The 115,343-nt window shown below is 71.3% G+C and carries 96 protein-coding genes and 2 pseudogenes (2 of these 98 running past the window's edge); 60 read left to right on the top strand and 38 right to left on the bottom strand.

Annotated elements, in window-relative coordinates; genetic code table 11:
• Together QEZ54_RS07335 and QEZ54_RS07340 are read right to left on the bottom strand one after the other, a co-directional pair.
• Positions 1-114, bottom strand: the beginning of a protein-coding gene (locus QEZ54_RS07335; RefSeq protein WP_281303714.1) for a serine hydrolase domain-containing protein. The gene continues 1,269 nt to the left of window position 1, outside the view; 114 of the gene's 1,383 nt are visible here — the first part of the coding sequence; the start codon lies at positions 112-114; the stop codon falls past the left edge of the window.
• Positions 115-198: 84 nt separating this feature from the next.
• A complete protein-coding gene (locus QEZ54_RS07340; protein ID WP_281303715.1) occupies positions 199-1,173 on the bottom strand; it encodes a membrane dipeptidase in 975 nt (324 codons plus the stop codon).
• A gap of 490 nt (positions 1,174-1,663) precedes the next feature.
• Between QEZ54_RS07340 and QEZ54_RS07345 the strand changes: the two genes are divergently transcribed.
• Positions 1,664-2,398 (top strand): spermidine synthase, encoded by a 735-nt coding sequence (locus QEZ54_RS07345; protein WP_281303716.1) that lies wholly within the window; start codon positions 1,664-1,666, stop codon positions 2,396-2,398.
• A 128-nt stretch (positions 2,399-2,526) separates the two neighbouring features.
• Here QEZ54_RS07345 and QEZ54_RS07350 read toward each other — a convergent pair whose 3' ends face one another.
• On the bottom strand, positions 2,527-2,652 hold the full coding sequence (locus QEZ54_RS07350) for a hypothetical protein (RefSeq protein ID WP_281303717.1): 126 nt from the start codon (positions 2,650-2,652) through the stop codon (positions 2,527-2,529).
• 197 nt (positions 2,653-2,849) lie between these two features.
• Here QEZ54_RS07350 and QEZ54_RS07355 point away from each other — a divergent pair, with 197 nt between their 5' ends.
• Together QEZ54_RS07355 and QEZ54_RS07360 are read left to right on the top strand one after the other, a co-directional pair.
• Entirely contained in the window at positions 2,850-3,968 is a 1,119-nt protein-coding gene (locus QEZ54_RS07355) for a DUF4185 domain-containing protein (protein ID WP_281303718.1), read from the top strand.
• A gap of 104 nt (positions 3,969-4,072) precedes the next feature.
• On the top strand, positions 4,073-5,341 hold the full coding sequence (locus QEZ54_RS07360) for a PKD domain containing protein (protein ID WP_281303719.1): 1,269 nt from the start codon (positions 4,073-4,075) through the stop codon (positions 5,339-5,341).
• 46 nt (positions 5,342-5,387) lie between these two features.
• On the opposite strand, the gene QEZ54_RS07365 is transcribed toward QEZ54_RS07360, so the two are convergent.
• Complete coding sequence (locus tag QEZ54_RS07365; protein WP_281303720.1) at positions 5,388-5,627, bottom strand: RICIN domain-containing protein; 240 nt, start codon at positions 5,625-5,627, stop codon at positions 5,388-5,390.
• 108 nt (positions 5,628-5,735) lie between these two features.
• Between QEZ54_RS07365 and QEZ54_RS07370 the strand changes: the two genes are divergently transcribed.
• Positions 5,736-6,419 carry a hypothetical protein gene (locus QEZ54_RS07370; protein ID WP_281303721.1) on the top strand — a complete coding sequence of 228 codons (684 nt, stop codon included), beginning with the start codon at positions 5,736-5,738 and terminating at the stop codon, positions 6,417-6,419.
• A 135-nt stretch (positions 6,420-6,554) separates the two neighbouring features.
• Here QEZ54_RS07370 and QEZ54_RS07375 read toward each other — a convergent pair.
• Positions 6,555-7,199, bottom strand: a pseudogene (locus QEZ54_RS07375) (MOSC domain-containing protein); the annotation flags it as partial.
• Positions 7,200-7,410: 211 nt separating this feature from the next.
• Here QEZ54_RS07375 and QEZ54_RS07380 point away from each other — a divergent pair.
• From QEZ54_RS07380 to QEZ54_RS07390, 3 genes and pseudogenes are all read left to right on the top strand, one after another.
• On the top strand, positions 7,411-8,190 hold the full coding sequence (locus QEZ54_RS07380; RefSeq protein ID WP_281303722.1) for a class I SAM-dependent methyltransferase: 780 nt from the start codon (positions 7,411-7,413) through the stop codon (positions 8,188-8,190).
• A 145-nt stretch (positions 8,191-8,335) separates the two neighbouring features.
• Entirely contained in the window at positions 8,336-10,756 is a 2,421-nt protein-coding gene (locus QEZ54_RS07385; RefSeq protein ID WP_281303723.1) for a tetratricopeptide repeat protein, read from the top strand.
• Between the two features lie 57 nt (positions 10,757-10,813).
• Positions 10,814-10,987 (top strand): annotated as a pseudogene (locus QEZ54_RS07390) (transcriptional regulator); the annotation flags it as partial.
• A 177-nt stretch (positions 10,988-11,164) separates the two neighbouring features.
• Here the strand turns inward: QEZ54_RS07390 and QEZ54_RS07395 are convergent.
• Positions 11,165-11,965, bottom strand: a complete 801-nt coding sequence (locus QEZ54_RS07395) for a methyltransferase domain-containing protein (protein WP_281303725.1) — start codon at positions 11,963-11,965, stop codon at positions 11,165-11,167.
• A gap of 428 nt (positions 11,966-12,393) precedes the next feature.
• On the opposite strand from QEZ54_RS07395, the gene QEZ54_RS07400 reads away from it, so the two are divergent.
• Positions 12,394-13,029 (top strand): GNAT family N-acetyltransferase, encoded by a 636-nt coding sequence (locus tag QEZ54_RS07400; protein ID WP_281303726.1) that lies wholly within the window; start codon positions 12,394-12,396, stop codon positions 13,027-13,029.
• A gap of 163 nt (positions 13,030-13,192) precedes the next feature.
• On the opposite strand, the gene QEZ54_RS07405 is transcribed toward QEZ54_RS07400, so the two are convergent.
• The 5 genes from QEZ54_RS07405 to QEZ54_RS07425 are packed head-to-tail and all read right to left on the bottom strand — an operon-like array spanning position 13,193 to position 18,011.
• Positions 13,193-13,648, bottom strand: a complete 456-nt coding sequence (locus QEZ54_RS07405; protein ID WP_281303727.1) for a DUF4178 domain-containing protein — start codon at positions 13,646-13,648, stop codon at positions 13,193-13,195.
• On the bottom strand, positions 13,645-14,790 hold the full coding sequence (locus tag QEZ54_RS07410; RefSeq protein ID WP_281303925.1) for an FAD-dependent oxidoreductase: 1,146 nt from the start codon (positions 14,788-14,790) through the stop codon (positions 13,645-13,647). The genes QEZ54_RS07405 and QEZ54_RS07410 overlap by 4 nt, the downstream gene beginning before the upstream one ends.
• Positions 14,685-16,340, bottom strand: a complete 1,656-nt coding sequence (locus tag QEZ54_RS07415; protein ID WP_281303728.1) for a class I tRNA ligase family protein — start codon at positions 16,338-16,340, stop codon at positions 14,685-14,687. The genes QEZ54_RS07410 and QEZ54_RS07415 overlap by 106 nt, the downstream gene beginning before the upstream one ends.
• 11 nt (positions 16,341-16,351) lie before the next feature.
• Complete coding sequence (locus QEZ54_RS07420; protein WP_281303729.1) at positions 16,352-16,687, bottom strand: cupin domain-containing protein; 336 nt, start codon at positions 16,685-16,687, stop codon at positions 16,352-16,354.
• Entirely contained in the window at positions 16,665-18,011 is a 1,347-nt protein-coding gene (locus QEZ54_RS07425) for a SidA/IucD/PvdA family monooxygenase (protein ID WP_281303730.1), read from the bottom strand. The genes QEZ54_RS07420 and QEZ54_RS07425 overlap by 23 nt, the downstream gene beginning before the upstream one ends.
• Positions 18,012-18,146: 135 nt before the next feature.
• Between QEZ54_RS07425 and QEZ54_RS07430 the strand changes: the two genes are divergently transcribed.
• On the top strand, positions 18,147-18,806 hold the full coding sequence (locus tag QEZ54_RS07430) for a pyridoxamine 5'-phosphate oxidase family protein (RefSeq protein ID WP_281303731.1): 660 nt from the start codon (positions 18,147-18,149) through the stop codon (positions 18,804-18,806).
• 30 nt (positions 18,807-18,836) lie between these two features.
• Here QEZ54_RS07430 and QEZ54_RS07435 read toward each other — a convergent pair whose 3' ends face one another.
• Positions 18,837-19,544 carry a hypothetical protein gene (locus QEZ54_RS07435; protein ID WP_281303732.1) on the bottom strand — a complete coding sequence of 236 codons (708 nt, stop codon included), beginning with the start codon at positions 19,542-19,544 and terminating at the stop codon, positions 18,837-18,839.
• A gap of 161 nt (positions 19,545-19,705) precedes the next feature.
• On the opposite strand from QEZ54_RS07435, the gene QEZ54_RS07440 reads away from it, so the two are divergent.
• Positions 19,706-20,665, top strand: coding sequence for an NAD(P)-dependent alcohol dehydrogenase (locus QEZ54_RS07440; protein ID WP_281303733.1), 960 nt, complete (start codon positions 19,706-19,708; stop codon positions 20,663-20,665).
• 167 nt (positions 20,666-20,832) lie between these two features.
• On the opposite strand, the gene QEZ54_RS07445 is transcribed toward QEZ54_RS07440, so the two are convergent.
• The gene (locus QEZ54_RS07445; protein ID WP_281303734.1) at positions 20,833-21,228 is read right to left on the bottom strand and encodes a hypothetical protein; all 396 of its coding nucleotides are present in this window, start codon (positions 21,226-21,228) and stop codon (positions 20,833-20,835) included.
• A 29-nt stretch (positions 21,229-21,257) separates the two neighbouring features.
• Positions 21,258-23,267 carry a hypothetical protein gene (locus QEZ54_RS07450; protein ID WP_281303735.1) on the bottom strand — a complete coding sequence of 670 codons (2,010 nt, stop codon included), beginning with the start codon at positions 23,265-23,267 and terminating at the stop codon, positions 21,258-21,260.
• A 241-nt stretch (positions 23,268-23,508) separates the two neighbouring features.
• Here QEZ54_RS07450 and QEZ54_RS07455 point away from each other — a divergent pair, with 241 nt between their 5' ends.
• The 3 genes from QEZ54_RS07455 to QEZ54_RS07465 are packed head-to-tail and all read left to right on the top strand — an operon-like array spanning position 23,509 to position 26,818.
• Positions 23,509-24,333: a fumarylacetoacetate hydrolase family protein gene (locus QEZ54_RS07455; protein WP_281303736.1), complete on the top strand. Its 825-nt coding sequence runs from the start codon at positions 23,509-23,511 to the stop codon at positions 24,331-24,333.
• Positions 24,334-24,363: 30 nt separating this feature from the next.
• A complete protein-coding gene (locus QEZ54_RS07460; RefSeq protein WP_281303737.1) occupies positions 24,364-25,251 on the top strand; it encodes an alpha/beta hydrolase family protein in 888 nt (295 codons plus the stop codon).
• 4 nt (positions 25,252-25,255) lie between these two features.
• A complete protein-coding gene (locus QEZ54_RS07465; RefSeq protein WP_281303738.1) occupies positions 25,256-26,818 on the top strand; it encodes an FAD-dependent monooxygenase in 1,563 nt (520 codons plus the stop codon).
• 2 nt (positions 26,819-26,820) lie between these two features.
• Here QEZ54_RS07465 and QEZ54_RS07470 read toward each other — a convergent pair whose 3' ends face one another.
• Positions 26,821-27,519 carry a GntR family transcriptional regulator gene (locus QEZ54_RS07470; protein ID WP_281303739.1) on the bottom strand — a complete coding sequence of 233 codons (699 nt, stop codon included), beginning with the start codon at positions 27,517-27,519 and terminating at the stop codon, positions 26,821-26,823.
• Between the two features lie 129 nt (positions 27,520-27,648).
• On the opposite strand from QEZ54_RS07470, the gene QEZ54_RS07475 reads away from it, so the two are divergent.
• From QEZ54_RS07475 to QEZ54_RS07510, 8 genes are all read left to right on the top strand, one after another.
• The gene (locus tag QEZ54_RS07475; RefSeq protein WP_281303740.1) at positions 27,649-29,967 is read left to right on the top strand and encodes a pyruvate dehydrogenase; all 2,319 of its coding nucleotides are present in this window, start codon (positions 27,649-27,651) and stop codon (positions 29,965-29,967) included.
• Between the two features lie 200 nt (positions 29,968-30,167).
• Positions 30,168-30,653 (top strand): nuclear transport factor 2 family protein, encoded by a 486-nt coding sequence (locus QEZ54_RS07480; protein WP_281303741.1) that lies wholly within the window; start codon positions 30,168-30,170, stop codon positions 30,651-30,653.
• Positions 30,654-30,782: 129 nt separating this feature from the next.
• On the top strand, positions 30,783-31,226 hold the full coding sequence (locus tag QEZ54_RS07485; protein ID WP_281303742.1) for a hypothetical protein: 444 nt from the start codon (positions 30,783-30,785) through the stop codon (positions 31,224-31,226).
• A gap of 32 nt (positions 31,227-31,258) precedes the next feature.
• Positions 31,259-32,395 carry an amidohydrolase family protein gene (locus QEZ54_RS07490; protein WP_281303743.1) on the top strand — a complete coding sequence of 379 codons (1,137 nt, stop codon included), beginning with the start codon at positions 31,259-31,261 and terminating at the stop codon, positions 32,393-32,395.
• A complete protein-coding gene (locus QEZ54_RS07495) occupies positions 32,392-33,279 on the top strand; it encodes an NmrA family NAD(P)-binding protein (protein ID WP_281303744.1) in 888 nt (295 codons plus the stop codon). The genes QEZ54_RS07490 and QEZ54_RS07495 overlap by 4 nt, the downstream gene beginning before the upstream one ends.
• Positions 33,270-34,022 (top strand): SDR family NAD(P)-dependent oxidoreductase, encoded by a 753-nt coding sequence (locus tag QEZ54_RS07500; RefSeq protein ID WP_281303745.1) that lies wholly within the window; start codon positions 33,270-33,272, stop codon positions 34,020-34,022. Before QEZ54_RS07495 ends, QEZ54_RS07500 begins: the two co-directional genes overlap by 10 nt.
• A 290-nt stretch (positions 34,023-34,312) precedes the next feature.
• A complete protein-coding gene (locus tag QEZ54_RS07505; RefSeq protein ID WP_281303746.1) occupies positions 34,313-35,242 on the top strand; it encodes a hypothetical protein in 930 nt (309 codons plus the stop codon).
• A gap of 181 nt (positions 35,243-35,423) precedes the next feature.
• The gene (locus QEZ54_RS07510) at positions 35,424-36,500 is read left to right on the top strand and encodes an acyl-CoA dehydrogenase family protein (protein WP_281303747.1); all 1,077 of its coding nucleotides are present in this window, start codon (positions 35,424-35,426) and stop codon (positions 36,498-36,500) included.
• Positions 36,501-36,651: 151 nt separating this feature from the next.
• Here QEZ54_RS07510 and QEZ54_RS07515 read toward each other — a convergent pair whose 3' ends face one another.
• Positions 36,652-37,437 carry a DUF3050 domain-containing protein gene (locus QEZ54_RS07515; RefSeq protein ID WP_281303748.1) on the bottom strand — a complete coding sequence of 262 codons (786 nt, stop codon included), beginning with the start codon at positions 37,435-37,437 and terminating at the stop codon, positions 36,652-36,654.
• Between the two features lie 185 nt (positions 37,438-37,622).
• On the opposite strand from QEZ54_RS07515, the gene QEZ54_RS07520 reads away from it, so the two are divergent.
• Complete coding sequence (locus tag QEZ54_RS07520) at positions 37,623-38,279, top strand: TetR family transcriptional regulator (protein WP_281303749.1); 657 nt, start codon at positions 37,623-37,625, stop codon at positions 38,277-38,279.
• Positions 38,280-38,396: 117 nt separating this feature from the next.
• On the top strand, positions 38,397-41,489 hold the full coding sequence (locus QEZ54_RS07525; RefSeq protein ID WP_281303750.1) for a VWD domain-containing protein: 3,093 nt from the start codon (positions 38,397-38,399) through the stop codon (positions 41,487-41,489).
• A gap of 62 nt (positions 41,490-41,551) precedes the next feature.
• On the opposite strand, the gene QEZ54_RS07530 is transcribed toward QEZ54_RS07525, so the two are convergent.
• Positions 41,552-42,232, bottom strand: coding sequence for an SDR family oxidoreductase (locus QEZ54_RS07530; RefSeq protein WP_281303751.1), 681 nt, complete (start codon positions 42,230-42,232; stop codon positions 41,552-41,554).
• A gap of 56 nt (positions 42,233-42,288) precedes the next feature.
• On the opposite strand from QEZ54_RS07530, the gene QEZ54_RS07535 reads away from it, so the two are divergent.
• The gene (locus tag QEZ54_RS07535) at positions 42,289-42,654 is read left to right on the top strand and encodes a helix-turn-helix domain-containing protein (RefSeq protein ID WP_281303752.1); all 366 of its coding nucleotides are present in this window, start codon (positions 42,289-42,291) and stop codon (positions 42,652-42,654) included.
• Positions 42,655-42,694: 40 nt separating this feature from the next.
• Here the strand turns inward: QEZ54_RS07535 and QEZ54_RS07540 are convergent, their stop codons facing one another.
• On the bottom strand, positions 42,695-43,897 hold the full coding sequence (locus QEZ54_RS07540; protein ID WP_281303753.1) for an FAD-dependent monooxygenase: 1,203 nt from the start codon (positions 43,895-43,897) through the stop codon (positions 42,695-42,697).
• Positions 43,898-44,071: 174 nt separating this feature from the next.
• Here QEZ54_RS07540 and QEZ54_RS07545 point away from each other — a divergent pair, with 174 nt between their 5' ends.
• Together QEZ54_RS07545 and QEZ54_RS07550 are read left to right on the top strand one after the other, a co-directional pair.
• Positions 44,072-44,908: a HEAT repeat domain-containing protein gene (locus QEZ54_RS07545; RefSeq protein ID WP_281303754.1), complete on the top strand. Its 837-nt coding sequence runs from the start codon at positions 44,072-44,074 to the stop codon at positions 44,906-44,908.
• Positions 44,909-45,267: 359 nt separating this feature from the next.
• Entirely contained in the window at positions 45,268-46,506 is a 1,239-nt protein-coding gene (locus tag QEZ54_RS07550; protein ID WP_281303755.1) for a cell wall anchor protein, read from the top strand.
• Between the two features lie 111 nt (positions 46,507-46,617).
• On the opposite strand, the gene QEZ54_RS07555 is transcribed toward QEZ54_RS07550, so the two are convergent.
• Positions 46,618-47,166, bottom strand: coding sequence for a hypothetical protein (locus tag QEZ54_RS07555; protein WP_281303756.1), 549 nt, complete (start codon positions 47,164-47,166; stop codon positions 46,618-46,620).
• A gap of 202 nt (positions 47,167-47,368) precedes the next feature.
• Between QEZ54_RS07555 and QEZ54_RS07560 the strand changes: the two genes are divergently transcribed.
• From QEZ54_RS07560 to QEZ54_RS07570, 3 genes are all read left to right on the top strand, one after another.
• Positions 47,369-48,118 carry an alpha/beta hydrolase gene (locus tag QEZ54_RS07560; RefSeq protein ID WP_281303757.1) on the top strand — a complete coding sequence of 250 codons (750 nt, stop codon included), beginning with the start codon at positions 47,369-47,371 and terminating at the stop codon, positions 48,116-48,118.
• Positions 48,119-48,276: 158 nt separating this feature from the next.
• Positions 48,277-48,867, top strand: a complete 591-nt coding sequence (locus tag QEZ54_RS07565; protein ID WP_281303758.1) for a SigE family RNA polymerase sigma factor — start codon at positions 48,277-48,279, stop codon at positions 48,865-48,867.
• Positions 48,864-50,372 (top strand): hypothetical protein, encoded by a 1,509-nt coding sequence (locus tag QEZ54_RS07570; protein WP_281303759.1) that lies wholly within the window; start codon positions 48,864-48,866, stop codon positions 50,370-50,372. Before QEZ54_RS07565 ends, QEZ54_RS07570 begins: the two co-directional genes overlap by 4 nt.
• Before the next feature lie 47 nt (positions 50,373-50,419).
• Here the strand turns inward: QEZ54_RS07570 and QEZ54_RS07575 are convergent, their stop codons facing one another.
• Positions 50,420-50,977, bottom strand: a complete 558-nt coding sequence (locus QEZ54_RS07575; protein WP_281303760.1) for a DM13 domain-containing protein — start codon at positions 50,975-50,977, stop codon at positions 50,420-50,422.
• Between the two features lie 274 nt (positions 50,978-51,251).
• A complete protein-coding gene (locus QEZ54_RS07580; RefSeq protein WP_281303761.1) occupies positions 51,252-53,393 on the bottom strand; it encodes a diguanylate cyclase in 2,142 nt (713 codons plus the stop codon).
• Positions 53,394-53,730: 337 nt separating this feature from the next.
• Here QEZ54_RS07580 and QEZ54_RS07585 point away from each other — a divergent pair, with 337 nt between their 5' ends.
• Positions 53,731-54,633: a PaaX family transcriptional regulator C-terminal domain-containing protein gene (locus QEZ54_RS07585; RefSeq protein ID WP_281303762.1), complete on the top strand. Its 903-nt coding sequence runs from the start codon at positions 53,731-53,733 to the stop codon at positions 54,631-54,633.
• Between the two features lie 359 nt (positions 54,634-54,992).
• Positions 54,993-56,738 carry a cellulose binding domain-containing protein gene (locus tag QEZ54_RS07590; RefSeq protein WP_281303763.1) on the top strand — a complete coding sequence of 582 codons (1,746 nt, stop codon included), beginning with the start codon at positions 54,993-54,995 and terminating at the stop codon, positions 56,736-56,738.
• 385 nt (positions 56,739-57,123) lie between these two features.
• Here QEZ54_RS07590 and QEZ54_RS07595 read toward each other — a convergent pair whose 3' ends face one another.
• Both QEZ54_RS07595 and QEZ54_RS07600 read right to left on the bottom strand, forming a co-directional pair.
• Positions 57,124-59,085, bottom strand: a complete 1,962-nt coding sequence (locus tag QEZ54_RS07595) for a cellulose binding domain-containing protein (RefSeq protein ID WP_281303764.1) — start codon at positions 59,083-59,085, stop codon at positions 57,124-57,126.
• A 489-nt stretch (positions 59,086-59,574) separates the two neighbouring features.
• Positions 59,575-60,636, bottom strand: coding sequence for a LacI family DNA-binding transcriptional regulator (locus tag QEZ54_RS07600; RefSeq protein ID WP_281303765.1), 1,062 nt, complete (start codon positions 60,634-60,636; stop codon positions 59,575-59,577).
• Between the two features lie 234 nt (positions 60,637-60,870).
• Here QEZ54_RS07600 and QEZ54_RS07605 point away from each other — a divergent pair, with 234 nt between their 5' ends.
• The 8 genes from QEZ54_RS07605 (at position 60,871) to QEZ54_RS07640 (ending at position 70,991) form a co-directional block, all read left to right on the top strand.
• Positions 60,871-61,938, top strand: a complete 1,068-nt coding sequence (locus QEZ54_RS07605; RefSeq protein WP_281303766.1) for a LacI family DNA-binding transcriptional regulator — start codon at positions 60,871-60,873, stop codon at positions 61,936-61,938.
• A 253-nt stretch (positions 61,939-62,191) separates the two neighbouring features.
• Complete coding sequence (locus QEZ54_RS07610; protein WP_281303767.1) at positions 62,192-63,118, top strand: sugar ABC transporter permease; 927 nt, start codon at positions 62,192-62,194, stop codon at positions 63,116-63,118.
• Positions 63,111-64,004 carry a carbohydrate ABC transporter permease gene (locus tag QEZ54_RS07615; RefSeq protein ID WP_281303768.1) on the top strand — a complete coding sequence of 298 codons (894 nt, stop codon included), beginning with the start codon at positions 63,111-63,113 and terminating at the stop codon, positions 64,002-64,004. The genes QEZ54_RS07610 and QEZ54_RS07615 overlap by 8 nt, the downstream gene beginning before the upstream one ends.
• 77 nt (positions 64,005-64,081) lie before the next feature.
• On the top strand, positions 64,082-65,386 hold the full coding sequence (locus tag QEZ54_RS07620) for a sugar ABC transporter substrate-binding protein (protein ID WP_281303769.1): 1,305 nt from the start codon (positions 64,082-64,084) through the stop codon (positions 65,384-65,386).
• Between the two features lie 91 nt (positions 65,387-65,477).
• Complete coding sequence (locus tag QEZ54_RS07625; RefSeq protein ID WP_281303770.1) at positions 65,478-66,578, top strand: Gfo/Idh/MocA family oxidoreductase; 1,101 nt, start codon at positions 65,478-65,480, stop codon at positions 66,576-66,578.
• Positions 66,575-67,519 (top strand): PmoA family protein, encoded by a 945-nt coding sequence (locus QEZ54_RS07630; protein ID WP_281303771.1) that lies wholly within the window; start codon positions 66,575-66,577, stop codon positions 67,517-67,519. The genes QEZ54_RS07625 and QEZ54_RS07630 overlap by 4 nt, the downstream gene beginning before the upstream one ends.
• Positions 67,516-68,280, top strand: coding sequence for a cupin domain-containing protein (locus QEZ54_RS07635; protein WP_281303772.1), 765 nt, complete (start codon positions 67,516-67,518; stop codon positions 68,278-68,280). Before QEZ54_RS07630 ends, QEZ54_RS07635 begins: the two co-directional genes overlap by 4 nt.
• A gap of 497 nt (positions 68,281-68,777) precedes the next feature.
• The gene (locus tag QEZ54_RS07640) at positions 68,778-70,991 is read left to right on the top strand and encodes a right-handed parallel beta-helix repeat-containing protein (RefSeq protein ID WP_281303773.1); all 2,214 of its coding nucleotides are present in this window, start codon (positions 68,778-68,780) and stop codon (positions 70,989-70,991) included.
• An 87-nt stretch (positions 70,992-71,078) separates the two neighbouring features.
• Here QEZ54_RS07640 and QEZ54_RS07645 read toward each other — a convergent pair whose 3' ends face one another.
• Both QEZ54_RS07645 and QEZ54_RS07650 read right to left on the bottom strand, forming a co-directional pair.
• Positions 71,079-73,445 carry a beta-galactosidase gene (locus QEZ54_RS07645; RefSeq protein ID WP_281303774.1) on the bottom strand — a complete coding sequence of 789 codons (2,367 nt, stop codon included), beginning with the start codon at positions 73,443-73,445 and terminating at the stop codon, positions 71,079-71,081.
• Positions 73,442-76,834 carry a DUF5107 domain-containing protein gene (locus QEZ54_RS07650; RefSeq protein WP_281303775.1) on the bottom strand — a complete coding sequence of 1,131 codons (3,393 nt, stop codon included), beginning with the start codon at positions 76,832-76,834 and terminating at the stop codon, positions 73,442-73,444. Before QEZ54_RS07650 ends, QEZ54_RS07645 begins: the two co-directional genes overlap by 4 nt.
• Positions 76,835-76,924: 90 nt before the next feature.
• Between QEZ54_RS07650 and QEZ54_RS07655 the strand changes: the two genes are divergently transcribed.
• On the top strand, positions 76,925-77,815 hold the full coding sequence (locus QEZ54_RS07655; protein WP_281303776.1) for an AraC family transcriptional regulator: 891 nt from the start codon (positions 76,925-76,927) through the stop codon (positions 77,813-77,815).
• Between the two features lie 668 nt (positions 77,816-78,483).
• A complete protein-coding gene (locus tag QEZ54_RS07660) occupies positions 78,484-79,941 on the top strand; it encodes a family 43 glycosylhydrolase (RefSeq protein ID WP_281303777.1) in 1,458 nt (485 codons plus the stop codon).
• A 191-nt stretch (positions 79,942-80,132) separates the two neighbouring features.
• On the opposite strand, the gene QEZ54_RS07665 is transcribed toward QEZ54_RS07660, so the two are convergent.
• The 3 genes from QEZ54_RS07665 to QEZ54_RS07675 are packed head-to-tail and all read right to left on the bottom strand — an operon-like array spanning position 80,133 to position 83,334.
• Complete coding sequence (locus QEZ54_RS07665) at positions 80,133-81,029, bottom strand: carbohydrate ABC transporter permease (RefSeq protein ID WP_281303778.1); 897 nt, start codon at positions 81,027-81,029, stop codon at positions 80,133-80,135.
• Positions 81,026-81,970, bottom strand: a complete 945-nt coding sequence (locus QEZ54_RS07670; RefSeq protein ID WP_281303779.1) for a sugar ABC transporter permease — start codon at positions 81,968-81,970, stop codon at positions 81,026-81,028. Before QEZ54_RS07670 ends, QEZ54_RS07665 begins: the two co-directional genes overlap by 4 nt.
• 8 nt (positions 81,971-81,978) lie before the next feature.
• Positions 81,979-83,334 carry a sugar ABC transporter substrate-binding protein gene (locus QEZ54_RS07675; protein WP_281303780.1) on the bottom strand — a complete coding sequence of 452 codons (1,356 nt, stop codon included), beginning with the start codon at positions 83,332-83,334 and terminating at the stop codon, positions 81,979-81,981.
• Between the two features lie 523 nt (positions 83,335-83,857).
• On the opposite strand from QEZ54_RS07675, the gene QEZ54_RS07680 reads away from it, so the two are divergent.
• The 7 genes from QEZ54_RS07680 to QEZ54_RS07710 all read left to right on the top strand — a co-directional run bounded on the left by QEZ54_RS07680 (position 83,858) and on the right by QEZ54_RS07710 (position 94,663).
• Entirely contained in the window at positions 83,858-84,835 is a 978-nt protein-coding gene (locus tag QEZ54_RS07680) for a PaaX family transcriptional regulator C-terminal domain-containing protein (RefSeq protein WP_348650524.1), read from the top strand.
• A gap of 666 nt (positions 84,836-85,501) precedes the next feature.
• A complete protein-coding gene (locus QEZ54_RS07685; protein WP_281303782.1) occupies positions 85,502-87,739 on the top strand; it encodes a carbohydrate-binding protein in 2,238 nt (745 codons plus the stop codon).
• Positions 87,740-87,819: 80 nt separating this feature from the next.
• Positions 87,820-89,304, top strand: coding sequence for a GDSL-type esterase/lipase family protein (locus QEZ54_RS07690; RefSeq protein WP_281303783.1), 1,485 nt, complete (start codon positions 87,820-87,822; stop codon positions 89,302-89,304).
• A gap of 166 nt (positions 89,305-89,470) precedes the next feature.
• Complete coding sequence (locus QEZ54_RS07695) at positions 89,471-90,874, top strand: GDSL-type esterase/lipase family protein (RefSeq protein ID WP_281303784.1); 1,404 nt, start codon at positions 89,471-89,473, stop codon at positions 90,872-90,874.
• 13 nt (positions 90,875-90,887) lie between these two features.
• Positions 90,888-92,144 (top strand): carbohydrate-binding domain-containing protein, encoded by a 1,257-nt coding sequence (locus tag QEZ54_RS07700; protein ID WP_281303785.1) that lies wholly within the window; start codon positions 90,888-90,890, stop codon positions 92,142-92,144.
• A 108-nt stretch (positions 92,145-92,252) separates the two neighbouring features.
• Positions 92,253-94,271, top strand: a complete 2,019-nt coding sequence (locus tag QEZ54_RS07705; RefSeq protein ID WP_281303786.1) for a beta-galactosidase — start codon at positions 92,253-92,255, stop codon at positions 94,269-94,271.
• Positions 94,268-94,663, top strand: coding sequence for a hypothetical protein (locus QEZ54_RS07710; protein ID WP_281303787.1), 396 nt, complete (start codon positions 94,268-94,270; stop codon positions 94,661-94,663). Before QEZ54_RS07705 ends, QEZ54_RS07710 begins: the two co-directional genes overlap by 4 nt.
• On the opposite strand, the gene QEZ54_RS07715 is transcribed toward QEZ54_RS07710, so the two are convergent.
• On the bottom strand, positions 94,650-95,852 hold the full coding sequence (locus QEZ54_RS07715) for a cyanophycinase (protein ID WP_281303788.1): 1,203 nt from the start codon (positions 95,850-95,852) through the stop codon (positions 94,650-94,652). The two genes, QEZ54_RS07710 and QEZ54_RS07715, sit on opposite strands and share 14 nt — an antisense overlap.
• Before the next feature lie 255 nt (positions 95,853-96,107).
• Here QEZ54_RS07715 and QEZ54_RS07720 point away from each other — a divergent pair, with 255 nt between their 5' ends.
• The 6 genes from QEZ54_RS07720 to QEZ54_RS07745 all read left to right on the top strand — a co-directional run bounded on the left by QEZ54_RS07720 (position 96,108) and on the right by QEZ54_RS07745 (position 102,328).
• Complete coding sequence (locus QEZ54_RS07720; RefSeq protein ID WP_281303789.1) at positions 96,108-97,526, top strand: pre-peptidase C-terminal domain-containing protein; 1,419 nt, start codon at positions 96,108-96,110, stop codon at positions 97,524-97,526.
• 81 nt (positions 97,527-97,607) lie between these two features.
• Positions 97,608-98,468 carry a MurR/RpiR family transcriptional regulator gene (locus tag QEZ54_RS07725; protein WP_281303790.1) on the top strand — a complete coding sequence of 287 codons (861 nt, stop codon included), beginning with the start codon at positions 97,608-97,610 and terminating at the stop codon, positions 98,466-98,468.
• A 90-nt stretch (positions 98,469-98,558) separates the two neighbouring features.
• Positions 98,559-99,506, top strand: coding sequence for an ABC transporter substrate-binding protein (locus QEZ54_RS07730; protein WP_281303791.1), 948 nt, complete (start codon positions 98,559-98,561; stop codon positions 99,504-99,506).
• 61 nt (positions 99,507-99,567) lie between these two features.
• Complete coding sequence (locus QEZ54_RS07735; protein ID WP_281303792.1) at positions 99,568-100,425, top strand: amino acid ABC transporter permease; 858 nt, start codon at positions 99,568-99,570, stop codon at positions 100,423-100,425.
• Positions 100,422-101,183, top strand: coding sequence for an amino acid ABC transporter ATP-binding protein (locus QEZ54_RS07740; protein ID WP_281303793.1), 762 nt, complete (start codon positions 100,422-100,424; stop codon positions 101,181-101,183). The genes QEZ54_RS07735 and QEZ54_RS07740 overlap by 4 nt, the downstream gene beginning before the upstream one ends.
• Entirely contained in the window at positions 101,180-102,328 is a 1,149-nt protein-coding gene (locus tag QEZ54_RS07745; RefSeq protein WP_281303794.1) for a M20/M25/M40 family metallo-hydrolase, read from the top strand. The genes QEZ54_RS07740 and QEZ54_RS07745 overlap by 4 nt, the downstream gene beginning before the upstream one ends.
• A 153-nt stretch (positions 102,329-102,481) precedes the next feature.
• Here QEZ54_RS07745 and QEZ54_RS07750 read toward each other — a convergent pair whose 3' ends face one another.
• Positions 102,482-103,408, bottom strand: a complete 927-nt coding sequence (locus tag QEZ54_RS07750) for a phosphatase PAP2 family protein (RefSeq protein ID WP_281303926.1) — start codon at positions 103,406-103,408, stop codon at positions 102,482-102,484.
• On the opposite strand from QEZ54_RS07750, the gene QEZ54_RS07755 reads away from it, so the two are divergent.
• A complete protein-coding gene (locus tag QEZ54_RS07755) occupies positions 103,310-103,936 on the top strand; it encodes a hypothetical protein (RefSeq protein WP_281303931.1) in 627 nt (208 codons plus the stop codon). The two genes, QEZ54_RS07750 and QEZ54_RS07755, sit on opposite strands and share 99 nt — an antisense overlap.
• A 48-nt stretch (positions 103,937-103,984) precedes the next feature.
• Here QEZ54_RS07755 and QEZ54_RS07760 read toward each other — a convergent pair whose 3' ends face one another.
• Positions 103,985-104,365, bottom strand: coding sequence for a WHG domain-containing protein (locus tag QEZ54_RS07760; RefSeq protein ID WP_281303795.1), 381 nt, complete (start codon positions 104,363-104,365; stop codon positions 103,985-103,987).
• 71 nt (positions 104,366-104,436) lie between these two features.
• Between QEZ54_RS07760 and QEZ54_RS07765 the strand changes: the two genes are divergently transcribed.
• The gene (locus tag QEZ54_RS07765; RefSeq protein WP_281303796.1) at positions 104,437-106,305 is read left to right on the top strand and encodes a serine/threonine-protein kinase; all 1,869 of its coding nucleotides are present in this window, start codon (positions 104,437-104,439) and stop codon (positions 106,303-106,305) included.
• 55 nt (positions 106,306-106,360) lie between these two features.
• Here QEZ54_RS07765 and QEZ54_RS07770 read toward each other — a convergent pair whose 3' ends face one another.
• Positions 106,361-106,942, bottom strand: coding sequence for an RDD family protein (locus QEZ54_RS07770; protein WP_281303797.1), 582 nt, complete (start codon positions 106,940-106,942; stop codon positions 106,361-106,363).
• Positions 106,943-107,108: 166 nt separating this feature from the next.
• Between QEZ54_RS07770 and QEZ54_RS07775 the strand changes: the two genes are divergently transcribed.
• The 3 genes from QEZ54_RS07775 to QEZ54_RS07785 all read left to right on the top strand — a co-directional run bounded on the left by QEZ54_RS07775 (position 107,109) and on the right by QEZ54_RS07785 (position 108,867).
• Entirely contained in the window at positions 107,109-107,495 is a 387-nt protein-coding gene (locus QEZ54_RS07775; protein WP_281303798.1) for a VOC family protein, read from the top strand.
• A 224-nt stretch (positions 107,496-107,719) separates the two neighbouring features.
• Positions 107,720-108,403, top strand: a complete 684-nt coding sequence (locus QEZ54_RS07780; protein ID WP_281303799.1) for a hypothetical protein — start codon at positions 107,720-107,722, stop codon at positions 108,401-108,403.
• A 131-nt stretch (positions 108,404-108,534) separates the two neighbouring features.
• Positions 108,535-108,867, top strand: a complete 333-nt coding sequence (locus QEZ54_RS07785; protein ID WP_281303800.1) for a YciI family protein — start codon at positions 108,535-108,537, stop codon at positions 108,865-108,867.
• 12 nt (positions 108,868-108,879) lie between these two features.
• On the opposite strand, the gene QEZ54_RS07790 is transcribed toward QEZ54_RS07785, so the two are convergent.
• The 6 genes from QEZ54_RS07790 to QEZ54_RS07815 form a co-directional block, all read right to left on the bottom strand.
• The gene (locus tag QEZ54_RS07790) at positions 108,880-110,106 is read right to left on the bottom strand and encodes an adenylosuccinate synthetase (RefSeq protein ID WP_281303801.1); all 1,227 of its coding nucleotides are present in this window, start codon (positions 110,104-110,106) and stop codon (positions 108,880-108,882) included.
• The gene (locus QEZ54_RS07795; RefSeq protein WP_281303802.1) at positions 110,103-111,068 is read right to left on the bottom strand and encodes a hypothetical protein; all 966 of its coding nucleotides are present in this window, start codon (positions 111,066-111,068) and stop codon (positions 110,103-110,105) included. The genes QEZ54_RS07790 and QEZ54_RS07795 overlap by 4 nt, the downstream gene beginning before the upstream one ends.
• 10 nt (positions 111,069-111,078) lie before the next feature.
• The gene (locus tag QEZ54_RS07800) at positions 111,079-112,059 is read right to left on the bottom strand and encodes a molecular chaperone DnaJ (RefSeq protein WP_281303803.1); all 981 of its coding nucleotides are present in this window, start codon (positions 112,057-112,059) and stop codon (positions 111,079-111,081) included.
• The gene (locus QEZ54_RS07805) at positions 112,056-112,784 is read right to left on the bottom strand and encodes an NUDIX domain-containing protein (protein ID WP_281303804.1); all 729 of its coding nucleotides are present in this window, start codon (positions 112,782-112,784) and stop codon (positions 112,056-112,058) included. Before QEZ54_RS07805 ends, QEZ54_RS07800 begins: the two co-directional genes overlap by 4 nt.
• A gap of 169 nt (positions 112,785-112,953) precedes the next feature.
• Complete coding sequence (locus tag QEZ54_RS07810; RefSeq protein ID WP_281303805.1) at positions 112,954-114,129, bottom strand: SpoIIE family protein phosphatase; 1,176 nt, start codon at positions 114,127-114,129, stop codon at positions 112,954-112,956.
• Positions 114,130-114,173: 44 nt separating this feature from the next.
• The gene (locus QEZ54_RS07815) at positions 114,174-114,923 is read right to left on the bottom strand and encodes an alpha/beta hydrolase (RefSeq protein ID WP_281303806.1); all 750 of its coding nucleotides are present in this window, start codon (positions 114,921-114,923) and stop codon (positions 114,174-114,176) included.
• A 181-nt stretch (positions 114,924-115,104) separates the two neighbouring features.
• Here QEZ54_RS07815 and QEZ54_RS07820 point away from each other — a divergent pair, with 181 nt between their 5' ends.
• Positions 115,105-115,343 carry the start of a cytochrome P450 gene (locus QEZ54_RS07820; RefSeq protein WP_281303807.1) on the top strand. It continues 952 nt past the right edge of the window, so the window shows 239 of its 1,191 coding nt (coding positions 1-239); it begins with the start codon at positions 115,105-115,107; its stop codon lies off the right edge, out of view.

Consider the following 115,343-nt stretch of genomic DNA (forward strand, 5'->3'; position numbering starts at 1 on the left):
GAACCGGCGGCCGCCGGCCAGCACCGCCACGGAGGCACCCGGCACGCCGCGCTCGGCGGCCAGGCGGCCGAGGTTGGAGTCAAGCCAGCTCTGAACGTCCTTCGGGTCGGTCATGCGGACCGACAGTAGGGATCCCGGCCCCGCACCGCTTTGGCCTGGTCGACAAACCAGGACCCCGTGCCTTGTCGGATCGGCCAGCTACCGCCAGACCTGGCCCGCGACTCGACGGAAGTTCCCGCCGAGGATGCCCTCGACGGCGTCGAGCGGATACCCACGCTTGATCAATTCGGCCTCGACACCGACGGTGGTCTCCGGTTCGACGAACCGGATCGTGCCCCACCGGGTGTACTCCTCGGGGAACAGATCCGGGTTGGCCTCCAGGTCGACCTGCAGATCCTCGGCGTCGAAGCTGTAGTCGCTGCCGATCCCCACATGCTCCCAGCCCACCAGGTCGACGGCGTAGTCGATGTGCGCGACGAACGCGTCCATGGTCGCGGTGTTCTCACCCAGGAAGATGCCCACCCCCGGGATGCCGATCACCCCGCCGGTCGCCGCGCAGTCCCTGGCCTGCTCGTCGGTGATGTTGCGGACGTGGTCCCAGACGCCCTTCATCGCCGAATGCGAGTAGATCATCGGCCGCTCGCTGACCGCGGACAGGTCCAGGCCGGTCCGGATGCTGCAGTGCGAGCCGTCGACCAGCATGCCGACCTCGTTCATCCGGCGGACCAGGTCCCGGCCGTAAGCCGTCAGGCCGGTGTCCTCGGAGTCCAGGCAGCCGCAGCCGGCGGCGTTGGCAGTGTTGTACGTCGGCAGCAGCGCGCGCACGCCCAGCGCGTAGAAGGTCTCCACCATGTCCAGGTCGCCGTCCAGCGGACGCGAGTCCTCGAGATCGAAGGCCACGACGGTCCGGCCGGCGGCGCGCGCCGCATCGACATCGGCGACACCATCGGCCAGCGCCAGGTCGGGATGCTCGCCGATCTGTCGGCGGAAGTCGTCGAGGAAGCCCAGCGACATCTGCTTGGTGTGCGGGGCGTAGCCGACGTTGACGCAGATGTACGAGCCGCCCGGCCGGCGGTAGCGCAGGATGTCGCCCACGTCCGCGCCGGCCGCCAGGGGCAGGCAGGTGTGCTGCTCCCAGAACAGCCTCGGTGTCGTGCTCGCAGTGGCAGTCACGTCGAACCTCCTCGAATGGGTCGAACCGTCGCATGGAATCGGAACCCGGCCCGCCACCATCGACTGGCCGGGGTGCGGCAGAGCGCCGCCGCGCCGCGCCGATCAGGGGCGTCGGTTTCCGCCGAGGCACGGTAGCCGGGAGGACCCGGCTTGTCCCTGTGCCGGCCACCAGGCGATCCGAATGAGGTTTGTCCGTTCGGCCAAACGCCGCCCACCCGACTTCCCGGCCAGGGCGGCCTGCCGTGCTGTCCGCCCTGCCGTCCGGCGGCCGCCGGTCATGACACGGCGGCCAGGCCACTCACCACCGGCCTGGCCGCCGGGACTGTCACAACGAGCCGTGCGATGCGGGTTCTTCCACCCGGCTCCCGCGATCAAGTCGGCCCGACTCCGGACGACGCGCCGTGCCGGTCGGCTGCTCGTGCCCCGTCTGCGGGTACCCTCAGCGCCAGCGCCCCCGTCCCGGGCGGCCCTGCGGATCGAGGATGTTCGGATGGGCCTGCGGTTTCAGGAACTGGGCTGGCGGCAGACCCCGATGGGCCAGATCAGCCTGCGCCGCCGCTGGGATCCACAGTTCGAGACCGAGGTGTACGAGGTCAAGCTCGACGACGACTTCCTGATGTCCAGCCTGTTCACCGTCGCCGAGGTCGAGGTGGCCCGCCTGGCGCTGGCCGAGCTGAGCCCGGCCGACTTCGGCGCCGAGGCTCTCGACGTGGCCGTCGGCGGACTCGGCCTGGGCTTCACCGCCCTGACCGTGCTCGAGGACGACCGGGTCGGCTCGCTGCTGGTCGTCGACGCGCTCGCCGACGTGATCGAATGGCACGAGCAGGGCCTGATCCCGGCAGGCGCGACGCTGACCGCCGATCCGCGCTGCCGGCTCGTAACCGGTGACTTCTTCGCCCTGACCGCCGGCGCGGACGGCCTCGACCCGCAGTCGCCCGGCCGCCTCTTCCACGCGATCGTCGTCGACATCGACCATTCGCCCAGCCACCTGCTCCACCCCAGCCACGCGGACTTCTACCAGCCGGCCGGCCTGCGCCGGCTCGCCGAGAGGCTGCACCCCGGCGGCGTGTTCACCCTGTGGTCCAACGACCCGCCGGAGGACGACTTCACCGCCCGGCTCGCCGAGGTCTTCACCGAGGTCCGCGCCGACGTCATCGCCTTCGCCAACCCGTTGCAGGACCGGGACTCGACCAACACGGTGTACCTCGCGAAACGCGCCGGGTAGGCGTCACGACGCCCGGCCCGCATCCGCAGGGCGGGTGGAGTCAGGCGTACGCCTCGACCGACCGCAGCGAGTAGCCGTATCCCGTGCCCCGTGCCGTGCCGTTTACGCGTGGTAGCGGCCGGTGCCGGTCAGCCCGGTGGGGTCGTCGGTGCCGTGCCGCCCGCCATGGTGGCCATCACGCCGCACTCCCGGCAGATGGCGCACGCCGCGGCGCCGAACACGGGGCGGTGTTCGTCGAGCGCGGACCAACTCATTTACCGACGTCACTTTGAGCTGACGTTATATCGCGCGCCCGCAGGACGCAGTCGGCACGCCTCTGCCTGCTCGACCACCGGGTCGGGCAGCGCCGATCCTCGCTCTGCGGCAGCCCGACGCGCAGGGTGTCGATTGACAAGTGTCAAATGAGGCGGTTCACTGCTCCGGGCAGTAGCGATCCGAAGAAAGGCCGGTCATGACACTCCGACGTCGATCGTTCCTCGGCAGGGTCGCGGCCACGGGGGTCGCCGCGGCGGTCCTGCCCGCGGTGGCCCTGCCCCGCCCCGCCCAGGCAGCCACGTGGAAGAAGCGCCTCACCGGCGCAGACCTGGACACCAACAGCCGCTGGCGCGTGGCCGGCACCGACCTGGGCATCCCGTACGTGCTGGAGAACGGCTCCATCGGCTACCTCTTCGGCGACACTTTCGACACCCCGTGGCCAGAGGGCCCGCCGCTGCCCAACGACTGGCGCTCGCCGGTGATGCTGCGCTCCAACATCCATCCCGGCGCGGCCGGCGGGATCGTCTTCGACAGCGCGGCCCGGGTCGGCGGGAACGGCCGCGCCCCGGAACTGATGCGCAACGGCCACAACGGCATCGGCATCGACGGCCTCTGGGAGGTCACCGTCATTCCGAACGACGGGATCAGCTTCCCGGAGACCGGACGCCAGCTGATCTCGTACATGAGCATCGAGAACTGGAACTCCGCCGGCCCGGCCGGACCGCAGTGGAGGTCCCGCTACGCCGGGCTGGCCTACTCCGACAACGGCAACGACTTCCTCCGCACCTCCCTGAAGTGGTGGAACAACGGCGGCAACACCGACCCCTTCCAGATGTGGACGATGCAGCGCGACGGGGACTGGGTCTACGTCTTCTCGGTGCGTTCGGGCAGGCAGGACGGTCCCATGATGCTTCGGCGGGTTCGGTGGGACCGGCTGTTCTACCCCGAGTCCTACGAGGGCTGGGGCTGGAACGGCAGCGACTGGGGCTGGGGCCGCCCGTGCACGCCGATCCTGAACGGCCGGTTCGGCGAGCCGTCGGTGCGCCGACTCGCCGACGGCACGTGGGTGATGGCCTACCTCAACTGCGTCACCGGCTGCATCGTGACACGCACCGCCGCCGGCCCGGACCGGGCCTGGACGGCCGAGAAGATCCAGGTCACCCCCTGGCAGGAGCCCGCGCTGTACGGCGGCTTCATCCACCCCTGGTCCAGCCGTGCCGCCAACGGCCTGCACCTGATGGTCTCCAAGTGGACCAGGACACCTGACGGCCGCAGTACCGCCTACCACGTCAGCCAGTTCACCGGCTCCGTATGACGCCGCGACGCCACGTCGCATCCTGAGACCCGGGAGAGCCGGCACCGTACGGGGGAAGGCGCCAGACGCCGACACCGGCGATCACGTCCGATCGTTGGCAGAGCATGCGCAGAAACATCCCAGGTCGGCTCGCCGTACTCGCCGCCGTCGGCGCGCTGCTGGCGGCGACCGGGCCGGCGTACGCCGTACCGGTGCCGACGGGGGTGGTCGGTGCCGACCCGGCCGACTGGACCCCGCACATCACCGACGGTGAGGTCTGGGCCCTGGCCCAGGTCGGTGACACCGTCGTGGTCGGCGGACACTTCGACACCGTCACCAGTGCCGACGGCAGGACCACCTACCGGCGCAAGAACCTGATGGCCTTCCGGCTCGCCGACGGCGCCGTGTCCGACTTCGCCCCCGATGTCGACGGTCCGGTCTACGCGCTGGCCACCGGCCCCGCCGGCACCGTGATCGCCGGCGGCGACTTCGGCAAGATCAACGACACGGCCCAGCGTACGGTCACCCGGCTCGACCTGGCCACAGGCGACGTCGTCCCCGGATTCGCCGCACCGGTCAAGGGCGAGGTCTTCACGCTGGCCCGCAGCGGCAGCCGGCTGTACCTCGGCGGTCGGGTCTACGTCGACGGCCGGACCGGCAGCCGCGGCCTGCTCCGGCTGGACGTGGCCACCGGCGCGGTCGACAAGACCTTCGACGTCGAGCTCACCGCCCCAGCCGGCCGGCCCGTCAAGGTCCAGGACCTGACCATCTCAGCCGACGGCACCCACATGCTGGCCCTGGGCACCTTCACCCGAGTCGGCGGCCAACCACGCTCGCAGGCGGCCATGTTCGACCTCGCCGGCCCTGCCCCGGCCCTGAACGGCTGGCGCACCGACTTCTACGGCGCCGACGCGTGCAGCGACGACTTCAACACCTACCTGCGGGCCGCTGACTTCGACCCCACCGGCGCCTACGTCGTCGTCGTCACCAGCGGCCACTCGTCCCGAATCGGGCTGCCCTGCGACACCGCCGCCCGGTTCGAGACCGCCCCCGCCACCCGCCGCCCGACCTGGATCAACTACACCGGCGGCAACTCCCTGTACGCCGTCGAGGTCACCGACGCCGCGGTCTACGTCGGCGGTCACCTGCAGTGGCTGGACAACCCGTACGGCAACAAGACCAAGGGCGCCGGAGCCGTCGACCGAAAGGGCATCGGCGCGATCGACCCGGCCACGGGGCGGGCACTGCCCTGGAACCCGGGCCGTACCCGCGGCGAAGGACTGCGGGCGTTCCTGGTCAGCGGCAGCGGCCTGGTCGTCGGGTCCGACACCGACCAACTCGGCCATGAGTACCACGGCCGGATCGGGCTGTTCCCCCTCGCCGCGCGTGGTTGACTCGGGGCCGTCGACGCGACAGCCCTGAGAATCACGTTCGCCGGAGTCAGACTGCCACGATGGTCCGCTGGTTGTCGGTGTGGGTGTTGGGGGCCCACAGCGCGCAGACCGACCCGGCCGTGGTGCTGCCCGTACCATCGAGTGCGGTGCTCGTGCCGCGGTTGACGATCCGGTAGCGGCCGCTGCCCATCGGGTTGAGCCGCCAGTGCTGGTTGACCCCGCCGTTCCACGCCGACTGCCGGCACGGCGCCCCGTTGGCGGTGTTGCCCCAGCTGTCGGCGACCATCCCGTTGGTGCGGTGTGGGGGCGGCGGTGGGTGTCGGATGGGCGGCGGTTGGCCGGCGGAGACGGTTAGGCGACTGAAGGCGCGGGCCGTCGCGCCTAGGCTGCCCGCATGCGCCGTACCCCTCGCCTGATCCTGATCGCGGTCTGTGTGCTCGCCGCCGGCACCGGCTGCGGCTCCGACAAGGGCGATCCGGTCGCCGCGCCCACCTTCGGCACGGTGGTCAGTCCGAGCGCCGCGCCCGAGTCGGCGGTCCCGTCGCCGGCGCGCTCGTCGGCCCGGCCGTCGCCGGCGGCGCCGTCCTGGCCGTCGCCCGCCGACTGCGTCTCCTACGACCCGAACAACCTGACCGTGCAGTACGAGGCAGGCATCCACCAGGTCATGGACGGTTCGAAGGTGGTGGCGCGGGTGCACGGCGGTCCCGGTGAGGTCATGGGGGACCAGGCTCTCGCCCTCGCGCAGCGGTATAAGCGCCACTGCTTCACCGGCCGCGGCAACGGGCGCGAGGATGCCAATGCCTACGTCTTCGACTACTGGCGCGACCCGTCCGGCAAACGCACCACCATCGCCGGTGAGGACGACGCCTGCTCCTCCTACGATCGGGGCAACCTGCAGGTCAACGACATGGGTGGTGGCCAGGGCTGGCGGGTCAAGGACGACGACAACGTGCTGCACCTGTTCGACGACGAGTCCGACGCCCGCGCCGGCCGCCTCGTCCTGGCCAAGTACGGCCGGATCTGCCGCATCGGCAACCCGCCCGACGACGACCAGGACTACCTCACCTACGGCAAGTGAGAAGCGCGCCTACAGCGGCGGCGAGCCCGGTGGCCGCATGTCGACGCCGAGTTCCCGTTCGGCGGTAGGGACGGTGTCGGCACCAGGTGTTAGGCCGCTCACCCGGCGCCCGCGGCTGGCACGCCACCGGACGAGCCGCTGTGCGAGCAGCTCACGCAGGTCGTCGGGCAGCCCGCCGACCTCGACCAGGCCGGGCAGCAGCTGCGGCTCGGTGGCGAACGCGCGGAAGGCTCGGGCGATCGTCACCCCGTGCGCCGGCCGGCCCTCCACCGTCACCGGATCGCCCGCCCACACCTCTCCCGGTTCCAGCACCCGCAGGTAGGCACCCGGGCGCACGGCCCGGGAGAAGGTCTTCATCCAGCGGGGCTCACCCATCCTGCGCTGGAACGTGATGCCCGGGACACGGCCGAACACCGGCTGCAGCACCAGCCGCGGACCGACCCGCCACCGCTCGCCGATGACCGCGCCGTTGACGTCGACGCCTTCGGTCGTCAGGTTCTCACCGAACAGCCCGTTGGCCAGCCGTCGGCACAGCCGCGCCTGCCACCAGTCGTAGTCCTCCCGCGCGTAGGCGTACACGGCGCGGTCGTCGCCGCCGTGGTGCTCGATGTCGAAGATCTGGTCGCCGACCAGGCCGCTGTGCGAGCCTGCCGTCATCGGCCCCGGCGCCCGCACGGTGACGAGGTGGTCGACCGGACGCTTGACGATGCCCGTCAGGCCCACGCCCGTGACCGGGTTGCGCTCCGGCACCGCCAGGTTGACCGACCCGATCCTGCTCATACCAGGCAACATACCGATGCCGGGGCAGGCTCGCCTGTCCATTTCGCTCCGCTCCGCGCCGCTGCCGGGCCCGCCCTCGCCGGCGATCTGGGATTTGCGTGAGCGATCGCTTACAGCCCCGGCGGCGGGAGCTGCCGTCGAGCGGCCTCCGAAGATCGCGGCGTCGTGAATGATCTCGTCTTCGTGACCGGCCGGGACCTATCGTCGAACAGTGAAGTATGCCGATGGAGTCCTCGGTAAGGGCACCCCGACCGAACTGGCTCGCCTACGGGCACTGGAAGAACTGTGCGACCCGATCTCCAAGGAACTGATCACACGCCTCGGCCTGGCACCCGGATGGCTCTGCGCGGACGTCGGCGCCGGGGCGGGCTCGGTGGCCGGATGGCTGGCCGAGACGGCCACCGTCGTGGCGACCGACCTGGACACCCGCTTCCTGACCCCCGGCGAACGGCTGACCGTGCTGAACCACGACGTGACAGCTGACCCGGTCCCCGGCGGTCCGTTCGACCTCGTCCACGCGCGCTTCCTGCTCGAGACGCTGCCTGAGCCCGAGGCGGCCGTCGGGCGGCTGGTGCAGTGGCTGCGCCCCGGCGGCCACCTGGCGGTGATCGGAGTGGACCTGACGGTGTCGGCGCTGACCCCGCACCCGGAACTGCGAGCGGTGACCAGCGCCCTGCTGGAGGTGTTCCGCGAGCAGATGGGAACCGAGCCGACGTTCGGCCGGCGCCTGCCGCCGCTGCTCGCGGCCCGCGGCCTGACCGACATCCGGATGGAGGTGCATCCGCTGCTGGTCGGTGACGGTGGAGCGGGGGAGAGGGTGATGCGGGCGACGTTCGAGCAGGCCTTCGGCACGATGGTGGCAACCGGGCGGCTGACCGCCGAGCAGGTCGAGGAGAGCAGGGCCTGGTTCGGGCGGCCCGGGCATCTCGACATCATCGCGCTGATGCCCGTCGTCTGGGCACGCCGCCCGGGACCGTCACCCCACCACTGACGCGACGCCCGACCGGCGGGCGGCCGCGATCGAGCAACTGTCGCACCGGTCAATACTCTGGAGGTCAGGCGGCTGACCGGCGCTTTGTCGGTGGATGGTCGGCGTCTCGCTCCCGTATGGTCCTCGCAGAGGGACGGGGAGGTTCATGTTCGGTTCGATCCTGCGAGAGCATCGGGCCCGAGCCCTCCTCACTCAGGAGGAACTCGCCGCCCGCGCCGGTGTGAGCGTGCGGCACCTGCGTGAGATCGAGTCCGGCCGGGTGCACTCGCCCCGAGTCAGCACGGTGCGTGCGCTGGCGGACGCGCTGGGGTTGAGCGAGCCGGACCGGGACCGCTGGCAGCGAGCCGCCCGCGAGATGGTCGGCGAACTGCCGGATCCTGCCCACCCGGGACCGCACCAGGCGGTCGGTGACGGGCAGGAGGCGCCGCGGCCAGCGGACACCGAGGATCCCGTCGTCCGGCAAGGCGCCGACGGTACGCCCCATCCGCACCGAGAGGACCGCCTCTCGGCGACGCCGGCGCCCTGGCGACCCGTCCCGGCGCTGCTTCCACCGGACGCGTACGGGTTCACCGGGCGCACCGAACCGCTCGCCCGCCTGGACGCCCTACTCGCCACGGTGGCGGCCGAGCAACCGACCGCGGTGCCCATCTGCCTGGTCAGCGGTGCCCCCGGCGTGGGCAAGACGACCCTGGCGGTGCACTGGGCACACCGCAACAGGCAGCGCTTCCCCGACGGTCAGCTCTACATCGACCTGCTGGGGTTCACGGCGGGACAGTCGGCGGTCGAGCCCACCTATGCGATCCGCCGCCTCCTGGATGCCCTCGGCGTACCGCCCGGGCGGATACCGGCGGACACCGGCGCGCAGCTGGACCTCTACCGGATGACGCTCGCCGGGCGGCGGCTTCTCGTCCTGTTGGACAACGCCCGCGACGTCGCCCAGGTACGTCCGCTGCTGCCGGGCAGTCCCACGACCATGGTGATCGTGACCAGCCGTGACCAGCTCACCGGCCTCATCGCGGGCAACGGGGCGCATCCGGTCGGTCTGGGCACCTTCAGCGAGGAGGAGAGCCACGAGTTCCTCCGCCGGCGGCTGAACGACGGGCGGGCCGACGCGCAGCCACAAGCCATCGAGAACATCGCGCAGCGGTGTGCCCGGCTGCCGCTGGCGCTGGCGATCGTGGCAGCGCGCGCTGTCCAACAGCCCTCCTTTCCGCTGTCCGCCTTCGCCAGTCAGCTCGCGGACGACCGCAGGCGGTTGGACCTCCTCACCGCCGACGAGGCCGACACCGACCTTCGCGCTGTCCTCGCCGACTCGTATGGCGGCCTGGACACCGCGTCGGCACGCTTGTTCTGCCTGCTCGGAGCCTGGCGGGCACCGGAGGTCACGGTTGCCGCCGCGGCCAGCCTGGCCGGGCTGCCACCCGACGGCGTGGAGGCGCTGCTGGCCCGGCTTGTCCGGGCACATCTGGTGGTGGAGCGCGCGGAAGGCCGATATCTCCTGCACGACCTGCTGGCCGCCTACGCCGCGGAGCTGTCCCACGAGCGACTCGACGAGGCTGAACGCGTCGAGGCGGCGCATCGGGCCCTCGACCACTTCCTCCACACCGCGGCGGCGGCAGCGGCCGTCCTGCGACCGCAGCGGCAGCTGCCGCCGCTGCCTGTCGCGCGGCCGGGCGCGGTGGTCGAATCCATCACGACGATCGGAGCGGCGTTCGCCTGGTTCGCCGGCGAACTGCCCACGCTGATGACGGCGGTCGGCATCGCCGGTGTGCTCGGATTCGACCAACACGCCATGCTGCTGGCCCAAGCGGTGCAGACCTACCTCTTTCGACAGGGGCTCCACGACGAGCAGGTCCACGTCCAGCAGACGGCGCTGGCCGCCGCGCAGCGCCTCGGCGACCGCCCGGCAGAGGCCCGGGCCTACCTGTCCGTCGCGCACGCCTTAACGTGCGGCGGACGCCCCGACGAGGCGTTACGACACTTCAATCAAGCTCTCGCGCTCTACCGTGAGGTCGATGACAGCCAGGGACAGGCGCAGGCACATCGGCACATCGCCTGGCTGCACGAGACCCGCGATCACCACCGAGAGTCGCTGCACCATGCCGAGCAGGCGCTCGTCCTCTCCGCCGCCGCGCGCGACGAACTCGGTGTCGCCGAGGCACTGAACCTGGTCGGCTGGTATCACGCGATGCTCGATGACACCGTCGCCGCACAGATCTACTGCCGACGCGCGCTGGCGCTGCACCGCCGTCTGGACAACCCCGCGGGTGAGGCGAACACCTGGGACAGCCTGGGCTACGCGCTCGTCCGCGCCAACCTTCACCGTCGCGGGATCTCGCACTACCAGCGTGCCCTCCGGTTGTTCCGCGCCGTCGGCGCCCGCCTCGACCAGGCCGAGGTTCTGGATCACCTGGGCGACGCCCACGCCGCCGTCGGCGAGACCGCGAACGCCCGCCGCTCGTGGCGCGAGGCGCTCGCGATCCTGGAGACCGTCGACCCAGCCAGGATGCCCGACGTACGGGCAAAACTCAGCCTCCTCACCCGCTCGGCCTCGCCGCCCTGGTGACCGGGCTGCTCGCCCACCGCAGAGCCGTGCAGACCAGCCACCGGCCATGGTCGCCGTCAGGAAGTCGGCCTGGTGGTGACGGAGAAGGTCGGGCGGACGCGGCAGTGCCGCCTGGGCGCCGAAAGACTCGACGAAGCGATGACCTGGATCGGCTTCTACCAGCGGCTCTGGGAGCGTCGCCTCGACGGCCTCGACGCCTTCCTCACCCTCCAGAAAGGAACCCGACCGTGACCGGGCAAACCTCCGACCTCACACACGCCAGGTGGCCCGTGTCCGGTCCCCGGCTGGACACGGGCCGCTGGCGTCAGGCGGAGGTGGGCTTCCAGCTCGCGTGGAGAAGTCGGCCGTGGCAGGCCGGTCGGTGGCATTTGCCTGCGTAGGGACCTGCCGTGGCGGACGGTCGCGGTGTCATGCCCTTCCTGCTGCGGCCGTCGCGACGCAGATGATGTGGGGGGAGTGGATGCTGAACGGCGACAGGTCGTAGTCGCCCCAGACGGCCGTGGGCGCGAATCCGCACTCGGCCAGCATCGCCATGAGCTCGTGGGCGCTGTAGACCCGGTAGTCCGCGGCCACTGTTCGCGGCTGGTCGCCGACCGAGCGGATCTCCCACCGGATGCGGCTCGTCGCCGGGTCGAAGCGCTCCTCGTGCAGGTAGAGCCGGCCGGTGGAGGAGTCGAAGTTGCGGATCACGAAATCGGTCTGGTCCACGCCGAAGGCCACACCGGTCTGACGGAGGAACCAGTCGCGGTTCATCACGTCGATGAGCACCTTTCCGCCGGGGGCCAGCACGCGGTGTATCTCGCGGAGCACGCCCGCGTTCTCCTCGTGCGACGGGAAGAAGCCGAAGCTGGTGTGCAAGCTGACGACCGCGTCGAACGAACCCGGCTCGAGCGCCCGCAGGTCGCGCATGTCGGCTTGGACGAACCTGGCGGGCTGATGCGCCGCCTGCGCCCGCAGCCGGGCGCGATCGAGGTACTCCTCGACGAGGTCGACTCCGGTGACGGTAAACCCGGCCGCGCTGAGCCGTACGGCATGGCGGCCGGTGCCGCAGGCGAGATCGAGGAGGCGGGCACCCGGTTCGAGCCGCAGCGCGGCTGTCACGCAGCGGCTCATGTCGTCGGCGACCGCGTCATCGCGCAGTTCGATGTCGGAATCGACGTAGATCTCAGTGAAGAATGTCGTCCACCAGGTCGCCGGGGCTGCCGTCATGAGGTGACCGCCCCGGTCGCCGGACCGGTGTCCCGGCTGGGCTGTCCGTCCGGTGGCAGGCACCGGACCCTTCGCGCCCCGCCGGGCGCCGCGCGAGGCGCGAGGCGCGGGTAGACCGCGCCCCCGTCGTTGTCATCGATAGTCACCGGTTGATATTAGCTACGTCGTGAGTGCGCACCAGAGCCGCAGCCATCTGCCCAGCGCCGTCGTCCCTCGCCCCGCCGCAGGTCGGGCTGAGCACCTCAACCTGCCCGCCGGCCGAGGCCGACCCGGTCCAGTGCCACGAGCGCTGCAGTGTGCCGCCGGGCAGCCGCGAGAGGCTGCGGCGATCTGGTGCCAGCTGCCCCGGAGCTTTCGAAGCGTTGCCAGGCGCCGGACTCCGTAAATCGGACTGACCGGCCATCCGACCCACGAGTACCCTCGTGCAGATGATCTCGCATGAAGTCACTGATGTACTCCGCGGCTGGGCAAAGGGTCTGGCTGCGGTCAGGCGCAACTCGGTACCCGTCGAGACCCCCTGGGGCCTGCGGATCGACGAGGTCCGGCCGAAGACCCGCGCCCGCTGCCTGGTGTTCCGCGACGACCTCGACGCGGTGCGCGGCGCGGCGAACGACGCGACCGCTCCGCACGGTGTGGTCATCGTCGCCGCCGCCGAGGACGCGGCAGCGGCCGTGCTCGGGCCGGCCTGGCACAGCACGCCGCCAGAGCCGATCATGACGACCACGCTGCGGTTGGCCCCGTCGAGCGTGCCCGCCGGCTACGACCTCAGCACGACGATCGACGCGGGCGTCATCCACGTGCGCGTACATTCCGACGGGGAGGTCGTCGCGGCGGGTTACACCGCCGTGGTCGACGGTGTCGCGGTCGTGGACCGCGTCGGCACCGATACCGCCCATCAGCGCCGCGGCTTGGGCACAGCGGTGATGAACGCACTGACCGTCGCAGCCATGGACCAGGGCGCTGCGAGCGCCGTACTCCATGGGACAGAGGAAGGACGTGCGCTCTACGAGGGCCTCGGCTGGCGACTGCACTCGAACATCACGAGCTTCACCCACGCGGTATGACTCCGCCGACTGCGGCGGCGGGCGAGCACGGCCGACCCGGCTCGCGGCGCGCGAACCAGTTCGGACGGCGCGGACCTGGCGGCGGCTGCTCGCGTGATGAACCGGGACAGTGCTGACGGCCCAGCCGAGGTGAGCACACGCGCTCCTGCGGCCGCAGGTCCGTTCACAACGGGGTGATCGCCGCCGGATCGTGGTGTTCGCGGCGGTACCCCAGCCACACCGGGCCGTCCTCGCTGAACCATTCGGTGGCCGCCCGGATGCCGTCGCCGACGTAGTCCACGAAGTGGAGCACGCCCTCCCGGTCGGCGCCGAGCTGTCCGGCGAGATCGCCGACCACGGTGTATCGGGCGCTGTCGCGCTCGACCTCCCGCAGCGGCACACCCCCGATCCCGGGGGCGGCCGGGTCGAAGCCCAGTTCGCGGGCGTCGCAGCGCTGCCACTGCGCCGTCTGCGCCCCCGTCGGGAGCAGTTCGACGGCCAGCCAGGTGTACTGGCCGTCTCCGGCCATCAGGTACTCCGACCAGCGCTGCGTCGTCGACACCGCGTCGAGGCGGGCCTGCACTGTCCACCTGCGTCCGTCGATGAGGAACGCGCTGCCGAGGGCGTGGGCGGCTGTCACGGGTCACTCCTGCCGGATAGGGCGAATCGGGGCGGTGGCGGCGTGGCGCCGGCCAGGGCGTCGGCGGCGTGCCGGGCGAGGCTGGGGCCGTGTTTGAACCCGTGCCCGCTGTCGCCGCCGAGGAACCATACGTGGGGGTGGTCGGGGTGGCGGTCGAGCAGGAAGTCACCGCCGGGGCGGTCGGCGTACCCGCACGGCTCGCGCCGGACACGGCGGCCGCCGAGCACCGGCAGATGCCGGTGCAGGTACTCCGTGACCTGGTCCGGCGACTGGTCGGCGGCGTCCAGGTCGGGCACCACCTTGACGGATCGCCCGTCGGTGCCGGGTACGCCGTAGAAGCCGCGCACGTGGTCGAGCCACGCGGGCTGCCCGGGCGCGGTGAACGGTCCGGCCGCCGGGACCCGGAACACGTCGTGCGCGACCGGCGTGACGTCGGTGCGGCCGGGGAACAGCTCCGGCAGCGCACGGCCGACGGCCCACACGATCCGGTCGGCCGACAGCTCCCGGCCCCGCCACCGGACGGCGGCACCGGCCGGGGCGGCGGTGCCGCGCAGGAAGCGCACGCCCCGGGCGGCGGCGCGGGCGCGCAGGGCCGCCATCGCCCGCGCGGCCAGCAGGACTCCCGCATCGGGTTCGGCCAGCGCGGGGCCGCCGAGCCCGGCGAGGGCGGGGTAGCGGGTCCGCAGCTCGGCTCCGTCCAGCGGCCGCGCGGCGACATCGAGCTCGCGCAGGGTGCGAACGGTGTCGGCGAGCCACGCCTCGGTGCCGAACGACACGACGCCGACCGGCTGGAAGAGGCGGCTTCGTGTCTCCGCCTCCAGCTGCCGCCAGTGCGCGCGGGCCTCGTCGGCGGAGGCGGCGTACCAGGTGTCGGTGCCGTGCGCGCAGCGCAGGATGCGGGTGTCGGCGTAGGACGGCGACCGGGTGCCGGTGCGGTCGCGTTCGACTACGCGGACCGTCCAGCCCCGGCCCGCGAGTTCGGCGGCGAGGCTGAGTCCGAAGACACCGGCGCCGATGATCAGAGCGCGGTCACCGGTCAGGACTTCATCACCGTCTGTTCGAGGTCGCCGGGCAGGCGGGTGAAGAACACGGCCGTCGTGTCGACTTCCTGCCCGGCGGGCGGCGGGTCGGTGCCGATCCAGCGGGGTGCTCCGGCTTCGCCGAGCGCCGTCCACAGCCGCTGCGCGAACTCCGGCATCAGCGGGTACGCGACCTGCGCGAGCGTCCGTGCCGCCGCGAGCTCCGCCGCGACGGCCGCCGCCGCGACGGCCAGTCCGGCCGATCCGGTCGCCTCGGCGCTGAGCCCGAGCTGGGTCGTGCGGCGGCTCTGTGCGGCGGCGAAGTCGACAGCCTCGGCGACCAGGCGCACCAGCCCCCGGGCGGCACGTCGGGTGGAGAACCCCGCCGCGTCGTACGCCGAGAGGATGTCCTGCGCCACGGTGTCCAGACGCAGCAGGAACTCGTGCTGGCTCCGGGTCGCGGCGGCGAAGGACGGCACCCGGCCGCCCGCGGCGGTGACCCGTTCGAACAGCGCCGACAGCCACCCCTGCCAGTTCTCGGCCAGTTCGCCGTCGGCGAGGGCGTGGAACCTGTCCCAGCCGAACGAGGTGCGGGCGACCTCGGGCCGGTCGTGGGAGAGCACGAACCGCACGACGCTGCCGGGCACCTGCGCCAGCAGGTCGGTCGCCCAGATGGCGTGGCGGCGGCTGGTGGAGAACTTGGTGTCGCCGAGCAGGTAGAACTCGTTGGTCAGCAGCGCGGACGGCAGCTTCAGCCCCGGGTCGTAGGCCATCATCAGGGCCGGGAAGAGCACGGCGTGGAAGTATCCGTTGTCGAAGCCGAAGAACTGCACCACCTCGGCCCGGTCCCAGGCCGAGCGCCAGTCCGCCGTGGTCGTGGCCTGTGCCAGCTCGGCGAAGTAGCCCGGGACCATCTCGCCCCAGACGTAGATGCGCTGGCCGGGGTGGCCGGGCATGGGCAGGCCCCAGTCGGTGGGGTGGGTGACCGGGATGTCGGGCAGCCCGGCGGCGAGCATGTCGGCGCAGAGCGCCTCCAGCTGCGGGCTCATGACGGTGCTCGCGTGGTAGGCGCGCAGCCGGTCGGCGTACTCCGCCAGGGGCAGGACCAGGCGGGTGCCGAGCCGGGTCGTCGGAACGGACTTGCACACGTTGCAGACGGCGTCGACCAGGTCGCTCACGTTGTTGGGCAGCGCGCAGTTCTCGCAGGAGTTGCCGTCGCAGGCGACGCCGCAGTGCGGGCACCGGCCGGTGAGGTGCGCCTCGAAGAGGTAGCGGTCGCAGGTCGCGCAGTGCGGCAGCGGTTCGGTCACCTCGCGCAGGGCACCGCGTTCGTCGAGGCGGGCGAAGAACTCCGTCACGATCCGGGTGTGCTCGGGGGTGTGCTGCGGGCGGACCACCGCGGCGGTGGCGAACGCGGCACTGGTAAAGATCTCGGCGATCTCGTCGGCGTACCCTTCGGCCATGACCAGCGGGTCGACGCCCTCGCGGCGTGCTTTCGCCGGCACGTAGCTCTGGTGCAGGTCCGATCCGGTCACGTAGTACGCCTCGCCGCCGCGCAGCCGGGCCGCGCGGGCGTACACGTCGGCACCCAGGTAGGGGCCGCTGACGTGGCCCAGGTGCAGGTCGCCGTTGGGGGTGGGCGGGGCGGCCGTCACGGCCGTCAGCGATCGCATGCTCAGCTCTCTCAGAGGTCGATCGGGCCGTGTTCGGCGGGCCAGTAGACGGACAGGAAGACCAGCCGCTCGGTGGCGGAGGTGTTGGCGACGTGGTGCCGGCTCCCAGCCGGGATCAGCACCGACGTGCTCGCGTCGACGGGGCAGGACTCGTCGCCGATGGTCATCGTGCCGGTGCCGGACAGGAAGACGAAGACCTCGTTCTCGGTGTGCTCGTGCGGCTCGGTGCTGCCGCCCGGCTCCACCACCGCCCGGCCGACGCCCCACGGGGCCAGCTCCTCGCCGCCGTGCGGGTAGAGCTGCTGGTACCGGATGCCGTACGCGTCAGACAGCTGCGTGTCGTCCATGCGCCGGATCAACATGACGCCTGCCTCCCCTGCCGAACGTGGTGAACGCGGACCGCTCCGACAGGTCGAAGACGTTCTTGCCGGTGACGCTGTTGAGGATGGTGGCCGACCGCCACGCGCCTAGTCCCAGGTCGGGGGCGCTGGCGCCGTGGGTGTGCCGCTCGGCGTTCTGGACGTAGACGGCGCCGCCCAGGTCGTCGTCGAGCACGAGGCGGAACTGCTCGTCGACGCGGGCACGGCCGGCGCGGTCGCGGACGAGCCGGTCGGCGAGCCCGCGCAGCAGCGCGTCGGCGGGGCGCTCGGTGTACCCGGTGGCCAGGACGACCGCGTCGGTGGTGAGCGTGTCCGGTTCCCCGGTGAGGACGTCGCGCAGCCGCAGGAGCACGCCGTCGGCGCCGATGTCGGCGCCGGTCACCTCCGTGCCCGGGCGGAGCAGCACGTCGGGCCAGCCGCGGCCGATGCCGTGCTGGTACAGCTCGTCGTAGACCAGTGCGATCGTCTCGCTGCTGATGCCCTTGTACAGCCGCCATTGCCGGGCCAGGAGCGCGTCGCGGGTGGTCTCGGGCAGCCGCTGGAAGTAGCGGGAGTACTCGGGGGCGAACTGCTCCAGGCCCAGCTGCGAGTACTCCATCGGCGTGAACGCCTCGGTGCGGGCGAGCCAGTGCAGCCCCTCGCTGCCGGTGGGCCGGGCGCGCAGCAGGTCGAGGAAGACCTCGGCGCCGGACTGGCCGGAGCCGATGACGCTGACCCGGCCGGCGGCGGTGAGCTCGTCCCGGTGGGGCAGGTAGTCGGCCGAGTGCACGGCGGTGATCCGGTCGTCGGCGAGCAGGTGCGCCAGGGCCGGCGGCACGACGGGTTCGGTGCCGATGCCGAGGACGACGTTACGTGCCGCGACCGTCTCGACGGTGCCGCCGTGCTCGACGGTGAGCTGGAAGAGTTCACCGTCGTGTACGACGGCGGTGACGGTGCTGCCGAAGCGGCACGCGTCCAGCTCCGAGGCGGCCCAGCGGCAGTACGCGTCGAACTCCGCCCGGTAGGGGTGCCACTGCTCGGCGAAGTAGAACGGGAACAGCCGCCCGATCGTGCGCAGGTAGTTGAGGAACGACCACGGGTTCGTCGGGTCGACCAGGCTCACCAGGTCGGCGAGGAACGGCACCTGCAGGGTGGTGCCGCCGAGCAGCAGTCCGGGATGCCAGCGGAACTCGGGCTGCCGCTCGAAGAAGACGGTGCGCAGTCCGGGAACGCTGTCGGCGAGCGCCGCCAACGAGAGGTTGAAGGGGCCTAGCCCCACTCCGGCGAGGTCGAACGGCTCGCGCGCGGACATGCCTGTCCTTCCTCCCGTGTTCAAGGACCTTGGCAGTCTCCCGCACGATCATCGATCAATGCAAGTGGTTCGTTACCTCGGACACGCCGGGTGGTCATGGCAGGCGGTCACCCGGATTCGATACCGTACCCGCTCATGGACATCGTCGAGACCGAGCGCACCCGGCATCGGCGGCTGCGCGAGCAGGGCAGCCACGACCGGGAGGACCTGCTCGCCATCCTGCGGCAGGGCTTCGTCGCCCACCTCGGCGTCACCGTCGACGGCGTACCCATGGTCCTGCCGACCGTGTTCGGCCTGGACCCGGCCGGCGACGTCGTCTACTTCCACGGCTCCGTCGCCAGCCGCAGCATGCTCGCGGGGCCGGAAACCACGGTCTGCCTGACCGTGACCCACGTCGACGGCCTGGTCCTGGCCCGATCCGTCTTCGAGCACGGCGTCAACTACCGCAGCGCCATGCTCTACGGCGTGCCGCGCCCGGTCACCGACGACGCGGAGAAGCTCGCCGGGCTGCGCGTGCTCACCGAGCACATCACCCCCGGCCAGTGGGACTACGTGCGCCAGCCCAGCCGCAAGGAGCTGGCGGCGACCGCACTGCTGGCGCTGTCCACCGTGGAGGCCTCGGTGAAGATCCGCACCGGGCCGCCGACCGACGCCGACGGCCCCGACGGCGACCTGCGGGTGTGGGCCGGGGTGCGACCCGTGGCTCCGGCCTGGGGCCCGCTCGTGGCCGACCCCGAGCTGGGCGCCGGCATCGCGGTCCCCGACCACCTGCGGGCCGAACCTCACATCCGCTGACGCGCGGTCGGCAGACCGGTCGCGCCCGCCTCAGGCAGCCGGGCGGTAGTGCTCGAGGTAGGCGCGCTCCTGGCCGTCGAACTCCTCCAGGTCGTCGCCGGAGCGGTTCCAGATCTGGTTCTCGATCCAGAACCGGAACGCGAACTCCTCGAACGAGGCCGCGCACCAGACGAGGGCCGCGCGCTGACGGTCCGCATCCTCCAGGAAGGCGATCAGGCGCTCGTCAGGTTCACCGGAGTCGCGGTCGGCATACAGCTCCTCGTACTCGTAGTAGGAGAAGACGACGAACGCCTCACCCGTCGGCCGCAGGTAGAGGTACCAGATCACGCAGTCCTGCTGGTCGCGCAGGAAACGCACCAGCCACGCCCCGTCACGCAGCGGGCTGGGCAGCGGCCGGGAGATGTCGGTCCAGCAGGCCGTCACCGACACCTCGTCCAGCGCCTGGTGACCGCCGCCGCGGGTCTGGAACGCGACGAAGTCGGCGGGTAGCGCCAGGCCCAGCCCGGCGAGCTCGGCGGACACCTCGTCAAGCAGCTTGACCTGCTCGTCGACCGGATCGCCCAGCTCGCCGAACCAGTCGAACGCGCCGGTGAACCGGCCGGGCTCCAACGGCGGGACGCTGTCGATCGGATACCGCTCGTACGTGCTGGCGCATGGGCGGAAGTCGCCGAGGTCGGTGGCGCACCAGGCGGCGTCGAAGCCGCCGTACGCCGCTGCGCTGGGGGAGGTCTGGGACACGCGTTCCTCGCTACGTCGGATGCGGGCGGACGGGCGTCACCTTCCCACCCACCCCCGACAGGACGGCGGCAGGCGTCATCGCAGCGGTGACCGTGAGGTCGAGTGCTTGTATCGGGGTGCTAATGATGACGGGAGTTCGCCGGGTACTGAAAGGATTGGGCATGTCGATGCGAGCGGTTGTCTACGACCGTTACGGCCCGCCGGACGTGCTGCGGATCGAGAACACTCCGAAGCCGACTCCGGGCACGGGCCAGGTGCTCGTCAAGGTCGCGGCGACCTCGGTCAACCTCAGCGACTGGGAGACCCTGCGAGGCTCACCGCTGTATTCGCGCATCGGTGGACTGCGCGTCCCCGCACGCCGGATACTCGGTTCGGACATCGCCGGCCGGGTCGACGCGGTCGGCCCGAATGTCACCCGGTTCCGGCCCGGTGACGAGGTGTACGGCGACAACCTCATGCTCAAGGGCGGCTTCGCCGAGTACGCGATCGCCCCCGAGGCGGCGCTGGCCCACAAGCCCTCGGCGTTGAGCTTCGCCGAGGCGTCGGCGATTCCGCAGGCAGGCGTCATCGCACTGCAGGGCACCGCCGGGGCCGTGGCCGGGCAGCGGGTCCTGATCAACGGTGCCGGCGGGGGCTCGGGCTCGTTCGCTATCCAGCTGGCCAAGCGGCTCGGCGCTGAGGTGACCGGCGTCGACAACGCGGACAAGCTCGACTTCATGCGGTCGGTCGGCGCGGACAGGGTGGTCGACTACCGCAGCGAAGACTTCACCCGCAGCGGACCTTACGATCTCATCCTCGACCTGGTCGCGCACCGGTCGGTGTTCGCGTACCGCCGGGCGCTGGCCCCCGGTGGCCGCTACCGGTGCGTCGGCGGATCGGTGCGAGCGCTGCTGCGGGTACTGACGGTCGGCGCGGCGATCGGTCGGCTCACGCACCGGCGGCTGGGCGTGCTCGCCGTCAAGGAAGGGCCGACGCATTTCGAGCCGGTCGCCGAGTTCTGCACAGCGGGCGACCTCAGCATCCGCATCGACCGCACCTTCACCCTCGACGAGGTGCCCCAGGCACTGGCCTGGGTGGGCGAGGGACACGCCCTCGGCAAGGTCATCGTGAGCGTGAACTGACCAGGACGGCGCGGCCGGCGGCCGGAGTACCGACGGCCCTCCTGCCGGAGGGGCCGTGGAACGACGATTTCGCCGAGAAGTAGCCGTGCCTTGGTCAGGCAAGACCTGCCGGACGGCGTACTTCTCGGCGAAGCGCTGCCCGCCGGTAGACGTTGGTCGTCGGCGGGCTACAGGTTGTTGATTCGGGCGACCAGCTCCGCCTCGGTCAGGTTCTCCAGCACCGCGTCCTGCTTGCGCCCGAGGACTGCGATCAGCTTCTCCTTCTCCAGCTTCTTGGCTGCCGCCGCCTTCGCCGCCTGGTCCTCCGCGAGGCGGTAGGCGATGACGTGCTTGACGACCTCCAGCTTGGTCTCCAGGGCCGCCTTGGCCGGATTTGCCTCGGTGGCCACGAAAGACTCGGTGTCGACGGCTTTGAGCTCGGCGTTGACGGCCTTGGCCACATCGTCGAGGCTGAAGCCGGACTTGGCGGTCAGCGGAAGCTCCCACAGCTGCTCCGTGGTCAGCAGGCCCTTGGCCGACGGGTAGCGGAACTTCTCCCGCGTGGCTTTCTCGAAAATGGTCATGGTGGCCTCCCGGAGGTCTGGACAGGAAATCAGAACTGGATGCTGATGAGGTGGCGCCGACCGCCGGACATGGTCACCTTCGCGATCACAGAGTTGCGCAGCGTGGAGCTGAAACCGAGACCGGACAGCTGATCCGGGGACGGCTCGCACTTGGTGCGGTCGCCGAGGACCTCGAACACCTTGCGGTGCGGTTGCAGGTCGCCGCGGAGGAACTCGTTGTAGATCCCCCGGGCCGGCTGGTCGTTCACGCACCCTTTCAGGATGAAGAAGTAGTGGCGGTTGCCGACCTCGCTCTCGTCGAAGTGGTTCGGCGAGTACATGACCGTGGACACCGGCACGAACTGTTCGGTGGTGATGCCCCAGACGTCCTTGCCGGTGCTGCCCTGCTTGATGTCCTTACCCGGCCGGAAAGCCGCGATCACTTCGTCGACGACCGTCATCCGGCCCACCTCGACGGTCTCCTTGTGGCCGACCGCCCGCTCGTGGCTGTAGTGCTCGATCTTCCCGTTGCTCTCGGTCTCGATCACGAAGCCGACGTGGGTGCTCTCCCGCTTGTGGTACTGGTTCACCTCGATCCGGTACTCGCCGTCGGGGATGTGGCCGGTCCAGGTGACGTTCTCCACCGGCTCGCGTGAGAAGGCCCCGCCCGCGTTCATGTCGACGTCCAGCTTGTTGCGCTTCTCCCGGTACCAGATGTGGTCCCCGTTGGGTTCGAAGACGTGCAGGTCGAGGTCGTCGTGGTTGGACCACGACAGGCTCACCCGCAGCTTGCCGGTGACGTTGCCACCCGCCCGCTTGACCTTCTCCTTGATCGAGTCGGTGACGTTGCCGCGGTAGGACCAGGCGAAGTCGTTGTCCCAGGTGAACAGCCGCGGGGCGGCCGGGTTCCGGCCGGTGGTGAGGCTGACGAAGTGCGGTTCGTGGCTGTTGGCGACCCACAGGTCGATGGCCGCGGCGCCGGGCAGGATGTCTTTCATGAAGGTGACCACGGGCATCTCCTCGGGCTTCGCGTCGCGAAGGCGCGCACCTGCGGAGCTGGTCGTGGCCGCCTGCATGAGCAGCCCTTCGATGCCGTCCTTCATCCGCGCCTGCGTGTCGTTGTCGACCCACAGCACATTGGTGACCGACACGTCGGACAGCCGGGCGAACCGCCGCTGCAGGGACTCCTCGATGCCCAGCTCGTCGATGGTCTTCATGGCGGCCTTGACCATGGCCGGGGTGATCAACGCGGTGGGGCGCTGGTAATTCTGCGGTGCGACCTTCACCTCGAACGACCGGACCGCCTGCTCCAGGTCGACGCCCGCGGAGAGATCCTGGACGAGGGTGCCGATGACCGTGTTGCGGAACCGGGCCGCCGGGTTCATGGCGTTGGCGAAGACGAAGGCCCGCCCATCGGCCGCCTGCGTCCACCGGTTCTGCAGCGACCGGAACTCGGTCACCGCCCGGCGGTGCTCCGTGCCGCGGTAGAGAGCGTTGTCGTCGATGAGGTCGACGACGGTGTCCAGCGCATGCTGGCTCAGCTCGGCCAGGCCGCGCTGGAACACCTGCACCGCGGCGTCGAAGGCCCCCCGGGCCGCGCCGACGTCCTTGGTGCGGTGCCGCTTCTCCACCCGGCCGTGCAGGTGGTGCCACACCTCGACCTGGCCGTCGCGCAGCGCCCGGGTGGTCTTCGTCCCGTACTGCGCCTCAGCGGACCGGAAGACGCTGGACAGCGGCAGCGAGCGGACGAACTCGTCCATCGCGGCGGCGACGACGGAGAAGACCGGATCGGATGCCGACACACCGGACCAGACGGTGCGCACCCGCCCGTCGTGGATCTCGACGACGTTGCCGAAGTTCTTGATGAACCCGCGGCAGGTCGAGCAGTCGTACTCGGACCGCTCACGGAACCGGAGATTGGTGCCGGCGGGGAAGGAATCGAGAAAGGTGAGCCAGAGTGAGTCCCGGTCAAGGCCGTCGCCGACGACGTACAGCTCGCCCTTGGACATCGCGGACAGGCGGGTAGTCACGTCCGTCACGAACTGCTGGAAATCATCCACCGTGTCATCTCCCTAGATCAGCGGAGATCCTATGGGGCGCATGCAATCGATGAAACGGATTTCCGGCCGTCCGCAAGGTCGCCGACGGGTGGCGACCGATGCGGTCGACTCGGGGAAGGAGTTGACGGAGGGTTGCTGTTATCACATATAGCGTCTAGCGTGAACGCGCAGGGCTCGACGGAACGGCGCTGCTCGGAGCAGTGGAGGCGGTAGCGTGCGCGTTTACAATCTTGCCGGTCGGTTGACGCTCGGTGTCGGAGCCGAGGCTGCGGTCGACGTCGAGACGGCCAGTGAAGGGCGGTTCACCGCCGACCCGCAGGCGGTCTACGCTCGGTGGGACGACTTCCTCGCATGGGCCCGCGCCTACCGGGGCCCGGCCACGCACGTCGTCGACGAGGCCCTGCTACTGGCGCCCGTGCCCCAGCCGGCGCAGGTCTTCGCGATCGGGCTCAACTACCGCGAGCACGCAGCCGAGGCGGGCCTGGCGCTGCCCGACCGCCCCGTGGTGTTCACCAAGTTCCCGGCGTCGGTCACCGGCCCGCACGGCCACATCGAGCGGCCGCCCGGTTCGGTGGACTTCGAGGCCGAGCTGGTCGCGGTGATCGGACGGCGGGCCGACCGGGTCGCGGCCGCCGACGCCTGGGACCACATCGCCGGTTTCACGGCCGGGCAGGACCTGTCCGAGCGGGAGCTGCAGTTCGCCGGGTCGGCCCCGCAGCAGTTCAACCTGGGCAAGTCCTACCGGGGATTCGCGCCCATCGGTCCGGCGCTGGTGACGCTGGACGAGTTCGCCGACCCCGGCGACCTGGAACTGGGCTGCGAGGTCAACGGCAGGCGGATGCAGCAGGCCCGCACCGCCGACATGATCTTCTCGATCCCGCAGCTGGTGGAGTACCTGTCCGCGGTGCTGCCGCTGCTGCCGGGCGACCTGATCTTCACCGGCACGCCGAGCGGCATCGGCTGGGCCCGCCAGCCCCGGCAGCTGCTCGAAGTCGGCGACGAGCTGGTCACCTGGATCGAGACGATCGGCCGGATGCGGCACCGGTTCGTGGCCGCACAGCGATAGCGACAGACCCCTACATCCCAAGGAGCAACGATGGCGCAGACGTTCAACGACATACGCTTCGACGTGGACGGTGTGACGATCACGGCCCTGACCAAGGGCCGGTCCGGCGACGACAAGCCGGTCATCGCGGCACTGCACGGCGGCACCTACACGGCCAGGTACTTCGACGTCGACGGCTCCGGCCACGGCTCATTCATGGATGTCGCCGCCGACGCGGGCTACCAGGTGATCAGCTTCGACCGTCCCGGCTACGGCGGCAGTACGCCCCTGGACCCGCCGGTCAACACCTTCGAACGGCACGCGCAGCTGCTCAACGACGCGATCGGCCAGGCGGCCGGCGACCGGCCGGTGCTGCTGGTCGGGCACTCGATCGGCGGCATGATCGCCCTGATGGTCGCCGGCCGGCCGAACGGCTTCCGGCTCATCGGCGCCTCCGTCACCGGCATGGGCGCGGTCATCCGCGCCGGCGGCGCGGCGCACGCGCTGGCCTCACTGCCCGCCGACGCGACCGTCGACCTGCCCTACGACCAGCGTGACCTGGTCATGTTCGGGCCCGAGGGTACTTTCAGCGCCGAGGGCGTCGCCCAGGCCCACGGCGCGTACGCGCCGGTGCCCGTCCGCGAGCTCATCGCCGCCCCGCAGTGGGCCGACGACATCCTGCCCGGCCTGGCCCCTCGCATCCAGGTGCCGGTGCACAACGCGCTGGCCGAGTACGACGCGCTGTGGGACAGCACGCCCGCCAACGTCGCCACGTTCGCCGGTCTGCTCACCGCCGCGCCGTTCGTCGAAGCGAGCATCGCCCGCAGTGTCGGGCACAGCATCGACCACCACATCCTCGGCCACGCCCTTCACCTGCGCCAGCTGGCGTTCGCCCAGGAGTGCCAGCTGTGGGCGCGGCGGCAGGACCAGGGAAACTAGCCTGATGCCGGACACACAGGTCATCGTCGCCGGCGGCGGTCCGGTCGGGCTCGCCGCCGCGGTCGAACTGGGCCGCAGAGGCGTGCGGGTGCTGGTCGTCGAACCGCGCCGGACCGTGTCGCGGGCCCGGCCGCGGTGCAAGACGATCAGCGTACGGTCGATGGAGCACCTGCGGCGGTGGGGCGTCGCCGACGAGCTGCGCAGCCGCGCGCCGCTGTCCACCGGCTGGTCGCAGGACGTCGTGTTCTGCACGTCGCTGACCGGGTTCGAGCTGTCGCGCTTCACCGGTGTCCTGGGGCTGGCCCCCGAGGGCGACCGCTTCCCGGAGCTGGGCCAGCAGGTGCCGCAGTACCTGCTGGAGGAGCTGCTGCGCGACGTGGTCGCCGAGCTGCCGAGCTGCACGCTGCTCACCGGACGGTCGGTCACCGACGTGGCACAGGACGAGCACGAGGTGCGGGTGACGGTCCGCGACGAGCACGGTCACGAGACCACCGTGACGGCCGAGTACGTGATCGGCGCCGACGGCCCGCGCAGCACCGTACGCGACCGGATCGGCGCCGCCTACGAGGGCGAGCACGCGCTGCGGCCGAACTTCGGCATGGTCTTCACCGCGCCCGACCTTTGGCCCCGGGTACGCCACGGCACCGCCGTGCACTACTGGATCGTCAACCCGCAGGCCCCGGCGCTGATGGGACCGATCGACCGCGACGGCACCTGGTGGATGATCGCGTTCGGCGTCGACCGCGAGACCGGCGAACGCGACGCCCGCCGGCTCATCGCCGCCGCCGCCGGGACGAGCGTCGACGCGACGGTGCTGTCCACCGACCCGTGGACGGCGCGGATGCAGCTCGTCGACCGGATGCGCCAGGGCCGGGTGTTCCTGGCCGGCGACGCCGCGCACCTCAACCCGCCGTTCGGCGGCCACGGCCTCAACACCGGGCTCGGCGACGCCGTGGATCTGGGCTGGAAGCTGGCCGCGGTCCTCGCCGGCTGGGGCGGGCCGGCGCTGCTGGACAGCTACGAGGGGGAGCGGCGCCCGATCCAGCAGCGGGTGATCCGCGAGGCCACCGCGAACATGGCGGTCACCTCGACCGAGCTGCTCGCCGACAACCTCGCCGCCGACGACGACGCGGGCCGGCTGGCCCGGCAGGCCGCCGACGGCCGGATCCAGGCGACCAAGCACGCCGAGTTCCACTCCCTGGAGCTCGTCCTCGACATCCGGATCGACGGATCGCCGGTGCTCGCCCCCGGGGACCGGGCCGCTGTCGGCGCCCGCCTGGCCCACGCCTGGCTCGACGGGCGGTCGCTGTTCGACGAGCTCGGCCCCGGGCTGACCCTGCTGGTGCTGACCCGCGAGGCCGCGCCGCAGGCGGATCTGATCGAGCGGGCCGCGGCCCGCCGGGCGGTGCCGCTGGCGCGCCTGGATCTGGCCGACCGCGGGCTGCGCTCCCGGTACGGGGCCGACCTGCTGCTGGTACGCCCGGACCAGTACGTCGCCTGGGCCGGTGACCACGCCGCGGCCGCCGACGGTGTGATCGACCTGGTCCGTGGGGCAGGGCGCGGCTGAGCTCAGCCGCCCGCGGCGCCGTTGGGCCGGTCCTTGCGCAGCGCCAGCAGCGCGATCTGCTCGTTGTGCGCCAGGTGCTGGTGCATCGCGCTCGCGGCGATCTCCGGGTCCCGCTGCCGGAAGGCCGCCACCAGGTCCAGGTGGGCGTGCTCGCGGCGGTCGTGCTCGTGGGGGTCGGGATCGAGGCTGCCGAAGCCGATCCGGATGTAGCGTTCGGCGGCCCGGCTCAGGGTCAGCAGGATCCGCAGGTCCCAGCTGGTCGCGGCGGGGGCCAGCAGCGCCAGGTGCCACGCGTGGTGGGCCTCGTAGATCTCGTTCATGGTGCGCCGCTCGTCGCCGAACTCGGAGGCTTCGCGCTGCAGGCGGTCGAGTTCGGCGTCGGACAGCAGCCGGCAGGAGCGCTGGGCGATCTCGGGCTCCAGCCGCCGTCGCAGCCGGTAGATGCTCTGCAGCTCGTCGAGGTCGAGGGGGGCCACGGCGGCACTGCGGCCGGGCCGCATGTGCACCAGTCCCTGGCTTTCGAGACTGCGCAGGGCCTCGCGGACGGGGATGATGCTGACCTTGAGCATCTCGGCGAGCTCTCGCAGCGAGAACTCCTGGCCCGGGGGCAGCGCGCCGGACAGGATGGAGCGGCGCAGTTCCGTCATCACCTGGTCGGCCACGGACCGGGACTCGATCGGGCGCACGGCCGCTGTCTCCACGTGCGTCTCCCTCGCTGCCGCTGGACGGCATCAACTATAACGGCGCGCGGCCGCCGCCGAGCTGAGGGCTGGCGGCTCGTCGGCCTGTCAGTGTTATATATGATAACAACGCTCACTTGGAGGTACGCGATGACCATGACGGCAGCGACCGCCGGCCAGCTTCGACAGCAGGTGCTGGCCGAGATCGAGCAACGAGTGCTGTGGCTCTCGACCACGATGATCGACCACGCGAACCGGGTCAGGCCCAATCCGAGCGGCCTGAAGGTCGGCGGGCACCAGGCGTCGAGCGCCTCCCTGGCGACGATCATGACGGCGCTGTGGTTCGACCGGCTGACCTCGGCCGACCGGGTGTCGGTCAAGCCGCATGCCTCGCCGGTCCTGCACGCGATCAACTACCTGCTCGGCGACCTCGACGAGCGGTATCTGGGCACGCTGCGCGCGTTCGGGGGACTGCAGAGCTACCCCAGCCGGGCCAAGGACCCCGACCCCGTCGACTACTCGACCGGGTCGGTCGGCATCGGGGCGACCGCGCCGATCTGGGGCGCGCTGGCCCGCCGATACGTCAACGCCACCGGTGCGGCAACGGGTGTCGGCAGGCAGTACTCGCTGGTCGGTGACGCCGAACTCGACGAGGGCGCGGTCTGGGAGGCCGTCGGCGACCCGATGGTCGCGGGCCTGGGCGAGGTCTGCTGGATCGTCGACCTCAACCGGCAGTCGCTGGACCGGGTGGTGCCGCACCTGGCGGTGAACCGGCTGCAGGCGATGTTCGCCGCGTCCGGCTGGCAGGTGCTGACGGCCAAGTACGGCACCGTGCTGACCGGCCTGTTCGAGCGGCCGGGCGGCCCGGCGCTGCGCCGCCGCCTGGACGAGATGCCCAACGCCGAGTACCAGCGGCTGCTGCGGTGCACCGCGACGGAGCTGCGCGACCGGCTGCCCGGCGCGGGCGCCGACGACGACGCGCTGCGCGGGCTGCTGGCGGGCCTGGACGACGCGACGCTCACCGCGGCGGTCCGCAACCTGGGCGGCCACGACCTGCGCACGCTGGGGGAGATGTTCGACGCGATCGACGACACCCGGCCGACGGTGATCTTCGCGTACACGATCAAGGGTTACGGCCTGTCGACGCAGGGCCATCCGCAGAACCACTCGTCGATGCTGTCGCTGGCGCAGCTCACAGAACTGGCCGAGCGGGTCGGCATGTCCGTCGCCGCGCCCTGGCGACGCTTCGACGCGGCGTCGCCCGCAGGCCGGCTGTGCGACGAGGTCGCGGCCCGGCTGCACCGCGACCCGGTGCCCCCGCCGACCGCGGCGCCGGTCCCGGCCGACCTGGGCCGCACCCCGACCGGCACCGGCAGCACCCAGGCGGCCCTGGGCCGGACCCTGCTGGACCTGACCCGGCAGGCCCCGCAGGCGGCTTCGCGGATCGTCACGGTCGCACCCGACGTGGCCTCCTCGACCAACCTCGGCGGCTGGATCAACAAGGTCGGCGTCTGGTCGGCCGACGACCGGCACGACTGGTTCGCCGACGACCCCGAGACGATCCTGCACTGGCGCGAGCGCTCCACCGGCCAGCACATCGAACTGGGCATCGCCGAGGGCAACCTGGTGGGCCTGCTCGGCGAACTCGGCGCGACGTGGAGCCGGTGGGGCGAGCCGCTGCTGCCGGTCGGGGTGCTCTACGACCCGTTCCTGGAGCGGGCGTTGGAGCCCTGGTCGTTCGGCATCTACGCCGGCGGCCAGTCGATCCTGGTCGGCACTCCGGCCGGGGTGACGCTCGCCGCCGAGGGCGGCGCCCACCAGTCCATCAAGACGCCGTCGATCGGGCTGGAGCAGCCCGGCTGCGTCAGCTACGAACCGGCCTTCGCGCTGGATCTGGAGTGGACGCTGCTGGCCTGCCTGGCGCAGCTCGGCCGGCCGGACGGGCGCAGCGCCTACCTGCGGCTGTCGTCGCGCCCGGTCGAGCAGGCCCTGGCGGGCGTGCCGGGCGACCCGGCGGCGCGTGAGCACCGCCGCCGCCAGGTCGTCGCCGGCGCCTACCTGTGGCGCCGCTGCCAGGCCAAGCCCGACGTCACCATCGCGGCGATGGGTGCGCTGATGCCCGAGGCGCTGACGGCGGCCGACCGGTTGGCCGCCGCGGGCGTCGCCGCCGACGTGGTCTGCGTGACCAGTGCCGGACTGCTGTTCGAGGCGGTGCAGGCCCGCTCCGGCCGCCTCGACGCCCCGAGCTGGATCCTGGACGCCGCGCTGCCCGCCGAGCGGGCGGCGCCGCTGGTCACCGTGCTGGACGGGCACCCGCACACGCTGGCGTTCCTGGCCGGCGTCCACCGGGTCCGGGCGCACCACCTGGGCGTGACGCGCTTCGGCCAGTCCGGTGACCTGGAGCAGGTGTACCGCTACCACCGCATCGACGCCGACAGCATCATCGCCGCCGCGCTCGACGTCCGCTGACGCCCAGCCGGAGGCGGGCACCGTCCGGCTATTGCTGTTATCACATATAGCACGTAGCCTCGCTGTAACGAACCAGCCGCTCGGCGCCGGGCGCACTTCGCCGCCGACGGCGCGAAAGGTGCGCTAAGCAGGACCTGTACGCCGGCCGACCGTGGGCCCGAGCCACGGCATACCGCACACCGTCCATTAGGAGACCCCGCATGAGCTCCCCAGCAGATCTGACCCGCGACGAGATCATCGCCGCCAACCTCGCGGCCGTCGACGTGCACTTCCACAACGAGAACGTCGAGAGCATCGACAAGGCCATCTCCGTCTACACCGACGACATCGTGTGGGAGGTCCCGGCCCGCGGCCTGGTGCTGCGGGACGTGGAGGAGGTCAAGCAGGAGTACCTGAAGATCTTCAGCTCGATGAACATCCACAAGATCACGAACCTGCACCGGTTCGCGACCGAGGAGTGGGTGTTCGACGACAGCATCTTCGAATGGACCATCACCGGCGACGGATTCCGCAACGCCCCGTTCCCGGTGGGCACCACCGTCAGCATCCGGCTGCTGCACGCGTTCAAGATGCGCGACGGCAAGATCTGCCGCGAGCACGGCTACGAGATCTGGCGCGACATCAACGACCGCGACCGCGTCAACGACGACATCCCCGCCGACGCCACCGTCGAAGTGTTCCACTGACCCACCCGGTGCCCGCACCCGTCGCGCCGGAGCCACCGCCGACGACGTCGAGGCGCTGCCCAGCCACCTGCCGCAGGCTCGACAGCGCCTCGACGACCCCGCTCACCACCAGCAACCGAAGGAACGTCCATGGCTGACTGCCTCATGTGCACCCAGGAGACCGCCGACGAGAACTCGGTCGTGTTCCGCGACCAGCTGTGGGCGGCCGAGGTCGTGGCCGGATACGACGTACCGGGCTGGCTCATCCTTCGGGTACGCCGCCACGCCGAACGCATCACCGGCCTCGACCAGGCAGAACTGGCCACCTTCGCCCAGCGCACCCAGGACGTCGTCGCGGCGGTCACCGAGGTCACCGGCGCCCCGGCGACCTACCTGATGGTCTTCGGGGAGGCCTACCCGCACTTCCACGCCCTCATCGCACCCCGCGGCGAGGACGTCCCCGCCGAGATGCGAGCCGGCAACATCCTCAACCTGCGCCGCGACCACGCCGCACCGGCCGCTGCCGCGGCGCTCGTACCGGACCTGCGGGCGGCGTACCAGCGCCGTGCCCACGCCGCGTCCGCAGCCGCGTGACCCCGCCCGGAGCAGAAAGCGAGCGCCAGGACATGCCAGCCACGGTCATCAGCAACGTCCGGGTCTTCGACGGAGCACAGCTCGGCGCCCCGACCACCGTGCTGCTGCACGACGGGCTCATCGGCGCCGGCCCCGCGCCGCGGGCAGCCGAACACGTCGACGGCCGCGGCGGAGCCCTGCTGCCCGGCTTCATCGACACCCACGCCCACATCGACGACGCCGCCCAGCTGCGCGCCATGGCCCAATGGGGCGTGACGACCGTACTGGACATGGGCGCGGCGCACCTCGACGCGACGATGAGTCTCAAAGACCGCCCCGGCCTGCCGACCCTCAAGACCGCCGGCCGGGTCGCCAGCGGCCCAGGCTCCATGTTCATCACGAAGATGGGCTTCCCCGCCTCCACCGGCGTCACCGGACCCGGCGACGCCGCCCGCTTCGTCGCCGACCGGGTCGCCGAACGCTCCGACTACCTGAAAATCATCGTCGAGGACCCGAAGATCCCCGGGTCCAAGCCGCTGCCCGCCGACACCGTCGCGGCGCTGGTCACCGCCGCCCACGCCGCGGGCCTATGCACCGTGGCCCACGTGGTCAGCATCGACACCCTGCGCACCGCGCTGACCGCAGGCGTCGACATCGTCACCCACACCCCGGTGGCCGGCACCCTGGACGACAGCCTGCGGCACCGGATCGCCGAAAGCGACGTCGCCGTCATCCCGACCCTGGCGATGATGGACGGCGTCGTGCACACCATCGGCGGCCGGCTGCCCATGCGGCTGCTCTCCCTGGTCGTGCCCGGCCTGCGCATGAGATACCACCACGCGGAATCGGTCGTGGCGGCGTTCGCGGCAGCCGGGAGGGCGATCCTGGTGGGCACCGACGCGAACAGCAACCACGACTCGCCCTTCCAGCCGCCGTACGGGCAGTCGCTGCACGACGAACTCGCCCGCCTCGTCGCCGCCGGACTGACCCCCGCGCAGGCGCTGCGCGGCGCGACCTCGCTCGCCGCGGACACCTTCGCGCTGACCGACCGCGGCACGATCTCCCCCGGCAGCAGGGCCGACGTCGTCCTCATCGACGGCGACCCGACCCGCGACATCGCCGCCACCCGCGCCATCCGCGGGGTGTGGATCGCCGGCGACCGCGTCAGACCGGAAGGGACGAACCGTTGATCCTCGTCACCGCGGCGAACGGCAACCAGGGGCGGCTGCTCGTACCGAAACTGCTCGCGTCGGGCCTGTCCGTCCGCGCCTGCGTCCAGACCGAACGCTCCGCCGGGCGGCTGCGCGCACTGGGCGTCACCGACGTGGTCGTCGGCGACATCACCGAACCGGAGATCCTGGCCGGAGCCGTCAAAGGCGTCGAGAAGATCTACCACATCGGACCGACGCTGCACCCCCGTGAACGGGACATGGGCATGGCCCTGGTCGACGCGGCCCGCGCCGAAGGCGTACCCCACTTCGTGTTCAGCTCGGTGCTGCACGCGATCACCACCGACCTGGTCCAGCACGAGATCAAACGCGACGTCGAGGAGCACCTGCTGTCCTCCGGGCTGGAGTTCACCATCCTCCAGCCGTCCAACTACATGCTCCCGCTCAAGCTCCGACCGGTCTTCGAGCGCGGCGTCTTCGAACTGTCCTGGTCACTGGAGCGCCGCCAGTCACTGGTCGACCTCGGCGACGTCACCGACGTGGCGCACGCCGTGCTGACCGACGGCGCGCGGCACGCCGGCGCCACCTACGAACTGGTGGGGCCGGGCCGCTACACCGCCCACGAACTAGCCGAGATCATGAGCCGGGTGCTCGGCCGGCCCATCGAGGTCCGCGAGATCGACGCCGACACCTACCTCAGGGCATGGGTCGGCGACACCGACCCGCGGCAGGTCGCCCACCAGGTCCGAGTGCTCCGCGCGATCACCGCCCGCTACAGCAGCCACGACTTCGTGGGCAACCCCAACGTGCTGACCTGGCTGCTGCGGCGGCCACCCACCACCTTCGAGGACTACGTGCGCGCCCAGTACACGGCATTCACCCGGCAGGACAGCCCATGGAACTGACCGGCAACACCATCCTGATCACCGGCGGCGGCTCCGGCATCGGCCGCGGCCTGGCCGAGGAGCTGCACCGCCGAGGCAACCAGGTCATCATCGCCGGCCGCCGGGCCGCGCTGCTCGACGAGGTCGCCGCAGGCTGCCCCGGCATGAGCACCGTGACCATGGACGTGTCCGACGCGGCAAGCATCCAACGCGTGACCGCGCAGGTGCTCGCCGACCATCCCGCGCTCAACGTCGTCATCAGCAACGCCGGCATCATGTCCGGCGACGACCCCGGCCGGCCCGTCGACGACGGCCTGCTGACCGCCACCGTCGCCACCAACCTGCTCGGGCCGATCCGCCTGGTCTCAGCACTGATCGACCACCTGCACCGGCAACCGGCGGCGACCATCGTCATCGTCTCCTCGATGCTCGGCTACGCGCCGCTGGCGTCGTCGTCCATCTACTCCGCGACCAAGGCGGCGCTGCACTCCTACACCCTTTCGCTGCGCTACCGGCTCCAGGGCAGCTCGATCGAGGTCCTGGAGATCGCACCGCCGTACACCCAGACCGCGCTGATGGATGTCAACCTCACCGACGCTCGCGCCATGCCGCTGGCCGAGTACCTCGCCGAGACCATGCGAGTACTGGAGACCGACGAGGTGGAGATCCTCGTCGAACGGGCGCGGCAGCGCCGCGACGCGCAACGTCCGGACGAAGTCGGCGTGACGACCCGGTTCAACGACCTCATGAACACCCGGCAGTAGCCGATCGCGGCGTTGGCGGCCGCTTGGCTGAGCGAGGTCTTCGAAGCCTCCCGGCGGACCTGCGCCGGTTTCTGCGACGCGATCATCCGCGCGGCGGCACCTGACCTGTTCACGTCGCGCACCGGCGTGAAACCGGGCAGCAGGACATCGGCGACGCACGATACGGTGTGCGACGGCGGGGGCCTCGGTAGCGCGATGAGGTATTGCTTCGGCTCCCGTCGACGATCGCCGCAGCATGGCTCGTGCCCCTCCTGCGGCAGTCCGCCGCCTCGCGCCGAAGGAGTCCGTCTTTGCCCACCCGTGCACCCCACCTCGCCGTCCGGGTCGTCGCGCTGGTATCAGCCGCCTGCACGCTGATCGCCTGCGGGACCGGGTCCGATTCGGACCTGCCGACCATTCCCATCGCCGTCGCGGCGTCGACGTCGCCGGCCGCGCCACTGACCGCGCCTGAGTACCAGCAGCTGCTCGCCGCCGCCGACGCCGAACTGCGCACCGCCGTGGCGGGCTTCGCGCCCGCACGTACCAGCGGGGCCGTCCGAGCGGCCAGCGACGCCCTGTCCAAGACCGCGGCAGCCGTCCGCACCCGGCTCATGGCAGCGGTGGTGCCGCCGTCGGCGACATCCGGCCACGCGTCGCTGCTGCGTGCGCTGGACACCTTGGCGTTCCAGGCGAAGGGCGGCGGCTCGCTGTGCGCGGGGTCGGCCGCGCTCGCCGCGCTGAGCCAGTCTCCGGCGGTCGCCGACCTGCGTGCGGCGGCTGACACGCTCGCCAAGGCCGACCCGACGTTCCAGTTCGGCAAGTCACTGCCGGGCAGGACGCAACTGGCCAACCGCAGGCTCACCAACGGGACGATGGTCAAGAAGCTGTCCTCGCGCGGACCGGGTGAACTGAAGGTCACGAACGCGTCCAGTGACGCCGTGATCAGCCTGGTGAGGTCCGGCAGCAAGAGCCCCAGCGTGAGCGTGTACGTGCGCGGGTCGGGAAGTTACACGGTCAGGGGCGTGCCCAACGGCACCTACTCGGTGTTCTACACCAGCGGCAAGGACTGGGACGCGAAGGCCAAGGCCTTCACGCAGCAGTGCGCCTTCGCCAGGTTCGACGATCCGCTGAAGTACAGCACCAGCGGAGGCCAGTACACCATCTGGACGATCAGCCTGAAGAAGGTCGTCGGCGGCAACGCGTCGTCGAGTGCCGTCGATCCGGACGCCTTCCCCGGCTGACACCGACATGCCGGTGGGGCGCGGACATCATGCCGCGTCCCACCGGCTCCGCGATGCCGAGCAGCCCCGCCCGACGGAATCCCGTCACTGCCGCATGAAGCTGTCGGAGCGATACGCGGCATGCTTGGATGTCTATATGCAGACCGCGCCAGTTTCACCGTTGGATCCGCCGGCTCATGAGGTGTCCTGGGTCGAGCAAGCCGCCGAACTGGCCGGGGAGTTCGCGCAGCGGGCGGCCGAGTTCGACGAGACGGCGCAGCTGCCGACGGTGAACCTCCGTCGGCTGCACGAAGCGGGCTTCGACATGGCGTGGCTGCCGCACAACCACGGCGGCCAGGGCCTGTCCTGGGTGACGTTCGGCAGGGTGCTGGCGACGATCGCGAGCGCGTGCCCGTCGACGGCGACGATCTGGCTGATGCACCTGGGCGCGGCCTACGGCCTGGTGCACATGAGCGGCGAGGACAACGCCGGGTTCTTCGCGCGGGAACTGGCGGGCGGCAAGCGCTTCGCGAACGCACTGTCCGAGCCGACGAGCGGGAACCTGTTCCTCATGCCGCTGCAGACCGCCCGGCCCACCGACGGCGGGTTCGTGCTCGACGGGGCGAAGCGGTTCGTGTCAGGGTGCGAGATCGCGGACTATCTGCTCGTCAACGCGCTGGTCGACGACGCGCCCGCGTTCTTCGGCATCACCCCCGACGACACGCTCAAGCTGGTCCCCATCTGGGACAGCGTCGGGCTGCGCGCCACCCGCAGCCAGCTCATCACCTTCGAGGGCACCGTGCTTCCCGAGGACCGCAGGTGCACGAGGTTCACCGAGGAGCCGAACCCGATCCCCATCGGGCTGCCGTTCCTGTCTATCGGTGTCGCGGAGGCGGCGCTGGCCGCGCTGCGGCAGCACGCCGCCGGTCGGGTCATCCCGACCACGGGACAGCCCCTGGCTGACATGCAGTGGGTGCAGTTCGCCGCCGCGACCGAGCACGTACGCCTGCGAGCCGCGACGTTGCTGGCCGCGCACACGGCTTGGCTGGCTGATCAGCGTTCACCGCTGGCCAACCCGAGCTCGCTCGAGGCCAAGCTGCTGGCCAACGAGGTGGCCAAGGACGTGGCGGCGCTGGGCGTGAAGGTCGGCGGCGGGTCGGGGTACCTCAAGAACTCCCCGATCCAGAGGCACTTCCGCGATGCGCAGGCCGGGGCGCTCATGGCGTACTCGGCGGAAGTGTGCCAGGCGGAGATCGGCAAAGCGATCATGACCCCGTAACAGCGATCTGCGAGCGCACCTGCGGTCAGTTCAGCTCCCGGCCGCTTTGGCGTACCGGGAGCTGACCGGATCCGATTCGGGTCCGCGGGTTGCCGGGACCTCAGCGGGGCCGGGCACGGTGGTGCCCGTATCGACGGACGAGGGCCGGCGTCTACGCCTTGATCGCCGCGGTGATCCCGTCCCACAGCCGCACGCGAGCGTTGAGCGTCGAGGTGACGGCCGTCGCGCACTCCTGCCACTTCTGCTGGTCGTCACCGCACAGGTCGGCCAGCATCTGCATCGCCATCGGGGTGTGCTCCTCGTCGTCGACCTGGATGTGGCGGCGCAGGTAGTCGACGAAGAGGCCGAGGTTGCCGACGTTCTCGTTGACGTCGACGACCTGCTGGAACATCTCGGGGATGAGGTCCTCGCGGCCGAACGCGAACGCGGCGGCCTGGCAGTGCAGCGGCAGGGTCTGGATGAACGCGAACGTGCTGTTCACGAACTCGGCAGACGGGGCCGGGACCGCGACCGCCGCCAACGCCTCGGACACCGGCGTGCCGGAGCGGATCAGGTCGATGAACCGCTCGATGACCGAGGTGTCGGCACCGGCCTGCGCCATGCCCTGGAGGTACAGCTCGAAGTGGCTGATGAACCCGCCACCCAGCTCGTCACTCTCCTCCACCAGCACGATGTCGTTGATCAGGCGGCGGCTCGACGTCGGCCCAGCCGGGACCCACGGCACGTCCACGCAGGTCAGGCTGCGCTGCAACGACTTCAGCAGCGACATGAAGTCCCACACCGCGTAGACGTGGTGCTCCATGAAGGTCACGATGGCGGCGTGCGAGTCCAGCCGGGTGTACATCTCGTGCTTGACGACTTCCAGGCGGGTTGCCGCCACCGCCGCTTTGAGCTCGCTGATCCCCGCGTGGGTCTGATCCCATTCGTACCGTGACATAGCGCTGCCCTCCGCCAGAACTCAAGTGAGATTCGAGAAACCGATGGTTAACGAATTGCCAGAAGGCTAAGCCGGTTCGGTGGTGCCACACAACCCACCGGGGCAGCACTTTTCGCCTTTAAGTCGAGGCAGCCCTCAAGTTATCGCAAGAATATGAGGACCCCCTCCGGTTGTATGCTTGGCGGGTGACGCCACGCAAGCCGCCGCCGCTTCGCAAAGACGCGCGCCGAAACCGGACGGCATTACTGACCGCGGCCAAGGCCGCATTCGCGGAGGAGGGCCTCAACGCCACCCTGGAGGGCATCGCCCGCCGTGCCGAGGTGTCCATCGGCACGCTCTACCGCCACTTCCCGACCCGGATGGACCTGGTAGCCGTCGTCATCGCCGACAAGAAGCGGGCCTGGATCAAAGCCGCCGAAGCGGCCGTGGCGATGGAATCAGCCTGGGACGGGCTGGCCTTCTTCCTGGAGCGCACCTGCGAGCTGCAGGCCGGCGACCTCGCCTTCAACGACATCGCCTCGATGCGCTTCCCGCACGCACCCGGCATCGAAGCCGCCCGCAAACGCGCCTACGACCTCGGCGGCCGCATCATCGAGCGAGCCCAGGCGGAGGGAACCCTGCGGCCCGACCTCACCGCCGCGGACCTCGCCTTCATCGTCTGGGCCCAGTCCCGCATCAGCGAGGCCACCCACGCCGTCGACCCGGACGCATGGCGCCGCTACCTCGCCATCACCCTCGACGGCCTACGCGCGGGCGCGGCTCACCCGCTGGCCGTCACCCCCCTCCGCCCGCGCCAGGTCATGCGCGCCCAGCTGGAGCTCGGCCGTCGCCGCCTGCGCTGAGCCGGGCACCGGCCCGCCCAGCCGCCTTCCGGGGACCGGCCCGGTCGATCGGACGGTTGCCGACGGGTGCGCGACAGTGCGGAGAAATCGGGACCGGGTGCTCCATACAGTGCCGCCATGAGAGCGATCGTGAGATGGGCGACCGGTGCGGCTGTACTGGCGCTGGCTGCCGGGGTGTGGCCCGCCGCGTCCGCGGCGGCCGCTGACGGCGGTATCGGACTCGCCGTCCACACCGCCGCGGCGAGCTACGCGCAGGGTGAGCCGATTCTGCTGTCCCTGACCGTGACCAACGCGTCCGGCTCGGCTTGCGGGCTGGCCGCCGAGCCCGACGGCACGGTCCAGATCACCTCGGTACGCCGCGACGGCCAGGAACTCTCCCCGGCCCTCGGCCGGGTGTTCTACCCCGACGGACTCGGCTCGGCCGTCATCCGCGGTACCAGACTGGTCGAGCCGGGCGCGTCGGCGCAGGTCAGCCTGGTGAGCCTGCGGGTGCACGAGGGTACGGCCGGCGGCGGCGTCGTCCTGCCCGCCGTGGCGGCCACCGCCGGCGGCGGCGGCGTGAGCGCGCTGTGGCCGGTCGGCGCGCCGGGCCGGTACGAGGTCACGATGGGGTACGCGGTGCCGGTGCTGGGCGGCGCGGTCGAACCGTGTGCGGGCGCGGCGGAGGCCGCCGCCGTCGCGTTCACCGTGGGCGAGCCGGTCGGCACGTTCCCGTGGCTGTGGGTCCTGGCCGCGGTCGCGGCCCTGGCGGTGGCGGGCGTGCTCGTCTTCGTCCTCGTCAGGCGGCGGCGCGCGCCGGCGGCTCTGCTGCTGCTCGTCGCGCTGGTGGCGACCGTCGGGCTGGACGACCGGGCGGCGCAGGCCGCGATGACCCCGACGGGCAGCCGCCCGCTGGTCCGCTACACCGTCGACCCGTCGCGCGGCGTCCCGATCAAGAAGGTGGACTTCCCGGCGAAGGTCGCCGAGTGCATGGCCGAGTTCGAGAAGCCGGGCGGCGACCCGTCCGGGCTGCTGCCCCGGTTGAAGGACCCGGACACGCCGCTGGTGCGGATCTACCCGGTCACGGGGGAGTCGAAGACCTTCGAGACCCCGGCCAGCCCCGAGGGCGCGGGCACCTCCACCATCATCTGGGATCCGCTGTCGACCGAGCCGTACGGCGACGGGGTCGAGCGCGACCCCTGCGCGGCGCTGTACCACGAGCTCAACCACGCCGACGACGTCTCCCGTGACCGGGTGCCGCAGGGCGACTGCGGCGACACCGGCCTGTCCAAGGCCGAGGCCAGCGCGACGCTGCGCGAGAACGTCTACCGCAAGAACAAGAACCTCACCCAGCGCAGCGAGTACCTCGGCAAGAAGCTGCCCAAGAGCATGGCCGACTGCGACAAGAAGCCGCCGAAGAAGACTCCGCCGCCCAAGGGGCCCAAGACGATGTGCGAGGGCCTGAGCAGCAGCGGCTGCGGCAGCACCAACGGCGATCCGCACCTGGTCACGTTCGACCACGCCTACTACGACCTGCAGGCCGTGGGCGAGTTCACGCTGGTCCGCTCGGTGTCGGGGGACCGGCTGGAGGTGCAGGCCCGGCAGTCGCCGCTGGGGGACTGGCGCACCGCGTCGGTCAACACCGCCGTCGCGTTCGGTCTCGGCGACCACCGGGTCGCGCTCACCCTCACCGGCGGCCGGACCCGCGTCCACGTCGACGGTGAGCTCGTCGACGTGGCGCGGGGCGAGCGGGCGCTGCCGGGCGGGGGCACCCTGACCAGGCGGGAGTCCGACACCGGCCCCGCCGACGGCTACGACCTGAGCTGGCCCGACTCCTCCCGGGCGGCCGTGGACCAGATCGGCTCCTACGGGTACCGGCTCATCGTGAAGCTCGCCCCGTCCCGGGCCGGCAAGGTGCGGGGGCTGCTCGGCGACTTCGACGGCGACCCCGCCGACGACATCGCCCCGCCGACCGGCGCCGCGCTGACCCAGCCGGTGCCGTTCGAGCAGCTCTACCCCGCGTACGCGGACAGCTGGCGGATCACCCAGGACGGGTCCCTGTTCACCTACGACACCGGCCAGAGCACGCAGACGTTCACCGACCGCACCTTCCCGGACAGGCCGGTCGACCTCAGCGCCGAGCGTCGCGCCCAGGCGGAGGCGGTCTGCCGCTGGGCGGGCATCGTTAGCGCGCAGCAGTTCGCCGAATGCGTGTTCGACGTCGCGGTCACCGGACGGCCGGAGTTCGCCGTCAGCGGCGCCACCACGGAACTGGTCGCGCCGCCGCCACCGCCGCCGATCGCGGCCAAGCCGGTCGCGTCCGGGACGGTCGCCGCGGGCGGCGCAGGACTGACCTTCACCGGCCGCGCCGGAGACGCCGTCTACGTCGACATCGCCGCCCCGGCCCTGCCCGACTGGTGCGCGCCGTACCGGCTGCTCGACCCCACGGGCAGCGAGATCAGCAGCGGCTGCAACATCGGCGGCGCCGGCCGGATCGAACGGACCGCGCTCACCAAGGACGGCACGTACACCCTGAAGGTCGAGGGGAGGGCGGACGTCACCGGGACCGCGACCATGCGGGTGTACGCCGCCGCCGACGTCACCGGCACGATCACCCCCAACGGCGACCCGGTGTCCGTCACGATCGACGTGCCGGGCTCGATCGCCCGGTACACGTTCGCGGGCCGGGCGGGCCAGCGCGTCTACCTGGACGTGCCCAGCAGCGACCTGGCGGACCAGTGCGCGCCGCTGGAGCTGGTCGGCCCGTCCGGCGCCACGCTGAACTCCGGCTGCGTGATCAGCGGGTCGGGGTACGTCGACGGCTTCGTCCTGCCCGCCGACGGCACGTACACGATCCGGGTCGATCCGATCGAGCGCACCCTGGGCAGCGCCCGGCTGCGGCTGTACGCCGCGGCCGACGAGGTCGCGACGCTGACGCCCGGCGGGCCGCCGACGACGGCGACGGTCCGGCAGCCGGGAGCGGTGCTGGTATTCCGGTTCTCGGGCACCGCCGGCACTTCGGTGCGGCTGACCGTCACCGACTCCACGCTGGCCGACCAGTGCTCGCCGCTGGAGCTGCGTGCTCCGGGCGGCGACCTGGTCGCCACGGGCTGCGTGATCGGCGGGCAGGGCGGGATCGAGCCGGAGCCGCTGCCCTCGACCGGGACGTACACGATCGTCGTCGACGCGGTGCGCGGCACCAGCGGCGTGCTCACGCTCTCGCTGAGCTGACGGTCGACCGCGGGCCGGCGCCTGGACGGCGCCGGCCCGCGCCGGCCTGGCCGGGCGCTGGATCAGCGGTGCCGGGCGCCGCCGTCGACATGGACGGTCTCGCCGGTCACCCATCCCGCGCCCAGCAGCCACAGGGCGGTGTCGGTGACGTCGTCGAGCGTCCCGACCCGGCCCGCGAGGGAGGCCGCGGCGGCACTGTCGTACAAGGCTCGGCGGCGTTCGTCGGGAAGGCGGTCCCAGGTGCCGGAGTCGGTGATACCGGGCGCGATGGCGTTGACCCGCAGCGGCGCGAGCTCGACGGCCAGATGCGTGACCAGCGCGGCCAGGGCGGCGTTCGCGGTGCCCTTGACGACGGTGCCGGGCTTGGGCTGCCAGCCCACGACCCCGGAGAAGAACAGGAACGATCCACCGGCGGGCATCCGGGGGGCGAAGTGCTTGCACAGCAGCAGCGGGCCGACGACCTTGGTGGAGAACGCGGCCTGGATCCGGTCGTGCTCCAGGTCGGGCACCGGTACGTCATGGTGCGCCGACGCGGTGGAGATCACGTGGTCGAAGGCGCCGGACGACTGCGCGGCGTGCGCGATCGTGCTCTCGTCGGTGACGTCGATCCGGACTCCGGGGCCGGACCGGGCGGCGACGACGACGTCGGCGCCGGCCGACCCGGCGCGCCGGACGATCTCGGCGCCGATACCGCGTGCCCCGCCGACGACCAGGATCCGCTTGCCGTTGATGTTCTCGCTCATGACCACGACGGTATACATTTGCTACCGGTATCTTCAACGCTACCGGAAGGATCTCCATGGGCAAGGCGTACAACGTCATGGCGGCGACGTGCCCCAGCCGCACCGTGCTGCACCGCATCGGCGCGCGCTGGACGGTGTTCGTCGTCAACGCGCTGGAGGCCGGACCGATGCGGTTCACCGAGCTCAAAGCACACATCCGCGGCATCACCCCCAAGGCCCTCACCGAGACGCTGCGCGCCATGGAGACCGACGGCCTGCTCGTCCGTACCGACCTCGGCGGCAATCCGCCGCACGTCGAGTACGCCCTGACCCGGCTCGGCCGCTCCCTGCTGGTGCCACTGCGTGCCGTACGGCAGTGGGCCGAGACGCACGTCCCGGACATCCTCGCCGCGCGCGGACGAGCCGACGCCGAGCAGCTCTGAAGGGTCGCGGCGTCGCCGCCAGTCGCCGGGCCGGGACAGGTCAGGCCGCCGCCGAGCCGTGGTAGTCCGGCAGGATGATCCGGTCGGCCGGTGCCGGCAGCACGCGCTTGGCGAGGCGCTGCACGGTCGGCTTCGCGGCCGTGGCCAGCAGCGCGTTGAGCACCCCGATGCCCAGGCGGCTGCGGGGGTGGGCGAGCCGCGGCGTGAACGGCGGCAGGTGCTGGGCCTGGGCCACGTACGGGCGCATGACCCGCTCGTACGCCCGCAGCGCGTCGCGGTGCCCGGTGCGCGTGGCGAGCTCGCCGGCCAGCACGTACGCCCCGACCAGCGCCAGGCTGGTGCCCATGCCGCTGATGGGTGAGGCGCAGTAGCCCGCGTCGCCGAGCAGGGCGACCCGGCCCCTGCTCCAGCGCGGCGCGTGCACCTGCCCGACCAGTTCGCAGTAGAACTCCTCGGCACCGCCGAGTGCGTCCAGCACCCGCGGGGCCTCCCAGCCGACGCCCGCGAAGACCCGGCGCAGCAGCGCCTTCTGCTCATCGGCGGGCAGCCGCTCGTAGCCGCGGGGCGGGCACAGGAACGACATCAGGGCCCGGGTCGTGCCGAGGTTGTCCGGGCGCAGCACGACGACCCGGCCGCCCGGCGCGTTGTGCCAGCGCGCCCACGAGCCGTCGGAGGCGGCGCGCGGGATGGTCAGGTACGAGGTGTACAGACCGAGCGGCACCACCCGCGCCTCGGCGCCGAACACCAGCCCGCGAGTGCTGGAGCCGATGCCGTCGGCCGCGACGACCAGATCGAAGGAGCGTGCGGGGCCGTGCGCGAACGAGACCCGGACCTCGTCCTCCCGGTCGTCGACGGCGGTGATGCGGTCGCCGAAGAGGTACTCGGTGTGCCGGCGGGTGCGGTCGTACAGCAGCCGGGCCAGCTCGCCGCGCAGGATCTCCAGCTCGGCGACGAAGCCCTCCCCGCCGAACGCCGCCGCCGCGAACGCCGCCTTGACGCGGTCGCGCGCGTCGACGAAAGCGACCCCGTCCTCACCGGTGGAGGCGGACCGCACCGCCTCCTCGATGCCCATCCGCCAGGCGACGGTGCGTCCCGCCCCGCGCAGGTCGACGGTCTGACCGCCGGGGCGGATACCGCCGTGGCGCTCCACGACGACCGGGCTCATCCCGTACTCGTGCAGCCAGTAGGCCAGCGCGGGACCGGCGATGCCCGCACCCGAGATCAGGACCCGGCGCCCGGCCATCGGTGCCCTCCTCCGTCGCCCCAGCTCCTGAAGTGTCGCGGACCGGGTGCCGCCGATCCAGCGACGCGGCCGTCCCACCTGGTCATCCGGCCTGGCGAACGGCGCCGGCAAGATCTGCCGGGAAAGGTCGTACGTGATCGCGGGCGGCCCCGACGCGGGGACTACCGTTGCCGGGTGAACCCCGATCAGCGCGCTCTCAAGGACGGCGACCTCGACACGCGCGAGCAGCACCTGTACCGGCTCCTCGACCGCGCGCGGGAGGGCGACGAATCCGCGCTGGCCGCGCTGCGCCTGCTCACCCGCGACTACCCGGACTTCCACCGCTCGCTCTACAGCCGGGCGATGAACCAGGCCGAGGTGTTCGTCGACGCGTCGCTTGCCGAACCGCTGCTCGCCGCGCTGGTCGACACCCGCTACAACTGCCAGGCCTGGGCGGCGATGGGCTGCGCCGCGCTGAAGCTGCCCGCCGCCGTGCCCGGCCTGCTGACGCTGCTGGAACGCGGCGACTGGATGGGCCAGGAGCAGGCCGTACGCGCGCTGGGCCGTATCGGCGACGAGTCGGCGGTGCCCGCGCTGGTGCCGCTGCTGTGGTCGGAGCCCGAGTGGCTGCGCGAGCGCGCCGCCGACGCGCTGGCCTCGATCGGCGGCGAGCAGGCGCTGACGGCGCTGTGGGAGGCGTTCGAGTTCCGGGGGTTCACCCGGATCGGCTACGTAGCCAGCGCGCTGGCGAAGTTCACCCCTGAGATCATCCCGAGGCTGGTCGCGATGGCCGACGACGAGGACGCGGATCTGCGGTACTGGGCGGCCATCGCGCTCGGTTCGACCGGTGACGAGAGCGTGGTGCCGACGCTGCAGCGGCTGATGGCGCAGGACCAGGGCCGCACCGAGTTCGACGGCTGGGTCAGCGTCGCGGCGAAGAAGGCCCTGCGTACGCAGCGCCGCATCCAGGCCGCGATCGCCGGCCGGGCCGAACCGGGCGGCTCGTCAGAAACGGCCGACGACCACCCGTGACGGCGACACCAGGTCAGGGCGTGGCGTTGATCGCCGTGTACGCGGTGTCGGCGAAGGCGACGTCGCGCTGCTGAGCGCTGGCGACGAACCGCCACGTGCCGCCAGGGGACTGGCCCGGGTCAGCGCCGACAACCCCGTCCAGCGGATCGGCAGCTACCGCGACAAGCGGATCTTCCTCGCCGCGGGACCTCGGCTGCGAGAGCCCTGCCCGCGAGCGGGCGTTCGAAGAGGCTGACGCGTCGGTCAGCGGCCCGGCCACATCCCTGCGGTATAACGGGTCCACAGCCGTGAGCTGGGAAAACGCCCGTGTCGCAAACGGCGATGGGCCGAGCTGCGACCGTCCACACTTCGGGGGAATCATGCAACCACTGTCGATAGTGCTGCGCCGACGCGCGGCCACCGTGTCAATGGCGCTGCTGGCGCTGCCGGTCGCCCTGACCCTACCGGCCATGCCCGCGTCGGCGGGCGCCGACGACGCCGACCACGGCGTGGGAGGGGCTCACTCGGCCGCAGCCTGGGGGCGCAACCTCGAAGGCCAGCTCGGTGACGCCACCACGACCTCGCGGCTGACCGCGGTCACGGTGGCGGGGACCGACACCGTGCGCGCTGTGTCCGCGGGTGAGCAATTCGGCCTGGCGCTGCTGGCCGACGGATCTGTCCGGTCGTGGGGCCACAACAGCCATGGCGAGCTCGGCGACGGCACGAAGGTCGAGCATCTCACCGCGGGCAATGTCGCGGGTCTGGCCGGGGTGAAGACCATCGCCGCAGGCGGGCAGTTCGGGCTGGCGCTGCTGGCTGACGGCTCGGTCAGATCCTGGGGCAGCAACTCCCACGGCCAGCTCGGCGACGGCACCACGACGGAGCGCCTCACCCCTGTCACCGTCACCGGCCTGGCCGGCCTCAAGGTGAAGGCGATCGCCGCCGGCTTCGACTTCAGCCTCGCCGTGCTCGCCGACGGGTCCGTGAGATCCTGGGGCAACAACGACAGCGGCCAGTTGGGCGACGGCACCACGACCGAGCGCCTCACCCCTGTCACCGTCACCGGCCTGACCGGTCGCAAGGTGAAGTCCGTCGCCGCCGGCATCGACTTCAGCGCCGCCGTCCTGGGTGACGGCTCCGTGAAGTCGTGGGGCGGCAACGGCCTGGGCCAGCTCGGCAACGGCACCACGGCCGGCCCGCAGCTGACGCCCGGCGACGTCATCGGTCTGACCGGCGTACGCGTGAAGCACGTCGCCGCAGGCGGGCTCTTCAGCCTCGCACTGCTGACCGACGGCCGGCTCAAGGGGTGGGGGACCAATGCCTCCGGCCAGCTCGGTACCGGCGCAGAGAGCGGCTTCGAGCCCACTCCGGTCGACGCCGTCAGCCCGACCGGCGTGACGGCGATCGACTGCGCGACCAGCAGCGGCAGCGCTCTCGTCACCCTCGGGCACTGCGTGGCCGTGTCCGGCCATGTGATCAAGGCATGGGGGGAGAACTCCGAGGGCCAGCTCGGCGACGGCACCACCACCGACCGTCTCACCCCGGTCATCGTACGGACGGGCATCGCCGGTCCTCGATCGGTTGCCGCCGGCGGCACCAACTTCAGCCTGGCGTCCTGACACCAGCTGTTCGGCACGGCCCCGCCTTCCAGGGCGGGACCGTGCCACCATCGCAGTGCTCGGCCGCGCCGACTTGTCCGGCCGCCAGGGACGTGCCCTGATCCGGTCGGCTCAGTGCTGGGAGCCGGGGCCGTAGTGCCAGAGGTACAGGTACACCCGGCGCGAGGTCACCCGGTCGACCCGGCCGCACAGCCGCCACCGCCGGGCGCCGCTGCCGGTCTTGCCCTTGGGGTCGGTGACCAGCAACGCGAACTCGTTGCGGGCGTCACTCGACTCGATCAGGTCCGGTGCGTCCCGCAGGAACTGCTTGACGAACAGCGTCCGGTCCTCCGGGGTCAGGTCCGTGGTGTGGTCGTGGAAGTCGCCGGCCCATACGATGCCGTAGGTGTCTGCCGCGGCCAGGTCCTCGGCGAGCTGCCGCGTCCGGGCCTGCTCGACCTCCTTGCGCTCCCGCACGGCCTGGCGGTGGTAGTCGATGAGGATGTCGGTGATCACTCCGTCGGTGACCTCGACCAGGTAGCGGCGGCCGTCGGCGATCGCGTTGCCGGTACGCCCGGAGCTGTGCTCGATCGCCTTGTCCACATAGCCGCCGCTCAGCCCGATGGTCCGGCCGTCCTCTCCGACGACCTCGACTTCCTCGATGACTTCGGTGCCCGGCATGTCCAGTTCCCTTCTGTCGGCGGCCGCCCGTCCGGCGGTCAACCGAGCAGAGGCCCCGCCGTGTCCGGCTGATACCCGCTGTCGTACATCCAGCAGCGGCAGGCAGCAACGCCGCCGCGGAACCGGCGATGGACGGCTCGCGACCGGGGGAGTCGGGACGGAGCGAAATAATGCGATGCCCCGATGCGCCAGAATGGGCGACATGACCGAGATTCCAGGCTATCTACGGCCCTTCGTCCTGTCACCGACCGAACTGGAACCTGAGCGCAGCGGCCCGATCGACCTGTACGTGCCCGAAGGCGACGGCCCCTTCCCCGCGGTGGTGATCCTGCACGGCGGCCCGCTCCCGCCCGACCTGCGCCCGACCCCTCGCGACTGGCCCGCGTACCGCGGCTACGGCGGCCTGCTGGCCTCCCTCGGGCTCGTCGCGGCCACCGTCGATCACCGCCTGTACGTGCTGAACGGCCCCGACGGCGTCGTGCTGGACTATCCCACCGCGGCCGAGGACGTCGCCGCCGCCGTCGAGACGGTGCGGGACGACCCGCGCGTGGACGGCGAGCGGATCGTGGTGTGGTTCTTCTCGGGCGGCAGCCTGCTCAGCGCCGACTGGCTGCGCAAGCAGCCGGCCTGGCTGCGCGGGCTCGCGTTGACCTACCCCATGCTGGCGCCGAAGGCCGGATGGCCGGTCGACGCGCGGTTCCGGCCGGTCGAGGCTGTCGGCGAGGCCGGCCCGGACCCCGCGCCGATCCTGCTCACCCGGGTGGGGCTGGAGGCGGACGACATCGCGGAGTCGGTCGCGCGGTTCCTCGCAGCCGCGGCGGGCGCCGGTGTGCCGGTGGAGGTCATCGACGTGCCCAACGGGCACCACGGGTTCGACAACCTCGACCACACCGACGAGTCCCGTGAGGCCGTACACCGCATGGTCACACGGATCCAGCAGCTGCTCGCCTGACACCGGTCGGCACCTGCCGCGGTGGCATTCCATCAGCGTGCGCGCCGGGGCCCTGTTCCCGGCGCGCACCTGGTGTTCTCCGACCCCGTGACGAGTCTGCCGGCGGGTTCCCTCCGCGGGCCGTGCCGGTGGCGTCGTGAGGGGCATGGAGGGGCGACGTGACAGATGATGAAGCCTGGGTGCCGGCCGGCCCGGGTGCGCCACCCGAGCGGCAGGCGCGGTTCGACGACTTCGTGCGGGCCCGTACACGCGCGCTGTGGCGTACGGCGTACCTGCTCACCGGGGATCGGCATCTCGCCGAGGACCTGCTGCAGACCGCGCTGGAGCGCGCCGCGGTGCGCTGGCGCCGACTGGACCAGCCCGAGGCGTACGTCCGGCGGGTGCTCTACACCCAGTCGGTGTCCTGGTGGCGCAGCCGGCAGCGGCGGGTGCGCGAGGTGCTGCTCGACGCCGCGCCCGAACCGGCCGGGCCGCCGGGCGATCCGGAGCTGCGGGTGATGCTGGCCCAGGCGCTGCGCCGGCTCACGCCGCGCCAGCGCGCCGTGCTGGTGCTGCGCTTCTACGAGGACTGCTCCGAGACGGAGACGGCCCACACGCTCGGTATCGCCGTCGGGACCGTGAAGAGCCAGACCAGGCACGCCCTGCGCCGCCTGCGCGAACTCGCCCCGGAACTCGGCGACCTCATCCCCGCCCCGGCCGCCGCGGCCGGCCGCATCCAGCACGACGAGAACTCGGTGGTGACGCGATGAGCCTCGGACAGCACCTGCACGCCATCGCCGACGAGCAGCCTCCGCCGCGCGTACCCGCGGATCTGTTCCAGCGGGCGCGGCGCCGCAACCGCACCCGGCGGCTGACCACCGCGGGCCTCGCGCTGGTGGCCGTGGCGGGTCTCACCGCCGCGCTCGGCGCCGGCGGAATGGCGCCGAGCCAGCCCGCGGCAGGCCCGGACCTGCCGCGCGACCTTATCGGACCCGGCCTCGGCGGGCCGCTGGGCTGGCTGCTGCTGGCGGCGCTGCTCGGCCTGCTGGCCTGGCGCTGGCGCACCGCGCCCCGCGCGAGGCTGCTCCGGCGGCTCGCGCTCACCGCGGTCGCCGGCGCGCTGCTGGTGCTCGCCGCGCCTCCCGGCACCGCGCTGTGGGGCGAGCCGCACGGGCAGCGGCCCGGCCTGCCCGACCGCTTCGCGGCGCCGTCGACGTGGACCTGGGTCGCCGAGATACGCCAGTCCCCGCCCGGCCGGGTCGCGATGGTCTTCAGCGGCCCGGGCACACACGGCGGGTGGGAGGAGGGCCGGGCCGGGTTCGTCGCGGCGGACGGCGACCGCTACCGGGTGCTCGACATGTACAACGACCCGCTGGACCAGCCCTGGGCGTACGAGGTCGGCTACGGCCGCACCCAGCTGCTGTCCCCGGACGGGCGCTACCTCACGGTCAACCAGGACGTCGTGGACCTCACCACCGGCGCGGCCCCGCCCGTCGGCCCGCCGCTGCCGCCGGTCGCGTGGTCGGCCGACGGCAGCCGCATCGTGGTCGGCGTCCCCGACGTCGTCGACGGCGGTCAGCGTGCGTGGGAGGTGTGGGACACGCGCTCGCACACCCTGGCGCGCACCATCACGCTTCCCGACGGGGCCACCGCCGACGGTGTGGCGCTCTCACCCGACGGCGCCCGCGTCGCGGTCCAGCAGGGCGACCGCCTCGCGGTGTACCCGGTCGCCGGCGGCGGGCCCGTGGAGTGGCCGCTGGCGGGCTGGCGGCTCGGCGACGGCGCGGCCTGGAGCACCGACGGTCGCCTGCTGGCGCTGGTCCGGCGCGACGGCTGTCCCACCTGCTACCACGAACCCGGGCAGGGGCGCGGTGTCCGGATGGTCGATCCGGACACCGGGCGGGCCGTCGCGGGCGGCGAGTTCGCTCCGCTGCCGGCCGACGTCGAGCTGGCGGTGCAGGGCTGGCGCGGGCCAGATCAGCTCGTCGCCCAGGTCGGCGGGGCGGTCGAGGTGTTCACCCGGGGCAGCGCGGCCCCGACCCGGCTGTTCGACCTGCCCCCGGGCGTCACCCATGTGGAGATCGCCACCGACGTGCTGCGCCTGCCGCCGCGACCGGCCGGACCGGCGACCTACGGACCGCCGAACCTGTTCTTCTGGTACCTGTTCGGCGCGGTCGCCGCACCGCTGGCGGCACTGCTGTGCATGGTCGTGGCCATCCGGCGGGTCGTCCGGCGGCAGTGGGAGCATCGGAGCCGGACCGGAGTGACCACCTGACACCGGACAGGTCCTTCCCGCCGCGCCGCTGGAGGCTGCCGCGGTGGCTACGCCTGCAGAGGCGCGGCGGCGAAGGACACCTTGAACCGCTTGCACCAGATGGTGACGCTGCGCATCCGGACCGGGTCGACGTTGGCCGGCACGTCATAGAGCTGGGTTCCGTGTGTGCCCTTGAGCTTGCCGAGGTCGGCGTACTTCCCGTCGTCGAAGACGTGCCAGCCGTCCCGGCCGGGCAGTACCTGCTGATCGGTGAGCCACACGTGCAGATCCGGGCCGTCCGAGGTGGCCAGGTCACGGAGGATGACCTGGTACCGGCCATCGGGCAGCCGCACCAACTGGACCGTGCCGGAGGTGTCGTGCTCGTGCGTGACCAGCGCGCCCTCGGCCACGAGCACGGCGACCGGTGACGGCTGCGGCTCGCCCGGCGTCAGGGCCGGGGTCGCGGCCGGGGTCGCGGTCGGAGCGACGACCGCCGGGACGGCATCGTTGACCGTCTGCGAGGTGAGCAGCTTCCACGGCTGGAACCAGTACAGACCGAACGCCATGCCCACAACGACGACCGCGGCCACCGCCCAGAAGGCGGGCTTGCGGAATATCCGGCTCATACCTGCGAAGCTAGACCACATCCGGTCGATGCGCCGGGCGCGTTCGCGGATCGTAAGGAACAGCGTCGCGCCAGGCCGTCGGTTTTGGAGGGCAGACCTCTGACATAGACCGCACCCGTGTCAGCGCGGTGTCGGCACCAGCTGCGTGGCGGTGCGGACCAGGCCCGCGAGGGCGAGTGAGCGGCTGTGCGGCGGCCCGACCGGCTCGTTCTTCGAGGACGACGGGGCCATCCCCTGGTGACCCCGCACCACGCTCCGCCCGCCCGGACTGCGGTCAGTCGGGGCCGGAGCGGGCGGGGACGGGCGGGCGGCAGGCGGGACCGGGGTCGGCGATCTCGCCCTCGGTGAGCAGGGCGAGGAAGGCGTCCAGGACCACAGGGTCGAACCGGGTGCCCCGGCCCGCTTCGAGCACGAGGCGGGGCGAGCTCCGGGCCGACGGGTACGGCGACGGCGTGCTGCGGGCATCGGCCCACGCGGCGCAGACGGCGATGACCCGCGCGGCGATCGGGATGTCCGGTCCGGCCAGGCCGTGCGGGTGGCCGGTGCCGTCGTGGCGCGCGTGATGGGCGGCCAGGACCGGCACCAGGTCGGGGCGGTTGGCCAGCTCGCCGAGCCGGCGCGCCGTCTCCTCCGGCCTGGTCCGGCCGTCGCCGAGGTCCGGAGCCGCTCGGGTGCCGGGGTCGTCGGTCAGGTCGTGGTGGCGGCGGCAGCCGTCGAGATCGGCGCAGGCGAGGCCGCCCAGGCGCGCGGCGGCGGCGGTACGCTGCTGGGTCGCCTCGTCCAGGCCGAGCCGGGCCGCCGTGGTCCACGCCCAGCCGCTGATCGCGGCGCTGCGGAACCCGTCGCCGCGGATCCGGTCCGTCTCGTCGGCCAGCCAGATCAGCGCCGGCGGGAGGTCGAGCGCCGGGGCGGCGTCCACCTGCCCGAACGGTCCGCAGCCGAGCACCCGGTCGCGGCCCAGCGACTTGGCGCCGTACAGGGCGCGGTCGGCGGCTTCGACGACGTCGTCGACGGCGAGCTGCCCGCCGTGGTCGGCCGGGTCGGCGCAGGCGACGCCGAACGAGGCCGTCAGCGGCAGCGGTTCGGCCACCCCGGGCACCACCACCGGGGCCGCGCGCAGGTCGGCGCGCAGCCGTTCGGCCAGGTCCAGCGCCGCCCGGCCGTCGGTGTGCGGCAGCAGGCAGACGAACTCCTCACCGCCGTACCGGCAGAGCAGGTCGTCGCCGCGCAGCGGACGCCGCAGCCGGTCGGCGACCTCGGACAGCACGGCGTCCCCGACCGAGTGGCCGTAGGTGTCGTTGACGCTCTTGAAGTGGTCCAGGTCGACCAGGATGATGCTCAGCGGGCCGTGGTCCGCCGTCGTCTCGGCGGCGAGCTTCTCCTCGAAGTAGCGCCGGTTGTAGAGGCCGGTGAGCGAGTCGGTGATGGCGGCGGTGCGCAGCTGCTCGGTGAGCCGGGCGCGTTCGCGGGCGGCCACGATCTGGCGCACGAACAGGCCCATGAGCAGCAGCAGCGCGACGGACAGGGTCACCCGGCTGACATGCCCGACCAGGATCATGTCCGCGAGGGCGAGGCTGCCGACGATCAGTACCGCGACCAGGGCGGGCAGGAAGGCCACCTCGCGGGCGGCCAGCGGCTCGTGTTCGGCGGCCGGGTGGCGGCCCGCCATCAGCGCGGCCAGGCACATCAGCACCGCCTCGACCTGCCAGCCCACGTTGAGCCAGGTCGAGCTGGTGTACGGGTGCAGCACGCTGAGGTACGCGTAGATCGCGTCCATCACCACCGCGAACCCGAACGCCACCCCCACGATGATCATCGCCGCGGGTACCCGGCGTGGTACGACCAGCAGCAGCGCCCCCAGGATGGCGACGATGATCACCGAGAACAGCGGGTAGAGGAAGTTGACGAACTCGGCGGCGTGCCAGGTCTCCGGCACCAGCGGGGCGATGACCACCTGCCAGCCGATCGCCGCCCCGGCCGCGGCCACCAGCAGCGCGTCGAGCAGCCCGCGCAGCCGCAGGCCCAGGCCGACCACGATGCCGAGGATCGTGAACACGTAGCGCAGCAGGTAGAAGAGGTCGGCGAGGGTCGGCACCGGTGGGGCGCCGGGCGAGGTGTACACGTAATAGGCCCAGGTCAGATCACCGGCCAGCCACAGCAGGCTCGCGATGAACAGCAGCCGCCAGGCGGTGCGGCTGCGGCCCGTGGCGCGCCGCGCCGCATATCGGCTCAGGCCCACGAAGGCGGCGATGGGGACGAGGTAGAGGATCTCGCCGGTGAAGCGGGCCAGGCTCGGCGTGTCGCGGCCCAGGTAGGTCAGGGTGGCGTACAGCAGCAGCCAGCCGAAGCACCCCAGCGCGAAGCCGAGCAGGACCCGATCGCGCCCGCCCGGCGGCACCCGGTCTTCGTGCACCATTCCCCGCGCCCCCGTGCTGACCGCCGGCATGGTGTCTGCCCAACCACCTTGTCCGTACTGATCGCCATGCGTCCCGTTTAATACTAGTTCCGCGGCGATCTACGGGGGGCGGGGTGGCCGATCCTGCCGACCGCCCCGGCCTTCGAGCCGGCTGCCTGGGCCCACCGGCAGCCCGGCGGCGCTCAAGGTGCTCCGCGTGCCGTCCGGGTCCGCATGCGTACAGTCTCGACCTGTGATGGTTGGCGTCGGCTCAGGTCGACCGGGGTCGGAGCAGGCGATGGTGAACCCGTTCGATCTGAAAGAGATCTATCCCGGTGACCACGCCGGGTCCTCGCGAATGCCGCGGCAGCATGCGGGCAACTCGTCGCAGGGCCTGGCCGTCACCTTGATGGCGGACTACACCCTGGCGGCCCGCAGCTGGTTGCCGTCGGCGGCGCTCGTGGCGCTGCTGGGCGAGTTCGACGTGTCCGTCGGCGGGGCCCGCACCACGATCAGCCGCCTGGCCCGCCGGGGAGTGCTGGAGGGCAGCCGCGACGGCCGGCACAGCTCGTACCGCCTGACCGAGCCGGCCGCACGCGATCTGTCCGGCGGCGGGCACGCGGTCGCGGAGTTCACCCTCGATTCGGACTCCTGGGGCGGAATGTGGACGACCGTCGCCTTCTCCATCCCGGAAGAGGTGCATCCGCAGCGCCGCCTGCTGCGGGAGCGGCTGCGCTGGTGGGGGTACGCGCCGCTGTACGACGCGGTCTGGTTGTCACCGCACCCCCCGCACCCGGACCTGATGGCCGAACTGGCGGCCGTGGCGCCCGGCGCGCTGAGCGTCTTCCAATCCCAGTACGTACACCTCGGCTCCGCCTCCGCCCGCAGCCCGATCGATGCGTGGGACCTCGATGACATCGCCGAGCAGTACCAGGGCTTCATCCGGCACTGGAGCAGGCTGCTGCCTCGCATCGCCTCCGGCCGCGTCGCCGGTGCCGCGGCGGTGCGCGCCCGCACCGAGATCATGAACACCTACCGCCGGTTCCCGGTTCTCGACCCGCGGCTGCCGGTCGAGCTGCTGCCGCGAGACTGGCCGCGCGCCCGGGCCCGCGAAGTGTTCCTCGCGGTCTACGACGGGTTGGCCGAACCGGCCCAGGAGCACGTGCACGCCGTCGTGGCGCAGGCGGGCGGCGAACTGGACGGCGACATCCGCGCCCACACGGTCAAGGACATGGGCGCCGGCGTCGTCCGCGAGCGCTGAGACGGCCACGGGTGCGGCCCGGCGCCCGCGCGGTGCGGTACCGGGCCGCGCTCGGGCGGCGTCGGTTGACGTGCGGCGCGGTGCCGGTCAGCTGGCGCCGTTGAACAGCCGCCGTACCGCAGGGGCGACCAGTCGGCGCGCATCGATTGACAGTTGACCGTCTGGTCGTGCACGATCTGACAACTGATGCGTTGGGAGCGCTCACGTACCACCCTGCCCGCGTCCGCCAAGTGGACGCGGCGCCAGCCATGACCGTGCCGCCCATGCGTGTCTGCGCATGGGCGGCAGCGGTGCGTCCCACTTCCGCATGGACCATGCCGGCCACCACGCAGGCTGGTCCTTCGTCTTCGAGGACCTACATGAGAATTCGCACCCGCACCCTGTTGGCCGCCGTCCTCGCCGCGGTCCCCGTCGCCGTCCTGACCGGCTTGACCGTGCAGAGCGACGCCGCGGCGGGCAACGTCTACTACGTCGCACCCAACGGCAGCGACAGCGCGGCCGGCACCCAGTCAGCCCCATGGGCGTCGGTCGCCAGGGCGCAGTCCACCGCGGTGGCCGGCGACCTGGTGTACCTACGCGGCGGCACCTACTCCTTCACCCGCGCGAACAAGGCCTGCGCCAGCCAGACCGACCGGGTCGACGCCATCACCCTGAACAAGAGCGGCAGCCAGGGCAACCCGATCAGGTACTGGGCCTACCCCGCCGAGAAGCCGATCTTCGACTTCTCCCGCATGACCGACAACTGCCGGATAAAGGGCTTCGACGTCACCGGAAGCTGGAACCACCTCAAGGGCATCGAGGTCACCGGGGTGCGCCAGAACAACAACCTCAACCATGAATCCTGGGGCATCTGGGTATCGGGCAGCAACAACACGTTCGAGCTCCTCAACGCCCACCACAACATGGGACCCGGCCTGTTCATCCAGGACGGAGGCGGCAACCTCGTACTGAACTGCGACTCGCACGACAACTACGATTCGATGACCTCCAACGGCGCCGGTGAGAGCGCCGACGGGTTCGGCGCCCACATCCCGGCCAACCGCCCCGGCAACGTCTTCCGCGGCAACCGCGCCTGGAACAACTCCGACGACGGCTTCGACCTGATCAGCGCATACTCGCCGGTCGTCATCGAGAACTCCTGGGCCTGGCACAACGGCTACATCCCCGGGACCAACACCGGCGCCGGCAACGGCAACGGCATCAAGGCCGGCGGCTACGGCGGCGACTACGTCAGCAACGGCGCCAAGCACACCGTCCGCTTCTCCGTCGCCTTCAACAACCGCGCATCCGGCATCTACGCCAACCACCACACGGTGGCCAACGACTACTTCAACAACACCAGCTACAACAACCACCCTGACTACAACATGCTCGGCGTGAACTCCAGCGGCGCCGCCATCGGCATCGGCAACCTGCGCAACAACATCGCCTACGGCGGCACGCTCAGCTCGAACATGTCCGGCACCAACGCCGCCGGCAACTCGTGGAACCTGCCCGTCACCATGTCGGACTCCCAGTTCCAAAGCGTGTCCACCAGCGGCTGGGACGCACCCCGACGCGCCGACGGCTCCCTGCCCACGCTCGCCAACCTCCACCTCGCGCCCGGCAGCACCCTCATCGACAAGGGCGCCGACGTCGGACTGCCCTACAGCGGCGGGGCTCCTGACCTGGGCGCCTTCGAAACGTCCACCACGTCGCCGTCGGCCCCGCCGACCGCCGGTCCGTCGGCGACGCCGTCACCCACCCGGTCGCCGTCCCCGTCCCCGTCGGTGTCTCCTTCGGCGTCGCCGAAGCCCAGCGGGTCCAGGTGCACCGCCGCATACCAGCTCGACGGCTCCTGGTCGGGAGGCTTCCAGGCAACGATCACCGTCACCAACAGCGGGGCGTCCGCCACGACCGGATGGACCGTCCGCCTGACCCTGCCGACCGGACAGACGGTCAGCCAGCTGTGGAACGCCGACTACACGCAGTCCGGTGGTCAGCTGACCGCGACGAATGCGAGCTGGAACGGCGCGCTCACCCCCGGAGCGACCGCCGCGTTCGGGTTCGTCGCCAACGGCGACGGCGCCACCCCGCCTACGTCGATCAGCTGCACCGCCTCGTGACGACGGCTCGGGCAGTCGGCAGGCCACCGCACGCTGCCGACAACGCAGTGCGCGCCCCGAGCGGGCGCTGCGAGTAGCGAGACGGGCAGGCTCCAGGTGTGCAGCCGTCAGGCTGCGCACCTGGAGCTCGTTTGTGGCCACAGCAGCGGTCATCCGAGCCTCTGCCGGACCGGCCTGGGTCGTGACCGGCGTATCCGTTCCTCGACCTCAACTGTCGGCAGGTGCCCGCCGGGCGCGAGAGGACGCGGCTGGGCGTGATGGAGCGCGGCCGGCAGGACACAGACAAACGGCAGGGCGGTCACGGGGTTGCCGTGACCGCCCTGCCGTGCGTTGCCGGGCCCGCCCCTCCTGAGATCCGCCCAGGAGAAGGCAGGCGCGATGTCGACTAGCTGGTCCGCACCAGGCTGAAGTCGTCGGCGTACACCCAGTTGCCGGCGTTGGCGTTGGACGTGACGCCGACCTGGACGGACCCGTTGGTCACGGTGATGCCGGTGACGCTCACCTGGGTCCAGCTGCCGATCGACTGGCTGATCGAGCGGTTCAGTTCACTGCCGCCGAAGTTCCTGGCGTACAGCGTCGCGCTCTTCTGCCCGCCGCTGCTCTTCACCCAGGCCGACAGCGTGTACGTGCCGTTGGGCAGCGAGATGTTCTGGTAGGTGTTCGCGGTGTAGGCCGAGGAAGCGGACTGCGCCATCGACCAGCGGCCGGTGTGCCCGCCGCTGTGGTTGGCGACGTTCGCGGTGCCCGTCCAGCCGGCCATCGTGCTCTGGGAGACGCGGTCAGCCTCCACGCTCGGGTTGAGCACGTAGTTGTTGCCGCGGCCGACCGACCAGGTACCCGCGGCGGCGTCGACGTTCCACTGGCTGAGCGAGTGGAAGATCGGCGCCGTGCCGTTGAAGGTAACCGGCACCCAGTCGTTGTAGCCGATGCCGTTGCCGGCGAAGTCGCTCCAGCGGTCGCCGCCGAAGACGACGAACGACCCGGACGAGCCCTTGACCTCGAACGCCAGGCCGGTCTGGGTCACGTGCGAGAAGTCGGCGTCGGTGCCCTGCATCACGAACTCGGGCGAGTAGCCGCTGGCGACCTTGGACGACGTGTTGCAGTACGTGTGCGACGCGTTCCAGCCGTGCAGGTCCGAGGAGCAGATGTAGTAGATGCCGGCGTGCTTGAACATGATGTTGCCCTCACGCCCGCCGGAGGAGCTGTTGTAGATGTTCGCGGCCGGTTCCACCTGCAGAAAGTCCGAGGGGCGCAGGCGCGCCACGTACAGGTGGCTGCGGCCGCTCCGGTTGCTGAAGGCCAGGTACGCCTGCCCGTCGTCGTCGACGAAGACCGACTGGTCGCCGGACATGTCGTTGACGACGTTCGTGATCTTCGCCTGGGTGGCCGCCCGGGTGAACCGGCCGTTGGGCGTGCTGCTGGTCGCGAAGACCAGTTCGCTGTTGAGCTGGGAGATCAGCACGTACTTGCCGGTGTTGGGGTTGCGCGCGACCCCGATCCGGCCGACCCAGCCCGCGCCGCCCAGATCCGCAGCGGTCAGCACGTTGCCCTCGAACTTCCAGTGCACCAGATCGGTGGAGGAGTAGGCGGTGACCGCGTTGAACGACGTGTCGCCGTTCTTGCCGGCGGCGGGGTTGTTGTAGTACGTGACCGCCCCGTTGTACTTGGCGCCGTACCAGTAGTAGGTGTTGCCGACCTTCAGAACCCCGCCGCCCTGGGAGTAGATCGGGTTGCCGGAGGTGTCCTTCCAGAACACGTCGTTCTGCAGGGTCGCGGCGTTGGACCCGGGGGAGGGCGTGGGGGTCGGGCTCGGGCCGGGCGTCCGCGTGGGCGTCGGGCTCGGCGCGCTCGTGGGGGTGCCGCTCGGCGTCGCCGAACCGGAGGGCGCCACCCCGTTGCACGCGGTGCCGTTGAGCGTGAACGTCGCCGGGTCGCCGGGGTAGTCGGCGCCGGGGAAGGTGCCGTTGAACCCGATGCTGGTGCTGGCGTTCGTGGCGAGCGAGCCGTTGTAGGCGACGCTGGCGGCGGTGACAGCCTGGCCGGACTGGCTGAAGGCGGCACTCCAGCCCTCGCCGACCGTCTCGCCGCTGGGCAGGGTGAAGCCCAGCGTCCAGCTCGTGATCGGCGAGCCGAGGTTGGTGATCGAGATGGTCGCGGTGAAGCCGCCCGGCCAGGAGTTCGCGGTGTAGGCGACCTGGCATCCGGTCGCGGCGTTCGCGCTCGTGGCGAGGCTCACCGCGGCGATGCCGGCGGTGACGACCACTCCGGTGACCGCGGCGGCGATGCGCTTGCGGGCGCCAGGCGCCCAGCCGGTGCGGCGTGCCGCCCGGCCGTTCGTGTCTGACATGGTTTGCCTCTTTCTGTGGACGTAGGGAGTCCACATGGGAATGGGTCATGCGTCGGGAGCGCTCCCAGTTCCCATGTGTCGCTAGTGTTACGGTCGGACAAGAAACTGTCAATTGAGAGTGCTCGACGCATACCGGCTCTTCGGGGTCCCGGCAGCGGCGAAGTACACCGCGTGATCTGGTGATCCAGCTCGATCGACAGCGGGTGCCGACGACGCGGACCACCGCCCACGTGCCGCGCAGCCGGGATGGTCCGGCCGCTGCCCGACGCCCGCGTTGCGTACTTCGTCGGGCATTCCGCTCAGAGCCGGGTGATGCCGCCTGCACGTGATCGCGCCCTGGCCGCACCGTGGGCCGGCAGGCCGGCGAGCGGCACGGTCAGGGTCGTGGTCGCTCGAGCGCCGTTCGTGGCGTGGATGCCGCCGACAGGTGAGTCGCAAGATCGGCGACGGGGCGAGGTGCGACGTAGCGGCCGGTCTCCGGAGTCCGGGTCAGCTGCGGCCTGGTCGCGGCCGCAGCGGTGTGCTGTCGCGAAGGACGACCTCGGTGGGGATCTGGACGATCCCGGCAGCGTCGTCGGCCAGGGCGACCCGCATCGCAGCCTGGCCCAGCTCGCGCAGCGGTATCCGAACCGTGGTGAGGGCCGGCACGACGTCGACCGCCGAGCCGATGTCGTCGAAGCCGGCGACCCCGATGTCTGCGCCCGGAGTGAGCCCGGCATCGCGGAAGACGGTCATCGCACCGATGGCCATGGTGTCGTTGACCGCGAAGGCGACGTCCACCTCCTCGACCCCCCGCGCGAGCAGCGCACGGGCTCCCGCCGCGCCCCCGTCGCGGGTGAACGGCACCTCGATCGAGTAACGGGGATCCACGGTCAGGCCTGCCTGCCGCAGGCCGTCGAGGAAACCGGCCCGGCGGTCATGGGACGTCCGGATGCTGTCGGAGCCGTGGATCACGGCGAACGTCCGGTGCCCCTGCTCTGCCAGCGCCAGCGCCAGTCGCCGGGCTCCGCCGTGGTTGTCGATGCACAGCGTGTCGAAGGGCAGGTCGTGCTGGCTGATCAGCGCGACCCGGCCGCCCGCGGTGCGGTACGCGGTCAGCTCGTCGATGAGCTCGGCGCGTGTTTCGGTGCCGGCGATGCGGCTGCCGGCGATGACGATGGCGCGGGGGCGCTGGCCGCGTAGGGAGCGGACGATCTGCAACTCGAGGTCGGGGGAGCGGTCGGCGATGGCCATGGTGACGATGAGACCGGCCGCCTCGGCGGCTTCGGTGACGCCGGCGGCGATGGAGGAGAAGTACGGGTCGTCCACGTCGCTGACGACGAGGGCCGCGGTGCTGGTCGAGCCTCGGGCGATGGCCTGTGCCGACAGGTGGGGGGAGTAGCCCAGCTGCGCCGCGGCGGCGTGCACGCGGGCGACGTTCTCCGCCCGCACGGTGCGGTCGCTGCCGTTGAGGGCTCGGGACGCCGTGGCATAGGAGACGCCTGCCGCTCGAGCCACGTCGTGCAGCGTGGCCGGCCTGCGGCGCGCGTTCGCCGGGGGTCCCTCGTTCACGCCGATCATTGTGCCACTGGCTGCGCCTGGGTGAGCCTGCCGTGCGGTGTGTGACGGAATACGATTTCCGTGCAGGTCGAGCTGCCCACGTGCAGCGACGTCCGCCGCGAGGCGCGGCTCCCGCCGGTCCGAGTTCCGGCGTCCCGGGCGGCGGCAGGCGTACGGCTATCCTTGGGCCCGCAGCCGCATCCGGTGGCGGCTCCAGGTGCTGTGTGGTCCGAGAGGAACGTTGGCGTGCCGCATCCATCCAGGCCGACCGTCACGCTGCACGACGTGGCCGCGGCTGCCGGTGTGTCGGTGGCCACGGCGTCGAGGGTGCTCGGTGGCAGCTCGCGCACGGTCGCCCCCGAGTACGAGCGCAAGGTGCTGGCTGCCGCGGCCGAACTGCGGTACACCTCCGACATGTCGGCGCGCGCCATGCGGCGCAAGAGCGACTCGATCGCGCTGGTCGCCGACGACCTCACCACGCCCACGATCGGTATCGTGGTCGCCGCGATGGAGCGCCAGGCCCGCACGGTGGAGTCGTTCGTCAGCGTCTCGTCGACCGGCGGCACGCCGGAGCGGCAGTACGAGACGGTGCGCACGCTGTGCGCCCTGCGCCCCCAGGCCCTCGTCCTGACCTCGAGCCGGTTCGAGGCCAAGGCGCTGGGCGGGCGGCTGCTCGACGAACTTCTGGCCTACGAGCAGCAGGGCGGCCGGGTCGTGGTCTTCGGCAACACCGACATGCCCTTCGACTCGATCACCGTCGACGACCGCGGTTCGGCGCGGCCGATGGGCGCGCACCTGGCGCAGACCGGCCACCAGCGGGTGGTGATCCTCGCCGGGCCGCGGGACAAGGCCAACGTCAGCGCGCGTACGTCGGGCTTCGTCGAGGGTCTGCTGTCGGGCGGCGTGGACGCGCAGGATGTGCGCATCGTCAACTGCGAGGTGAGCCGCCAGGGTGGTTTCGACGCCACGACCAGGCTCATCGAGGAGGGGCTGGGCCAGGTCGAGGCGATCGTCGCGGCCAACGACCTCATCGCGGTCGGAGCCCTGTCGGCCTGCCGGGCGGGCGGGGTCGCCGTGCCGTCCCGGGTCTCGGTGGCCGGGTTCGACGACATTCAGCTCGCGGTGGACGTCACGCCGCGGCTGACCACCGTGGCGCTGCCGCTGGCCGAGATCGGCGCGGAGTCGATCCGGCTCGCGCTGGCTCCGCGCTCCGGTGCCGAGGCGCCCGCCGGTCCGGGTGCCGGCGGCCCTACGCGGGAGACGGTGCTGGGCACGCTCGTCGTGCGCGACAGCACCACCACCCGCACCAGCTGACCCCATCGGCCGTGGATCTGGCCAGGTCAGAAGGTATGTCCGCACGGTAGTCTCCGGGTCCGGCGAGCTCTCGCCGCAGCCGTGTCGAGGGCATGTCCGGGGAAGGTCCGCGGTCATGGGCCGGAAACACTTGACGGCGCGTCCGCTGGGATGCAGACTGCTGCGGAATACGTTTTCCCGGTGATGTTCCGTCGCATCGACTGAGGTCACACCTCGGCTGACGCGTCATCCGTTGCTCATGTGAAGGAGGGTCGTGACTGCTCTCAGCGAGCTCCAGCGGCTCCGCGCTTCCAGGGGCGGCTCTGCCCGCAAGCGGGACAACAAGGCCGCCTTCCTGTTCCTGCTGCCCTGGTTCGCCGGGCTGCTGCTCATCACCGCCGGCCCGATCGTCATGTCTTTCGGACTCGGCTTCACCGACTACAACCTGATCGAAGCGCCGCAGTTCAACGGCCTGGACAACTTCGAGCGGATGCTGACCGACGAGCGGCTGCACCACGCGCTCGGCGTCACGTTCACGTACGTGCTGGTCTCCGTGCCGTTGCAGCTGGCCTGCGCCTTGGGGCTGGCGTTGCTGCTGGACCGCGGCCTGCGCGGGATGTCGTTCTACCGCTCGGCGTTCTACCTGCCGTCGCTGCTGGGCTCCAGCGTCGCGATCGCCGTGCTCTGGCGGCAGATCTTCGGCGCCGAGGGCATGGTCAACCAGGTCCTGGACCTGATCGGCGTGCAGGGCCGAGGCTGGATCTCCGACCCTGACACGGCGCTGTCGACGCTGGTGGTGCTGAACGTCTGGACCTTCGGCGCCCCGATGGTCATCTTCCTGGCCGGGCTGCGCCAGATCCCGGTCATGTACTACGAGGCGGCGTCGGTGGACGGCGCGCCCAGGTGGATGCAGTTCCGCAAGATCACCCTGCCGCTGCTGTCACCGATCATCTTCTTCAACCTGGTGCTGCAGATCATCCACGCGTTCCAGTCGTTCACGCAGGCGTTCGTCGTCTCCGGCGGCAGCGGCGGGCCCTCCGACTCGACCCTGTTCTACACGCTCTACCTCTACCAGCGCGGATTCAACAACTTCGACATGGGGTACGCCTCGGCGCTCGCCTGGCTCCTGCTGGTGATCATCGGAGCGTTCACCGCCGTCAACTTCTGGGCCGCCAAGCATTGGGTGTTCTACGATGACTAACCTCGACGCTTCCCCGATCAGGCGCTCCACCCGCCCTGCCGCCGACAGGCGTGACCGGCGGACGGCGGTGCGCACGGCGGCCAAGCACCTCGGCCTCATCCTGCTCGCACTGATCATGCTCTACCCGGTGCTGTGGATGGCGGTCAGCTCGCTGCGGCCCAACGACGAGATCTTCCGCAGCCCCGGACTGGTCCTGGACGGCCTGCAGGCCGAGAACTACCCCCTGGGCTGGGAGGCGCTCGCCTCGCCGTTCGGGCATTACATGATCAATTCGGCGATCGTCGTGGTCGGCGCCATCATCGGCAACCTCGTCTCCTGCTCGATGGCGGCCTACGCCTTCGCCCGGCTCGACTTCACGGGCAAGCGCTGGTGGTTCGCGATCATGCTCGGCACGATCATGCTGCCGATCCACGTGATCATCGTGCCGCAGTACATCATGTTCTCCCAGATCGGATGGGTGAACACGTTCCTGCCGCTGATCGTGCCGAAGATGCTGGCCACGGATGCGTTCTTCGTCTTCCTGATGGTCCAGTTCATCCGCGGCCTGCCCCGCGAGCTCGACGAGGCCGCCCGTATCGACGGTGCGGGGCATCCGCGGATCTTCCTGCGGGTCATCCTGCCGCTGATGGTGCCGGCCCTGGCCACCACCACCATCTTCACGTTCATCTGGACCTGGAACGACTTCTTCAGCCAGCTGATCTACCTGACCGACCCCGACATGTACACCGTCCCGGTCGCGCTGCGCTCATTCGTGGACTCCACGGTCGCCACCTCCTGGGGCTCGATGTTCGCCATGAGCGTGGTCTCGCTGATCCCCATCTTCCTGGCGTTCCTGATCGGCCAGCGCTTCCTGATCAAGGGCATCGCCACCACCGGGATCAAGTAACCAGACCCTGCTCCAGCACCTGCTCACCCGCACCACCCACCCCCGCAGAACGCACCTCCCCCTCGGAAGGACATTTCATGCGATACACCCCTAGCCGCCGGGCCGCGCTGGCCCTCGCGGTCTCCCTGGCCGCCACGGCCGCGCTGGCCGCCTGCGGCAGCGGCGGCGGCGACGCCTCCGGCGAGCTGACCAAGGACCCGGTCACCCTCCGCTTCACCTGGTGGGGCTCCGACGCCCGCCACCAGCGCACCCAGCAGGTCATCGACCTGTTCCAGAAGGCGCACCCGAACATCACGGTCAAGGGCGAGTTCAAGGACTGGAACGGGTACTGGGACAGCCTCGCCACCACGGTCGCCGCCAACGACGCGCCCGACATCATCCAGATGGACGAGCTCTACCTGGCCTCCTACGCCGAGCGTGGCGCGCTGCTCGACCTCGGCACGGCGAGCAAGTACCTGCCCACGGCCGACTTCGACCCCAACGCCCTGGGCACCGGCCAGATCGGCGGCAAGCAGTACGCGCTGCCGGTCGGCCTGTCCACCTACGCCGTCGTCGTCAACACCGACCTGCTGGCCCAGTACAACATCCCCGTCCCCGACGATGCCACCTGGACCTGGGACGACCTCAAGACCATCGGCGGACAGATCTCCAAGGCCAGCGGCGGCAAGGTCACCGGCGTGCAGTCGTGGGGCTTCGACGCCGGCGGCGTCAACATCTGGGCCCGCCAGGCCGGCGCGTCGCTCTACGACGACAAGGGCGACGTCGCCATCCCGCCGCAGGTTCTCGCCGCCTACTGGCAGTACCTGGCGGACCTCGCCAAGGACGGCGTCGCACCGGCCCCGTCGGTGAGCATCGAGCGCGCCGGAGCCGGCCTCGACCAGTCCGGCACCGCGACCAACACCTCGGTGTTCGCCACCTGGTGGAACACCCAGCTCACCTCGCTGGCCAAGGCCAGCGGCAAGAACCTCAAGCTCCTCCGGCTGCCCGGTGAGGCGCAGACCGCGGGCGCGTACTACAAGCCGTCGATGTTCTGGTCCGTCTCGTCGCGGTCCAAGCACCCGGCCGAGTCGGCCCTGTTCGTGGACTTCCTCGCCAACAGCCAGCAGGCCGCCGACATCCTGCTGACCGACCGCGGCGTGCCCGCCAACACCAAGATCCGGGCAGCGATCACGCCGAAGCTCACGGCCACCGACAAGGCCGCTGCGGAGTTCCTCGACTCCGTCAAGGTCAGCAAGCCGCCGCGCGTGACGCCCAACGGGGCCAGCGGGATCGAGGCGATCCTCAAGCGCTACACCGAGGAGGTCCTCTTCGGGCGGATGACCCCGCAGCAGGCGGCCGAGAAGTTCATCGCCGAGCTGCAGGCAGAGATCAAGGCAGCCTGACCCCGAGGGGTGGGCGCGCGGCCGGCGCGCCCACCCCGCATCCCGATCCCGCACGGGAACAAGCACACGTGACAAGGAGCAGCAGGACGTCATGTCCCATCCCAGATACCGCACGGCGATCGTCGGCACCGGAGGCATCGCCGCCGCCCATGCCCAAGCCCTGCGCGACCACGACGACCGCGCCGAGCTGGCCGCCGTCGTCGACGTGGACCCCGCGCGGGCCCGGGACTTCGCCGCCGCCTGGGGCGTGCCGAAGGTCTATGCGAGCCTGACCGAACTGCTGCGCGACGAACCCGTGGACCTCGTCCACCTGTGCACGCCACCGGCATCGCACGCGCCGCTGGCCCTGCAGTGCCTGCAGGCCGGCGTCACCGTCCTGGTGGAGAAGCCCCCGACCCTGTCGCTGGCCGAACTCGACACCCTCGCGGGGGCCGCCCGGCAGTCCGGTGCCCACGTCGCCACGGTGTTCCAGCACCGCTTCGGCGCCGGGGCGCTGCGGCTGCGGGCCATGGCCCGAGCCGGGCAGCTGGGCCGCTCGCTGCTGGCGACCTGTGTGACGCAGTGGTACCGCGACGACGCCTACTTCGACGTCCCCTGGCGCGGACGGTGGGAGACCGAAGGCGGCGGGCCGACGATGGGCCACGGCATCCACCAGTTCGACCTGCTGCTCTCGGTGCTCGGGCCGTGGGAGACGGTCACCGCCGTCGCCGCCCGCCGGGCCCGCCGCATCGAGACCGAAGACGTGTCGATGGCACTGGTGACCTTCGCCGACGGCACGGTGGCCTCCGTCGTCAACTCCGTCGTCTCGCCCCGGCAGACCTCGGCACTGCGCTTCGACTACGAACACGCCACCGTCGAACTCGAACACCTCTACGGCTACCGCGACGACGACTGGACGGTGACCGCGGCACCCGGCCACACCGACGTCGAGACACAGTGGCGGTTGTCTCGCACCGACGGAACCAGCGGCCATGCCGGGCAGCTGGCAGCCGTCTACGACGCGCTCGACGCGGGTTCGCCGCCGCCGGTGACGCTCGCCGACACCAGGCAGACGGTCGAGTTCATCGCCGCCCTGTACGCGTCCGCGTTCACCGGCGAACGCGTCCACAGCGGGCAGATCGGCCCCGACAGCCCCTTCGCCCAGGCGATGAACGGAACAGGAACCCCATGGCAGGCAGTGACCGTCCGATGAACCTCCACGTCGACCACGCCCTGGGCCGCGACGTCACCGTGTCAACCGGTGACCGGCCGCTGTTCACCTACACCTACCGGCCGGACACGGTGCGACTCGAATCGCCGAAGCCCTACCTGCACCCGATCCGCACCCTGGCCGGCGACGTCGTGTCGCTGTTCCGGCCGCACGACCACGTCTGGCACAAGGGCATCGCCTGGTCGCTGCCCCACGTCGGCGAGCACAACTTCTGGGGCGGTCCGACCTACGTGCACGGCAGCTTCTACGTGCAGCTGGACAACAACGGCAGCGCGGTGCACCGCGAGATGACGGATCTGTCGGCAGCGGCCGGGCGGGCCGACATCGGGCACCGCCTGGACTGGATCTCACAGGACGGCGAGGCTGTCATCGACGAGCACCGTGCTCTCACCGCCACCGTCCTGGACGGCACCAGCTGGGTGCTGACCTTCCAGACCGCCATGACCAACGTGTCGGGCGCGACCCTGGACATCGGCTCGCCGACCACGAAGGGCCGGGACAACGCGGGGTACGGCGGCCTGTTCTGGCGTGGTCCGCGGTCGTTCACCGGCGGCACGGTCCAGTCACCGGCCGGCACCGGCGCCGACGACCTGCGCGGCAGCCGGGCCGACTGGTTCGCCTTCCGCGGCCGCCACGACGAGACCGGCCGCGCGTCGACCATCGTCATGGTCGACGACGCCGGCAACCCGCACCACCCGCCGCAGTGGTTCACCCGCAGCGAGGAGTTCGCCTGCCTGTGCCCGGCGCCGTTCTTCAGCGAGGAACTGGCGCTCGACGCAGGACAGACGGTCACCTTCCGGTATGCCGTGCTCGTCGCATCGGGTGACCACGGCGACGACGGCACCACCGCGCTGGCCGACCAGGCGCGCTCGGCCTTGGCGCGGACGCGGACGGTGTCGGCGGTGGGCAGCGTGGCGGCATGAGCCTGCCAGGCTTCCCCGGCGGCACCTCCGTGACCAGGCTGTCGGTGTACTCGGGTCGGTGTGCGGACGGCCTGGCCGGAGGCACCCCGCACCTGCACACCGCCTCCACCGAGGCCTACGTCGTGATCGGTGGTGAGGGCGAGCTGCAGACGCTGGACGCGTCGGGATTCCGGCAGACTCCGCTGCGGGCCGGTTCGACGGTGTGGTTCACACCCGGCACCATCCACCGCGCGGTCAACCACGACGACCTGCAGGTCGTCGTGGTGATGCAGAACGCCGGCCTGCCGGAGGCCGGCGACGCGGTGATGACGTTTCCGCCGGAGGTGGTGGCCGACCCGGTCCGGTATGCGGCGGCCGCCGCCCTTCCGGCTGGTGCGGGCGCCGACGAGCTGGACGAGGCGGTGCGGCGGCGCCGAGATCTCGCCGCCGACGGGTTCCTGCGCCTGGTGGCCGACGCGCAGCAGGGCGACCTCGCGCCCCTCAGGCAGCTCTACGCCAGCGCGGTGGCGCTGGTGCGCCCGCGGGTGGCGGGCTGGCGGGAACTGTGGCACGACGCCGTCGAGCAGCAGGCCCGGCAGACCGAGGAGGTCCTCGACGCGCTGGAGGGCGGCGACGGGAGCCATCTGGAGACCTCGATGGTCCTGGAGTCGCCGCCGAGCGAGTCGGCTCGGTGGGGCATGTGCGGTCGTCTGTTCACGCATGACGTGTCCCGCCCTGTGATCCTATCTGGAATGCGTTATCCCGAGGAGCCTGCCGCCTGAGCCTGGTTCGGCCGCGCTGACGGCGCCGGGTTCGCTGCTGCGGAAAATGCGTTGAGCTGCCCTGATCCTCTTGTGTCGTCCATCCGGTCGCCCGCGTTCGGGCGGTGGTCGGCGATGCGGCCCATCCGTGTGGCTGCCGCAGGTCTGACGCGACGTCAGGTCTGCGGCAACCGTGCGGGTGGGCCGCTTTCGGCTGCGCTTCGCTGTGATGCCATAACACCTGGTGGTTTCCGTTCTGGATGGATCAGGTTAAAAGTCGTCGTTGAATGTTGCGGACCGATGTGATGGAATACGTTTTCCGAGGGCTCGGAGGGAGCTGCCTACTCCGTCCGAGGTCCCGGAAGTCCGTCGGCGACCTGCCCAGCCGGCGACGGACGGTGCCCAGCCCATCCCACCTGGACTCTCCTCCAAGGAGCGCACCGATGCCCCCTCTACCGCCGAGCACGTCCCATCCTTCAGCCCGGCTCCGCCCACTCAGCTTCCTTGCGTCCGCCGCCATGCTCGTCAGCGGGCTGGCGGTCTCCATCGCGGCACCTGCCCAGGCCGCCAACACCACCTACTACGTCGACTCCGTAGCCGGCCTCGACAGCAACACCGGTCTCAGCCAGGCCCAGCCGTGGAAGAGCCTCGGCAAGGTGAACGCGACGACCTTCGGATCCGGTGACCGGATCCTGCTCAAGGCCGGCAGCAGGTGGACCGGCCAGCTGTGGCCCAAGGGCTCCGGCGCCGCCGGCTCGCCGATCGTCATCGACTCCTACGACTCCGGAGCCAAGCCCCGCATCGACGGCGCCGGCGCCGTGGCCGACGCGGTCCGCCTGTTCAACCAGGAGTACTGGACGATCCGCAACATCGAGGTGACCAACACGGTGCCCCCGACCGGAACCCCCGGCGCCAACCTGCGCGACCTGCGGGGCATCCACGTCAGCGGCGACAACAGCCAGACCCTGGACGGGTTCGTGATCGACGCCGTCAACGTGCACGACGTCACCGGCCAGGTCAACTGGATCGGCGGAGACACCGCCGACAACGCCCCCGGCATCAACTTCAAGACCGGCTGGGACGCGTCCAAGAAGACCGGCGGCATCGTCTTCGACACGACCGTGCCCAACATCGCCGCGCCCCCCAGCACGCCGACGATCCTCAACAACGCGGTGATCCAGAACTCGACGATCGCCAACACCTCGTTCGCGGGCATCTCGATCAAGCAGTACACGGGATCCGACACCGGTGCGGTCGCCACCGGCTGGGGCAGCCGCGCCAACGCCGGCGACACGAAGTTCAAGCCCCACACCAACTTCGTGATCCGCAACAACTACATCACCCAGGCCGGCACGAACTACGGCTGCAACGGCATCTACATGACCGACGTACGCGGCGGCACCATCGAACGCAACATCGTCGACCGCGCCGGCACCTCCGGCATCGAGACGTACTTCGCCGACAACGTCACCATCCAGTTCAACGAGGTCTTCGGCACCACGCAGAAGGCGGGCGGCGCCGACTCCAACGGCATCGACACCGACAAGGCGACCACCGCCCAGGTGGTCCAGTACAACTACATCCACCACAACGGCGACGGGATCCTGCTCTGCCAGTTCGCGTTCGGCGACGTCAAAGTGCGCTACAACGTGATCACCAGCAACACCCGCTACCAGATCTACCTGCACTCCGACGCGGCAGCCAACGCCAACGTCTACAACAACACCATCTACAACGACGCGAGCAACTACCTCATCTACGGCTACGGCGACTCCCTGGCCTCCCGCTACGCCATAACGAACAACATCCTCTACACCACCAGGGCAAACGCCACCCTGACGACCAGCCCGACCATCACCTACAGCCGCAACCTGTACGGCGGCGCGGCACTGAGCGTGCCGGCCGGCGACACCGGCGCCAAGGTCGGCGACCCGCGGTTCGTCTCCGCACCGATCAACGCGCCATGGGGCACCCCGGCCACCGGACCCGCCCTGGCCGCCGCCCACGAACTGCAGGTGTCCGCAACCTCGCCGGCGGTCAACGCCGGCACCGCCGTCAGCGGCAACGGCGGACGGGACTACGCGGGCAACCCGCTCTACAACGGCGCCGCCGACATCGGCGCCTTCGAGCAGGCCGGCGGCACCGTGCCGCCTGACGTCACGCAGCACACCTTCGACGCCCTGCCCACCGGGACGCTCGCCAGCGGGACCGACGGCCTGACCGTCAGCGCGGCAGGCGGCTCCGTCGCGGTGATCGAGGTGCCCAGCGCCTCGGACAAGAGCGTGCTGCTGACCCGCACGACCAACACCGGCAGCACGAGCGTCTCCCAGACCTTCGCCACGCCGCTGGTGGGCACGGTGACCGTCGAGGCCAACGTCATGCGCCAGAGCGCCTACGTCTCCGGCAACGACTACTTCGCCATTCCGTACATCCGCGGCGCCAACGGCCTCAACGCGGTCAGCCTCGCGATGACGAAGAACACCATCCAGGCGTACTCCGGGTCGACGCTGGTCACCGTCGGGTCGTACACGCCGGGTCGCTGGTACAACCTGCGGATCGTGATCAGCACCGCCAGCCAGACCTTCGACCTCTACCTCGACGGCGCCCTCGTGCTGGACAACAGCACCTTCCGCAACGCCCTGCCCGGGGTCGCCCAGATCGACTTCTACGCCAACAGCTCCAACTACGGCAGCGTCGTCGTCGACGACATCAGGACGTCCGTAGCGCCCTGATCAGCACCAGAGCGACCGGCGCCGTGCACCTGGCAGGCAACCCAGGTGCACGGCGCCGGTCGTGCCTTCAGCCGACCCGGCAGGTCGTCACCCCGCCGCTCCGCGGGCCAGGCCGGTGATGTCGACCGGCTTGCCGGCCAGGACCTCGGCATGGTGGATCGCGGCGACCGGTCCCCATCGCCTCGCCAGGCGCTGCGCCCGGGGGGTCAACCGGACGGCCGGGTCGAGCCGGACGGGCGTCACATGAAGCTCGAGCACGACCTCGTCCCTCCCGCGGAAGCCGCCGAGGTCGATCGTCCACGGCTCGCCGCTCCAGAAGAGGTCGTCGAACGGCTCCGCGCCGGGCAGGTTGACGTGCGCGACGTCACCGACCAGGTCGACGCGGAGGACGACCCGCTCGGCGTCGGCCGGCACCGACGGCACCGTCAGCCGGTAGCAGGCACCGTGCTCGCCGACCTCCGCCCGGGTGGGCGCGCTGGCACGCCCGTTGAACGACCGACGGATCGGCGAGCGCTCGGAGGCTGCGTGTACCAGGCGGACATCCACCGGCGCGCAGGGCGGCCCCGCGGACAGGTCCTGCCGACGCCAGCCCAACGTGCCGGTGTCGAACAGCTCCACGGTGCCGGAGGCCTCCGGAAATGCCAGCAGGGCGCCGTCACGGACCACGATCTCGGCGTCGCTGAGCACGACCTGGCGGCGGCCGGACACCGTCGGGGTCCAGACCCGCAGCGACTGGTCGGAATCGAGCACGACGACATGGAGCCGCTGTCCGGTCGGCGCCGTCACGGTGGTGACCGCACCGCCCGGCTCGAGGTCGATCACGGACTGCGGGTCATCGCACTCAGCCGGCGAACCGTTCCCGACGCTCATCTGGGCAGGCAGTCCCGGATGGGCGTACATGAACAGAATCGGCGTGCCGTCATCGGCCGCCAGTTCGGTGAGCACGGTGGCCGTGGCCCAGCGGATCCGGAAAGCCCCCACCGCCAATCCGACGGGCAGGCACCACAGGGCGCCGGTCGGCACCTCGACGCCTCTCGGCGGGAACAGCACCGGCACACCGTCGTCCAGGCAGACCGCGAACCGCACCCCAGGCACAGCCGGTAGCGGCTCGACCGCCTGATGGTTGTTGACGAAGACGAAACCCTCGACGCCGTCGCTGCGTAGGCACCAGCGCAGGCGGCGATCGCCGGCGATCTCAGGGCTGCCGTTCTGGTCGGGGAATGTCGTCACCATCCCCGCCAGGCGCGAACCGAACGCCTCGAGGAAGCTGTGCTGCAGGGCGAGACGGCGGAAACTCTCCCGCACCCGCATGTCCCGTCCTATCGGGGCGTGGAAGTCGTAGTTGAGCCGGGGCGTGTCGTTCGGGTACCCGGTGTGATGTGACTCTTGCAGCCCGTCGGGGGCCTCCGGGTTCGTGCCGCCGACGTACATGTAGTAGCCCTGCCACACCGATCCGCTGCCGATCTTGACATGCCCGACCGCGGCGACGTCCAGCGCGGACGGCACCGGTCGGCGGTGGTACGCGACGGCCATGCCGCCCCCGAGTTCACACGTCGCCGGTGGCAGGTCGGGGTGCTTGGACCCGGGCACGTCGCTCCAGCCCGCACCGGCGAGGTCCTTGCCGACGCCGGGGTCGTCCCACCGGTCGCAGAAGAAGAAGTGGGAGCGGAACGAGTCGTCCCAGTCCTCGTGGGCGTCGACCCAGAAGCCCTCGGAGTACCCGGAGTACACCGGGAACACCTCGGGGACCGGAAGCTGCGCGTTGCCCCAGCCGGTGGCCGTCCACAGGGCCGGTTCGATGCCCGCCGCCTTCGCCACCGCCTTGAGGGTGCGGATGTGCTGCGGATCGCCGTACAGCTCGTTCTCGATCTGTACGGCGACCACCGGGCCCGCCGGCGCGCACAGCGGGCCGAGTTCGCGGCCGAGGCTGCGGAAGTAGCGCTCCACGTCGGCCAGGTAACCGGCGGAGTCGGTGCGCAGTGCATCGTGCCTGGCGACGAGCCAGTCCGGGTGGCCGCCGTGGCGGACCTCGCCGTGGCACCACGGTCCGATGCGCACGATCGCCGGTAGCCCCTGCGCGGCGCACAGCCGCAGGAATGCGGCCAGGTCGCGGTTGCCGGTGAAGTCGGGCTCCTGGTCGGCCAGGGGCTGATGATGGTTCCAGAAGACGTAGGTCGACACGAGGTCGACCCCGCCGGCCCGCAGCAGTTCAAGTGCCGGCTGCCACAGCCGACGGTCAAGTCGGCTGAAATGGATCTCGCCGCTGACGGGAAGCCATCGGCGTCCGTCCCGCAGCAGGGAGCGGTTCGTCACGACCAGCCCGGATGTCTGGCCGGCGGTCTCGGCGACGACCACGCGTTCGGCGGTGGGCCAGGGCCGATGCCGGACACTGCGGTCCACCGGCGGCTCCGGCGCCCCGGCAGGCGGTGGCGCTGCGCCGGGCGAGATCGTCATGCTGACTCCTGCGGTTGCGGTCGGGTACGGACACCGGCGTCGAGCCGGTCGGTGAGGTCGCACGCCAGCTCGTGAGCCGGATCGGCGGCGAGGACGGCGTCGAGGTGGCACCTGGCGATGGCGACGTCACCGGCGAGCAGCGCGAGCTGTCCCCGCAGAAGCGCCACCGTGATGTCGCGGTGCCGCTGCGGGTCGTCGAACAGCGTCAGCGAGGGCAGCGAGGTGGCGAAGTAGTCGACGACGGCCGGTGTGCTGTCGAGCTGCTCGGCGTGCCGCGCGAGCCCGGCCGCCAACGCGTCGGCGTGCTCGCGCTCGCCGAGCCGGCGAGCCGCCAGGATCGAGAAGTAGGTGATGTCGCAGCAGGCCGGCGGGGTGGAGTCGGCCGCGGACCCGGCAGCCGCCCGCCAGCGTACCCTTGCGCCGTCGTGGTCTCCTGACGCGTAGAGCGCGTCTGCGAGGGCGTTCAGCAGCCGAGCCGGGTTCGCCAGCGGATGGCGAGCCTCGCCCAGGGACTGCGGCGGCTGCAGCGCCGCCTGGACGTGGGCGACGGCCGCCGCGGCGTCCGCGCGCTCCATCGCCTGCTCTGCCAGGCGCAGGCGGGTCCGCTCCCAGGCTCGGAGCACCTGGCCCTCACCGCCTTCCCACGGCTGGAACCGGCGGTTCTCCAGCACGGCGAGCGCGTCGGCGGCTCTGCCGGCCGTGACCAGCAGCTGGGCGTACTCGACCGCCAGGTCGTCCCGCTCGGTCACCGCCGCCGGATGCAGCTCGAGCCGCTGGAGGCGGATGTCGGCCGCCACGCCGATGCGCTTGGACAGCTGGTCGGCCTCCGACAGCAGCCGGGCATCGCCTGGTGCCCGCCGCAGCGCCTGCTCGTACGCCGTGGTGGCAGCCTGCGGATCGTCGCGGTGGTTGTACTCGGCCAGCGCGAGGTTGCGCCACACCACAGGATCGGAGGGGTCGTCGGCCAGCGACTGCTGCCAGCACGCGATCGCGTCATCGACCCGCTGGTGGGCGTAGTACCAGTGGCCGAGCAGCGCGGCCGCGGTGGCATCGGCCGGGTCGGCCGCCAGCGCGGCCTGCAGGGCGGCGACGTCGTCCAGGCGGGAGGCGAAATTCCACGTGCGGTCCGCGCGGCGGGCGCGGGCCCGCGCCTCGGCCGCGCCCGCGACGTCGCCGAGATCGTCGGCGACCACCGCGGCCTGGTAGTCGGCCAGCACCGCGCAGGCGGTCTGACCCAGCGGGCGACCGGCGTCGGCGGCACGGGCCTCGTCGAGCAGCTTCCTGGCGGTGCGCAGCTCGCCGATCCGGGCGTTCTCGATGGCGACGTCGAGCAGGGTCTGCGCCTCGGTGTGACCGCGGTCGGCGTCGAGGCGGCCGGCCAGATGGAGGGCCCAGACATCCACCGGGTCCAGCGCCAGGGTCTCGGTGAGCAGCTGCTCAGCCTCGGCGGTGCGGCCCAGCCGGCGCAGCAGCACCACCATGAGATCCCGGACCTGCAACTGGTCAGGCCGGGTCCGCAGTGCCTCGGCGGCCCGCTCGGCGGCCCGGACGTCGCGGCCGCAGCGGGCGTCGATGATCGCCATCTGATGGTGTCCCGCGCCTGCCCAGCCTGCGACCCACGTCGCCTTGGCGAATGCCGCGTACGCCTCGTCGTCGCGGCCGCGGCGGGCGAGGGTGAGGCCGAGCAGGTAGTGCGCTTCGCCGCTCTCCGGGTTCGGGTTCAGCGCCGTCAGCCGGGCCACGGCGGTCCGCAGGTGCTCCTCGGCCTCGGCGAAGCGCGCCTGGCCGTAGCGCCGTGCCGCCAGCGCGGTGTGCACGGCGGCATTGCCCGGATCGCGGCTCAGCGCCTCCAGCCAGTACGGCTCCGGTGATCGTGTCGCGTGCCGGTACTGCTCCAGATGGCGGCCGGTCAGGTACAGCTGTTCGACGGAGGCGATCTGCGCCGGCGGCGCGGGCTCGCGTGCGGGCTGTGCCGGCTCGGCGTCCTGCGTGCCGCCTGCCGATGGCGGGCGCTGCCAGCTCAGCAGGGGCCGGCCGTCGCGGCGCACCTCGACCGAGTGCGGCGCGGGCGAGTCGACCGTGACGGTGACCGGGCGGTCAGGGCCGAGTGTCACCTGCTCGCTGTGCAACCGGCCGCCGTGGCGATCGTTCACCACCACCTCGACCGCACCCAGGCTTCCGGTGGCGTCGAAGTGCAGCAGGGTGCGCGTGCCCTCGCGCGCCAGGCCCAGGGCCGCGTCGCGGGTGGCGGCGACCACCGGGCCGGTGCCCGACAGCGGGAACCAGCACTGGGTGAAGGTCTTCGTCTCGCCGGGCGCGAGGTGGGAGAAGTCGGGCTGGTTGTCGGTGAACACACCGGCCATCAGCTCGATGTACGGGGCGCCGTCATCGGCCAGGTTGCGGTTCCAGGCATGCCCGAACGGGGCGTCTCCCCAGGTCCACTGCTTCTTTCCGGTCGCGTAGCGGTGGTCGGCGTAGTGGACGAAGCCGGCTTCGGCACGGTGGTCGTAGCCGCCGAAGAAGTCGCCGCCGGAGTCCAGGCACATGTAGGACGTCGGGACCGGGATGTTGCGCGGCCAGTCCAGCCGGTCGCCCGGCACCCGGTGCGCGCTGTCCGGTCGGCTGTCCAGGTGGCTCAGGCTCGGATAGTCGACGCCGTAGTACGGGCCCGTGGCCGTCGGAAACGTGCTGACGGCCCGTTTCGCGTGATCGGCGACCACCGCCACGTCGGACGGGAAGAACGACTGGTAGTCGGCGTGCACCCGAGCTGCGGCATTGGCCCACCAGAGGAAGGTCTGCGGCTGCTCGCTGCGATTGAACAGGCGGACCTCGACCTCGATGAGCGTCGAGTCCGGGCGTATCCGCACGCCGTGCATGCCTTTCATGCGGGCGAACGGGTCGTGGTCGGAGCACCAGACGGTGCCCGCCGCCTCGTCGACCTCCCAGGCGGTAGGCAGGAAGGTGGTCGGCCGGTGATGCTGCGGCCAGTTGAACTCCACCCCGCCTGCCACCCAGGGGCCCGCCAGCCCGACCAGGGCCGGTTTGATCACCGGATTGGCGTAGAACATGGAGTAGCCGGTGCGTTTGTCCACCGCGAGCTGTATGCGTCCGCCGAGCTCGGGAAGGACCAGTACGCGCAGGTAGGCGTTCTCCAGATGCAGCCCCGTCCAGCGGTGACCGGCACGCGACTCCTGGATCCGGTCATGGAAGGGCAGGGGGAAGACCCGGCCTGAAGAACCTTGGTAGACCCGCCGTTCGAGGTACGCCGGATACGGGCCCGGCGCCTCCGGCAGGTACGTCGGGATGGTGACCGGCGCGGCCCAGGCCGCAACCGGTGCGTCCGCCAGGTGTCGCGGGCGCCGGGGGAGATCGAAGGCAGGCTCCAGCACGAACCGAGGCTAGAGCCGCACCAGCGTACGCAGAATGCACGGATCGACGGTCAACCTGGACGATTCTCTGATTCCCGTTACGCTTGAGCGATGCTCCGGCGCGACGGCTTCCCAGGTCAGCGCCTGCACGTGCTGCCGCGCCTGCTGGTGGACCAGGCGTTGCGGCGTACGCCGACCTCGCACCTGCTCGTCACCGACGCCGGCTACTTCCCCCGCGCGGCGAACCACGGCCGGTCCCGCCCGTCGGGCGCGGGCGAGACCATTGTGATCATGTGCGAGGAGGGCGGCGGCTGGTGCGAACTCGCCGGTGTCAAGCACGACCTCGGCCCGAACGAGTTCCTGGTCATTCCCGCAGGCACGCCGCACAGCTACGCCGCCGCCGCCGCCGAACCGTGGTCGATCTGGTGGCTGCACCTCACCGGCGGCGACATCGGCGACCTGCTCGCCGCCGTCGGCCTCACCGCCGCCGCGCCGACCGCCCCACTCGCCGACCCGTTGCAGGCCTTCGCGCTCGCGGAGTCCGTCTGCGACGCCCTGGCGCACGACGAGACGGCCGCGAGTCTGACCGCCGCGGCCGGCGCGGCCTGGCACCTGCTCGCCCAGTTGGCTGCCGAACGCGACGCCCGGTGGGTGGCCCGAGAACCGATCGCCCGGGTGAAGGACCACCTTCGCGATCACCTCGCGGCGCCCGTGAACCTGCCCGCGCTGGCTGCCCTGGCCGGCTACAGCACGTCCCATTTCTCGGCCCGGTTCCGTACGGCGACGGGGTTCTCCGTCACCGAGTACGTCAAGCGGCTGCGCATGGCCCAGGCGCGTCAGCTGCTGCTCATGACCGACCGCAGCGTAACCGAGATCGCCGCCGCCGTGGGCTACCCCGATCCCTTCTACTTCTCGCGCCACTTCACCAACGTCAACGGCATGAACCCGCGCGAGTTCCGGCGCCGCGACCGGGCCGAACGCGACACTCGCCCACCGGCGTAGGGCGCCCCGGGCGGGAACCGCGGGGCGCATCAGCGGGGTTCCGCAGGGTGGCCGTAGGCGTCGGTGCGAATACGCCCGATGAGGCCTTCTGCACAAGGTCCCGGCAGCGATGCGAGGGCGGTGTCGGCGAACGTGTTCGGGGGTGTCCGGGCGAAGGAGGTCAGGTCGTCGGCGTCGCCGACGATGATGGGGCGCGCTCGCATCAGCGATGCGCAATTGATAACAGTATCGGCAACGGTCGTCAAGTTTTCGTCATCCGATGTTCCGCCATTCCGGCGTTGCGGCCTGGCCAGGGGGCGTGGACCGGTGTCCGAACCGCACGGCCGCCGATCGCCGGAGCTTGACAGTCACCAATGTGAACGCTAACAATCTCCTTGGTCGCAACACCGCCGAAACGCGCCGGGGACAGGGCATCACCCGGCGCCACCGGGCTTCGAACGTGTAGTCCCGCGTCGCTGCACCGACGCGGTCGACGACCTGCGACGGGCACGCCGTGCGACATCGCCCCGTTCCGGACCGGTTGCTCAGGACCGGCCAGGACGTGTCGGCTGTGCTCCGTCGTCTTCCCCATCACCTCGGCGGCTGCGCCGCCGCGAGCAGAGGACGGTACCCCCATGCCCGGTGCACCCACGACTGACACGCCACCTCGAAGGCGCGTCCGGGTAGCCATGACCATCGCCGCCGTCGTCGCCGTCGCGAGCGGGGGTGCGGTCGCCGTGATGACGACCGCCGACGCCGCGACGATCGACCCCACGGCGTACTACCAGCTGATCAACCGGCACAGCGGCAAGGCGCTGGAGATCGCCGACTCGTCCACCGCAGACGGGGCCGCGCTGGTGCAGCGCACCCCGAACGCCGCCGCGACCAACCAGCAGTTCCAGTTCGTCGACTCCGGCGGCGGCTTCCACCGGCTGCGCGCGCGGCACAGCGGCAAGGTCCTCGACGTGTACGAGCGTTCGACGGCCAACGGCGCCAACGTCGTGCAGTGGGCCGACCTCAACGGCACCAACCAGCAGTTCTCCGTGCAGGACATCGACTCCACCTACCTGCAGCTGATCAACCGCAACAGCGGCAAGGCCCTCGACCTGTGGGAGTGGTCGACGGCCGACGGCGCCCGGTACGCCCAGTACGACGACACCAACGGCGTCAACCAGCAGTTCCGACTCGTACGCGTCGGCGGTGGGACCACCCCCACTCCGTCGCCGACCGGCAGCCCCGGCACACCCCCGGCGCAGTACCCGCAGCCCGGCCGGGTCACCGGGGACGTCGGCACGCACGACCCGACGGTGGTGAAGAAGCCCGACGGCACGTACATCCTGGCCGCGACCGGGGTCAACCTGTCGCTGAAGACATCCGCCGACCGGGTCGCGTGGCGCAACGCCGGCGCGGTGTGGCCCAACGGGGCGTCGTGGACCACGACGTACACCAACGGCGACCGCAACCTGTGGGCCCCCGACATCTCCTACCGCAACGGCCAGTACTGGCTGTACTACTCGGCCTCGACCTTCGGCTCGCAGCGGTCCGCGATCTTCCTGGCGACCTCGCCCACCGGCGCGTCCGGGTCCTGGACCCACCGCGGCCTGGTGATCGAGTCGTCGACCGCGGTCAACTACAACGCCATCGACCCCAACCTCGCCGTCGACGACTCCGGCAACTGGTGGCTGACGTTCGGCTCGTTCTGGTCCGGGCTCAAGCTCATCCGCCTCGACAACGCCACCGGTCTGCGCTCGGCCGCCGACACGCAGATCCGCAGCCTGGTGTCACGCCCGAACGCGGGCGGCGCCGTCGAAGCTCCCTACCTCGTCAAGCACGGCGGCTACTACTACCTGTGGATGTCGTTCGATTTGTGCTGCAAGGGCGCGGCCAGCACGTACCGGATCATGGTCGGCCGGTCGGCGAGCCTGACCGGCCCGTACACCGACCGCAACGGCACCGCCCTGACCAGCGGCGGCGGCACCCAGGTCCTGGCCGGCCACGGCTCGATCCACGGGCCCGGACACCAGGCCGTGCTCCAGGACACCGACGGCGAACAGCTCGTCTACCACTACTACGCCGACAACGGCGCCTCGCTGCTCGGCATCAACCGCATCGGCTACGACGCCGCCGGCTGGCCCTACGTCTACTGAACCACCCACCTCCCGCGAAGGAGCTGAACGTGTCGAACAACGAACAGGCGGCCGCACCCCCGCCCTGACGCCGTCGACAGCCTGAACCAGGCGGCCGCTGCCGCCGCCAGGGCAGGGCGGGCGCCAGACGGCGCCCGCCCGGGTCCTGGCCTCGCATCGAGCAGGCACAGGGCAGTGCGGCGTGGCGGCGCTCACCCCTTCAGGCCGGAGCCGACCACGCCGCGGATGAAGTAGCGCTGGGCGAACAGGAAGATCGCCAGAACCGGCACCACGTAGAGGGCGGCGGCGGCCGCCTGCACCGTGGCGTCGGGGTTGCCGTGCGGGTCGCGGTAGAACCCGGCGATGGCGACCGACAGCGTGGTGTGGTCGGGGTCGAGGAACAGGGCCGGTGCGATGTAGTCGCCCCAGATCCAGGTGAACGAGAGCAGGAACGCCGTCCACAGCACCGGCCGCGACAGCGGCAGGAAGATCTGCAGGAAGATCCGGCCGTACCCGCAGCCGTCGATGACCGCCGCGTCTTCCAGCTCGGCGGGGATGGCGGCGAAGAACTGGCGGAACAGGAACACCAGGTACGGTGAGGCGGCCAGGCCCCACAGCACCCAGGGCCAGTACGTGTCGACCAGCCCCGCCCGAGCGAACAGCACGTACGTCGGGATGAGGGTGAGGATCTGCGGCAGCATCATGGTGGACAGCAGCAGCAGGAACAGCGGGCGTTTGCCGTGCCCGCGCAGCCGGGCGAACCCGAACCCGACCGCCGCGCTGGACATCGTCACCAGGATCGCGTACAGGAACGACAGGAACAGGGAGTTGCCCAGGTACGCCGGGAAGTTGATCTCCGTGAGGGCCCTGGTGAAGTTGCCCCACTGGAACGTGTCCGGCAGGACCTCCGCCGGGATGGCCACCCATTCCGCCTTGGTCTTCACCGCGGCGAGCACCAGCCAGACGAACGGCCCGACGAACAGCACCGCGAGCGTCATGAGCAGCAGGTAGGCGCCTGCGGCGTCGGTCCTGCGCCGGCGGCGGCGGTGGGCGGTGTGCGGCGGCGTGCCGGTGGCTGGGGCAGCCGCGGACGTTTGCGTGATCGTCATCGGTCGGCCTCGCTGTCGACCTCGTAGTGCACCCACAGCCGGCTGGAGCGCTGCACGACGACCGTGATGAGCAGGATGACCAGGAAGAAGACCCACAGCATCGCGGAGCCGTAGCCGTACCGGTTGTTGGCGAAGAACTCCTGGTAGACCTGCACCATGAACAGGTGGGTGTTCTGCGGCACCTGCGCCACCGAGCCGACCTGGTTCGTCTCGGCCAGCAGCAGCGGCTGGATGATGATCTGCAGCGCGGCGATGACGCCGGTCACGACCTGGAAGAAGATCGCCGGGGAGATCATCGGTACGGTGATGTGGCGGAGCACGTGCCACCGGCTGGCGCCGTCGACGGCCGCCGCCTCTTCCAGTTCGGCCGGCACGCCCTGCAGCGCGGCCAGCATGATCACCATTCCGCCGCCCAGTCCCCACAGGGTGAGGATGATCAGCGCGTAGAAGGCGTTCGGGTCTACCAGCCAGGCGATCGGACCGATGCTGACCTTCTCCAGGAGGGCGTTGAGGATGCCGGCATCCCGGTTGAGGATCAGCTTCCACATGATCGCCATGGCGACCACGGGAACGACCGACGGCAGGAAGAAGATCGTCCGGAACAGGCCCACGCCTTTGAGCCGCCGGTTGAGCAGGACCGCCAGACCGAGCCCGCCGGCGACCATGAGCGGCACCGCGATCGCGGTGTACGCCAGCGTGCGGACCAGGCTGGCCACAGCGTCGGCGTCGCCGAACAGTTCGCGGTAGTTGCGCAGGCCGATCCAGCGCCACCGGTCGGTGCGCCCGTTGAAGTTGGTGAGGCTGACCAGCAGCGCGTATCCGAGCGGTAGCGCGGTGAGCAGCGTGAAACCGATTATCCAGGGCGAGACGAAGAGGTAGAACGTTCGGCTGGAGTACCGCTTCCAGCTCCGCCTGCCGCGTCTCGCCCTTTCCGGTGCCATGGCGACCACTAGCCGATCTGGTCCTTGCCTTGCTTCAGCAGCTTGTTGATCTCATCGGTGATCGCCTTGCCGGCGGCCTCGACGGTGATCTCGTTCTTGACGGCCCGCTGCAGGTGCTTGTCGAGCACGGGATGCCAGGCGCCCGCGGCGCCGATGTACGGCGAGTCCGGCAGCTGGCCCGCGTACCGCAGCTCGTTCTGCTGGGTCTGGTAGGCCTGCTGCTGGTACGGCAGCTCCTGCGGCATCAGCGACAGCTGCGACTGCAGGGCCGGGATGCCCCAGCCGCTCCTGGCCCGCTCCTGCGACGGCGGGCCGGCCATGAAGTACTCCATGAGCTTCCAAGCCTCGTCCTTGTGCCTGGCCTTCGCGGGAATGTACGCGCCCCAGCCCGCGTAGGTGGGGCTGATGCGCTTGTCGCCCATCACCGGCGCGGGTGCCATCGCGACGTTGTCCTTGATCTCGTCCGGCTCCTTGACGAAGTTGCCGCCGTACCAGTAGCCGTCCTGGGTGATCGCCATCCGCTTGGCCAGGAACAGCGACAGGTCCGCGCCGTCGGGAGCCGGGTCGAGCGAGGTCGGCCCCACCCCGGCCTTGGCGAAGTCGACGTACCACTTCAGCGCGCGCAGGGCCTGGGGCGTGGTCATGTCGGTCTCGGTCAGGTCCGTGTTGTACAGCTGGCCGCCCTGCTGGAGGATCATCGTCGAGATCGGCGCCCACAGGTTCCAGGCCCATTCCAGGCCCAGACCGTAGACCTGCGTCTTGCCGCCGCTCTTCTTCGTCAGCTTCTTGGCGATCTCGAGCAGCTCGTCGTAGGAGATCGCCTCGGTGGTGCTCAGCGGCGCGATCCTGGCTGCGGCGAAGAGGGCCCGGTTGTACCAGAGCGTCGCGTCCTGGCTCCAGTCCTTGACGATGCCGTAGTAGGGGCCGGCGCCGATCCGCTTGCCGTCCCACCGGAAGCTGTCGTTGGCCGGCAGCAGGTGCTCCTTGCGCAGCACGCTGCTGCTGTCCAGGTACGGGTCCAGCGCGGTGGCCAGCTGCTGCGCGTTGCCGCTGGCACTGCCGACGGCCGCCCCGCGCACGAGATCCGGCGGCTCGTTCGAGGCGAGCATCGCGTTCAGCCGCGTGTCGTCGTACTCGATGAAGTCGATCCTGATGCCGGGGTTCCTGGCCTCGAAGTCGGCGATGTGCTCCTTCGTCAGCTCGTTGTTCTTGTACATGACGGTCAGGGTCACGGTCTTGCCGCCGCCGGACGGGCCGCCGGAGCCGGCATCGCACGCTGCGAGCAGCGGCGCCGCCAACGCGCTACCGGCCGCCAGCGCTGAACTCGTCAGCAGGCGCCGTCGGCTGACAGGTCTATCGAACATGGTGTTACTCCTAATTGCCAGGTGACTGTCGTCTGTGAACGTTCACGCGCTCGTTGCTGCTGGTCTCCCTCGCATCGCGCTGTGCGCGCGTCGGCTCGCGGGCACGGTGGAGGACGCACGATCGCTCTGCATGGTGCTGTCAGCGTCGAACTTCGTGCGGCCGCGGCGGCTCCACTGCTGGGAGCCGCTTCCTGGGGCCGTGAACGCGTTTTCGGGTCGCTCGTCATCGGGGGGTGCCCGCCCTCGATGAGTCGGCAGTCCCGCAGGTGCCGGACAGTGCCGCAAGCCGCTTCGTCGGCCACGCGCCCAGACGTGGCGGCCGTCAGCCGGCTTCGTGAGCGGCCTGCGCTGCCACGCAGACCACATGTAACAGATAGCGTGCATGAAGGTTGCCTAAGTGTCAATTGCTGTGCGGGGAGCGGATCGACCACTGCCGACACGCCCTGGCCAGTGCCGAAGCCCCCGGGCCGTTACAGTGAGTGCTGCCCTGTCACCTCACGCCCGGAGTGCGCTGTTGATCCGCGTGTTCGACCTGGAAGAGGTCTTTCCTGAGGCGGGCGCAGCGTTGTTGCCGCGACGGCAGGCGGGCTCGCCGCAGGGGCTCGGGATCACCCTCGTCACCGACTACACGCTGAGCACGCGCGGGTGGATGCCGTCGGCGGCACTGGTGGAGCTGTTCGGCGAGTTCGGAGTGACCAGCGCGGCCGCCCGCATGACGATCAGCAGGCTGGCCGGCAGGGGAGTGCTGGAAGGTCGACGGGAAGGGCGCAACAGCGCTTACCGCCTGACCGACTCCGCGGCCGCCAACCTGGCGCAGGGCGGCCAGGAGATCGCGGCGTTCGGAGCGGATCCGCGCCCCTGGGACGGCCAGTGGACGATGGTCGTGTTCTCCGTCCCGCATGACGAGGCCCCCCAGCGGCGCGCCGTTCGGGAGCATCTGCGCTGGCATGGATACGCGCCGTTCTACGACGGTGTGTGGGTGTCGCCGCATCCGCTGACCGCCGGCGAGCGCGCCGCCCTGGTGGAGGTGGCCTTCGGCGAGATGAGCGTGTTCCGCGCCCAGCACCTGGACCTGGAGACCGACGCCTCCCGCAACCCGGTCGACGCATGGGACGCCGCGGGCATCGCGCAGGAGTACACGGCCTTCCTCGGCGCGTGGAGCGGCGTGGTCGACCGCATAGCCGCAGGCGGGATCCATGGTGCCGCGGCGGTGCGAGCGCGTACGGAGGTGATGGACGTCTACCGCCGGTTCCCGGTGCTCGACCCGCTGCTGCCTACCGAGCTTCTGCCGCCCGACTGGCCGCGTGCCCGAGCGCGCGAGGTGTTCGCCGCCGTGTATGACGGGCTGGCCGAACCGGCGCAGGAACATGTCCGCGGCATCGTCGCCCGCACCGCCGGCGGGCCCCACCCGCAGATCCGCGCGCACACGGTCGCTGAGATGGGCGCCGGTCTCGGCCTGACCGGCGGCGCAACGGCGGCCACGGGGGCGACCCGCTCGTAGCCCGCCGACCAGGGGGCCGATTGATCAGACTGACGACGTCGCCGCCGTGGTCGATGGCGCGCCACTGCCGGCGGGATCCGATCGAGATTCGCTCATCCGCGAGGTCATGGAACGTTTCACCCTGGGCCGCCTATGGCGGCAGCTTCTCCACGATTCGGCTGACATGGATCTCCGGTGGGGGTCCTACCCCTACTGAGCAGGGGCCTTATGCGCGCCGTGCTCGAACGAGGCCGCTGTGGCGGGGTCCGCGGCTCCGCGCGTCACCGGTCGGCGACGAGGGTTGTGCCTGGTCAGCGAAGGCTCGAAACGGGGTGCGCGGCAGCATTTACATTTATCGTTTCAGAGATTACTGTGAGCGTTCACAGAAATTGGTCACCACACCCATCTGGCGGGGCAGCTCCGGACGGGCAGCACGGTGGCACCAATTCCAGTCGGGCCAGCCGATGACGGATACGTCGACGGCTGCGCGTGAGACAAGCCTCCGGTCATGCCGTTGTCGAACGACATCGGCAAGGTGGCGCATGCGGCCTGACGTCCCGCAGCCCCGTTCGTCGCCAGACGGACACGAGGGTGCGGTCACCACGACGAGGGTGCCGGCGTCCCCGTAGGCCGGCATCCGCCGTCCGCACGCCCTTGAACGGGTGTTCCTAGTCAATGGAGACCATCATGCTTTCATACAGGCAGCGCCTCGCGCTGCTCTCCGCCTGCACGGCGGTGACGCTCGGCACCCTGGTGGCCACGGTGGCCCCAGCGTCGGCGGCGGTGACCCGCTACGAGGCGGAAACCGCACCCGCCACTTGCGACGGCGCCATCGAGTCGAACCATGCCGGGTACTCCGGCAGCGGGTTCTGCAACGCCGCCAACGCCGCCGGCTCGTCGGCGCAGTTCACGGTGACGGCTGCCACCGCCGGGTCCGCCACCGTCGTGATCCGGTTCGCCAACGGCGACACGGTCAACCGGCCGGCCGACATACTGGTCAACGGCGTCGTCGTGCAGTCGGCCGCCGCGTTCGACCCGACCGGCGCCTGGCCCGCCTGGGCTTCCAAGACGCTGACCGTCTCGGCGAACGCCGGCAGCAACACGATCCGGCTGAGCCCGACCACCGCGGCCGGACTGGCCAACATCGACTACCTCGAGTTCGAGTCCGGCGGCACCCAGCCGCCGACCGGCAGGCAGCTGGAGGACCTGAACCGGGGCCTGGTCAGCGTGCGCTCGGGCTCGGGCAACCTCGTGTCCTGGCGCCTGTTCGGGTACGAGCCTGCCGCCACCGGTTTCAACGTCTACCGGGGGTCGACGAAGCTGAACGCGTCGCCGATCACCAACTCGACCAACTACCTCGACGCCGGTGCGGCAGCCGACGCCTCGTACACCGTCCGTGCGGTCGTGAACGGGGTGGAGCAGGCTGCGTCCGAGGCGTCGCTGCGCTTCACCGGCGGCGGCTACCTCGACGTGCCGATCTCCCGCCCGGGCACGAACTACACAGCCGGTGACGCCAGCGTCGGCGACGCCGACGGCGACGGACAGTACGAGATATTCCTCAAGTGGGATCCCAGCGACCAGAAGGACAACTCCCAGGCCGGAGTGACCAGCAACGTCTACATCGACGCGTACCGGCTCAACGGGCAGCGGCTGTGGCGCATCGACCTGGGCCGAAACATCCGGGCGGGCGCCCACTACACCCAGTTCCAGGTGTACGACTACGACGGTGACGGCCGCGCCGAGCTGGCGGTCAAGACCGGCGACGGCAGCGTGTCGGGCACCGGTCAGGTCATCGGCAACGCCGGCGCCGACCACCGCAACGCCGACGGCTACATCATCACCGGTCCGGAATACCTGACCATGTTCAACGGCCTCACCGGCGCGGTGCTGTCCACCGTCGCCTTCCAGCCGGCCCGCGGCAACATCGGCGACTGGGGCGACAACTACGGCAACCGCGGCGACCGGTTCCTGGCCGGCACCGCGTACCTGGACGGGCAGCGGCCCACCCTCATCATGGGCCGCGGCTACTACGCCAAGAGCACGATCGCCGCATGGGACTTCCGCAACGGCCAGCTAACCCTGCGCTGGAAGTTCGACTCCGGCACCGCCGGCAGCCAGTGGACCGGCCGCGGCACGCACTCGCTGTCCATCGCCGACGTCGACGGCAACGGCACCGACGAGATCATCTACGGCGGCATGACGATCAACGCCAACGGCACCGGGCGGTACACCACCAACTTCTACGCCCACGGCGATGCGCTGCACGTCAGCGACTTCGTGCCCAGCCGCCCCGGGCAGGAGATCTGGCAGATCCACGAGCAGAGCTCCGGCGCCGCCGCGACGCTGCGCGACGCCAACACCGGTGCCGTCATCATGCAGAAGACCAACAGCTGCAGCTGCGAGGGCCCGGCCCGCGGTGTGGCCGGCGACATCTACGCCGGCAACGCGGGCGCCGAGTTCTGGGGAACGGGGACCGGTCTGGGCAACCTGTTCAACTCCTCCGGCGGCAACGTCGGGCGCAACCCGGGCAGCTACAACTTCCTCGCCTGGTGGGACGCCGATCCGGTGCGGGAGCTGCTCGACGGCAACCACATCGACAAGTACGGCACGGGCGGCGACACCCGCCTGCTCACCGGGTCGGGCGCGCACTCCGTCAACGGCACCAAGTCGACCCCTTCGCTGTCCGGTGACCTGTTCGGCGACTGGCGCGAGGAGGTCATCCTCCCGCGCGACGACAACGCCGCCCTGCGGATCTACGCCACCCCCACGCCGACCACGACGAGGATCTACACGCTGATGCACGACCCGCAGTACCGGGTCGCCGTCGCGTGGCAGAACACCGCGTACAACCAGCCGCCGCACCCGAGCTTCTTCATCGGCAACGGCATGGCCACCCCGCCCCGGCCCGACATCTACGTCCGCTGAGTCAGCCCTCCGGCCGGGCGCGCCGCTCAGTCACCGGCGCGCCCGGCCGGAGGCTCTCCGCCTACCACAGGAGTCTCATCGTGCTCACTTTCAGGCAACGCGTCTCGCTGGTGTCAGCCGGTGCGGCGGTCGCCGTGACCAGCCTCATCGCGGTCATGACGACGGCGGCCGCCGCGGCCGGGACCCGCTATGAGGCAGAGTCCGCTCCGGCGACCTGCGCCGGGGCCGTCGAATCCAACCACCCGGGCTACTCCGGCAGCGGGTTCTGCAACGGCGACAACGCTGTCGGCGCAGGTGTCCAGTTCGCGGTCACGGCGGCCGCGTCCGGCCAGGCGAGGCTGGCGGTCCGGTACGCCAACGGCGCCACCACCGGCCGCCCAGCGGACGTGATCGTCAACGGTGCCGCGACCCAGCCGGCTGCCGCCTTCGGCACCACCGGCGCGTGGACGACCTGGACCACCGCGACATTCACCGTACCGGTGAACAGCGGCAGCAACACCATCCGCCTCAGCCCGACCACCGCCGCCGGCCTGCCCAATATCGACTACCTGGAGCTCGAGGCGAACCCGTCGCCAAGCGCCACAGCCTCCCCGGCGCCGGGGAGGCCCGCGGAGTGCACCGGCACCTCGCCCATCACCTGCCGCTTCGCCGTGGCCCCCGGCAACTACACCGTCACCGCATGGATCGGGGACAACACCACGGCCGGCAACACCTCCATGTCGGTGGAGTCCCGCCGCCGGATCCTTCCCGCGGCGAGCACACCAGCCGGCACGATCATCCGACACGTCCTCACCGTCAACGTGCGGCAGCCGGAGGGCCAGCCGACCGGGCAGGGCGGCACCGGCACCCCGGGACTGGACATCACCTTCGCCGGGTCCGCGCCCAAGCTGTCCGGGCTGACGGTCCAGCCCGCGACCAGCCCGCTGGCGGTGTACCTCGCCGGCGACTCCACCGTGTGCGACCAGCCGACCGCCCCCTACACCGGCTGGGGACAGCTCCTGCCCACGCACGTGACAGGTGGGGCGGTCGTCGCCAACTACGGCGACTCGGGTGAGAGCTCCGCCAGCTTCCTGAGCAACTCGGCGCTCTTCCCGACGATGCGGCCGCTCGTCCAGAGCGGTGACCTGGTCCTGATCCAGTTCGGCCACAACGACAAGTCGACCAGCGCCGCGAGCTTCCGCAGCAACCTCACCACGATGATCACACAGGTGCGCGGCAGGGGCGGGATCCCCGTCCTGGTCACACCACCCGTGCGGCGGCTGTTCGACGGCAGCCAACTCACCGCGACGGCGCTGCACGTCAACGGCGTCGGCGTCAACCTGCCGGCAGAGATGCGCAGCCTCGGCTCCTCGCTCAACGTGCCGGTGATCGACCTGACCGCCAAGAGCGAGGCGCTGGTGGAGTCCCTCGGCCCCGCCGACTCTGCGCAACTCTTCCTGCGCGACGCGGTCGACGGCGTCACCGACAACACCCACTTCTCCGAGTACGGCGCAGGCCGGATGGCCGAACTGGTCGTCCAGGGCATCCGCGAACGCAACCTGCCGGTGGTCACCTACCTGCGCTGACGTGGCGATGCGGCCCGGTCCCCGGCCGGGCCGCACCTTCGGCGCCACATGCCGGCGCCACCGCGCGACCACGCGTCACCGTGCACCTCTGCCTCTGAACGTTCGCCGGCCGCAGTACAGCTGAACACCGCCCTGCGGCCCGTCCACCTGAACCAAGGAGAGACACATGAAACTCGGATCGACCCTCGCCGCCGCCACGCTGCTGGCCACCGCCGTCCTGGTGCCGGCGGGCAACGCCGCGGCTGCGGCCCCGGCCCGGTACGAGGCCGAGGCGTCACCGGCGGTCTGCACCGGCACGATCGACTCCAACCACGCCGGCTACTCCGGCACCGGGTTCTGCAACGCCGACAACGCCGTCGGCGCGGGGGCGCAGTTCACGGTGAACGCGTCCGCGGCCGGGACGGCGACGCTGGGGGTGCGTTTCGCCAACGGCACCACGACCTCCCGGCCCGCCGACGTGCTCGTCAACGGTGTCCGGGTCGCGGGTGTGTCCTTCGACGGCACCGGCGCCTGGACGACGTGGGTCACCAAGACGGTGACGGTGCCGGTCGCCTCCGGCGGCAGCACGATCCGACTCAGCCCGACCGCGGCCGGCGGCCTGCCGAACATCGACTACCTCGACGTCGAGGTGACCGGCGGTACCGGCGGCGACGGCCGGCCCAGCGACCAGAACATCCAGTACTACGGGCGCTGGAACAGGTCGGATGCCTCCTGGTACGCCATGGGCTGGGCCGGCGGCTACCTCGACGCCCGCTTCACGGGCAGCTCGATCGGGGTGCGCCAGCGCAACGCCATCGACCTGTACTACTCGATCGACGGCGCGTCCCCGCAGTGGCGGCGCAACATGTCGGGCAACGTCACGCTGGCCACCGGCCTGTCGGGCACCTCGCACACCATCCGGATCGGCTACCGCGAGCGCGCCGGCTCCTACACCGGCGACCCGGTGTTCGGCGGCCTGATCCTGGCCGGCGGAGCGCAGACCGCGCCGATCAGCAGGCCTGCGAACTTCGTCGAGTTCATCGGCGACTCGATCACCGTCGGCCAGCCCAACGCCGACCGTCCCTTCACCGCCTACCCCTGGCTGGCGGCCGAGGGGCTCGGCGCCGGCCACTCCCAGGTCGCGCAGGGCGGCGCCTGCCTGGTCAGCCAGGACTGCTACGGCATGATGGACTGGTTCCGCCGCTCATCTGGCTCGGCCACCTACGACGACTGGAACTTCTCGACCTACCAGGCAACGGCGGTCGTCATCAACCTGGGCACCAACGACATCGGGCACGGCGTGTCCACCACGCAGTTCCAGCAGGGCTACCTCGTCATGCTGGAGCGGGTCCGCCAGGCGTACCCCAACGCGGAGATCTTCGCGATGGGCGTCTTCCGTAACCGCTACGTGACCGAGACCCGCAACGCCGTGGCGGCCCGCAACGCGGCCGGCGACAGCAGAGTCCGCTTCGTCGACACCGCAGGCTGGATCGACCCCGCCACCGATACCAGCGACAACGTCCACCCGACCGACGCCGGCCACGCGAAGATCGCGCAACGGCTGCGGCCGATCCTCGACCAGTACATCTGACAGGAGGACGACTGTGAAGTCACGACTGATCATCGCCGCGACCGCCGCGCTGGCAACGGCGCTCACCACACTGCTCTACAGCGCCATCGCCACAGCGGCGCCCACCCGGTACGAGGCTGAGGCGGCACCGGCGGTCTGCACCGGCACCATCGACGCCAACCACGCGGGCTACTCCGGCAGCGGATTCTGCAACGGCGACAACGCGGTCGGTGCGGGCGCGCAGTTCACCGTCACCGCGTCGGTGTCCGGTACGGCGACGCTGGCGGTCCGGTATGCCAACGGAACCACCGCCAACCGTCCCGCGGATGTGCTCGTCAACGGCGTCGCCCGCTCGGCCGCCGCCTTCGACGCCACCGGGGCGTGGGCGACCTGGGCGACGGCGACGCTGACCGTGCCGCTGAACAGCGGCGGCAACACCATCCGGCTGAGCCCGACCACCGGCGATGGCCTGCCCAACATCGACTACCTCGAGGTGACCGCGGAGGGCGGCCCGACCCCGAACCCGTCACCATGCGCACCACCGTCGCCGAGCCCGTCACCGTCGCCGTCCCGGATCACCGTGTGGCTGGCAGGTGACTCGACGATGGCCGATCCTTCCGGCGGGGCGGTGTGCCCGGCCGGCTGGGGGAACCAGTTCGCCCCGTACTTCAACAGCAATGCCACCGTGCGCAACAGCGCCGTAGGCGGGCGGAGCATCCAGACATGGCTCTACGACCCCAACGTCACCAGCACCAAGAACCCGGCCGGCGAATGCGTCGTCACCCCGACCACCTACTCGGCTCGCTGGCAAGCCATGCTGGACCCGACCAGCGGCATGAAACCCGGTGACTACCTGCTCATCCAGTTCGGGATCAACGACGGCGACAGCAACTGCCCCCGGCACGTCGGCTCCGCCCGCTATCAGCAACTGCTCGGTGTGATGGCCGCCGCCGCCAAGGCACGCGGCGCTCATCCGGTCTTCCTGACCCCTGCCGCGGCCATCACCTGCTCGGGCAGCACCGCAGTGGGCAACCGCGGTTTCATCACCGAGACGAACACGGCCGCCAGCGCCAACGGCGTGCCTGTCATCGACCTGCACCGGCTGAGTTACACCCTCTACAACAGTCTCCACTTCTGCCCCTTCAACGGTGACTTCAACTCCGGACCGGTCGGCGCCTTCTTCTGCAACGATCACACCCACTACGAGGCGGCCGGTGCCCGGCAGATCGCCGGTGTCGTCGCCAAGGCACTGCGTGACCAGGCGATACCCCTTGCCGGATACCTGAGGTAAGACCCGGAACAGCGGCAGCGGCGTACCGGCGCCGCTGCTCGTTCCGTCGCCCGGCGATGCCACGTTCGCGGCCCTCGCCGTCGCGCATCGATTCCCAAGGAGCAATCAGTGACCACAGGACGTGACCGGCGTCGTGCGCTGGGCGGCGTGCTCTACGGCGCCGACTACAACCCCGAGCAGTGGCCCGCCGACGTCTGGCCGCAGGACATGACCCTCATGCGGCAGGCCGGGGTCACCTGCGTCAGCGTCGGCGTCTTCGCCTGGGCCAGGATCCAGCCGACCGAGCAGACCTTCGACTTCGCCTGGCTCGACCAGGTCCTCGACCTGCTTCACGATGCCGGCATCGGAGCCAACCTGGCCACCGCGACCGCCTCGCCTCCACCATGGGTCAGCAACCGCTACCCCGAGATCCTGCCCTGTGACGACAGCGGCGCCCGGTACTGGCCGGGCAGCCGCCAGCACTTCGCGCCGTCGTCACCGCGGTACCGCGAACTCGCCGCAGGGCTGGTCAGCCGGATCGCCCAGCGGTACGCCCGCCATCCCGCGGTGGTGATGTGGCATGTCGGCAACGAGTTCGGCTGCCACCTGCCGATGGACTTCTCCGACGCCGCCCGCGACGCCTTCCGCGACTGGCTGCGCGCGGCCTACGGCTCCATCGACGCGCTCAACGACGCGTGGGGCACCGCCTTCTGGTCGCAGAGCTACCACGACTTCGACGAGGTGTTCCCGCCGCGTAAGGCCCCCTACAGCCGCAACCCGTCCGCGATGCTGGACTTCCGCCGGTTCACCTCCGACATGTGGCTGCAGTGCTACCTGATGGAGCGGCAGATCCTGCACGACGCCGGCGCCGTCCAGCCGATCACGACGAATCTGCTGGGGCCGTTCAAGCCCGCCAACTACGCGCAGTGGGCCCCCCATCTCGACGTCATCGCCGACGACTGCTACCCGGACCCGGCCGACCCGCACGCCCTGCCCCACGCGGCGTTCCAGCGGGACCTGATCCGCAGCCTCAAGCCAGGCGTGCCATGGCTGCTCATGGAGCAGGCGACCGACGCCGTCAACTGGCGGACCTTCAACCTCGGCAAACGCCCCGGCCGGCTGGCTGCCGAGACCGCCCAGTGCATCGGCCGCGGTGCCGACGGCATCATGTTCTTCCAGTGGCGGCAGTCCCGGGCCGGCAGCGAGAAGTTCCACTCCGCGATGCTCCCGCACGCCGGCACCGGTACGCGTACGTGGCAGGACGCGGTGGCGCTGGGCGCGACCATCGCCGCCCTGCCCGCGTTGCCGCCGCCAGGGCGCGACGCGCGGGTGGCGCTGGTGTTCGACTGGGAGAACTGGTGGGCCGTCGAAGAACGCGACCACCCCACCACCCTGAACTACCTGGAACTGGTGCATCGCTGGTACCGGGCGCTGCACCGCCGGCACCTGATGGTCGACATCGTCGCCGCCGAGCGCGTCGACGCCGACTACGACCTGGTGATCGCACCGCAGCTGTACCTGCTGCGGGAGACGGGGGCGACCGCGCTGGCGTCGTTCGTCGAAAGCGGCGGAACACTGCTGGCCACCGCCTTCTCCGACGTGGTCGACGAGCATGACCGCTTCCTGCCAGGCGGGTTCCTCACCCGGCTCGGCCCCCTGCTCGGCATCCGCCTGACCGACTTCGGCGTACTCGTCCCGCCCGGCAGTCCGGGCGTAGGGGAGCAGGTCGCGCCGTTCACCGACCGGCGCGGCACCGCCGCGGGCACCCTGCTGGCCGAGGAGATCGAGGTCGTCGACGCTGAAGTCCTCGCCGTGTTCAGCGGCGGAGCACCAGCCATGACCAGCCGCCACGTGGGGGCCGGCCGCGCGCTGTACCTGGCCACCATCCCCGACGAGGCCGGCACGCAGCACGTCGTGGACGGCCTGATCGAACTGACGGGCGTCCAGCCGGTCGTCGACAACCTGCCGGCCTGCGTCGAGGCGGCCAGGAGGGGCGACCTGGTGACGATCGTCAACCACGGCGACGTACCTGTGACCGTGACCGTCGACGGCACCGACGTGCTCACCCACACCGCTGCCGACGGTCTCGTGCTGCCGCCCGACGGCTTCGCCTTCATCCGGACTGCCCCCTCAGCGGAGATGTCGTGATCACCATCGCGGAGGGTGCCCGGGCACACCGCATCGACCGCCGGATCTACGGGCAGTTCGCCGAACACCTGGGCCGGGGCGTCTACGAGGGGCTCTGGGTCGGCGAGGACTCGCCGATCGCCCACCGCCATGGCATCCGGTCCGATGTCGTGGCGGCGTTGCGCGCCATCGAGGTTCCTCTGGTCAGGTGGCCCGGCGGCTGCTTCGCCGACGAGTACCACCGGCAGCGCGGCATCGGGCCGCGGGCCGAGCGGGCCGCCTCCGTCAACACGCACTGTGGTGCTCGCCCGGTTGTCGGCGGCGTGCTCGCGGAGTCGTGCCTCCGGGTCCACGCCGCCGGTGTCGGCCCGCTGCCGGTGCAGCGGGCCGGTCACGGTCTCATACCTGTCTGATGCGGACGTTTAGGGCGCCGAACGCGGCGGCGGTGACGCCGTCGCGGGTGTAGGCGGTGAATCCGCCCAGCTTGGTGAGCGTGACGGCGAACCGAGGCTCGGCCTGTCGGGTGAATCCGGTGACGCTGACGTCGCGCGAGCCCGCCAGTTGCAGGGCGAGGGTGGTGGCGACGTAGTCGCCGAAGATGTCGTCGCTTCCGGGGACGGGCCCGCCATGTTCGTCGCGCAGACGGCGGACGTCGTCGGCGGGGTGGTGCCGCCAGGTGCGCGGGTGATAGGTGAACCCCGCGGTGAGGTGGCTCCAGCGGACGCCTTCGCGCAGGTCGAGGATGTTGACGCCGCCGGTGCCGAGGACCCGGCCGCGTTCGTCGGCGCTGCCGGGTGCGGTGACCAGCAGCGCGGTGTCGGGGTCGAGGCCGTAGACGCGGTGGTGACCGGTGTCGGTGGCGAGCTGGATGGCGCGGCCGAGTCGGCCGTAGGCGGAGAAGTGGGTGTCGATCAGTCCGGAGGTGAGCAGCCCGAAGCCGCCCGCGGGCCAGTAGCCGCTGAGGTCGGGGTCGTCGAAGTAGCCGGGCTTGGCGCCGTCGCGCAGCGCTTCGTAGCTCTCGCCGCCGGTGACCATGTCGGTGCCCTGGTGGATCTGGGCGCCGGCGCTGCTGCCGGCGACGACGGCGCCGGCGGCGTGGCGGCGGCGGATCGCGGCCATGACGAGGGTGTCGGTGTGGGCGTCGCCGTGCAGCAGGGTGGTGATGTAGCGGAACTGGTCGCCGCCGCCGAAGAAGAACCCGGTGCAGCCGGCGGCGAGCGCGGCGACCGCGGGGTCGTCGGCCGCGGCGATGTTGTCGAGGTCGACGGGGATCCATACGGCGTCGCCGGCGCCGTGGGAGCGCAGCAGGTCGGCGTAGTACTGGCCGTTGGCTCGGCTGTTGGCGGCGTCGGGGGTGCCGGCGTCGGGGTCCTGGCTGGGTGGGATGGACGAGGCGGTGAGTACGCCGATGCGGGCGTCGCCGCCTCCTGCTCGGGCGACGATCTCGCCGTAGACGGCGGTGTTGTCGTCGGCGAGTGAGCCGCCGATCAGGATCAGCGGGCCGCGGCGGTGCGATGCGGCGTGTGCGGCGGTCGTGGGTCCGATCGCGGTGAGGGTGGCGGCGCCCAGTGCTGCGCCCAGGATGGTCCGTCGCTGTGTCATGGGGGCTCCTGCCGGAGAAGGCTCCGCTCGTCGCAGCGCGGTGGGTTTGATTCCGACGACGAGCGGAGCCGGTCTGGGGGTGACACGTCGCCCGACGGGCGATGGCTCGCGACGTTACAACACGTGCTACCGGACGTCTAGATGTAACGAATGTTACAGCCTTGTAAGTAATGGAAACTACAGATGTACAAGTAAGCGGGACGTATGTAATGTGCGATACATCACAGCGCGGTGGCCCAACCCCTAGGAGCCTGCATGTCCCTCATCCCACGCCTCGCCGCCGCGGCGGTAGTCGCCCTGGCGGCCTCGGTCGTCATCGCCACCCCCGCGCACGCCGCGGTGACCCGCGTCCGGCAGGGCAGCGCCGCCGACGTCAGCCGTACCAGCTGGAGCGGCCCGGCGTTCACCATGAACGGGTCCGGCGCGATCATCCCGGCGACCATGACCAAGGCCATCGACGCCATCCGGGGCGGCACCGGCAGCATCGACGTCGTCGTGCTCGCGGGGTCCGCGCCCACCTCGGGCAGCAAGACCCCGGAGTGCGACACGATCACCGGCCTGTCCGGAGTCAACTCGTGCACCACGCTCACCCTGACCAAGGCCACCGACGGCAACAGCACCCAGGTGAACACCGACATCCGCAACGCGGAGTTCGTCTACTTCGCGGGCGGGGACCAGTGCCGCTACGCGGCCTGGAAGACGACCTCGCTGCGCGCGTCGGTGCAGTCGGTGGTCGCCAAGGGCGGCGGCTCCGGCGGCGGCAGCGCCGGACACCACATCAACAGCGCGATCGTCTACGACGCCTGCAACGGCAGCGTGCTGTCCTCCGAGGCCCTGGCCAACCCCTACGACAGCTACATCAGCTTCACCACGGGCATGTTCACCTGGCCGAACTACGCCAACACGATCAACGACTCGCACTTCGTCACCCGCGACCGGATGGGCCGCACCATGGCCTTCGTCGCCCGCGCCATCAAGGACGGCCTGACCACCGGCGGCGCCGCCTGGGGCGTCGGGGTCGAGGAAGGCGGCTCCCTGTTCATCGACGCCGCCGGAAAGGCGACGCTGTCGGGTGCCGACGCCTACGTCGTGCTCGGCGACCACCAGCCGGAGCGGGCCGTGTCCGGCCAGTCGCTGACGTTCAGCAACTACAAGATCTGGCGGCTGACCAGCGGGCAGAGCTACGACTTCGCCAACCGGCCCACCTGCGGCTACTACCTGCGCAGCGTCACCAACGGCGTCGCCGACGCCAACCTGTACAGCGGTACTCCGATCACGACGTGCCCGCCGCCCGGGGGAGGGGGCGGCTCCAGCTACACCGAAGTCGAAGCCAACGACAGCCGCGCCAGCGCCAACAACGTCGCCGGCCTGACCTACCCCGCCACCGTCACCGGCAGCATGAGCACCACCTCCGACCGCGACTACTACGCCACCACCCTGGGCTCCGGGCAGACGATCTCGGTCACCTGCGCCGTCCCCACCGCCTACGACGCCGACCTGTACCTGCTCGACTCGACCGGCGGCACCCTGGCCCGGTCGGTCAACGACGGCGCGGGCACCGACGAGTCGCTGACCTACACCCGCACCGCGTCGGGCACCGCGACCGTCTACGTCGAGCTGGAGGCCTACTCCGGCGCCGGCTCGGCCACCTACGGCTGCACCATCACCAGGTAGTCCAGCGGGTTCCGCCCGGTCGGCCGGGCGGAACCCGCCCCGCCGCCCCGCGCTGACTACGCTGTGCCGCGGAGGTGTCAGATGACCGCAGCCGAGCAGGGCGTCGCCGGAATGATCCACGCCCGGATGGCCGAGTGCAGCCCCGCGGAGCGCCGCGTGGCGCGGGTGCTGCTGGCGGCCTACCCGACGGCCGCCCTGGAGACGGTGGCGGTACTGGCCGACCGCGCGGGTGTCAGCGGCCCGACCGTGCTGCGGTTCGTCGCGCGGCTCGGCTTCCGCGGCTACCCCGAGTTCCAGAAGGCACTGCGCGACGAGCTCGCCGAACGTGACACCTCGCCGCTGTCGGCGTACACCGCCGAGCCGCCCGCCGCACCCGGCGGGGCGCTGCAGCGGGCCCGCCGGGTGCTGCCCGCCGCGGTCGAGGCGACCCTGGCCGAGCTGCCCGAAGCCGAGGTGGAGGCGGCGGTCAAGCTGCTGGCCGACCCGCAGCTGCGGGTGACCGGGCACGGCGGCCGGTTCTCCGGCCTGCTGGCCCAGTACCTGGTGATGCACCTGGTCCAAGTGCGCGGCAACAGCCGGCTGCTGCCGGCCGGGCAGGTGGAACGCGCCGGGCTGCTGGCCGAACTCGGGCGCAGGGACCTGCTGGTGCTGTTCGACTACCGCCGCTACGAGCAGCCCACCCTCGCGCTGGCGCAGGCCGCCAAGGAGCAGGAGGCGAAGATCATCCTGTTCACCGACCGGTGGCTGTCGCCGATCGCCGCCGTGGCCGATGTCGTGCTGCCCAGCCGCGTGGACTCGCCCTCGGCGTACGACAGTTTCGTCCCGACCGTCGCGGTGCTGGAGACCCTGATCGACGGCACCATCGCCCGGATGGGGGCGGCGGCTGGGGATCGGCTTGCCTCGATCGAGGCCGCTGCCCGGCGGTACGGGCTGCTGGACTGAGCCATGCGTTACATCAAATCGTAACTTCCGCTCAGCTGTAATAGCTATTACATTCCCGGTACTGACTTCACGTCGACCGGGAGGATCCCCATGCGCCTGCGCCGCATCGCGCTCGGCACCGCCGCCCTGACCATCGCCCTCGCGGCGGCGGCCTGCGGCACCAACGACAAGGCCGACCCCGCCGGCACCGCCGATAACCGCACCGTCACGGTCACCGTCGACGGCGCCGGCAGCGTCACCACCGACCCCAAGCTCGCCGCGAAGGTCCCCGCGGACTGGCGGGCCAAGGGCACCATCACGGTCGCCACCAACGCCCCGTACGAGCCGTTCATCGACTTCCAGAACGAAGGCGACACCACGAAGTTCAAAGGTCTGGACTACGACCTGGTCCAGGCCGCCTCCGCCCGCCTCGGCCTGGCCCCGCAGTGGAGCCAGCAGCCCTTCGACGGCCTCGTGCCCGGCCTGCAGGCCGCCAAGTACGACATGATCGTCGGCGGGATCACCGACAAGAAGGCCCGCCAGCAGGTCGCGACCTTCGTCGACTACTCCGCCTCCGGCACCGGCTTCATGGTCCTCAAGGCCAACCCGCTGGCCATCAACGACGTCACCGGCCTGTGCGGACACGCCGTCGGCGTCCAGAAGGCCAGCAACCAGGCCAAGAACCTCGCCGAGTACAGCAAGGCCAGCTGCGACGGCAAGGCCATCACCATCAAGGAGTACCCGGAGAACCCGCAGGCCGTGCAGGCACTGCTCGCCGGTGCGATCGACGCGGTCGCCGCGACCAAGGTCAACCTGATGGAGACCCAGCAGCAGCTCGCGGACAAGGTCGTGGTCGCCGGCGACAGCGCCAACCCCAACGGCTGGCTGGCCAGCCCCAACGGCTTCGGCTTCCTCAAGGCCCACCCCGACCTCGCCCAGGCCTACCAGGCCGCGCTGCAGTCCCTGGTCGACGACGGCACCTACGGCAAGATCCTCGAACACTGGCAGCAGCAGGGGATCGGCCTGGCGACCATCACCATCGACAAGGCCATCGACTGACCGTCGCCCACCCGCGGGCGGGGCGCGCCGCCGCGCCCCGCCCACCACCGGAGAGCCCCTGATGACCTCACCGAACCGACCCCTCAAGGCAGTGCCGGTCCGCCACTACGGCCGCTGGGCCGCCGCGGCCGCCGTCCTCGCCCTGGCCTACCTGTACGCCACCACCGTCCTGGCCAGCCCCAACCTCGAACCCGCCACCATCGGCCGATACCTGTTCAAGGACTACGTCCTCGACGGCGTCCGCACCACCCTGCTGCTCACCGCCCTGTCCATGGCGTTCGGCATCGCCGGCGGCATCCTGCTCGCCGTGATGCGCCTGTCGGCCAACCCCGTCCTGCGGGTGGTCGCCGCGGCGTTCGTCTGGTTCTTCCGCGGCACTCCGCTGCTGGTCCAGATCGTCTTCTTCGGCTTCCTCGGCGCCCTGATCCCCCGGCTGACCATCACGGTGCCGTTCACCGACCTCGTCGTGTTCGACCAGCCCACCAACGCCGTCATGATCGGCATCGTGCCGGCCGTGCTCGCCCTGTCGTTCAACGAGATGGCCTACGCCGCCGAGATCGTGCGCGCCGGCATCCTGGCCGTCGACCCCGGGCAGACCGAAGCCGCCTACGCCCTGGGCATGACCCCGGCGCTGAGCATGCGGCGCATCGTGCTGCCGCAGGCCATGCGCGTCATCGCCCCGCCGATGGGCAACGAGGTCATCACCATGCTGAAGTCCACCTCGCTGGTATCGGTCATCGCCGGACGGGACCTGATGACCGCCGTGCAGACCGTCTACGCCGAGAACTACAAGGTGATCCCGCTGCTGTGCGTCGCGGCGATCTGGTACCTGGCCCTGGTCAGCGCCCTGTCAGTGCTGCAGTACTTCATCGAGCGCCGGTTCGGCCGCGGGCAGCGCGCAGTGGGAGGAGTCCGATGACCGCCATGATCCACGCCGAGGGCGTCCGAAAGACCTACGGCCACCTGGAAGTCCTGCGCGGCATCGACCTCACCGTCGCCCCGGGCGAGGTCTGCTGCCTGCTCGGGCCGTCCGGCTCCGGCAAGTCCACGTTCCTGCGCTGCGTCAACCACCTCGAAACCGTCACCGCCGGGCAGCTGCGCGTCGACGGCGAACTGGTCGGCTACCGCCGGCGGGGGGAGAAGCTGCACGAACTGCGCCCGAGCGAGATCGCCGCCCGGCGCCGCGACATCGGCATGGTGTTCCAGCGGTTCAACCTCTTCCCGCACCTCACCGCGCTCGGCAACGTCATGGAAGCCCCGGTCCGGGTACTGGGCGAGACCCGAGCCGCCGCCCGCGAGCGGGCGCGGGCCCTGCTCGACCGGGTCGGCTTGGCCGACAAGGCCGACGCCTACCCGGCGATGCTGTCCGGCGGGCAGCAGCAGCGCGTGGCCATCGCCCGCGCCCTGGCGATGCGGCCCAAACTGATGCTCTTCGACGAGCCCACCTCCGCGCTGGACCCCGAACTGGTCGGCGAGGTCCTCGACGTCATGCGCGCCCTGGCCGCCGACGGCATGACCATGCTGGTCGTCACCCACGAGATGGGCTTCGCCCGCGAAGTCGCCGACACCGTCGTCTTCATGGACGGCGGGGTCGTCGTCGAATCGGGCACCCCGGCGCAGGTCCTCGGCGACCCGCAGCACGACCGCACCCGCGCGTTCCTGGCCAAGGTCCTGTGAACGCCGCAGCACTGCGGGCCGCGGCCGAGTCCCGCTATCCGGCGTTCCTGGCCCGCCTCGCCGAACTGGTCGAGATCGACTGCGGCTCCCGGCACCTCGACGGACTGCGGCAGGCCGCCGCACGGCTGGTCACGTACGCGGCCGAGGCCGGCGCCGACGTGCGCACGGTAGGAGTCAGCGACCAGCAGGGGACGCCGCTGGGCCAGGCGGTCGTCGCGCGCGCCACCGGCCGCGGTCACCGCCGGATCCTGCTGGCCGCGCACCTGGACACGGTGTTCCCGCCGGGCACCGCCGCCGCCCGGCCGCTCACCGTCGACGGCACCACCGGCCGCGCCTACGGGCCGGGAGTCTGCGACGACAAAGGCGGACTGCTGGCCGGGCTCGCCGCCGTCGAAGTGCTCGGTCACCTGGGCGCCGACCGGTTCGGTGAACTGGTCCTCGTCGCGACGCCCGACGAGGAGATCGGCTCCATCGGCAGCCGGGGGCTGCTGGCCGAACTGGCCGCCGGCGCCGACGCGATCCTGTGCCTGGAGTGCGCCCGCGACAACGGCGACCTCGTCTCGGCCCGCAAAGGCGTCGCCGACGTCGAAATCGACCTGCACGGCCGCGCCGCCCACGCCGGAATCGAACCGGAGCGCGGCGCCAACGCCGCGCTGGCCGCCGCGCACCTCACCGTCGCACTGCAGGGCATCGACGGCGTCAACGTCGGAGTGCTGCAGGCGGGCACGCGGCCCAACGTCGTGGCCGAACACGCCCGCCTGGTCGTCGACGTACGTGCCGCCGAGACCGGGGCCTACCAGGCGGCGCTGGCCGACATCGCCCGGCTGGCGCAGACACCTGTCGTCGCCGGGGTCACCGCGACCATGCGGGTCGTGGCACCGACCCCGCCGTGGCCGGGCGGGCCGGGCACAGCCGCGCTGCTGCGCGCCGCCGAACAGGTCGGCGCCGAACTCGGCCTGGCCGTCACCCACGCCGCCACCGGCGGCTGCGCCGACGCCAACCTGCTGGCCGAGTCCGGCAAACCGGTGCTGGACGGCCTCGGGCCCGTCGGCGGCGGCGACCACAGCGCCGACGAATGGCTGGACCTGAACTCGGTCATCCCACGGGTCGCACTGCTGGCAGGGTTGATCGACCGCATCAGTTGAGCGCTCACCGCCGAGGGCGGCTTGCGCATTCCCAGCAGCCTGCCAGCCGACGGAGCGTAGGTAATGGCGAAGCCGACGAGGGTGCGTCCCTGGCCGGCTTCACCTTCTTCAGCGCGCGGCCGCGGCCGGCTGTCACTCCCGCCGTCGAGGCCGCTACCACGTGCAGGCGCGTGGTAGCGGCCTCCACGCGACTCGACCGAGCCCGCGCTGTACGGCCACTGTCACGAGGATCAGCGTGACAGCCGCACCGGCGTCGAGCCAGTAGTGGTTGCCCGTGCCCACTACCACCACCGTGGTGATGACCGGATGCGCCGCCCACAGCCGACCCAGCGGGCTCGGTGTGGCGGCGATCAGGGCCGCGGCCACGACGATCGCCCAGCCGACGTGCAGCGACGGCATGGCCGCGAACTGGTTGCTCAGGGTGTCCGTCGACGGTGGGCCGTATACGGAGGGACCGTAGCGGGTGCCGGTGTCGATCAGCCCGGTGACGGCGGCCAGTCGTGGCGGCGCGAGTGGGAACAGCAGATGCAGGGCGAGCCCGGCGGCGGTGAGCCACGCCAGGATGCTGCGGGTGCGGCGGTACTGTGCGGGATGGCGCAGGTACAGCCAGAGCAGGCAGGCGGCGGTGGCGGGGAAGTGCACGTACGCGTAGTAGCTGTTGGCCGCGCCGATGAGCGCGCCGTGCCCGACCAGTGCCTGCTGGACGGTCGCCTCGCTGGGCAGGTGGAGCAGCCGTTCGAGGTCCCAGAGCCGCCGCGCGTTGTCCGAGGCCAGTGACTCCCGGCCGGTGGCGGCGAGCCGTCCGGTCTTGTAGGCGGTGAAGAGTACGGCGATGAGCAGCAGTTCGCGTAGCGCGCGGTGTGCTGGGCGAGCGAGTCGGCCGTCCAGCCCGCGCCCTTGCGCGGTAGCCCGGTGGTGTTGCGGCGCATTGGCATCCTGGCTACCACGGGCTTCCGTCGAGTCGATCGGGATAGAGGGTGCATGAGCAGCGGCGACTGGGCGGCGTGGACCGGCGCGGCAGGCACGGTCATCGCGGTGGTCGCCGCGGTCGCCGTGGGCCTCGCCCAGTTGCGGGTCCAGCGGCGGCTGATGGCGGTCGAACGCACCATCCAGATGCAGCGGGACTTCACGACCGGCGAGACCGGTGACGCCCGCGGCCGCCTGTCCCGCCACATGGCGCGGACGGGCAGGGCCGCGGGCGGCGAGGAGACGTACCACCAGCCGCGCTGGGAGGAGCTCGTCGGGCACCAGTACCTGTCCCCGGTGGACGGGCGCGCCGATCTGTCGCTGTACCCGCCCGACATGCAGGCGTCGGGCGATCAGACGCCGCTGCGCGACATCTACAAGGTCCTGTGGGCCCTGGAGCGGATCGCCGCCTCGTACCACGGCGGCCTGCTGGACCGGGACCTGGCGTTCAAGCTCCTGGCCAGACACGTCGTCTGGTGGCACCTGATGTGCGAGCACATCACCGCCGACCAGGTGGAGTACGTGACACCGCTCAAGGAGCTGGCCGCCGAACTCGCCGACGAGCGCCTGCTCACCTGGGCCCGTGCCAGCTTCCTGCCGCCCGCTCCCGGACCGGCGGCCGCCGCATCCGAACCGGACTGACGAGGCGCCCCGTATGCCGTCGTGCCGGTCCGGACACGGGCGGGGACCTCAGCGGCTCGGCAGGCCGAGCTCGCCGACGAGGGCGCGCAGCTCGGCACGGTAGAGCGGGGCGGCGTCGGTGACGAGCGGGCTGAGCTGCCCGTACACCTCCATGCTGACCATGCCGTGCAGGCGGGCCGGCGCTCGGAGGTGGAAGGCCACGCCCTCCGGTGTCAGCTCCGGGTGGGCGTCGGCGAGCCAATGCCCGAAGGGGTCGTGGTAGGCGAGGGTCTCGTCCGGGTGCAGCGTGCCACCCTGGCGGATCGCGGCGGAGACGATGCCGAGCAGGACGTCGCCGGCGCGGCGGGCGGCCAGGACGGTCGCGCGGCGGCACGACCGCGTCGCACCTAATCGACCTGAGCCTTCGGCGGCTACGGTTCCTGGTCGCAACTGCCGTGGCCACCAGCGAATCCGGCCATCCCGCCGAGGCTCGGCGCGGCGCGCACCGGTACGGTCTTGGGGTGTCCCCCTCATCCTCCCAGCGGCAGGTCGTCGCTGGCCGCTACCTGCTCGTCGAGGCGCTTGGCCAGGGCGGGATGGGGCGTGTCTGGAGAGCCCGAGACGAGGTCCTGCACCGCGACGTTGCGATCAAGGAGATCGTCCCGCCGCCGGGCCTCACCGACCAGGAGCGCCAGGAGATGCGCGAGCGGTCGCTGCGCGAGGCCCGCGCCATCGCCCAACTCAGCCACACCAACGCCGTACGCGTCTTCGACGTGCTGCGCACCGACGGCGACCCGTGGATCGTCATGGAGTACGTGCCCTCGCGCTCCCTGCACGAGGTCCTCGCCCTCGACGGCCCCGTCACGCAGCAGCGGGCGGCGGAGATCGGGCTGGGTGTGCTGGCGGCCCTGCGCGCGGTGCACCAGGCCGGTGTCGTGCACCGGGACGTGAAGCCCGGCAACGTGCTGCTCGGCCACGACGGCCGGGTGGTCCTCACCGACTTCGGCCTGGCCACCGTGCCCGGTGACCCGAACGTCACCCGCACCGGGATGGTGCTCGGCTCGCCGGCGTACATCTCGCCCGAGCGCGCCCGCACCGGCATCGCCGGCCCCGAGGCCGACCTGTGGTCCCTGGGCGCGACCGTCTTCGCAGCCGTCGAGGGGCAGTCGCCGTACGCCCGCGGCACCGCCATCGCGACGCTCACCGCGCTGGCCAGCGAGCCGCCCCCGCCCGTCCGCAACGCCACCGGGCCGCTCAAGACGGCCGTCGCCGGCCTGCTGCGCAAGGACCCCGGCAGCAGGATGAAGGCCGACGAGGCGGAGCAGCTGTTCCTGCGCGCGATCGACCGGCGGCAGCGCGGGCTGTCGTTCATTCCCGTGGTGCGCCGAGCGGGCCTGATACCGCGCCAGGACCGCTCGCGCGACGCCGCCGACGCCGCCCCCGTGGGCCCGGTGCCTCCGGCCGTGGCGCAGCCGCCGGTGAACGCCGCGGCTGAGGCGACGACGGCCGCGCCGACGTACCCGCCGCCTTCGGTCGCCCCCGCCCGGGTGCCGCAGCCGCGCTCCACTTCGGACGACGAGAACGGGCCGGTGCCGACGGCGACCGCCAAGGAAACGACGACGACGAGGGTCGACCTGGTCGTCGCGGAGCAGCCACCGGCGCCGGTCGGCGGATCCGCGCCGGAGCCCCTGCCCGAGAAGCTCCTGTCGATGACCGCGACGACCTCTGCGGTCCGGGTCGGCGCCGGCAGGCGGCGCTGGGCCGGGGTGGCGCTGATCGCGGCCGTCGTCGCGGTGGGCGTCTCCGTTCGGCTCGCCGGCGGCGACGACCCGTCGACGACTCCCGTCGCCGCGCCGACCGGTGCGGGCACGCCGACCCCGGCCGCCGCACCTGCTCCGTCCGCCGTCGCCTCGTCGGCGCCGACCGCCGCACCGACCACCCCGGCCCCCGCCGCCTTCGTGCTGCCCAAGGGCTGGCATACGTACAAGGGCAGCAGGTTCTCGATTCCGGTGCCGGACGACTGGTCGACCGATCGCGACGGCGGCATGATCCTCTTCAAGGAGCAGGGCGGGCTGCGCCGCGTGCTCGGCATATACCAGTCGGACGAGTCCAGCCCGGAACCGGTGGCGGCCCTGGCCGAGGAGGAGCGCCAGCAGAGCAAGTCCAAGTACCGGAGGCTGAAGCTGGGCTCGGTCGACTACCGGGGCTACCGGGCAGCCGACTGGGAGTACCTCTACAACACCGGCAGCGGCACCCGCGTCCACGTGCTCCGGCGCGGGTTCATCGCGTCCGGCAGGTACTACACGATCTCCTGGTACGTGGCCGATGACAACTGGCAGGAGAACCTCCGCTGGTTCAACACCGTCGCCGACGGCTTCAAGGCGGCCTGAACGCCGTCGCCGCGCCGCAACGGCGTCGGCCTGACGAAGAAGCAGGTTCGGGTGGTCAGCGCAGGCCCGGGGCGCGCAGTCGCCGGGTGGCGGCCCGGTCGATGCTGACCCTCACCTGCGAGCCGCCCGGTGCGTCACCTCCGGCGCCGGCCAACGCGCCGGCGATGAGCACGACGAGCAGCGCCGGCATCAGCACTGTCCTGATCAGCATCGCCCAGCAGGCCTTCGCCCCGATCGGGCCGCCGTCGGCGACCCGCACCAGCTGCGTGCCGGTCACGACGGCGCCGAGCGCGCGCCCGTCGCCGTAGCACAGGCCGTACAGCACCGGCACCACGAACAGCGACGACAGGGCCAGCACGGTGACGGCCTCGTCGGAGAGGCCTGATCTGACGCGCACGAGCGACACGACGACGACAGCCGCCCCGACGGCCAGCAGGTACACCGCGAAGTCGATCAGCCACGCCAGGATCCGCCGCCCCTCACCGGCCCGAACGTACGGGGTGCCGTCGCCGAACGTGGCGAGCCGCCGGGCGGTCCGCGGCCCGAGGATGCGCTCGGCGTCGGCTCTGGTCAGCTCAGGTGGGGTAGACGGCCCGGCTGCCGTCGGCGCCGCTGCGGCATGCGATTGTCGTGTCACCGGCATATCGTCCTCTAGCCTGAAGGCCGCGGCAGAAGCGGCCGTCGGCTACGGCGACGGGCTCGCCTTCGCGGCGGCCTTCCGGCGGGCGACGGGCCGCCTCCGGGCGGCTACCGCGCAGTACGGTCCGGGAAGTCGCGCCAGGGTCGATCCGGGGTGGAGTGCGATGGAGATTCTGAGCAGCCGTGTCCTGCTGCGACCGTCCGATGCGCAGCGGTCGCAGCGCTTCTACCGCGACGTGCTCGGGCTGGCCGTCTACCGGGAGTTCGGGCCGCCCGACCATCCGGGCGTGGTCTTCTTCCTCGGCCAGGGGCTGCTCGAGGTCTCCGGCTGCGCTGACGGCAGGCAGGGCGGACCGGTAGAGCTCTGGCTGCAGGTGCGTGACCTGCGGGCCGAGCATGAGCGCCTCGCCGGGCAGGGCGTGGCGATCCGGCGCGAGCCGCGGCGTGAGCCGTGGGGGCTGGACGAGATGTGGATCGAGGATCCGGACGGGGTACGCATCGTGCTCGTCGAGGTGCCCGCCGACCACCCGCTGCGTCGCGACACGCGCTGACGCCTCCCTCGGCAAGAGTGCGCCGCATCGACGAACTTGAACCTAATCTTGGATGTGGTAGGCGTTTCACCTGGGAATATGTTCTCTGGGGCGCGACTCGATCCCGCGCGACTTTGGCGTGTCAGGCGGCGGTCGGCCCTGCCGCTGCGCATACGCTTCGCACCGGGCCAGGGCGCCTGGCCCGACGAAGTACGAGGTCAGCGTACGAGCTACGGGGGTTCACCATGACCAACGCTGTACTGCGCACCGCAAGAGCGGCGGCGATTCTCACCACTCTGGCGGCGAGCCTGGGCCTCATGGCCGGCACCGCCCAGGCCGCGCCGTCTCGCGAGCGCTTCTGCATCAGCCCCATCTTCACCGGGGGCAGCGAGCAGTGGCGGGATCTGAACCAGCGCTACGACGTCCGGCAGCGGATCATCGGGCCGCCCGCGCCCGCGACCGACGACATCGCCGACCCGCCCGGTGGTCCGGGCTGCCGCACGGCGTTGGCGGGGGAGAAGTGGGTCCGGGCCGTCCCGCCCTGGCTCACGGCGACGGCGACCGAGCAGGCGGCGTTCATCACCAACTTCACCAGCGCCCGCTACGTGATCGACGCCGGGACGGTCGGTGAGCGGTCCGTCACGGTGGGCCCGGAGGTGCTCCAGTCCGGCACGGTTCCCCTGGACGTGGTGCTGCCGGTCGGCACCGCCGGGCTGCCGTACGTGGTACCGGTGTCGCCGGTCTTCCGTCCGCTGCACCCCGGCGTCCACACCAGCACCCTGTTCGTCACCATGGCGGCGCGGGTCTGCACCGGCCGCGGGCCCGCCCCGGGCCTCAGCGCCGACTGCCTGGAGGCGGGCGAGTCCGAGTACCCGATCACCGACAACGGGCCGTTCACCGTGCTGGCAGCTCCGTACGCCAACCGGTAGGCGCATCTCGATCACGGCCGGAGGGCGGCGCATCCGCCCTCCGGCCGTCCCGCGCAGGTTTCACCGCCCGCCAGATCGGTGAGTCGTCAGGTGTCACCGCCCGGTGACCAGCTGCCCGGAGGGATCCCGTCATGGCGAAGTTCTTGACCATCGGATACGGCGACCAGGCCGGATACGACCGTACCGCCGCCGCACTACGCGACCGGGCGCACGCCCATGAGGTGCGGCTGCGGCAGGCCGGTGCCGAGTCCGGGATCGCCGGTGCGCCCGTACAGGTGAGAAATCCTGACGCCACCGGCGTGGTCGTGGAGCAGGGTCCGTTCCTGTCGGCGGCGCTGCCGGTGGCCGGGTTCGCCCTCATCGAGGCGGCCTCATTGGAAGAGGCGATCGAAGCCGTGTCCGCGACGCCGTGCGCGATCGCGCACGGCGTCGTCGAGGTGTGGCCGCTGCACGAGTCGGTCTAGGCCGCCGCCGCGTCATCGCCACCGGACGGACCGCTGCGTCTTGTCCGCGAAGGTGGGGCCGGACGAGGTGACCGCGAGCGGAGCGCCGAGCACTTCGGCGACGTCGCCGAGCCGGGTGTAGACCGGGGTGGCGGTGCTCAACGTCTGCGTGAGCTTCTCCTGGTACGCCAGGTCGCCGCGCTCGCCCGGCACGATCCGGTCCAGCTGCCCGTACGCGAGGCACATCTTCAGCTCGTGCCGCTCGGCCGCGTCGGTGTGGGTGACGGCCAGCGCGTCGACGCCGCCGCACACCTCGACGGCGTACCGGTGGGCCACGGCGTCGAAGTGCCCCGCCCGCCACGCGCCCTGCCACGGGCCGTGGCCGTTGTGCCGCTCCGGCAGTGCCGCGGTGAGCCGCGGATCCTCGGTGACCAGCGGCCCGGCGCCGTGGCGGGTGGTGTAGGTGCGCACCACGCCCAGGCGCAGCGCGTCGTCGCCGCCGTCCTCGGCCAGCAGCGTCTCGGCGTTGTCGAACGTGGTGGTGGACCAGGTCGTGTACGGGTGCCAGCCGCGCCACTCGTCCAGCAGCACCCCCTGCGCCCCTTCGAAGACGCACGGCCCGGCCAGCGCCTGCCGCGACGAGGAGACGAGCCGGACCGCGGTCCCGAACGCGCGGAAGGCTTCGGCGACGGCGGCGACCGGCGGCGCGTCGAGCGGGCCGAGTTCGGCGGTGAGCGCGTCACGGACCGCGTTCAGCTTGCGCAGCAGCACCGCCGGGGACCCGGTGTCCCCGGCGCGGACGGCGAGGTCGGGGTGGGCCAGCGCGAACGCGGCGGTCTCGCCGACGCCCATGCCGCACGAGCCGTGCCGGTCCTCGCCGCGGGCGGCTTCCCGGCGGCGGTTGGCGGCACGGTGCCACGGCGTCGTCAGCAGCGCCCGCCGGTCGACGGTGAGCAGCTCAAACGGCGCGGCCACGCCCAGCTGCGCCAGGTGTTCGGCCTCGGCGGCCAGCGCCAGCGGGTCGACCAGCATGAACCGGGACAGGTGGGTGCGTACGCCGTGCAGGGTGCCGGAGCCGAACTGGGCGAAGGTGTGGTGCCGCCCGTCGGGCGACACCACGTTGTGGGCGGCCTGCGCGCCCCCGTTGAACCGGATCACGGTGCTCACCGGTCTGGTCGCGCAGAGCCAGTCCACGATGGTGCCCTTGCCCGCGTCGCCGTAGCCGAGGTCGACGACGATGACGTGGCGGGCCCCGGTCACAGCCGCGTCACCGGCGCGGCCCGCTCGCCGAACCCGGCCGGCAGCGCCGAGCGCACCAGTGCGCCGCGGGTCCTGCCGAGCGGGGCGAGCGCCTTGCCGACGCTCGGTCCGGCGGCCGACCCGGCCTCGGTCAGGTCGACCAGGCCCGCGTCCAGGTCGGTGGCGTCCTCGCCGAGCCCGACCGTCAGGGCGATGGTCTCGCAGACGGCGTCGAGGTCGTCGAGTTCGATGACGTTCTGGCCGAGCAGCTTGCGCCAGAACCCGAGGATCTCGGCGTCGCCGGTGTAGCTGGCCTGCGCGGGCATGATGAAGTACACGTCGTAGGCGCGCCGCAGCTCGGCGACGATCGCCTCGGTGCTGATCGGTTCGCTGAGCTCGTCGCCGATGACGCGGCGCACCTCGTCGGGCTTGACCTGCCGGTAGGCCATCTCGTCGCCGATGATGAACAGGTAGCCCCGCCGGCCGCGGGCGACGGCGTCGAGGTCGGTGTGGCGGGCCATGAAGTACATGGCCAGCTCGTAGGACTCGGTGCGCTGCCCGCCGCCACCGCCTTCGAGCAGGATCCGGCCGAGGTCGTCGTCGGTGCGGTTGTCGGATTCGAACTGCCCGATCTGTAGCGGCGCCCGGTCGCAGGTGGCGTCGCCGATCGCGCCGAACAGGATCTGCGGGTCGGTGCAGTAGCCCTTGCGGATCAGCAGGCCGAACAGCTCCGGCAGCTTGGTCTGCAGCACGCGCGGCACCGAGCCCATCGACCCGGTGACGTCGAACAGGATCGCGATCGGCGTCGACCGCGGGTGCTGGTCGCTGTCGCGGCTCTCGCGGGCCGTGACCCCGTGCGGGTCGAGCGCGTCGTGCACGGTACGCGCGCCGGAGTCGCTGTAGGCGAACGCGCTCGCGCCGGTGGCCGAGCGGTAGCCCGCCGCGGCGGCGTAGACGTCGGTGGACCAGTGTCCGCTTCCCATGATCTGCTCCTCAGAGAGTGAAGGGTCGGAAGGTACGGGGCCCGTAGAGCGCGCCCAGCAGCTCGTCGAACTCGGCGAGCAGCCGCCACGCGTCGTGCGGGCGCGCATTCGGGTTGGGCAGGGTGCAGCCGCGGGCGAAGCGGGCCAGCGCCGGTGGCATCCGGTCGCCCACCAGCCAGGTCATGCACCGGGTGGCGAGGTGGATGTCGGTCGCCTCGCTCGCCGGGCGCTTGCCGGTGACCTCCGGCGGGTAGAGGTCGCGGTACCCGGGGGCCAGCGCCGGGACGGCCTGGCCGGGCTCGGTGACGCTGTAGCACCAGTCGACCAGGACGAGGCCGTGCTCGTCCGGGTGGATCAGCACGTGGTCGGGGACGACGGCGCCGTGGACGACCCCGGCGCGGTGGGCGTAGCCGAGGGCGACCAGCAGCCGCCGCCACATCCAGGCCGCGTCGCGCGGGTCGACGCCGTCGGGGTAGGACTGCTTCACCCGGGCCAGGCTCACGAAACCCTCCTGGTGGGCGAGGATCGTCGCGGTGCGGCGGGCACCCCCGGCGGGGTCGCGGTGCGTGAACGACTCGATCAGCCGCGGGGCGTACGCGTGGTGGCGCGCCTCGCCGTGCTCGCGCAGCCGGGTCAGCGCGCGCGCCTCGCGGCGGATCAGGTCGCTGTCGTCGGGGTGCCGGGGCAGTTTCAGCAGGGCCGTGCCGCCGTCGATGGTGTACAGGTCGGCGACGTCGCCCGCGTACCTCAGCGGGCCGATGCGGTACGTGCCGCGCTGGGTGACCATGGCCGTGCCGCCGTGGTGCGCCGCCCACAGGTCCGCGAGCCGGGCGAAGGCGCGCGTCGCGGTCGCGGCCGAGCCGGCCGGTGCGGCGTCCGGGTGCAGGACCTTGGCGAGCGTCCGGTACGCGTGCCCGCCGTCGCCGCCGAACAGGTCGGCCGGGGTGCGCGCGGCCAGCACCCGGGTGACCGCGTCGTCGAAGCCGCTCATCGCCGCTCCTGCGCGGGCCGCAGCAGCGCCGGGTGCAGGATCCGGGCGTCGCCGGCCCGGTAGAGCTTCGACCGGGGGCCGCCGCGGTCGCCGCCGCGCTCGGTCGTGGCGCCGGTATCGGTGATGAAGCCCGGCACGGACAGCGCTTTGCGGTGGAAGTTGCCCGCGTGCGGCTCCTCGCCCCAGACCGCCGTGTACACGCCGCGCAGCTGCGCGATGGTGAACTCCTCGCCCACGAACGCGGTCGCCAGCGGCGTGTACTCGATTTTGGCGCGGGCACGTTCCAGCCCCGCGGCGAGGATCGCGTCGTGGTCGAACGCCAGACCGGTCGCGGCTTCGACAGGGGTCCAGCGGGCCGCGGCGGCGTCGCCGCCGACGATCGGGTCGGGCAGGTGGGGCGCGAAGGCGAGGTAGGCGACCGACACCACGCGCATGCGCGGGTCGCGGCCGGGGTCGCCGAACGTCGCGAGCTGCTCCAGGTGCACGCGGGGCAGGATCCCCGTCTCCTCGGCGAGCTCGCGCAGGGCGGCCTGGTCGAGCGTCTCCTCGCGGACGAAGCCGCCCGGCAGGGCCAGGCGTCCGGCCTGGGGCTGCTCGCCGCGCTCCACGAGCAGCACATGGAGGACGCCGTCGCGGATGGTCAGCGTGACGATGTCGACGGTGACCGCGACCGCCGGGTAGGCGCGCGGGTCGTAGCCGTCGAGGAACTCGCGCTCGGTGACCATGCCATGTCCTTCTCGATCTGAGATTAACTCGAACTGAGAATGACTGTAGGTCGGGGCGTGGCCGTTGTCAATCGCCGATGGAGTCCAGGTCGTCGGTCGGCCCGCAGCCGGCGGCTCGGCGCAGACCAGGCGCACTGTCGCGTTCACGGCGGCGGCGTGGCCGCCGCCCTTACCCGGTGACGCCCAGGGCCATGATCGCGGCGTCGTCGTCGAGGTCGGCGCCGAACCCGCCGAGCAGGCCGGCCAGGGCGGCGACGGCCGCCGCGGCAGAAGCGGGCGCGATCGAGGCCGCGAACTCCAGCAGGGCTTCGTGGCCGTAGCGGCCGGCGTCGTCGGTGCGCGCGTCGGTGAGGCCGTCGGTGTACAGGATCAACGTGTCGCCTGGACGCAGCATGAGCGTATGGGCCGTGAACCGCAGCCCGGCGAACATGCCCACCAGCGGCCCTCCGCTGGTCGGCACGTAGTCGGCGGCGCCCGCCGCGGTCAGCAGCAGCGCCGGCGGGTGGCCCCCGCCCGTGACCGTCACCCGGCGGCCCTCGCCGGTCGGGGGGCCGAGGACGCCGAACACGACGGTGCAGGAGCGGTGATCGCCGGACAGGTACTCCTGGTACAGCACCGTGTTGAGGTTGCTCAGCACCTCACCCGGGTCGGGGTCGTAGACCGCCGCGGCCCGCAGCGTGTAGCGGGCCAGCGCGGTGACGGCGGCGGCTTCGACGCCTTTGCCGCACACGTCGCCAAGGAAGAACCCCCACCGGTCGCCGTCGAGCGGGAACAGGTCGTAGAAGTCGCCGCCGACCTCATCAGCCGACGCCGCCTGGTAATGCGCCGCGACGTCCATCCCCGGCGGCGCCGCGAGCTTCCGCGGGAGCAGGCTGCGTTGCAGGCTGGCGACCAGCTTCTGCAGGCGCTGGCGATCCTGGTGGGCGGCCTGTTCGGCGGCTTCGGCGGCGCGGCGGGCGCGCAGCAGCTCCTCCTCGTAGGCCCGGCGGTCGCGGGCGTCGTACACGGTGGTCCGGATCAGCAGCGGCCGGCCGTCGCCGCCGGTCTTCACCGTCGAGCTCACCAGGACCGGCAGTCTCCGGCCGTCCTTGGCACGCAGGTCCAGCGCCACGCCGCCGACCTCGCCCTGCATGGTCAGCAGAGGTGCGTAGTGCGTCTCGTAGTAGATCCGGCCGCCGACGGTGAGCAGGTCGCTGAACCGGCGCAGGCCGACGACCTCGTCACGGCCGTACCCCAGCCAGCTCAGCAACGTCCGGTTGATCCTGGCGACGGTCCCGTCGAGCAGGGTCGACACGTTGCCGCACGGGGCGTCTTCATACAGGTCGTCGGTGCTGTCTTCGAGCATGGCGGGACGTCACATCCGCGCCGGCTCATCGGCCCGCCCCGGGGTCACCTGCCTGCTTCTTCCAGGAATCCGCGCAGTGCCGCGGCGGTGGCCTCGGGGGCGCTGAGCTGCGGACAGTGGCCCGTCGCGGGCAGCGTCACCAGGCGGCTGCCCGTGATGTGCTCCCGCACGTAGGAGCCTACCTCCGGTGGGGCGATCGCATCGTGGGAGCACTGCAGGATGAGCGTGGGCACGCTGACCCGCGCCAGGTCCGCGCGGTTGTCGGACAGGAACGTCGCCCGCGCGAAGACGGCGGCCATCGCGGGGTCGGTCCGGCAGAAGCTGTTGGTCAGCTCCTCGCCCAGCTCCGGACGGTCGGGGTTGCCCATGATGACCGGCGCCATCGTCGCCGACCACCCGAGGTAGTTGCTGTCCAGCGACTCCAGCAGCTCATCGATGTCGGCCCGGCTGAACCCGCCGCGGTAGGCGCCGTCGTCGAGGTAGCACGGCGACGGCGTGACCAACACCAGCGCGGCGAACCGTTCGGGCTCGCGGTTGGCGGCCAGCACACCCATCATCGCGGCCACCGAGTGGCCCACGAACGTGACCGGCGGCAGGGCCAGCTCGCGGCAGAGGTCCAGGATGTCGTCCGCGTATCCGGACAGGGACGCGTAGCGGTCGGCGTCCCACGCGGCCGGATCGGAGCGGCCGGATCCCACGTGATCGAACGACACGACGCGATGGTCGACCGCCAGGGCGGGCACGATGCGGCGCCACATGTTCTGGTCGCAACCGAAACCGTGGGCGAGCAGCACGACCGGAGCGTCCGCCGGCCCGGTGAAAGTGACATGGTTTCGGGTACGGACGTCCACGGCCCCATGATCTCACCGGACGCCGCAGGCCGACGGCGAACCGCACCAACCGGGCCACCCGTTCCCGGCCGGCCGGTACGTTCGTGCAGTTATAGCCGCCGATGACTCGTGCCATACTCCCCGCATGACAGCGGCGGCCGACAGCCAGACCGGCGATCCACATCAGCTCCTCGCAGGGCTGCGCAGCGCCTCGCCGGCCCATCGCATCCCGCTCGGCCCCGCCAAGACCGGCTGGCTGGTCACCCGGCACGCGGACGTCAAGCAGGCGCTCAACGATCCGCGCCTGTCCAAGGCCGCGCTGAAGGAGGTACGGCTGACCGGAAGTCTGCCGCTGCCGGCCGACGTGCAGGCCGCGACGAGCAC

It is taken from the genome of Catellatospora sp. KI3 (assembly GCF_029948125.1).
GTDB lineage: Bacteria > Actinomycetota > Actinomycetes > Mycobacteriales > Micromonosporaceae > Catellatospora.

Bases quoted from the DNA above. Each gene is read 5' to 3' on its own strand.
- QEZ54_RS07670 (WP_281303779.1), bottom strand. From the start codon at position 81,970: ATGGCACCGGAAAGGGCGAGACGCGGCAGGCGGAGCTGGAAGCGGTAC.
- QEZ54_RS07630 (WP_281303771.1), top strand. From the start codon at position 66,575: ATGAACCTCCACGTCGACCACGCCCTGGGCCGCGACGTCACCGTGTCA.
- QEZ54_RS07570 (WP_281303759.1), top strand. From the start codon at position 48,864: ATGAGCCTCGGACAGCACCTGCACGCCATCGCCGACGAGCAGCCTCCG.
- QEZ54_RS07365 (WP_281303720.1), bottom strand. From the start codon at position 5,627: ATGGTCGCCGACAGCTGGGGCAACACCGCCAACGGGGCGCCGTGCCGG.
- QEZ54_RS07645 (WP_281303774.1), bottom strand. From the start codon at position 73,445: ATGACGATCTCGCCCGGCGCAGCGCCACCGCCTGCCGGGGCGCCGGAG.
- QEZ54_RS07800 (WP_281303803.1), bottom strand. From the start codon at position 112,059: ATGAGCGGCTTCGACGACGCGGTCACCCGGGTGCTGGCCGCGCGCACC.
- QEZ54_RS07780 (WP_281303799.1), top strand. From the start codon at position 107,720: ATGACCAACGCTGTACTGCGCACCGCAAGAGCGGCGGCGATTCTCACC.
- QEZ54_RS07360 (WP_281303719.1), top strand. From the start codon at position 4,073: ATGCGCAGAAACATCCCAGGTCGGCTCGCCGTACTCGCCGCCGTCGGC.
- QEZ54_RS07415 (WP_281303728.1), bottom strand. From the start codon at position 16,340: ATGCGATCGCTGACGGCCGTGACGGCCGCCCCGCCCACCCCCAACGGC.
- QEZ54_RS07355 (WP_281303718.1), top strand. From the start codon at position 2,850: ATGACACTCCGACGTCGATCGTTCCTCGGCAGGGTCGCGGCCACGGGG.
- QEZ54_RS07500 (WP_281303745.1), top strand. From the start codon at position 33,270: ATGGAACTGACCGGCAACACCATCCTGATCACCGGCGGCGGCTCCGGC.
- QEZ54_RS07535 (WP_281303752.1), top strand. From the start codon at position 42,289: ATGGGCAAGGCGTACAACGTCATGGCGGCGACGTGCCCCAGCCGCACC.
- QEZ54_RS07785 (WP_281303800.1), top strand. From the start codon at position 108,535: ATGGCGAAGTTCTTGACCATCGGATACGGCGACCAGGCCGGATACGAC.
- QEZ54_RS07580 (WP_281303761.1), bottom strand. From the start codon at position 53,393: ATGGTGCACGAAGACCGGGTGCCGCCGGGCGGGCGCGATCGGGTCCTG.
- QEZ54_RS07485 (WP_281303742.1), top strand. From the start codon at position 30,783: ATGGCTGACTGCCTCATGTGCACCCAGGAGACCGCCGACGAGAACTCG.
- QEZ54_RS07540 (WP_281303753.1), bottom strand. From the start codon at position 43,897: ATGGCCGGGCGCCGGGTCCTGATCTCGGGTGCGGGCATCGCCGGTCCC.
- QEZ54_RS07560 (WP_281303757.1), top strand. From the start codon at position 47,369: ATGACCGAGATTCCAGGCTATCTACGGCCCTTCGTCCTGTCACCGACC.
- QEZ54_RS07555 (WP_281303756.1), bottom strand. From the start codon at position 47,166: ATGCCGGGCACCGAAGTCATCGAGGAAGTCGAGGTCGTCGGAGAGGAC.
- QEZ54_RS07575 (WP_281303760.1), bottom strand. From the start codon at position 50,977: ATGAGCCGGATATTCCGCAAGCCCGCCTTCTGGGCGGTGGCCGCGGTC.
- QEZ54_RS07730 (WP_281303791.1), top strand. From the start codon at position 98,559: ATGCGCCTGCGCCGCATCGCGCTCGGCACCGCCGCCCTGACCATCGCC.
- QEZ54_RS07475 (WP_281303740.1), top strand. From the start codon at position 27,649: ATGACCATGACGGCAGCGACCGCCGGCCAGCTTCGACAGCAGGTGCTG.
- QEZ54_RS07595 (WP_281303764.1), bottom strand. From the start codon at position 59,085: ATGTCAGACACGAACGGCCGGGCGGCACGCCGCACCGGCTGGGCGCCT.
- QEZ54_RS07590 (WP_281303763.1), top strand. From the start codon at position 54,993: ATGAGAATTCGCACCCGCACCCTGTTGGCCGCCGTCCTCGCCGCGGTC.
- QEZ54_RS07620 (WP_281303769.1), top strand. From the start codon at position 64,082: ATGCGATACACCCCTAGCCGCCGGGCCGCGCTGGCCCTCGCGGTCTCC.
- QEZ54_RS07370 (WP_281303721.1), top strand. From the start codon at position 5,736: ATGCGCCGTACCCCTCGCCTGATCCTGATCGCGGTCTGTGTGCTCGCC.
- QEZ54_RS07805 (WP_281303804.1), bottom strand. From the start codon at position 112,784: ATGGTCACCGAGCGCGAGTTCCTCGACGGCTACGACCCGCGCGCCTAC.
- QEZ54_RS07445 (WP_281303734.1), bottom strand. From the start codon at position 21,228: ATGACCATTTTCGAGAAAGCCACGCGGGAGAAGTTCCGCTACCCGTCG.
- QEZ54_RS07530 (WP_281303751.1), bottom strand. From the start codon at position 42,232: ATGAGCGAGAACATCAACGGCAAGCGGATCCTGGTCGTCGGCGGGGCA.
- QEZ54_RS07735 (WP_281303792.1), top strand. From the start codon at position 99,568: ATGACCTCACCGAACCGACCCCTCAAGGCAGTGCCGGTCCGCCACTAC.
- QEZ54_RS07810 (WP_281303805.1), bottom strand. From the start codon at position 114,129: ATGCTCGAAGACAGCACCGACGACCTGTATGAAGACGCCCCGTGCGGC.
- QEZ54_RS07660 (WP_281303777.1), top strand. From the start codon at position 78,484: ATGACCATCGCCGCCGTCGTCGCCGTCGCGAGCGGGGGTGCGGTCGCC.
- QEZ54_RS07665 (WP_281303778.1), bottom strand. From the start codon at position 81,029: ATGACGATCACGCAAACGTCCGCGGCTGCCCCAGCCACCGGCACGCCG.
- QEZ54_RS07465 (WP_281303738.1), top strand. From the start codon at position 25,256: ATGCCGGACACACAGGTCATCGTCGCCGGCGGCGGTCCGGTCGGGCTC.
- QEZ54_RS07675 (WP_281303780.1), bottom strand. From the start codon at position 83,334: ATGTTCGATAGACCTGTCAGCCGACGGCGCCTGCTGACGAGTTCAGCG.
- QEZ54_RS07490 (WP_281303743.1), top strand. From the start codon at position 31,259: ATGCCAGCCACGGTCATCAGCAACGTCCGGGTCTTCGACGGAGCACAG.
- QEZ54_RS07775 (WP_281303798.1), top strand. From the start codon at position 107,109: ATGGAGATTCTGAGCAGCCGTGTCCTGCTGCGACCGTCCGATGCGCAG.
- QEZ54_RS07720 (WP_281303789.1), top strand. From the start codon at position 96,108: ATGTCCCTCATCCCACGCCTCGCCGCCGCGGCGGTAGTCGCCCTGGCG.
- QEZ54_RS07430 (WP_281303731.1), top strand. From the start codon at position 18,147: ATGGACATCGTCGAGACCGAGCGCACCCGGCATCGGCGGCTGCGCGAG.
- QEZ54_RS07795 (WP_281303802.1), bottom strand. From the start codon at position 111,068: ATGGGAAGCGGACACTGGTCCACCGACGTCTACGCCGCCGCGGCGGGC.
- QEZ54_RS07635 (WP_281303772.1), top strand. From the start codon at position 67,516: ATGAGCCTGCCAGGCTTCCCCGGCGGCACCTCCGTGACCAGGCTGTCG.
- QEZ54_RS07615 (WP_281303768.1), top strand. From the start codon at position 63,111: ATGACTAACCTCGACGCTTCCCCGATCAGGCGCTCCACCCGCCCTGCC.
- QEZ54_RS07395 (WP_281303725.1), bottom strand. From the start codon at position 11,965: ATGACGGCAGCCCCGGCGACCTGGTGGACGACATTCTTCACTGAGATC.
- QEZ54_RS07585 (WP_281303762.1), top strand. From the start codon at position 53,731: ATGCCGCGGCAGCATGCGGGCAACTCGTCGCAGGGCCTGGCCGTCACC.
- QEZ54_RS07350 (WP_281303717.1), bottom strand. From the start codon at position 2,652: ATGAGTTGGTCCGCGCTCGACGAACACCGCCCCGTGTTCGGCGCCGCG.
- QEZ54_RS07755 (WP_281303931.1), top strand. From the start codon at position 103,310: ATGAGCAGCGGCGACTGGGCGGCGTGGACCGGCGCGGCAGGCACGGTC.
- QEZ54_RS07425 (WP_281303730.1), bottom strand. From the start codon at position 18,011: ATGTCCGCGCGCGAGCCGTTCGACCTCGCCGGAGTGGGGCTAGGCCCC.
- QEZ54_RS07695 (WP_281303784.1), top strand. From the start codon at position 89,471: ATGAAACTCGGATCGACCCTCGCCGCCGCCACGCTGCTGGCCACCGCC.
- QEZ54_RS07345 (WP_281303716.1), top strand. From the start codon at position 1,664: ATGGGCCTGCGGTTTCAGGAACTGGGCTGGCGGCAGACCCCGATGGGC.
- QEZ54_RS07440 (WP_281303733.1), top strand. From the start codon at position 19,706: ATGTCGATGCGAGCGGTTGTCTACGACCGTTACGGCCCGCCGGACGTG.
- QEZ54_RS07655 (WP_281303776.1), top strand. From the start codon at position 76,925: ATGCTCCGGCGCGACGGCTTCCCAGGTCAGCGCCTGCACGTGCTGCCG.
- QEZ54_RS07725 (WP_281303790.1), top strand. From the start codon at position 97,608: ATGACCGCAGCCGAGCAGGGCGTCGCCGGAATGATCCACGCCCGGATG.
- QEZ54_RS07460 (WP_281303737.1), top strand. From the start codon at position 24,364: ATGGCGCAGACGTTCAACGACATACGCTTCGACGTGGACGGTGTGACG.
- QEZ54_RS07640 (WP_281303773.1), top strand. From the start codon at position 68,778: ATGCTCGTCAGCGGGCTGGCGGTCTCCATCGCGGCACCTGCCCAGGCC.
- QEZ54_RS07525 (WP_281303750.1), top strand. From the start codon at position 38,397: ATGAGAGCGATCGTGAGATGGGCGACCGGTGCGGCTGTACTGGCGCTG.
- QEZ54_RS07715 (WP_281303788.1), bottom strand. From the start codon at position 95,852: ATGACACAGCGACGGACCATCCTGGGCGCAGCACTGGGCGCCGCCACC.
- QEZ54_RS07550 (WP_281303755.1), top strand. From the start codon at position 45,268: ATGCAACCACTGTCGATAGTGCTGCGCCGACGCGCGGCCACCGTGTCA.
- QEZ54_RS07515 (WP_281303748.1), bottom strand. From the start codon at position 37,437: ATGTCACGGTACGAATGGGATCAGACCCACGCGGGGATCAGCGAGCTC.
- QEZ54_RS07385 (WP_281303723.1), top strand. From the start codon at position 8,336: ATGTTCGGTTCGATCCTGCGAGAGCATCGGGCCCGAGCCCTCCTCACT.
- QEZ54_RS07480 (WP_281303741.1), top strand. From the start codon at position 30,168: ATGAGCTCCCCAGCAGATCTGACCCGCGACGAGATCATCGCCGCCAAC.
- QEZ54_RS07625 (WP_281303770.1), top strand. From the start codon at position 65,478: ATGTCCCATCCCAGATACCGCACGGCGATCGTCGGCACCGGAGGCATC.
- QEZ54_RS07685 (WP_281303782.1), top strand. From the start codon at position 85,502: ATGCTTTCATACAGGCAGCGCCTCGCGCTGCTCTCCGCCTGCACGGCG.
- QEZ54_RS07740 (WP_281303793.1), top strand. From the start codon at position 100,422: ATGACCGCCATGATCCACGCCGAGGGCGTCCGAAAGACCTACGGCCAC.
- QEZ54_RS07400 (WP_281303726.1), top strand. From the start codon at position 12,394: ATGATCTCGCATGAAGTCACTGATGTACTCCGCGGCTGGGCAAAGGGT.
- QEZ54_RS07420 (WP_281303729.1), bottom strand. From the start codon at position 16,687: ATGGACGACACGCAGCTGTCTGACGCGTACGGCATCCGGTACCAGCAG.